Annotated in this window: 105 protein-coding genes, 1 tRNA gene and 2 pseudogenes (1 of these 108 running past the window's edge); 13 read left to right on the plus strand and 95 right to left on the minus strand. The window is 58.9% G+C overall.

Annotation, left to right across the window (positions count from 1 at the left end; all coding sequences use genetic code 11):
* Positions 1-139: 139 nt before the first annotated feature.
* Positions 140-796 (minus strand): glutathione binding-like protein, encoded by a 657-nt coding sequence (locus AC6I8V_RS12415; RefSeq protein ID WP_497842553.1) that lies wholly within the window; start codon positions 794-796, stop codon positions 140-142.
* Between the two features lie 328 nt (positions 797-1,124).
* Here AC6I8V_RS12415 and AC6I8V_RS12420 point away from each other — a divergent pair, with 328 nt between their 5' ends.
* Complete coding sequence (locus tag AC6I8V_RS12420; protein ID WP_497842554.1) at positions 1,125-2,030, plus strand: sugar phosphate isomerase/epimerase family protein; 906 nt, start codon at positions 1,125-1,127, stop codon at positions 2,028-2,030.
* 37 nt (positions 2,031-2,067) lie between these two features.
* Here the strand turns inward: AC6I8V_RS12420 and AC6I8V_RS12425 are convergent, their stop codons facing one another.
* The 4 genes from AC6I8V_RS12425 to AC6I8V_RS12440 all read right to left on the minus strand — a co-directional run bounded on the left by AC6I8V_RS12425 (position 2,068) and on the right by AC6I8V_RS12440 (position 5,899).
* Positions 2,068-3,003: a 2-hydroxyacid dehydrogenase gene (locus AC6I8V_RS12425; protein WP_497842555.1), complete on the minus strand. Its 936-nt coding sequence runs from the start codon at positions 3,001-3,003 to the stop codon at positions 2,068-2,070.
* Positions 3,004-3,064: 61 nt separating this feature from the next.
* The gene (locus AC6I8V_RS12430; RefSeq protein WP_497842556.1) at positions 3,065-4,387 is read right to left on the minus strand and encodes an MFS transporter; all 1,323 of its coding nucleotides are present in this window, start codon (positions 4,385-4,387) and stop codon (positions 3,065-3,067) included.
* A gap of 175 nt (positions 4,388-4,562) precedes the next feature.
* Positions 4,563-5,417, minus strand: a complete 855-nt coding sequence (locus tag AC6I8V_RS12435; RefSeq protein WP_497842557.1) for a sugar phosphate isomerase/epimerase family protein — start codon at positions 5,415-5,417, stop codon at positions 4,563-4,565.
* The gene (locus AC6I8V_RS12440; RefSeq protein ID WP_497842558.1) at positions 5,414-5,899 is read right to left on the minus strand and encodes an RpiB/LacA/LacB family sugar-phosphate isomerase; all 486 of its coding nucleotides are present in this window, start codon (positions 5,897-5,899) and stop codon (positions 5,414-5,416) included. Before AC6I8V_RS12440 ends, AC6I8V_RS12435 begins: the two co-directional genes overlap by 4 nt.
* Before the next feature lie 330 nt (positions 5,900-6,229).
* Between AC6I8V_RS12440 and AC6I8V_RS12445 the strand changes: the two genes are divergently transcribed.
* The 3 genes from AC6I8V_RS12445 (at position 6,230) to AC6I8V_RS12455 (ending at position 9,862) form a co-directional block, all read left to right on the plus strand.
* Positions 6,230-7,990, plus strand: a complete 1,761-nt coding sequence (locus tag AC6I8V_RS12445; RefSeq protein ID WP_497842559.1) for a dihydroxyacetone kinase family protein — start codon at positions 6,230-6,232, stop codon at positions 7,988-7,990.
* Positions 7,981-8,760 carry a triose-phosphate isomerase family protein gene (locus AC6I8V_RS12450; protein ID WP_497842560.1) on the plus strand — a complete coding sequence of 260 codons (780 nt, stop codon included), beginning with the start codon at positions 7,981-7,983 and terminating at the stop codon, positions 8,758-8,760. Before AC6I8V_RS12445 ends, AC6I8V_RS12450 begins: the two co-directional genes overlap by 10 nt.
* 139 nt (positions 8,761-8,899) lie before the next feature.
* Complete coding sequence (locus AC6I8V_RS12455) at positions 8,900-9,862, plus strand: sugar-binding transcriptional regulator (protein WP_497842561.1); 963 nt, start codon at positions 8,900-8,902, stop codon at positions 9,860-9,862.
* A gap of 93 nt (positions 9,863-9,955) precedes the next feature.
* Here AC6I8V_RS12455 and AC6I8V_RS12460 read toward each other — a convergent pair whose 3' ends face one another.
* The 13 genes from AC6I8V_RS12460 to AC6I8V_RS12520 all read right to left on the minus strand — a co-directional run bounded on the left by AC6I8V_RS12460 (position 9,956) and on the right by AC6I8V_RS12520 (position 24,325).
* Positions 9,956-10,123 (minus strand): hypothetical protein, encoded by a 168-nt coding sequence (locus AC6I8V_RS12460; protein WP_497842562.1) that lies wholly within the window; start codon positions 10,121-10,123, stop codon positions 9,956-9,958.
* A 102-nt stretch (positions 10,124-10,225) separates the two neighbouring features.
* Positions 10,226-11,110 carry an ABC transporter permease gene (locus AC6I8V_RS12465; RefSeq protein WP_497842563.1) on the minus strand — a complete coding sequence of 295 codons (885 nt, stop codon included), beginning with the start codon at positions 11,108-11,110 and terminating at the stop codon, positions 10,226-10,228.
* Between the two features lie 9 nt (positions 11,111-11,119).
* Positions 11,120-12,070, minus strand: coding sequence for an ABC transporter permease (locus AC6I8V_RS12470; RefSeq protein WP_497842564.1), 951 nt, complete (start codon positions 12,068-12,070; stop codon positions 11,120-11,122).
* 39 nt (positions 12,071-12,109) lie between these two features.
* Positions 12,110-13,792 (minus strand): peptide ABC transporter substrate-binding protein, encoded by a 1,683-nt coding sequence (locus AC6I8V_RS12475; RefSeq protein ID WP_497842565.1) that lies wholly within the window; start codon positions 13,790-13,792, stop codon positions 12,110-12,112.
* 51 nt (positions 13,793-13,843) lie between these two features.
* Positions 13,844-15,175, minus strand: coding sequence for an NAD(P)/FAD-dependent oxidoreductase (locus tag AC6I8V_RS12480; protein ID WP_497842566.1), 1,332 nt, complete (start codon positions 15,173-15,175; stop codon positions 13,844-13,846).
* 132 nt (positions 15,176-15,307) lie between these two features.
* Positions 15,308-15,781, minus strand: a complete 474-nt coding sequence (locus AC6I8V_RS12485; RefSeq protein WP_497842567.1) for a MarR family winged helix-turn-helix transcriptional regulator — start codon at positions 15,779-15,781, stop codon at positions 15,308-15,310.
* 129 nt (positions 15,782-15,910) lie between these two features.
* A complete protein-coding gene (locus tag AC6I8V_RS12490) occupies positions 15,911-17,542 on the minus strand; it encodes an ABC transporter ATP-binding protein (protein ID WP_497842568.1) in 1,632 nt (543 codons plus the stop codon).
* Positions 17,543-17,774: 232 nt separating this feature from the next.
* On the minus strand, positions 17,775-19,187 hold the full coding sequence (locus tag AC6I8V_RS12495; RefSeq protein ID WP_497842569.1) for an EmmdR/YeeO family multidrug/toxin efflux MATE transporter: 1,413 nt from the start codon (positions 19,185-19,187) through the stop codon (positions 17,775-17,777).
* 121 nt (positions 19,188-19,308) lie between these two features.
* Positions 19,309-20,058: an ABC transporter ATP-binding protein gene (locus AC6I8V_RS12500; RefSeq protein ID WP_497842570.1), complete on the minus strand. Its 750-nt coding sequence runs from the start codon at positions 20,056-20,058 to the stop codon at positions 19,309-19,311.
* Entirely contained in the window at positions 20,051-20,926 is an 876-nt protein-coding gene (locus AC6I8V_RS12505; protein ID WP_497842571.1) for an ABC transporter ATP-binding protein, read from the minus strand. Before AC6I8V_RS12505 ends, AC6I8V_RS12500 begins: the two co-directional genes overlap by 8 nt.
* Positions 20,919-22,202 carry a high-affinity branched-chain amino acid ABC transporter permease LivM gene (gene livM / locus AC6I8V_RS12510; protein ID WP_497842572.1) on the minus strand — a complete coding sequence of 428 codons (1,284 nt, stop codon included), beginning with the start codon at positions 22,200-22,202 and terminating at the stop codon, positions 20,919-20,921. Before livM ends, AC6I8V_RS12505 begins: the two co-directional genes overlap by 8 nt.
* Before the next feature lie 10 nt (positions 22,203-22,212).
* Positions 22,213-23,127 carry an ABC transporter permease subunit gene (locus tag AC6I8V_RS12515; protein ID WP_497842573.1) on the minus strand — a complete coding sequence of 305 codons (915 nt, stop codon included), beginning with the start codon at positions 23,125-23,127 and terminating at the stop codon, positions 22,213-22,215.
* An 82-nt stretch (positions 23,128-23,209) separates the two neighbouring features.
* Positions 23,210-24,325 (minus strand): branched-chain amino acid ABC transporter substrate-binding protein, encoded by a 1,116-nt coding sequence (locus AC6I8V_RS12520; RefSeq protein ID WP_497842574.1) that lies wholly within the window; start codon positions 24,323-24,325, stop codon positions 23,210-23,212.
* Between the two features lie 334 nt (positions 24,326-24,659).
* Between AC6I8V_RS12520 and AC6I8V_RS12525 the strand changes: the two genes are divergently transcribed.
* Positions 24,660-26,114 (plus strand): AMP nucleosidase, encoded by a 1,455-nt coding sequence (locus tag AC6I8V_RS12525; protein WP_497842575.1) that lies wholly within the window; start codon positions 24,660-24,662, stop codon positions 26,112-26,114.
* A gap of 382 nt (positions 26,115-26,496) precedes the next feature.
* On the opposite strand, the gene AC6I8V_RS12530 is transcribed toward AC6I8V_RS12525, so the two are convergent.
* A complete protein-coding gene (locus tag AC6I8V_RS12530) occupies positions 26,497-27,795 on the minus strand; it encodes an NCS2 family permease (RefSeq protein WP_497845830.1) in 1,299 nt (432 codons plus the stop codon).
* A 437-nt stretch (positions 27,796-28,232) separates the two neighbouring features.
* On the opposite strand from AC6I8V_RS12530, the gene AC6I8V_RS12535 reads away from it, so the two are divergent.
* On the plus strand, positions 28,233-28,979 hold the full coding sequence (locus AC6I8V_RS12535; protein WP_497842576.1) for a response regulator: 747 nt from the start codon (positions 28,233-28,235) through the stop codon (positions 28,977-28,979).
* On the opposite strand, the gene AC6I8V_RS12540 is transcribed toward AC6I8V_RS12535, so the two are convergent.
* From AC6I8V_RS12540 to AC6I8V_RS12570, 7 genes are all read right to left on the minus strand, one after another.
* Complete coding sequence (locus AC6I8V_RS12540; protein WP_497842577.1) at positions 28,916-29,968, minus strand: carbohydrate kinase family protein; 1,053 nt, start codon at positions 29,966-29,968, stop codon at positions 28,916-28,918. The two genes, AC6I8V_RS12535 and AC6I8V_RS12540, sit on opposite strands and share 64 nt — an antisense overlap.
* Before the next feature lies 1 nt (position 29,969).
* Entirely contained in the window at positions 29,970-30,830 is an 861-nt protein-coding gene (locus AC6I8V_RS12545; protein WP_497842578.1) for a ketose 1,6-bisphosphate aldolase, read from the minus strand.
* Between the two features lie 11 nt (positions 30,831-30,841).
* Positions 30,842-31,525 carry a D-lyxose/D-mannose isomerase gene (locus AC6I8V_RS12550; RefSeq protein WP_497845831.1) on the minus strand — a complete coding sequence of 228 codons (684 nt, stop codon included), beginning with the start codon at positions 31,523-31,525 and terminating at the stop codon, positions 30,842-30,844.
* A 58-nt stretch (positions 31,526-31,583) separates the two neighbouring features.
* Positions 31,584-32,522, minus strand: coding sequence for an ABC transporter substrate-binding protein (locus tag AC6I8V_RS12555; RefSeq protein WP_497842579.1), 939 nt, complete (start codon positions 32,520-32,522; stop codon positions 31,584-31,586).
* 69 nt (positions 32,523-32,591) lie between these two features.
* Complete coding sequence (locus AC6I8V_RS12560; RefSeq protein WP_497842580.1) at positions 32,592-33,575, minus strand: ABC transporter permease subunit; 984 nt, start codon at positions 33,573-33,575, stop codon at positions 32,592-32,594.
* Positions 33,576-33,585: 10 nt separating this feature from the next.
* Entirely contained in the window at positions 33,586-35,091 is a 1,506-nt protein-coding gene (locus tag AC6I8V_RS12565; protein ID WP_497842581.1) for a sugar ABC transporter ATP-binding protein, read from the minus strand.
* Positions 35,060-35,236: a hypothetical protein gene (locus tag AC6I8V_RS12570; protein WP_497842582.1), complete on the minus strand. Its 177-nt coding sequence runs from the start codon at positions 35,234-35,236 to the stop codon at positions 35,060-35,062. The genes AC6I8V_RS12565 and AC6I8V_RS12570 overlap by 32 nt, the downstream gene beginning before the upstream one ends.
* On the opposite strand from AC6I8V_RS12570, the gene AC6I8V_RS12575 reads away from it, so the two are divergent.
* On the plus strand, positions 35,235-37,817 hold the full coding sequence (locus tag AC6I8V_RS12575; protein ID WP_497842583.1) for an ATP-binding protein: 2,583 nt from the start codon (positions 35,235-35,237) through the stop codon (positions 37,815-37,817). The genes AC6I8V_RS12570 and AC6I8V_RS12575 overlap by 2 nt on opposite strands.
* Here the strand turns inward: AC6I8V_RS12575 and phnE (AC6I8V_RS12580) are convergent.
* From phnE (AC6I8V_RS12580) to phnF, 14 genes are all read right to left on the minus strand, one after another.
* A complete protein-coding gene (gene phnE / locus AC6I8V_RS12580) occupies positions 37,771-38,655 on the minus strand; it encodes a phosphonate ABC transporter, permease protein PhnE (protein WP_497842584.1) in 885 nt (294 codons plus the stop codon). The two genes, AC6I8V_RS12575 and phnE (AC6I8V_RS12580), sit on opposite strands and share 47 nt — an antisense overlap.
* A complete protein-coding gene (gene phnE, locus AC6I8V_RS12585) occupies positions 38,652-39,515 on the minus strand; it encodes a phosphonate ABC transporter, permease protein PhnE (protein WP_497842585.1) in 864 nt (287 codons plus the stop codon). Before phnE (AC6I8V_RS12585) ends, phnE (AC6I8V_RS12580) begins: the two co-directional genes overlap by 4 nt.
* A 107-nt stretch (positions 39,516-39,622) precedes the next feature.
* Positions 39,623-40,552, minus strand: coding sequence for a phosphonate ABC transporter substrate-binding protein (gene phnD, locus AC6I8V_RS12590; protein ID WP_497842586.1), 930 nt, complete (start codon positions 40,550-40,552; stop codon positions 39,623-39,625).
* Positions 40,553-40,577: 25 nt separating this feature from the next.
* Entirely contained in the window at positions 40,578-41,402 is an 825-nt protein-coding gene (gene phnC / locus AC6I8V_RS12595; protein ID WP_497842587.1) for a phosphonate ABC transporter ATP-binding protein, read from the minus strand.
* An 81-nt stretch (positions 41,403-41,483) separates the two neighbouring features.
* Complete coding sequence (gene phnP / locus AC6I8V_RS12600; protein WP_497842588.1) at positions 41,484-42,254, minus strand: phosphonate metabolism protein PhnP; 771 nt, start codon at positions 42,252-42,254, stop codon at positions 41,484-41,486.
* The gene (gene phnN, locus AC6I8V_RS12605) at positions 42,251-42,787 is read right to left on the minus strand and encodes a ribose 1,5-bisphosphokinase (protein ID WP_497842589.1); all 537 of its coding nucleotides are present in this window, start codon (positions 42,785-42,787) and stop codon (positions 42,251-42,253) included. The genes phnP and phnN overlap by 4 nt, the downstream gene beginning before the upstream one ends.
* Positions 42,787-43,923, minus strand: coding sequence for an alpha-D-ribose 1-methylphosphonate 5-triphosphate diphosphatase (phnM, locus tag AC6I8V_RS12610; protein WP_497842590.1), 1,137 nt, complete (start codon positions 43,921-43,923; stop codon positions 42,787-42,789). Before phnM ends, phnN begins: the two co-directional genes overlap by 1 nt.
* Complete coding sequence (gene phnL / locus AC6I8V_RS12615) at positions 43,920-44,624, minus strand: phosphonate C-P lyase system protein PhnL (protein ID WP_497842591.1); 705 nt, start codon at positions 44,622-44,624, stop codon at positions 43,920-43,922. The genes phnM and phnL overlap by 4 nt, the downstream gene beginning before the upstream one ends.
* A 104-nt stretch (positions 44,625-44,728) precedes the next feature.
* Positions 44,729-45,490, minus strand: coding sequence for a phosphonate C-P lyase system protein PhnK (phnK, locus tag AC6I8V_RS12620; RefSeq protein ID WP_497842592.1), 762 nt, complete (start codon positions 45,488-45,490; stop codon positions 44,729-44,731).
* Positions 45,480-46,328 (minus strand): alpha-D-ribose 1-methylphosphonate 5-phosphate C-P-lyase PhnJ, encoded by an 849-nt coding sequence (locus tag AC6I8V_RS12625; RefSeq protein ID WP_497845832.1) that lies wholly within the window; start codon positions 46,326-46,328, stop codon positions 45,480-45,482. The genes phnK and AC6I8V_RS12625 overlap by 11 nt, the downstream gene beginning before the upstream one ends.
* Positions 46,321-47,397: a carbon-phosphorus lyase complex subunit gene (locus AC6I8V_RS12630; protein ID WP_497842593.1), complete on the minus strand. Its 1,077-nt coding sequence runs from the start codon at positions 47,395-47,397 to the stop codon at positions 46,321-46,323. The genes AC6I8V_RS12625 and AC6I8V_RS12630 overlap by 8 nt, the downstream gene beginning before the upstream one ends.
* The gene (phnH, locus tag AC6I8V_RS12635; protein ID WP_497842594.1) at positions 47,397-47,972 is read right to left on the minus strand and encodes a phosphonate C-P lyase system protein PhnH; all 576 of its coding nucleotides are present in this window, start codon (positions 47,970-47,972) and stop codon (positions 47,397-47,399) included. The genes AC6I8V_RS12630 and phnH overlap by 1 nt, the downstream gene beginning before the upstream one ends.
* On the minus strand, positions 47,972-48,418 hold the full coding sequence (gene phnG / locus AC6I8V_RS12640; protein ID WP_497842595.1) for a phosphonate C-P lyase system protein PhnG: 447 nt from the start codon (positions 48,416-48,418) through the stop codon (positions 47,972-47,974). The genes phnH and phnG overlap by 1 nt, the downstream gene beginning before the upstream one ends.
* Complete coding sequence (phnF, locus tag AC6I8V_RS12645) at positions 48,415-49,131, minus strand: phosphonate metabolism transcriptional regulator PhnF (protein ID WP_497842596.1); 717 nt, start codon at positions 49,129-49,131, stop codon at positions 48,415-48,417. The genes phnG and phnF overlap by 4 nt, the downstream gene beginning before the upstream one ends.
* A gap of 312 nt (positions 49,132-49,443) precedes the next feature.
* Here phnF and AC6I8V_RS12650 point away from each other — a divergent pair, with 312 nt between their 5' ends.
* Positions 49,444-51,612, plus strand: a complete 2,169-nt coding sequence (locus AC6I8V_RS12650) for a putative bifunctional diguanylate cyclase/phosphodiesterase (protein ID WP_497842597.1) — start codon at positions 49,444-49,446, stop codon at positions 51,610-51,612.
* 942 nt (positions 51,613-52,554) lie between these two features.
* Entirely contained in the window at positions 52,555-53,019 is a 465-nt protein-coding gene (locus tag AC6I8V_RS12655) for a transposase (protein ID WP_497842598.1), read from the plus strand.
* Between the two features lie 21 nt (positions 53,020-53,040).
* Here AC6I8V_RS12655 and AC6I8V_RS12660 read toward each other — a convergent pair whose 3' ends face one another.
* The 25 genes from AC6I8V_RS12660 to AC6I8V_RS12780 all read right to left on the minus strand — a co-directional run bounded on the left by AC6I8V_RS12660 (position 53,041) and on the right by AC6I8V_RS12780 (position 83,889).
* Entirely contained in the window at positions 53,041-53,883 is an 843-nt protein-coding gene (locus AC6I8V_RS12660; RefSeq protein WP_497842599.1) for an oxidoreductase, read from the minus strand.
* A 111-nt stretch (positions 53,884-53,994) separates the two neighbouring features.
* Positions 53,995-55,968 (minus strand): hydantoinase B/oxoprolinase family protein, encoded by a 1,974-nt coding sequence (locus AC6I8V_RS12665; RefSeq protein ID WP_497842600.1) that lies wholly within the window; start codon positions 55,966-55,968, stop codon positions 53,995-53,997.
* A gap of 1 nt (position 55,969) precedes the next feature.
* Positions 55,970-58,018 carry a hydantoinase/oxoprolinase family protein gene (locus AC6I8V_RS12670; protein WP_497842601.1) on the minus strand — a complete coding sequence of 683 codons (2,049 nt, stop codon included), beginning with the start codon at positions 58,016-58,018 and terminating at the stop codon, positions 55,970-55,972.
* Between the two features lie 15 nt (positions 58,019-58,033).
* The gene (locus AC6I8V_RS12675; protein ID WP_497842602.1) at positions 58,034-58,480 is read right to left on the minus strand and encodes a GNAT family N-acetyltransferase; all 447 of its coding nucleotides are present in this window, start codon (positions 58,478-58,480) and stop codon (positions 58,034-58,036) included.
* Between the two features lie 884 nt (positions 58,481-59,364).
* On the minus strand, positions 59,365-59,532 hold the full coding sequence (locus AC6I8V_RS12680) for a hypothetical protein (RefSeq protein WP_497842603.1): 168 nt from the start codon (positions 59,530-59,532) through the stop codon (positions 59,365-59,367).
* 39 nt (positions 59,533-59,571) lie between these two features.
* Positions 59,572-60,084 carry an Lrp/AsnC family transcriptional regulator gene (locus AC6I8V_RS12685; RefSeq protein ID WP_497842604.1) on the minus strand — a complete coding sequence of 171 codons (513 nt, stop codon included), beginning with the start codon at positions 60,082-60,084 and terminating at the stop codon, positions 59,572-59,574.
* A gap of 141 nt (positions 60,085-60,225) precedes the next feature.
* Positions 60,226-61,542 (minus strand): 4-aminobutyrate--2-oxoglutarate transaminase, encoded by a 1,317-nt coding sequence (gabT, locus tag AC6I8V_RS12690; RefSeq protein WP_497842605.1) that lies wholly within the window; start codon positions 61,540-61,542, stop codon positions 60,226-60,228.
* A 113-nt stretch (positions 61,543-61,655) separates the two neighbouring features.
* Complete coding sequence (locus AC6I8V_RS12695) at positions 61,656-62,789, minus strand: M20 aminoacylase family protein (RefSeq protein ID WP_497845833.1); 1,134 nt, start codon at positions 62,787-62,789, stop codon at positions 61,656-61,658.
* Between the two features lie 7 nt (positions 62,790-62,796).
* Positions 62,797-63,723: a 2-hydroxyacid dehydrogenase gene (locus AC6I8V_RS12700; RefSeq protein WP_497842606.1), complete on the minus strand. Its 927-nt coding sequence runs from the start codon at positions 63,721-63,723 to the stop codon at positions 62,797-62,799.
* A complete protein-coding gene (locus AC6I8V_RS12705) occupies positions 63,723-64,571 on the minus strand; it encodes a GNAT family N-acetyltransferase (RefSeq protein WP_497842607.1) in 849 nt (282 codons plus the stop codon). The genes AC6I8V_RS12700 and AC6I8V_RS12705 overlap by 1 nt, the downstream gene beginning before the upstream one ends.
* Positions 64,572-64,581: 10 nt before the next feature.
* Complete coding sequence (locus AC6I8V_RS12710) at positions 64,582-65,913, minus strand: NAD(P)/FAD-dependent oxidoreductase (RefSeq protein ID WP_497842608.1); 1,332 nt, start codon at positions 65,911-65,913, stop codon at positions 64,582-64,584.
* A 48-nt stretch (positions 65,914-65,961) separates the two neighbouring features.
* Positions 65,962-67,626, minus strand: a complete 1,665-nt coding sequence (locus AC6I8V_RS12715; protein ID WP_497842609.1) for an ABC transporter ATP-binding protein — start codon at positions 67,624-67,626, stop codon at positions 65,962-65,964.
* A complete protein-coding gene (locus AC6I8V_RS12720; RefSeq protein WP_497842610.1) occupies positions 67,623-68,474 on the minus strand; it encodes an ABC transporter permease in 852 nt (283 codons plus the stop codon). Before AC6I8V_RS12720 ends, AC6I8V_RS12715 begins: the two co-directional genes overlap by 4 nt.
* Positions 68,474-69,427 carry an ABC transporter permease gene (locus AC6I8V_RS12725; RefSeq protein ID WP_497842611.1) on the minus strand — a complete coding sequence of 318 codons (954 nt, stop codon included), beginning with the start codon at positions 69,425-69,427 and terminating at the stop codon, positions 68,474-68,476. Before AC6I8V_RS12725 ends, AC6I8V_RS12720 begins: the two co-directional genes overlap by 1 nt.
* 27 nt (positions 69,428-69,454) lie before the next feature.
* A complete protein-coding gene (locus tag AC6I8V_RS12730; protein WP_497842612.1) occupies positions 69,455-71,059 on the minus strand; it encodes an ABC transporter substrate-binding protein in 1,605 nt (534 codons plus the stop codon).
* Positions 71,060-71,204: 145 nt separating this feature from the next.
* Positions 71,205-72,482, minus strand: a complete 1,278-nt coding sequence (locus tag AC6I8V_RS12735) for an NAD(P)/FAD-dependent oxidoreductase (RefSeq protein WP_497842613.1) — start codon at positions 72,480-72,482, stop codon at positions 71,205-71,207.
* Between the two features lie 17 nt (positions 72,483-72,499).
* Entirely contained in the window at positions 72,500-73,168 is a 669-nt protein-coding gene (locus AC6I8V_RS12740; RefSeq protein WP_497842614.1) for a haloacid dehalogenase type II, read from the minus strand.
* Positions 73,169-73,199: 31 nt separating this feature from the next.
* The gene (locus AC6I8V_RS12745; protein WP_497842615.1) at positions 73,200-74,669 is read right to left on the minus strand and encodes an aldehyde dehydrogenase family protein; all 1,470 of its coding nucleotides are present in this window, start codon (positions 74,667-74,669) and stop codon (positions 73,200-73,202) included.
* Between the two features lie 357 nt (positions 74,670-75,026).
* The gene (locus AC6I8V_RS12750; RefSeq protein WP_497842616.1) at positions 75,027-76,484 is read right to left on the minus strand and encodes an NAD-dependent succinate-semialdehyde dehydrogenase; all 1,458 of its coding nucleotides are present in this window, start codon (positions 76,482-76,484) and stop codon (positions 75,027-75,029) included.
* Positions 76,485-76,633: 149 nt separating this feature from the next.
* Positions 76,634-77,593: an HTH-type transcriptional regulator Cbl gene (cbl, locus tag AC6I8V_RS12755; RefSeq protein WP_497842617.1), complete on the minus strand. Its 960-nt coding sequence runs from the start codon at positions 77,591-77,593 to the stop codon at positions 76,634-76,636.
* Positions 77,594-78,626: 1,033 nt separating this feature from the next.
* The gene (locus tag AC6I8V_RS12760) at positions 78,627-78,839 is read right to left on the minus strand and encodes a hypothetical protein (protein ID WP_497842618.1); all 213 of its coding nucleotides are present in this window, start codon (positions 78,837-78,839) and stop codon (positions 78,627-78,629) included.
* A gap of 149 nt (positions 78,840-78,988) precedes the next feature.
* A complete protein-coding gene (gene nac / locus AC6I8V_RS12765; protein ID WP_497842619.1) occupies positions 78,989-79,906 on the minus strand; it encodes a nitrogen assimilation transcriptional regulator NAC in 918 nt (305 codons plus the stop codon).
* Positions 79,907-80,401: 495 nt separating this feature from the next.
* Positions 80,402-81,424: an ABC transporter permease gene (locus tag AC6I8V_RS12770; RefSeq protein ID WP_497845834.1), complete on the minus strand. Its 1,023-nt coding sequence runs from the start codon at positions 81,422-81,424 to the stop codon at positions 80,402-80,404.
* Between the two features lie 23 nt (positions 81,425-81,447).
* A complete protein-coding gene (locus AC6I8V_RS12775) occupies positions 81,448-82,932 on the minus strand; it encodes a sugar ABC transporter ATP-binding protein (protein WP_497842620.1) in 1,485 nt (494 codons plus the stop codon).
* 33 nt (positions 82,933-82,965) lie between these two features.
* The gene (locus AC6I8V_RS12780) at positions 82,966-83,889 is read right to left on the minus strand and encodes a sugar ABC transporter substrate-binding protein (RefSeq protein ID WP_497842621.1); all 924 of its coding nucleotides are present in this window, start codon (positions 83,887-83,889) and stop codon (positions 82,966-82,968) included.
* Positions 83,890-84,396: 507 nt separating this feature from the next.
* Between AC6I8V_RS12780 and AC6I8V_RS12785 the strand changes: the two genes are divergently transcribed.
* Both AC6I8V_RS12785 and AC6I8V_RS12790 read left to right on the plus strand, forming a co-directional pair.
* Positions 84,397-84,472 (plus strand) — tRNA-Asn (locus AC6I8V_RS12785).
* Positions 84,473-84,677: 205 nt separating this feature from the next.
* On the plus strand, positions 84,678-85,967 hold the full coding sequence (locus AC6I8V_RS12790) for a carbohydrate porin (RefSeq protein ID WP_497842622.1): 1,290 nt from the start codon (positions 84,678-84,680) through the stop codon (positions 85,965-85,967).
* A 318-nt stretch (positions 85,968-86,285) separates the two neighbouring features.
* Here AC6I8V_RS12790 and AC6I8V_RS12795 read toward each other — a convergent pair whose 3' ends face one another.
* The 5 genes and pseudogenes from AC6I8V_RS12795 to AC6I8V_RS12815 all read right to left on the minus strand — a co-directional run.
* Entirely contained in the window at positions 86,286-86,432 is a 147-nt protein-coding gene (locus AC6I8V_RS12795; RefSeq protein WP_497842623.1) for a hypothetical protein, read from the minus strand.
* A gap of 174 nt (positions 86,433-86,606) precedes the next feature.
* Positions 86,607-86,744 (minus strand): hypothetical protein, encoded by a 138-nt coding sequence (locus AC6I8V_RS12800; protein WP_497842624.1) that lies wholly within the window; start codon positions 86,742-86,744, stop codon positions 86,607-86,609.
* A gap of 426 nt (positions 86,745-87,170) precedes the next feature.
* Positions 87,171-87,554: a hypothetical protein gene (locus AC6I8V_RS12805; protein ID WP_497842625.1), complete on the minus strand. Its 384-nt coding sequence runs from the start codon at positions 87,552-87,554 to the stop codon at positions 87,171-87,173.
* A gap of 11 nt (positions 87,555-87,565) precedes the next feature.
* The gene (locus AC6I8V_RS12810) at positions 87,566-87,925 is read right to left on the minus strand and encodes a hypothetical protein (protein WP_497842626.1); all 360 of its coding nucleotides are present in this window, start codon (positions 87,923-87,925) and stop codon (positions 87,566-87,568) included.
* Positions 87,920-88,319 (minus strand): annotated as a pseudogene (locus AC6I8V_RS12815) (RHS repeat-associated core domain-containing protein); the annotation flags it as partial. The pseudogene AC6I8V_RS12815 and the gene AC6I8V_RS12810, both read right to left, overlap by 6 nt.
* Positions 88,320-88,337: 18 nt before the next feature.
* On the opposite strand from AC6I8V_RS12815, the gene AC6I8V_RS12820 reads away from it, so the two are divergent.
* Positions 88,338-88,421, plus strand: a complete 84-nt coding sequence (locus tag AC6I8V_RS12820; RefSeq protein WP_497845836.1) for a SymE family type I addiction module toxin — start codon at positions 88,338-88,340, stop codon at positions 88,419-88,421.
* 44 nt (positions 88,422-88,465) lie between these two features.
* Here the strand turns inward: AC6I8V_RS12820 and AC6I8V_RS12825 are convergent, their stop codons facing one another.
* The 3 genes and pseudogenes from AC6I8V_RS12825 to AC6I8V_RS12835 form a co-directional block, all read right to left on the minus strand.
* Positions 88,466-88,852: a hypothetical protein gene (locus tag AC6I8V_RS12825; RefSeq protein ID WP_497842627.1), complete on the minus strand. Its 387-nt coding sequence runs from the start codon at positions 88,850-88,852 to the stop codon at positions 88,466-88,468.
* Entirely contained in the window at positions 88,849-89,238 is a 390-nt protein-coding gene (locus tag AC6I8V_RS12830; protein ID WP_497842628.1) for a hypothetical protein, read from the minus strand. The genes AC6I8V_RS12825 and AC6I8V_RS12830 overlap by 4 nt, the downstream gene beginning before the upstream one ends.
* A pseudogene (locus AC6I8V_RS12835) lies at positions 89,226-89,315 on the minus strand (RHS repeat-associated core domain-containing protein); the annotation flags it as partial. The pseudogene AC6I8V_RS12835 and the gene AC6I8V_RS12830, both read right to left, overlap by 13 nt.
* Positions 89,316-89,570: 255 nt before the next feature.
* On the opposite strand from AC6I8V_RS12835, the gene AC6I8V_RS12840 reads away from it, so the two are divergent.
* Positions 89,571-89,777 carry a SymE family type I addiction module toxin gene (locus AC6I8V_RS12840; RefSeq protein ID WP_497842629.1) on the plus strand — a complete coding sequence of 69 codons (207 nt, stop codon included), beginning with the start codon at positions 89,571-89,573 and terminating at the stop codon, positions 89,775-89,777.
* Positions 89,778-89,821: 44 nt separating this feature from the next.
* On the opposite strand, the gene AC6I8V_RS12845 is transcribed toward AC6I8V_RS12840, so the two are convergent.
* The 22 genes from AC6I8V_RS12845 to tssM form a co-directional block, all read right to left on the minus strand.
* Entirely contained in the window at positions 89,822-90,253 is a 432-nt protein-coding gene (locus tag AC6I8V_RS12845) for an SMI1/KNR4 family protein (protein WP_497842630.1), read from the minus strand.
* The gene (locus tag AC6I8V_RS12850; protein ID WP_497842631.1) at positions 90,250-94,755 is read right to left on the minus strand and encodes an RHS repeat-associated core domain-containing protein; all 4,506 of its coding nucleotides are present in this window, start codon (positions 94,753-94,755) and stop codon (positions 90,250-90,252) included. The genes AC6I8V_RS12845 and AC6I8V_RS12850 overlap by 4 nt, the downstream gene beginning before the upstream one ends.
* 2 nt (positions 94,756-94,757) lie before the next feature.
* Positions 94,758-95,177: a DcrB-related protein gene (locus AC6I8V_RS12855; RefSeq protein ID WP_497842632.1), complete on the minus strand. Its 420-nt coding sequence runs from the start codon at positions 95,175-95,177 to the stop codon at positions 94,758-94,760.
* Positions 95,174-97,096, minus strand: coding sequence for a type VI secretion system Vgr family protein (locus AC6I8V_RS12860; RefSeq protein WP_497842633.1), 1,923 nt, complete (start codon positions 97,094-97,096; stop codon positions 95,174-95,176). Before AC6I8V_RS12860 ends, AC6I8V_RS12855 begins: the two co-directional genes overlap by 4 nt.
* A gap of 19 nt (positions 97,097-97,115) precedes the next feature.
* Positions 97,116-98,540: a serine/threonine protein kinase gene (locus AC6I8V_RS12865; RefSeq protein ID WP_497842634.1), complete on the minus strand. Its 1,425-nt coding sequence runs from the start codon at positions 98,538-98,540 to the stop codon at positions 97,116-97,118.
* Positions 98,541-98,569: 29 nt separating this feature from the next.
* Complete coding sequence (gene tssH, locus AC6I8V_RS12870) at positions 98,570-101,176, minus strand: type VI secretion system ATPase TssH (protein WP_497842635.1); 2,607 nt, start codon at positions 101,174-101,176, stop codon at positions 98,570-98,572.
* Between the two features lie 52 nt (positions 101,177-101,228).
* Positions 101,229-102,278, minus strand: coding sequence for a type VI secretion system baseplate subunit TssG (gene tssG, locus AC6I8V_RS12875; RefSeq protein WP_497842636.1), 1,050 nt, complete (start codon positions 102,276-102,278; stop codon positions 101,229-101,231).
* On the minus strand, positions 102,275-104,149 hold the full coding sequence (gene tssF / locus AC6I8V_RS12880) for a type VI secretion system baseplate subunit TssF (RefSeq protein ID WP_497842637.1): 1,875 nt from the start codon (positions 104,147-104,149) through the stop codon (positions 102,275-102,277). The genes tssG and tssF overlap by 4 nt, the downstream gene beginning before the upstream one ends.
* A 2-nt stretch (positions 104,150-104,151) precedes the next feature.
* Positions 104,152-104,727, minus strand: coding sequence for a type VI secretion system baseplate subunit TssE (tssE, locus tag AC6I8V_RS12885; protein WP_497842638.1), 576 nt, complete (start codon positions 104,725-104,727; stop codon positions 104,152-104,154).
* Positions 104,717-105,544, minus strand: a complete 828-nt coding sequence (locus AC6I8V_RS12890; RefSeq protein WP_497842639.1) for a type VI secretion system accessory protein TagJ — start codon at positions 105,542-105,544, stop codon at positions 104,717-104,719. The genes tssE and AC6I8V_RS12890 overlap by 11 nt, the downstream gene beginning before the upstream one ends.
* A 16-nt stretch (positions 105,545-105,560) precedes the next feature.
* Positions 105,561-106,529, minus strand: coding sequence for a hypothetical protein (locus tag AC6I8V_RS12895; RefSeq protein ID WP_497842640.1), 969 nt, complete (start codon positions 106,527-106,529; stop codon positions 105,561-105,563).
* A 10-nt stretch (positions 106,530-106,539) separates the two neighbouring features.
* Complete coding sequence (locus tag AC6I8V_RS12900) at positions 106,540-107,331, minus strand: PP2C family protein-serine/threonine phosphatase (RefSeq protein ID WP_497842641.1); 792 nt, start codon at positions 107,329-107,331, stop codon at positions 106,540-106,542.
* The gene (gene tagH / locus AC6I8V_RS12905; protein ID WP_497842642.1) at positions 107,328-109,163 is read right to left on the minus strand and encodes a type VI secretion system-associated FHA domain protein TagH; all 1,836 of its coding nucleotides are present in this window, start codon (positions 109,161-109,163) and stop codon (positions 107,328-107,330) included. Before tagH ends, AC6I8V_RS12900 begins: the two co-directional genes overlap by 4 nt.
* Before the next feature lie 262 nt (positions 109,164-109,425).
* Positions 109,426-109,821: a lysozyme inhibitor LprI family protein gene (locus AC6I8V_RS12910; protein WP_497842643.1), complete on the minus strand. Its 396-nt coding sequence runs from the start codon at positions 109,819-109,821 to the stop codon at positions 109,426-109,428.
* Between the two features lie 276 nt (positions 109,822-110,097).
* Complete coding sequence (locus tag AC6I8V_RS12915) at positions 110,098-110,340, minus strand: pesticin C-terminus-like muramidase (protein WP_497842644.1); 243 nt, start codon at positions 110,338-110,340, stop codon at positions 110,098-110,100.
* A 135-nt stretch (positions 110,341-110,475) separates the two neighbouring features.
* On the minus strand, positions 110,476-110,715 hold the full coding sequence (locus tag AC6I8V_RS12920; protein WP_497842645.1) for a peptidoglycan-binding domain-containing protein: 240 nt from the start codon (positions 110,713-110,715) through the stop codon (positions 110,476-110,478).
* A 63-nt stretch (positions 110,716-110,778) separates the two neighbouring features.
* Positions 110,779-111,261 (minus strand): Hcp family type VI secretion system effector, encoded by a 483-nt coding sequence (locus tag AC6I8V_RS12925; RefSeq protein ID WP_497842646.1) that lies wholly within the window; start codon positions 111,259-111,261, stop codon positions 110,779-110,781.
* Positions 111,262-111,447: 186 nt separating this feature from the next.
* Positions 111,448-112,947, minus strand: a complete 1,500-nt coding sequence (gene tssC / locus AC6I8V_RS12930; protein ID WP_497842647.1) for a type VI secretion system contractile sheath large subunit — start codon at positions 112,945-112,947, stop codon at positions 111,448-111,450.
* On the minus strand, positions 112,944-113,477 hold the full coding sequence (gene tssB, locus AC6I8V_RS12935) for a type VI secretion system contractile sheath small subunit (RefSeq protein WP_497842648.1): 534 nt from the start codon (positions 113,475-113,477) through the stop codon (positions 112,944-112,946). Before tssB ends, tssC begins: the two co-directional genes overlap by 4 nt.
* A gap of 72 nt (positions 113,478-113,549) precedes the next feature.
* The gene (gene tssA / locus AC6I8V_RS12940; RefSeq protein WP_497842649.1) at positions 113,550-114,563 is read right to left on the minus strand and encodes a type VI secretion system protein TssA; all 1,014 of its coding nucleotides are present in this window, start codon (positions 114,561-114,563) and stop codon (positions 113,550-113,552) included.
* 12 nt (positions 114,564-114,575) lie between these two features.
* The gene (gene tagF, locus AC6I8V_RS12945) at positions 114,576-115,289 is read right to left on the minus strand and encodes a type VI secretion system-associated protein TagF (protein WP_497842650.1); all 714 of its coding nucleotides are present in this window, start codon (positions 115,287-115,289) and stop codon (positions 114,576-114,578) included.
* A 14-nt stretch (positions 115,290-115,303) separates the two neighbouring features.
* Positions 115,304-115,343 carry the final stretch of a type VI secretion system membrane subunit TssM gene (gene tssM, locus AC6I8V_RS12950; protein ID WP_497842651.1) on the minus strand. It continues 3,587 nt past the right edge of the window, so the window shows 40 of its 3,627 coding nt (coding positions 3,588-3,627); its start codon lies off the right edge, out of view; it ends in the stop codon at positions 115,304-115,306.

Genomic DNA, 115,343 nt, shown 5'->3' on the forward strand with positions numbered 1-115,343 from the left:
ACAGAAAACGTAACGCTGATGTCATTACGATTTATCGGCGATGTCAGGAATCAGACCGAACGTTTGCAGGCTTTAGTCTCCGGATTAGTCCATCAGCAAAAATACCATCAACCCGTCACTCCTTACATCCTGACTGCCATCAGCCACCGTTCTGTTCAAGCAGTGCATGAGGAGCACCTTCCACCTGCAACGTCTCCTTTACGGAGGGGCGTTCGCCCACGCGCTCAAAGAAATCCTGCAGCGCGGGCAATTGAGCTAAATCTATCTCCAACCGTCGCGCCCTGTTCAGCATTGTATAAAGGTAGGCATCTGGTGCGCTGAAGTGCGCGCCGAGCAGATAACTCGATTTAGTCAGCCAGCGATGGACATAGTCCAGTCGGGGCAATACGTGGAGACGAGTCAGGGCCTGCCCCTGCGGCGTTTTCGATAGAAAGTTTGCCGCAACACCGCCATGCCTCTCTGGGGTGATGAAACTCTTATGTATTTCGGTCGCAATGAAGTTGAGCCATTCCAACGCATGATAGCGCTCACGTGTATCTGTCGGTGGTAATAGCCGACTCGGGGGCACCTGATCGACTATGAACTGCAAGATTACTGCGCATTCTGTCAGCACATTTCCATCGTCCAGCTTCAGGGCCGGCACATAAGCCCTCGGATTAACGGTTCGATAGTCCCCACCAGACCAGAAATGTGTAGCCAGATCAACCTTCTCCAGCGTGAAGTTCAGCCCGGCCTCTCTGAGCAGGATATGTGGTGCCTGTGAACTGGCACCGGCCGCATAGTAAAGTATCATCATTTAGAAAACCTCGCTTCGGCGGGGTTTTTGCTTTTTTACGCCCGCCCTGCCGCCACCATAAACATTTGAACACTCTCCTTACTCTTGCTCCCTGCCCTGTTTCTGATGCCATCCGCCGATAAACGCCCTTTTCACCGCCATTAAAGCGAAAAACCGGCCAAAAAGTCGCGGCGATAAACTGTGATCAACCTCCGGGTTACGGCCAATCCCCCACCCTTTCTGTGTTCATATGTTCAATAATGATTAAAATGTTCACGGCAGCGGATCATCTTCTGTTCCATCGCATCCCGCCAGACAGGCTTTTCCCCTTTAAGGAGGCAGTGAGAGTATGACGACGACCACGTTGTATCCTTCCGCGCATATTGCAGAGTTGTTTTTTCCCCTCGCCAATGATGAAACGGCGGTTTTACACGTCATTCGCGAAATCGCCGGGATCGGTTATTACCGCGGATTTGAAACCGGGGTGATCCATCAGCCTGAGATCGCCAGACATATCCGCGCGCTGGCTGAACAGCACGACTTAAAGGTTACGCAGTGGCTGACCTTCGAATTGCTGAAAGACAATCTCAACCTCAGCAGCCTGGACAGTGAACTGCGGGAAAAGTCTATCCGTCGCGCCTGTGAGCTGGTGCACCTCGCCGCGGCCTGTGGCACCAGCAAGCTGTCGTTAGTCAGCGGTGCCGATCCGGGTGATGCGCGCCGTGAAGAAGCGAAGAAGGGATTTGGTGAAGCGCTGGTACGCATAGGCGAAGTGGTTGCACAGTATGATTCTATGCTGTTGCAGGTGGAGCCTCTCGACCGTTTCGCCCACAAATGTCAGCTTATTGGCCCAACCGACGAGACGGTGGCGTGGATGATGGCGCTGCGGCCGGATTGCCCGAAACTCTATCTCGCCTGGGACAGCGCACACGTCGCATTAAACCAGGAAGATCTCACCGCCTCCCTGACGCTGGCCGCACCGCTTATTTCACAGCTGCATCTTGCTAACGCCATCCTTGACCCGCAGGCATCCGGCTATGGCGATTATCATATGAAGTTTGGCGAACCGGGTTTTCTCACTCCCTCCGTTGCCGCCCGGATCATCCGCACCGCCATTAACCTCCCGCTGCCACAGGAATGCGGCCCGATATCCCTCGCGGTTGAAATGCGGACCACCGCGCAGGATGACCTGTGGGATAACGAACGTCAGTGTCGTGAGTTTTTACAGACGGCGTGGCAGCAAGCTCTGCTGTAACGCATCAGGGGCCTTCAAGGCCCCTGCATAGTGACTATCACCTTGATGATATCGGTGTCAGCAACGCCTTGCCGCCATAAAATGCGGCGATATTGTCCATCACCAGATTCGCCATCGCGGCGCGGGTGGCACGGGTGGCACTGCCGATATGCGGCGTCACCACCACATCATCGCGATGCAGCAGCGCCGGTGGAATCTGCGGTTCGTTGGCGAACACATCCAGTCCCGCGCCACCAATCATGCCCAGATTGATCGCTTCAACCAACGCATCCTCATCCACCACGCTGCCGCGGGCGATATTGATTAAGATGCCATTCGGTCCCAGCGCCGCCAGCACCTCACGGTTAATAAGGTGGTGGCTCTCCCGGTCGGCACTCGCACACACCATCAGCACATCACTGTTGGCTGCCAGCGCAATCAGGTCGGGATACCAGGTCGCCTCGTGGCTTTCCACGGGGGATTTATTAAAACAGGCGATCTGCATATCAAAGCCTTTCGCCCTTTTGGCCACCGCCCGACCAATGCGCCCAAAGCCCACGATCCCCAACCGCCCGCCCGTCACTTTAGTGGCCTGCGGATAAGTCCCACTGCCCCAGCCACCCCGCTCAATAAACTTATGGGCGCCGTTAATGCGCCTCGCGACGTTAAGCATCAGGGCGATACCCAAATCCGCCACGTCATCGGTTAAAATCTCCGGCGTGTTAGTAACCTGAACCTGACGTTCCGCGGCGGCGTGAATATCCACGCCGTCGTAACCGACCCCAAATACGGCGATCAATTTTAATTGCGGCAACTGGTTAATTAACTCAGCGCTGACTTTCGACTCGCCGCTGGCTAATATCACCTGAACTTCCCCGGCAATGGCGCAAAATTCGGTTTCTGATAATTTATCGTATTCACATATCAGGTAGCTTTTCGCCAGCTCGTCTGCTAACACCTGTGGCACTTTATCCACGCGTAATATTACTGACATACCACGACCCTGCATTTATTCAAGATGTGTCCGAACCAGAAAACGGATGTTTTCTGAGGCCTTATTTCTGGAACGATAATTCCGCTGGCTTCACGGGCGTCTTATTAAAGTTAATGCACAGTGTCCCGAGGGTATAGCATCCGGCACAGACGGCGAAATAGACCAGCACGCTTTCATAGCTGCCCGTCACCTGCAAAATAACCCCCACCAGGATGGGTACCAGAATCCCGGCGCAGCTATTCGCCATATTCATTAATCCTCCCACCATGCCGACCCGATCTTTAGGCGCAAGAATCGCCGGGAAGCTCCAGTACAGGCTGCCGAACATCATAAAGAAAGCGGCAATCGCCAGCAGCGTAATCGCCAGTTCGGGATTAGTGACGGTTGATAACGCATACAGCACGCCCAGGCCCACGATGCCGGAGACGGAAAGCATACTTTTCAGCGCCACGTTATGCGTGACACCGCGTTTTACCAGGTAATCGACAAAGAAGCCGCTAAACAGGCACCCCAGAGTCCCCATGATAAAAATCAGGAACGTGGAGTTACCGATAGCCGCCAGTTTTAAGCCCTGCGCCTGCGCCAGATAGCTCGGTCCCCAGGTCAGCAATCCCCAGTACACCATGCCCCAGGAGGCACGGCCAATCATGATCGCCGCCATGGTAAACCAGCTCAGTCCCAGGCCTTTGGTTGGCGTATCATCAACCTTGCCGGTGACGCTATTGACGTTACCTGCGGTGATATAGGCCACCTCGCTGGCCTCCACGCGTGGATGGTCGGACGGGCGATCGCGCAGAATGCGCCAGGCCATAAAACCCAGCAACATGGTAAACAGACCCACGACGATAAAGGTGATGCGCCAGGAATCAAACATCACAATCAGATGCGCCACAATGATGCCGCCAATCGCGACCCCAAGCGGGCTACCTGAGTCCATCACCACCGCGCCGCGCCCTCTTTCTGACTGCGTCAGCCAGGTTGAGCTGAGTTTGGCGCCGCTGGGGGAAACCGGCGCTTCCATCGCGCCTAAGCCGATACGCGTCAGTATCATGCTGATACCGCCGCCCGCCAGACCGCACAGGGCCTGGAAGAAGCCCCAGCCGACCAGCGCGCCGGTGATAACCCTGCGCGGACCATAGCGATCCAGTAACCAGCCGCCTGGCACCTGCAACAGCGCATACGACCAAAAGAAACTGCTGAGAATCAGACCCTGAGTGGTTGGCGAAAGATTAAACTCCTCTTTTATAGACGGCATCCCGATCGATAATGCAATACGATCCATCAGGTTGACGGCTAATAAAAAGAACATGGTGGCAAAAATAACCCAGCGATAATGACCAGGTTTTTTATCTGGTGTTGAGGGAGTGAGGGTAGAGTCAGACATAATTAACCTTCAGTTTAATAATCGTTAGAAAAATAAAAGGCAATCGGTTAATGAATCGTTAGAACTCGTTGAACATCGGCAACAGGAATATATTTATCAGCAACACAAAAGCGTTTAATTATCCTGCCGGAGAGAATAAACGGCGCCCAGGCTGAATGGCCGCAGGCGCGTGATCTCATGATGCAGGCAAAGCGTAACCCAGCCACTTCTCCAGCATCTGGCGTGACTGAATCAACACCTCCAGACTGCGCAGCGGATCGACGGGCGCGTCGCCGCGTAGCGGATAACTGTCACGCTGACGGTGCATACGCAACGGAATCTCGAGGCTACAGGGAATGGCACGCGCCTCCAGCTGTTTTAGCATTGGCACATAATCCAGCTGCCCATGGCCGAATGGCGCAAAGTGAACTTCGCCATCACGCACCACCAGATCTTTCAGATGGCAATGCTGCGCACCCGGCAACATGCCTATCGCCTGCGCAATCGGGTCGACATCGGGGCACAGCGAAACGATATTCCCCGCATCCACATTAAACGCCACCGCCGGGCTGGCGATCGCCTCCAGCAAGGCAAAGCCATCGTCCGCCAGGCGAAATACGTCATAGTTGGGATCTCCGCCGTTCTCCAGGCAGATTACACAGCCATTCTCCTGCGCCAGCGGGGCGAGTTCGCGCAGATTCGCGATGATTTTGGCGCGATCGGCACTTCTGCCGACACAAATGTTGATCCACTTAGCGCCGATCATCCTGGCGAAACGGATACGGCGGCTGAATTGCACCACGGCATCGTCCGCTCCCATATTCATGGTCGCGCCCAGCGAGTGGGTGCGTAGCTGATGCTTTTCCAGCAAGTCGCAGATCTGCTGCGCATTCTCTTCCGCAAACAGCGCCGGAGGCATATCACCGACGTAGCCCTGGTTGTAAGCCAGTTCGACATAGCTAAAACCCGCTTTCTTTATGGTACTGAACGCGACATCCGTCTCCAGACCATCGAACATCGCGGTATTCACGCCAACCAGCAGCTTGTTCATACGGATTCCTTCCTGACATGGGAGCCAGCCGGGTGCAGCAGCGTGTCGTAATAATCGATACGCTCCACCTTCGGCCCGGAGCGCCCTGCTTCAAATTCGGCAGCAAGCCAGGTATCCACCAGCATCAACGCCAGCTCACTTCCCACCACGCGCGCGCCCAGCGTCATGATTTGCGCGTTATTACTTTTACGGGCGCGCTCCGCCGAGTAAGCATCATGGCATTGCGCGGCACGGACACCGGGAACCTTATTCGCCACAATCGCCATCCCAATGCCGGTCCCACAAAACAGCAACCCGCGTTCAAAGGTTCCCTCACTGATGGCCGAGGCCAGGTTAAAGGCGATGTCCGGATAGATCTGATCATTTCCGGCGACATCGTGGCTAAAGTCGACCACCTCAATATCTCGTTTCAGCAAATGCTCTTTCACCAGGTTTTTAAGTCCGGTCGCGGCATCATCCGCACCGATTGCGACTTTAAGCATATTTTTCACCTCATGGATGGCGGTAACAGATTGAACTGATGCTCAGTGATTGTTCATGTGATTGGCCAAGACTGGGATTCCGGGTGACTTCACTGAACAAAAGCTCAACCAATGTTCGTATGTAATAATGTTTAGCAAGAAATCACCCCCTTAAAAAGCGGATATTGTGCGAAAAGCGCCTTAATTCACCAAACCACGAGGACGATCACAAATCCACCGGGTGAACATTTGATTTGTTCAATTGATCTCATAAAGTTCATTTGTGATGGCTGTTGAGCGCCAGAAGATGGCGGCTGGGGTAATCAATGCAAATTATCTGGAGAACACCAAATGACCTGGATTTTTAACCGACCCTCAGACTTCGCGAAAGAGATGGTGGCAGGCTTTGTCAGCGCCAATGCCGCGCTGGTACGGCAGGTGCCGGGTGGCGTGGTACGCAACACGCAGAGTAAACCGGGCAGCGTGGCGATTGTCGTTGGCGGCGGGTCTGGACATTATCCGGCCTTCGCCGGTCTGGTCGGCCAGGGGCTGGCGCACGGCGCAGCCATGGGTAATCTTTTCGCCTCCCCCTCCGCTCAGCAAATCTGCTCCGTGGCGCGCGCCGCCAATAACGGGGGCGGCGTGCTGTTAATGTTCGGCAACTATGCCGGTGATGTGCTGCATTTCGGCCTGGCCTGCGAGCGCTTACGTGCCGAAGGCATCCCCTGCGAAACCTTTGCCATCACCGATGATATCTCCAGCGCGCCGTTGGCGGAAAAAGAGAAACGCCGCGGCGTCGCCGGGGATCTGGTGGTCTTTAAAGCCGCCGCCGCTGCTGCTGAACGCGGTGATTCGCTCGACGAGGTGCTGGCGATTTCCCGTCGCGCCAATGAACAAACCCGCTCGCTGGGACTGGCGTTTGGCGGCTGCACGTTTCCTGGCGCCGAGCACCCGTTATTCACCGTGCCGGAAGGCAAAATGGGCTTCGGCATGGGGATCCACGGCGAACCGGGTATCAGCGAGCTGAATATTGTCCCCTCGCACGAGCTGGCGGAAATGCTGACCCATACCCTGCTTGAGGAGCGGCCGCAGGCGATCCCCGCCACTCGCGGGGCGCGGCTGGGCGTGATTATAAACGGTCTCGGCTCGGTGAAATATGAAGAACTGTTCGTGTTCTGGCATGACGTGCAGCAACGGTTGCTGGAAGCCGAAGTGGTGATTGCGGATGTCCAGGTGGGCGAGTTTGTCACCAGCTTCAATATGGCCGGGATCTCGATGACCTTCGTCTGGTTTGATGAGGAACTGGAGGCGTTGTGGCTGGCTCCGGCCACCACCCCGGCCTTTAGCCGCGGTTCGGTTCTGCCGCACCTGCCACTCGATCCGTTGCAGCGCGAACAAAGTGGCGCGGTGCACATTCCGCAGGGCAGCCCGGCATCGCGCGACGTGGCGGTGAAGGTGATGGACATGATCATATCCGTGGCGGACACCGTTATTACTCATGCCGAAGAATTTGGTCGTATTGATGCCGTAGCCGGTGATGGCGACCACGGTATCGGCATGGAGCGCGGGGTGATCGCCGCACGCAGCGCGGCGCAGCACGCGCTGGACCAGGGCGCCGGCGCGGGAACCCTGTTGCAGCTGGCCGCAGATGCCTGGGCGGATGAAGCAGGCGGCACCTCCGGCGCCATCTGGGGGGTGATCCTGAATACGCTCGGTATCACCATCGGCAACCAGAACAAACCGGATGCCGTGCAGGTTGCGCAGGCGGTTGCCCAGGCTAACGCCGGGGTGATGCATTTTGGCAAAGCAAAGCCGGGCGATAAAACCCTGGTGGATGTGCTGCTGCCGTTCAGCCAGGCGCTCAGCGCCGCTGCGGATGAAGGGCTGTCTCTCGCCGAGGCGTGGCGTCGGGCGGAACCGGTGGCCCAGCGCAGTGCGCAGGAAACCGCGCAGCTGCTGCCGAAAATTGGCCGGGCACGCCCGCTGGCCGAACGCAGTCTCGGCACCCCCGATGCGGGCGCGGTATCGCTGGCGATGATTATCACCGCCGTCGGCAGCTGCATGACGTCGTCACCGGTCGCCGAACCGAGCCGGGAGCATATATGCCCGTGAAGATGATTATTGGCACCAGCCATAAAACCTATTTCGGCTACCAGCAAACCCAGCAGTGGTGCCAGCAGGTCGCGGATCTGTTGCGGCGGCAGCCGGAAACGCTGAGCGCGCAGTTGCAGCTGTTCACCTTTCCCGCCATGCCTGCGGTGTCAGCGGCGCTGCACCACTTCAACGGCACGGTGATGGCGACGGGGGCGCAGAATGTCTGTGCCGCCCCACCCGGCGCCTGGACCGGTGAGAGCAGCGCGGCGATGCTGGCCGAGATGGGTTGCCGTTACGTTGAACTCGGCCATGCCGAACGTCGCCGTCACTTTGGTGAAACCACCGCCATCATTAATCAGAAGATCGATATGGCGTTTGCGCATCACCTCACCCCGGTCATTTGTATTGGTGAGGAACAAAAGATGAGCGCCGAAGCGGCGGCGCAGGTTGCCATTGAGCAGGCAGAGGCGCTGCTGGCGCACCGTAAAGAGCAGCCGTTACCCGCTACGATCTTCGCCTGGGAACCGCAATGGGCCATCGGCGCGCCGCAACCCGCCAGTGATGATTACATCCGCGTGGTGTGCACGGCGTTGCGCCAGCATTTGCAGCAACATTATGGGACGCAATGCCAGGTGATCTACGGCGGAAGCGCTGGCCCCGGCCTGCTGAGCCGGTTGTGGCCCGACGTGGATGGCATTTTCCTCGGCCGTTTTGCCCACCAGCCGCAGGCGTTTGCCGCCATTCTGGAGGAAGCACAGAATCTGATCGGCGATAACGCCGCCCGTTAGTTGGGCAGTCCAACCGCCACGACGGGGCAGCCTCTCTGCCCCGCCGCGCCCGCTGCATTTGATGCCAAAATATTTCTGATATACTTCAGCAAATGTTCACCCCCTAAACATTGTTCTACTGCGTGGAGAAAGCAGCCGGATGGATAAATCGAACGCGTCCCAGGAATATGAGTTACTCACGGAGATTGCTGTTGCGTATTACTGTGATGAGGTGACGCAGGAGGAGATTGCCAACAAATTTGGTTTTTCCCGCATCAAAGTCGGCCGTCTGTTAAAACGCGCCAAAGAAGAAGGGATCGTTGAGATTAACGTGCGTTACCACCCGGTTTTCAGCACGCAGCTGGAAAAGCAGTTAATCGAGCGCTTTCCCATCAGCCGCGCGCTTATCGCGCTGGATCACAACGACGAAGAAGAGCAGCGTCGCCAGGTCGCCAATCTTGTCACCGGTCATCTCAATAATATGTTGAAAGACAACGTGGTGGTGGCAGTCGGACAGGGCCGCAATGTGGCCGCGCTGGCGGAGTTCTCGGGCACCATCCAGCCGCGCGATTGCCGCTTTATCTGTGGTATCGGCGGCACCCATCGTCCTGGCGACATCATCAACGCCGACCATATCAGCCGTCTGCTGGCGAAAAAGTTTGGCGGCAGCAGCGAATCGCTGTATGCCCCCGCCTATGTCGAAAATATGCAGCTAAAGGCGCTGTTGCAGCAAAACGGCACCATTAAGGAGACGCTCGACCGCGCGCGTAAGGCCGATGTGGCGCTGGTGGGCATTGGCGATATGAACGAAGAGAGCTATATGGTGAAGCTGGGCTGGTTTACGCCACAGGAGATCAACGATGCCAGTCTCAATCAGGGCGTGATTGGCGATATTGCCGGTTACGACTTTTTCAATTCGCGCGGCGAGCACGTCAACACCGTGATGGATAACCGCGTGATCGGCCTGAGCGTGGAAGAACTGCGCCAGATCCCCTGCGTGATTGCGATTGCGTCCGAAAATACCAAAGCGATGGCGATTATGGGGGCGTTGCGCACCGGTGCGATCGATATTATCGCCACCAGCGCCCGCAACATTCGTACCATCTTAAGCATGAGTCAGTAAGCACATAAAAAAACCCGCCGGGAAGCTAGCGGGTTTTGTCACAACGCGCACAGCTCATTCCAGTAGCTGTAACGCATCACCAGATGGAAGCGTTCATCTTTCATAGTAGCGATATACCGACGGGTGGAACTCAAGACCGTACAGCTGGCCGATCGGGATCAACAGCTCGAGATGGCGGGCAAAATCCACATCACTCTCCGGCTGCGTAGCCGACTGTGGCTGCACCAGGCCATTGAACCACTGCTGCAATAATTTTTTCATCGTCTGCTCTCAGGAAATGATTGACGCTGTCAGTAGAGCGCAAAGCGCGCCGTTACCAAAACAAGAAGTTCTGCACTCCATTGCCGGGATTTGCATATCACCTCACTCTTTCTCGCTGCGCGCATCAAGCGCATCACGTATGCCATCGCCGATAAAGTTAAAGCAGGTCACCGCCAGAGTGATGGCGATCCCCGGCACCAGCGCCAGCCAGGGGGCACGCATCAGATACTGCTGCGCGCCGTTCAGCATATTGCCCCAGCTGGGCAGCGGCGGCTGGATGCCATAGCCGAGGAAGCTGATATAGGCTTCCAGCAGAATGGCGCGCGCCACCGTCAGGGTCGCGGCGACGATAATCGGCCCGACCACATTCGGCAGCAGTTCGCGAAACATAATCCAGCGCCCGGACAGGCCCAGCATCCGTGCCGCCAGAATGTATTCGCGCTCGCGCAATGAACGCACCTCGGCCTCGACAATGCGCGCCACCTCCATCCAGCTGGTCACGGCGATAATCACGGTGATCATCGCGGGACTCGGCTTGATAAATGCCGCCAGCGCCAGCAGCAGAAACACGCTGGGAAAGGCGAGAAACGCATCCACGATCCGCATCAGCAGCGCACCGATGCGCCCACCGTAGTAACCGGCAACAATACCCACCAGCGTGCCGAGCATGATGCTGAGCAGCATGGCGAAGAAACCCACCAGCAGCGAAATACGTCCGGCCATCAGCAACCGCGCCAGCAGGTCGCGCCCCAGCGGATCGGTACCGAGCCAGTGCCAGCCGGTGAGCGGTGGCGCAAAGCGCGCACGCAGATCGATATGCAGGTCGTCAAACGGCAGCAGCGATGGCCCGAAGGCGCAGGCCAGCGCCATCAGGATAATCAGCAACAGGCTGGCGCAGGCCAGTTTATGCCGCAGAAAACGTTGCAGGGTGCGGTTGCGTACCCGCCGCACCGGAAGCGGCGGGGGCGTAATCACAGAAGATGCCATCTTGCCTCCTTAAGCGGGACGAATGCGCGGATCGACCAGCGCGGTGATCACATCCGCCAGCAGGTTGCCAATCAGCACCAGTATCGCTGAACACATCAGCAACCCCATAACCACCGGATAATCGCTGTAACCGAGGCTGTCGAGAAACAGACGCCCCATACCCGGCCAGGTAAAGACGGTTTCCGCCACCAGCGCCCCGCCGAGAATGGTCGGCAGCTGCATACCGGCGAGGGTAATCATCGGCAGCAGCGCATTACCCACCACATGCTTCAGCAGCACACGCCGTGGCGGCACGCCTTTGGCGCGGGCGGTTTTGACGAAGTCCTGATTGATCACCTCCAGCGTGGCGGTGCGCATATAACGGCTCCAGATCGCCACATCGACAAAGGTCAGCACCAGCACCGGCAGCACCAGATGGCGCAGCACATCCACCAGCGACCCATCGCCGACGGTGTACATATTGCCGGCCGGCAGCCATTGCAGCTTCAGGGCAAAGAAGTAAATCGCCACCAGCCCGAACCAGAAGGTGGGGATCGACAGCGCCACCATCGCACCGAGGGTCGCCATGCGATCAAACAGGCTGTCGCGTTTGATGGCGCTCTGGATGCCGATCCACACGCCGATGGCGATGGAGAACACCATCGAGGTGCACATCAGCAGCAGCGTGGCGGGCAGATGGGAAAAGATAATGCTGAGCACCGGCTGACCGTCACGATAGGAACGGCCCCAGTCGCCGCGCAGCAGGTGGCTGAGCCAGTCGAGATACTGCACCGGCAATGGCCGGTTCAGTCCCATCTGCGCCGCAATGCGCTGCATCGCTTCCTGGGTCATCCCCGGCGTTAAGGCGTATTGCGACAGCGGCCCGCCGGGCGCCAGATTCAGCGCGGCAAAACCGATGATCGACACCATGAAAAGTAAGATGATGCTTTGACCGCAACGCCGAAGCAGAAATGCGCCCATGGCTCTCCTCCCGCTCTGTGAATGGCTCGCTTATGCGACTCAGGCTTTCTTGTCCCAGTACCAGGTGTTGACGTTCCAGCTGTCGATACGCACGTTGATGTTGGGGGTGATATTTTCCGCCCCCTGTTTGTGGCCGCGCACGTTGGCGAAGCTGAACAGCGTCAGGAACGGCAAATCATTGCGCACCAGTTCCTGAATTTGCAGATAGGCCGCTTTGCGTTTTTCCGGCGCGAACTCAGCGCTGCCCTGCGCCAGCAGCTTATCCACCTCAGGATTTTTGTACTGGAACACGTTCTGCCCGGCCCCGCCCTGTGCCGGAATGGCGTCGGACCGCATATAGGTGGCGGTATCGGGATCGGAGCCGGTAAGGTAATTAAGGCCGACAATCGCGCTGTCGAATTTCGACAACATCCAGTAGTCCCCCCACATCACCGCAGGCGGCAGGTTGGCGATCTTCATTTCGACGCCAATCTCCTGGAAGCTCTGCTGCATAAACTGCTGCATCTGTTCACGCAGGTGGTTGCCTGCGGTGGTCGAATTGGTGAACGACAGCTGCACGCCATTCTTCTCACGAATCCCGCCCGCGCCCGGTTTCCAGCCCGCCTTATCCAGCAGCGCTTTGGCCTTGTCGAGGCTGAAGGCGTGTGCCGGTAAATCGGCGTTGAAAAAGGCTGACTGGCGCGGCATATAGGTTTCCGTCGGCTTTGGCAGGCCGTAGTACAACGCATCGATAATGGTTTGTTTATCAATTGCGTAGTACAACGCCTCCCGCACCGCCGCATCCTGAAACTGTGGCCGGGCCAGGTTAAAGGCGAAGTTCTCGATGGTAGCGCTCTGGAACACATCCACCACTTTGCCCGGCAGCTTTTTCGCCTCGTCGTAGTGATCGGCCGAAATCCATTGCAGCCCGGCGATGTCGATATCGCCTGAGACAAACTGGGTGTACATCACGTTGAGATCCGGGATGTATTTATAAATCAGCCGCTCCAGCTGCGGCCCGTTGCCGTAGTACGCCTTATTGGCGACCAGCTCGATATGATCGCCCGGCACGCGCTGCTGCCATTTGAACGGCCCGGTGCCCACCGGCGCGCTGTTAAAGGGCGCGGTGTTTTTATCCGTGACGTTTGCCAGCAGGTGCTTTGGCACAATAAAGGTGGCGGCGAGAATCGAGGTATAAGGCGAATAGGGTTTCTCCATCCGCCATGTGATTTCAGTGGGGGAGACGACGGTAATATCGCGTACCAGCTCATGGCCGGAGCGGCTCCAGCTGCGGAAATTGGGATCGACCAGCAGCTCAAGGGTGAATTTCACGTCTTCGGCGGTGAACGGCTGGCCATCATGCCACTTTACCCCGTCGCGCAGTTTGAGGTGAAAATGGAGGCCATCCGCTGAGATACCGCCGTTGCTCTGGGTCGGCACTTCAGTCGCCAGCGCCGGGGTAAAGTGGCCTTTATCATCAATGGCAAATAACGGATCGAACAGGCTGAAATGCAGGCCGTCATCCACCTCAATATGCGGCATCAACGGGTTAAACACCGTCGGTTCCTGCGAGAAGCCCACCACCATCTGTCCACCCTGACCGGCAGCCCCGCTCATCGCCGCGCGCGCCACTCCGCTGCCAAACAGTCCCGGCAGCGCCAGCGCTGCGGTGCCGGATGCCAGATAAACCAGTGCCTGCCGACGGGAAATTTTTGGCAGGGAATCTGCAAACTTATCGCTCATCGTTTTTCCTCAGGTGAACAGAAACACAACGCCGCACGGCGGCGACAACAGTCAGTAACCGGTCATGATTGCTATCTTCGAACCATCGCTGAAACGTGAAAAACGGAAGGCTTTCGGGTCCACCACCGGGGTGCGATTCAGCACCAGATCGGCGGTGAGACGCCCGGCAGCAGGGCCGATACCGAACCCGTGGCCGGAAAATCCGGTCGCCATCACCAGGCCGGGATAGCGCTCGATATGGGAGATCACCGGAATGGCGTCGGGCAGCACATCAATGCAGCCTGCCCAGCGCTGCGCCACCTGCAACCCGGCCAGCGCAGGCAGCTGCTGTTTCAGCTGCTCCAGCACCTTGTTGGTCAGCTTTTTCGACGGGGGCAGATCGAGCACGCGGCAGTATTCAAATGGGCTGGGTTCGTCGAGATGCCAGTGGCGTGGCATCCGCCACTCATCAAAGAAACGACCGGTCAGACGCAGACGCAGCGAACCCCATTCATGCCGCAGCGCAGGCAGGAAGCTGCGCGCATAGCGGAAGGTATCGGGCACGAAATCCACTTCGCTTTCATGACCGGAGGCGATGGTGTAGCCGCCATCCTGGCGTTTGCGGATAGCGAAATCGCGCGTCCAGAAAGCGGCTGCCGGCCCGCCCGCCAGCGGCTGGGTTCGTACCACGCTGTTCAGCACTTTCAGCTGCGGCAGATGCAGGCTAAACCGCTGCGCCAGCAGACCGGACCAGGCCCCGCCGGCCAGCACCACCGTTTGACAGGCGATCGCCCCGCGTTCCGTCACCACACCGGAAATACGCCCGCCGCTGGTTTCAATGCCGCGTACCGCGCATTCGGTGAGGATATGTGCGCCATGACGACGCGCGGCTTCAGCGATAGCCGGGGCGGCTTTTTGCGGCTCGGCGCGGCCATCATCCGGCGTATGCAGCGCGCCGACACCCTGCACTTTGTGGCCGGGAAACAGCCGTTCCACACCGGCGCGATCCAGCATCTCCGCGCGAAAGCCGGTCCCTTCCATGTGGCGTGACCAGCTTTGCAGCTCGCTGAATTCCCGCTCGGTCGCGCAGTTGAAGGTGATGCCCGCGCGCTGATAACCGATATCCGCCTGCACCCGCTGATCCAGCGTTTGCCAGATACGCAGCGCTTCGGCCATTAGCGGCACTTCGCGCGGATCGCGGCGCGCCAGACGCACCCAGCCCCAGTTGCGGCTCGACTGCTCATGCCCGATGCCGCCTTTTTCGCACAGCGCGACACTGACGCCCTGCTCGGCAATTTCCAGCGCGGTGGCGCAGCCAATAATGCCGCCGCCAATCACCACCACATCGACTTTTTCCGGTAATGTCACATCGCCATGCACGGGCACTACAAACGGACCTGGCATAATTATTCCCGCAGTTTGTTCACTGATATTTGCGCCTGATCTGAGGCGTCCCCTGAAATATCGCGACAACAGTTCACCGTGCGGGTGAAATTAATTTCTCACCCACGGTCATTTTCAGATTTTATTGATGCGTTACGGCGGTAAGACTTTTTTTAATAAACGAATGACGGTCTGTTTTTCTCGCGCCGTCAGCCGCTGAAAAAAACGATCTTCCTGCTGCTGGGTCAGCTCACGGACGCGCTGCGCCAGCGCCTGACCATGCGCGGTAAGAAACAGCGCCTGCGAGCGGTTGTCGCTGCGATCGGCTTCGCGCGTCAGCAGCTGTTGCTGCTCCATCTGGTCAAGCAGGCGCGCCATGGCGGAACGGTCGCGCTGGATCACATCGGCAATCACCGAAGGCCGAATGCCGGGGTGGCGATCCACCACCAGCAGCGTGCTGATTTTGCCGGTACCGCGCGCCACTTCGAGGCCAGCCAGCTGCTGGTCCAGGTCACGCGAGACGGCGATATTGATGCTGCGAATGTAAAAACTCAGCATGGTGCCGAGCGGTCCCAAATCCACGTCGGTGGCCTGTTGCGGAACGGCAGGTATCGCTGGCTTTGTCATTCTGCGCTCCACAAAACTGAAAAAAAGTCTTCTCAGAAGAAGGGATTAGGGCAGGTCAAACTTTAATCCAGTATTGGCGAGATAGTGGACAATGACAACGACTTTTGTCATAGCTTTTTCCAATTTCACTTAAGGTGTCACGCCCGCTTCCGCGTGTCCCGGAATGGCGCTCACCAGCTGCCGGGTATAGCGATGCTGCGGCGCGCGAAACACCACCTGCGGCGTGCCCTGCTCGACAATTTCGCCTTTAAACAGCACCGCAATACGGTCGCAAATCTGGCTGGCGACGCGCAGATCGTGGGTAATAAAAATCATCGCCACCTGCGTTTGCTGCTGAATGCTGCGCAGCAGTTCCAGCACCTGCGCCTGAATCGATACATCCAGCGCCGACACCGATTCATCCGCCACCAGCAGCACCGGATCGAACATCAGCGCCCGCGCAATGCCGATGCGCTGCCGCTGGCCGCCGGAGAACTCATGCGGGAAGCGCTGCCAGGCGCTGGCGTCCAGTCCCACCCGTTGCAGCAGCTGTTTAGCCTTGCTCTCGACCTCGCGCGGCGTCATACCGCCCAGCGCCAGCGGCCCGGCAGACAGGATGGTGCCGATGGTGTGGCGTGGATTGAGCGAGGCGAACGGGTCCTGAAAAATCATCTGGATATAGCGGCGCAGCGGGCGAAAATCGTTCTCTTTCATCGGCTGGATATCACGCCCGTCAAACAGGATTTCGCCGCTATCGGCCGCCAGCAGCTTGAGCAGCACCCGGCCGAGGGACGATTTACCGGAGCCGGATTCACCGACAATGCCCAACGTTTCACCTTTGCTCAGGCTGAAACTGACGTTGTTCAGCGCCTTCACCTCGCGACCGCGACTCAGCCAGCCGCCGTCGCTGCGGTAGGTTTTCACCAGATTCTTTACCTGCAACACCGTGGGCGTATCGCGCACCGCTTTCTCCCCGGCGTGCATACGTGGCACCGCGGCGATCAGTTTCTGTGAGTAGGGATGCTGCGGCGCGTTAAGCACCTGCCAGGCCGGGCCGGCCTCCACCATATTGCCCTTCTCCATCACGATTACCCGGTCGGCAATCTCTTCCACCACGCCAAAATCGTGGGTGATAAACATCACGCTCATCGCCTTACGCTGTTGCAGGCCGCGGATTAGGCGCAGGATTTGCGCCTGGGTGGTGACGTCGAGGGCGGTGGTGGGTTCATCGGCAATCAGGATATCGGGGTCGAGCGCCAGCGCCATAGCGATCATCACGCGCTGTCGCTGTCCCCCGGAGAGACGAAACGGATGCTGGTGCTGGATTTTTTCCGGCTCCGGCAGCCCGACCTCTTCCAGCAGCGCCAGCACCTTCTGCTGACGCGAGGCCGTGGTGCCGACGTTATGCGCCAGCATCACCTCGGCAATTTGTTCGCCAATGGTCATCAGCGGATTGAGCGCAGAGAGCGGGTCCTGAAAAATGATAGCGAGGGTTTTGCCCTGCAACTGACGCAGCTGCTCCGCGCTTTGCTGCAACAGGTTGCTGCCGCGCAGCAGGATCTCCCCGCCCTGCACGCGCAGCGCTTTCGGCAGCAGGCCCATGGCGGCATGGGCGGTGACGGATTTCCCCGAGCCGGATTCACCAATGATGCAGAGAATTTCGCCGGGCCAGAGATCAAAGCTGAGGTTTTCCACCGCATAGCGGCGGTCCATACCTGGCGGCAGCGCCACACAAAGCTGGCGCACGGAAAATAATGGGGCGATGGTGTCAGGCTTTTCCATATTGACGCTCCTGGTTGCACGGAAAAATAACTTTTTCAGTATCGAAGCCAGCGGTTAAATAACGGAATTGACCAGCAGGATGAATTTTATTTTTTACAATAAGAAGGGAAAATGGCACAGAACAGCGGCGGGGAAATAATAGGTTTTACTTATTAATCACATCTCCGTAACGGCGCGATTTATCGCACCGCTACGGTTCGGACTGACTTAGGGTGCTAAGTCAAAACGGGGATTACCCCCCGCTTTTCGCCACCATACGGCGGTAATTATTCAGCCATTTGCCGCTGGTGAGTCGCAGCCAGAAGCAGATGCCGCGCACCGTCCAGTCAAGGAACATCCCCAGCCACACGCCAATCACCCCCATGCCGAGCACAATACCCAGCAGATAACCGGCCACCACACGAGCGCCCCACATGCTGAACATTGAGACATACATGGTGTAACGCGCATCGCGTGCGCCTTTCAGCCCGGCGGGCAGCACCCAGGAGGCGGTCCAGATCGGCATAAAGGCGGCGTTCAGCCAGATAAGATGTTTGGTAACCGAGATCACCTCCGGATCGCGGGTGTAGAACTTCGCCAGCAACCCGGCCAGCGGCACGGTAATCGCCGCCAGGGTACAGAGGCCAATCATCGCCAGCCAGAACACATGCTTAATCTGCCGCTCCGCCTGCATCACCTGATTACGCCCGAGGCGCTTGCCGGTAATGATGGTGGATGCCGATCCCAGCGCGTTGCCGGGCAGGTTAATCAGCGTGGCAATCGAGAACGCGATAAAGTTACCGGCGATTTCGTTGGTGCCCATTCCGGCGACAAAAATCTGCGTCAGCAGCTTGCCGCCGTTAAATAACACCGATTCGATACTGGCAGGCACCCCGATGCTGAGCACCTCCATCAGGATGCCGTAGTTCCAGCGACGGAAGTAGCTCTGAATGGAGATCTTCAGCGCCGGGTTGATGCCGAGATAAAGCACGTAAATGGCCGCAATCGCGCCGATATAACGTGAGATAGTCAGTCCCAGCCCGGCACCGATAAAGCCCAGACCATGCCAGCCAAAACAGCCGTAAATCAGCACGGTACTGATCACGATATTGAGGATGTTCATCCCGCCGTTGATCAGCATCGGGATTTTGGTATTACCCGCCCCGCGTAGCGCGCCGCTGCCAATCAACGCAATCGCCGCCGCCGGATAGCTCCACGCCGAGGTTTGCAGGTAGCTGAGCGCCAGCTGTTTCACCTGCGGCTCGGCGCTGCCGGCAATCACATCGATAATCAGGTGGCCCCAGAACTCGATGGCGATCACCAGCACAAACGCCAGCACCGTCATCAAACCCAGCGACTGCCGCGTCGCAGCGCGCGCCCGCTTGCCGTTGCGTTTGGCAAGACTGAACGCCACCACCACCGTGGTGCCGAGATCGATAGCGGCAAAGAATGAGATGATCACCATGTTGAAGCTGTCAGCCAGGCCAACGCCCGCCATCGCTTCTTTCCCCAGCCAGCTCACGAGGAAGGTACTGAGGACGCCCATCAGCATCACACACAGGTTTTCGATAAAGATGGGCACGGCGAGGGGTGTAATTTCACGCCACAACAGCGTGCGATAAGAACGGCGCTTCGGATACCACGCCGTTTTTCTGATCGCCCGCATCACTGCTAAGCCAGGATTTTGCAAGGGAGTACCAAATCACTTTGGACAAAGAAGAAGAGTAATAATGATGATAGGCCACTAACAATTATGCAAAGTGTTTCCCGTCACCATTTAATCATTATTACAAACTTTTTGTCGTCAGCGCCGCAGCATCGACCGCCCCACCGAGATAAGCGCTGCGAACCTCGTCGTTATGCAGCAGCGCCTCGCCGCTGCCGCTCAGGCGGATTTCACCGTTGACCATCACATAACCGCGGTCTGCCAGTTGCAGCGCGTGGCGCGCATTCTGCTCCACCAGGAACAGCGTCATGCCCTGCTGCGTCAGCTCGCGCAGGATGGTGAAAATCTGCTTCACCACCAGCGGCGCAAGGCCGAGACTCGGTTCATCCAGCAGCAACAACGTTGGACGGCTCATCAGCGCGCGCGCAATCGCCAGCATCTGTTGTTCCCCGCCGGAAAGCGTCATCGCCCGCTGCTTACGCCGCTCCAGCAGCCGCGGGAACAGCTGATACATGCGATCTTTATCCTCACGCACAAAGCGTTCGCCAATGGCGATGGTGCCCATCAGCAGATTCTCTTCCACCGTCATATCCGGGAAAATGCGCCGCCCTTCCGGCGCCTGTGCGATGCCGCTGGCGGCGATAGCATGGGTTGACTGGCGGCTGATGGCCTTGCCGCGAAAGCGAATCTCCCCGGCGGCGATGCGCGGCTGGCTGAAAATCGACATCAGCAGCGTCGATTTCCCCGCGCCGTTGGCGCCAATCAGCGCCACGGTTTCCCCCTCATTCACCGCAAGCGAGACCTGCTTCAGCGCCTGCACCGGACCATAAAACACATCCACCTGTTCAAAGCTCAGCATCGGTTCAGCCATGGTCGTCCTCCTCTTCCGCGCCGAGATAGGCGGCAATCACCTTCGGGTCATGGCGAATCTGCTGTGGCGTACCCTGCGCAATCACATCGCCGTGATCGAGCACCACGATGTGGTCGGAGATACGCATCACCATCGGCATATCATGTTCGATTAACAGCACGCTGATGCGATGGTCGGCGCGCAGCCGGTGCAGGATCTGGCTCAGCGCTTCGGTCTCCACCGGATTAAGCCCGGCCGCCGGTTCATCGAGGCAGATCAGCTCCGGGCGGGTGCACATGGCGCGCGCAATCTCCAGCCGCCGCTGCTGACCGTAAGATAAGGTGCCCGCCAGCCGGTTGGCGCTGCTCACCAGATCGACGTTTTCCAGCCAGTAAAACGCCCGATCCAGCGCCCGGTTCTCCGCCTCGCGATAGCCCCGCGTATTCAGAATGCCCGCCAGCAACTGACGATTGACCTGCATATGCTGCGCCACCAGCAGGTTCTCAACCACCGACATCTCACGAAACAGGCGGATATTCTGGAAGGTGCGCGCCAGCCCGGCGCGGTTCACCAGATGCGCGCCGCCAAACATTTTGTACCAGACGCGCGAGCCAAGCCGCGCCGGGTGCAGCCAGTCCGTAGCGTGGATTTTCTGCCCCAGCACCTGAATCACGTCGGTGGATCGCTGATGGGCATTCAGGGTGATGCGTCCCCCCGTCGCGCGATAGAAGCCGGTTAAGCAGTTAAACACCGTGGTTTTGCCGGCGCCGTTGGGACCAATCAGCGAGGTGACTGAGCCGCGTTCCACCGCAAGGCTGACATCATTCAGCGCTTTGATGCCGCCAAAACGCATCATCAGGTTGTCCACCTGTAAAATCGCGTCACTCATGGCGCTCTCCTTTGCGTAACGGCACGCCGACACGCGCGGTGCGGACCAGGCCACGCGGTCGCCAGATCATCATCAGCACCATCAGCATCCCGAACAGCAGCACGCGGTATTCGGCGAAGCTGCGCAGCAGTTCCGGGGCGACGGTTAGCACAAAGGCCGCCAGCACCACCCCGAGGGTCGATCCCATGCCGCCAAGCACCACAATGGCGAGGATCAGCGCCGACTCAAAGAAGGTAAACGAGGTGGGATTGACGAAGCCCTGATAACTGGCGAAGAACACCCCGGCGATCCCGGCGGTAGAAGCGCCGAGCATAAACGCCGACAGCTTCACCAGTACGTGATTCAGCCCCATGGCGCGGCAGGCGATCTCATCTTCGCGCAGGGCTTCCCACGCACGGCCAATCGGCATACGCGTCAGGCGATGTTTGATAAACAACACCAGCAGCACTACCAGCACCAGCACCACGTAGATAAAGATGAACTTCATATTCGGGTTGTAATCGAGGTGGAAAAATTCGTTATAGGGGACCCCGCCCTCCTTCGCCCGGCGGCCAAACTCCAGCCCGAGAAAGGTGGGTGACGGCACCGACACCCCGTTTGGCCCGCCGGTAAACGCCAGCCAGTTATTCAGCACCAGGCGGATGATTTCGCCAAAGCCGAGGGTGACAATTGCCAGGTAGTCGCCGTGCATCCGCAGCACCGGAAAACCCAGCAGCGCCCCGGCAAAGGCCGCCATCAGCGCCGCCAGCGGCAACATGCTCCAGAACCCCAGGCCGAGATATTCATAACCGAGCGCCAGCCCGTAGGCGCCGATGGCGTAAAACGCCACATAACCGAGATCCAGCAATCCGGCGAGGCCCACCACGATGTTCAGCCCAAGGCCGAGCAGCACATAAATCAGCCCGAGTATCGCCACCGTCAGCAGGTATTTGCTGGTGAGAAACGGAAAGGCCAGCGCCACCACCAGCAACAGCGGCAGCACCCAGCGCATACGCGAACGGTAACCCGGCTCGCGCACGTAGACGCCATCATCCGCGCCCTCAAACTTACGTGCGAAACGCTGTCCGGCGGCGGATTGCAGAAACAGGCTGAGCAGCAGACGCCCGGCCATCACCACCCCGACCAGCAGCGCCACGCGCAGCGGCGACAGATGGAAACTGTAGCCATCCAGCACTACGCCGACGATAGGACCAAATACCACCAACGCCACCAGCCCGGCCATCACACAATCCAGCAGCGACTGGCGCACATCGATGCTTTGCGTCATTGCATTCATTTTGGCGTCCTCACACTTTGGCAACCAGCGGTCGTCCCAGCAGCCCCTGGGGTCGGAAGATCAAAATCACCACCAGCAGAGCAAAAGAGAACACGTCTTTGTAGTCGGAGTTCACCAGACCGGCGAACTGGGCTTCGGCAACCCCCAGCAGCAGGCCGCCGAGCATCGCCCCCGGCAGCGAACCGATGCCGCCCAGCACCGCGGCGGTAAAGGCTTTAATGCCGATAATAAAGCCGATGTAGAAATCAAAGGTGCCGTAGTTCATGGTCACCAGCACCCCGGCCAGCCCGGCCATCGCCGCGCCCATCATAAACACCAGCGAAATCACCCTATCGGTGTTAATACCGAGAATCGCCGCCATGCGCCGGTCCTGCTGCACCGCACGGCAAATGCGTCCAAGCCGGGTGTATTGAATGATCCAGGTGAGCAGCGCCATGCCACAGAAGGCGGCGATCAGGATAAACACCTTGGTCCAGGTGATTTGCACCACGCCGCCGTCAATCTCCATGCGCAGCACGCCGCTCATCAGTGTCGGGATGCCCTGTTGATTCGGTCCCTGGCTGATCTGAACGTAGTTCTGCAAAATCAGCGACATGCCAATCGCCGAAATCAGCGGGGCCAGTCGCGTGGAGTTGCGTAGCGGGCGATAGGCGATGCGTTCAATGGTCCAGCCGTAGATCGCCGTCACCACCACGGTAAACAGCAGGGTGCCGAAAATCAGCAGGGGAAAGGAGTGAATGCCGAAGAAGCTCAGCAGCGCCAGGGCGATGGCGCACAGATAGGCTGAGATCATATAGACCTCGCCGTGGGCGAAGTTGATCATACCGATAATGCCGTAAACCATGGTGTAGCCGATGGCAATCAGTCCGTAAACCGCGCCCAGCGTCAGGCCGTTCACCATCTGCTGGAGAAAGAAGGCGTCCATATGCAAGTCCCGTGCTTAAAGGGAGCGCAAACCTCGCGCCCAATCGCGAATGGCCCCGCGCGCGGCGGGGCCGCGTGTCAGCTTACAGCTGGTGGTATTTGCCTTTGTCGTCCCACTGATAGACGACGTAATCCGAGACTTTCAGATCGCCTTTCTGATCCCAGGCTTTTTTACCCATCACGGTATCGACGCTGTTGGCCTTCAGCCAGGCGCTGGCTTTGGCATTGTCTTTACCTGCGGCTTTGTAGGCAGCGGCCAGCGCCTGAATCGAGGCGTAGGCATACAGGGTGTAGCCTTCCGGCTCAAAACCACCGGCGCGGAATTTGGCGATCACCGCTTTGCCATCCGGGATCTGACGCGGGTCATTGCCGAAGGTCATGTAGACGCCTTTGGTGTACTGCGGGCCACCGGCCGCAGTCACCATATCTTCGGTGACGATACAGTCGCCGGAGAAGAAGGCGGCGTTCACGCCCTGTTCACGCATCTGACGCACCAGCGGACCCGCTTCCGGGTGGCAGCCGCCGAAGTAGACCACGTCCGGTTTGACCGATGCGATTTTGGTGACCAGCGCGTTGAAATCTTTCTCACCGCGCGACAGGCCCTCATACATCACCTCGTTGACGCCGCGTTTTTCCAGCGCCGCTTTGGTGGCATCCGCCAGCCCCTGGCCGTAGGTGTCTTTATCGTGGATCACCGCCACCCGTTTCGCCTTCAGTTTGTCGATGATGTAGTCGGCGGCAATCACCCCTTGCTGGTCATCCCGGCCGCACATGCGGAACAGGGTTTTCATGCCGCGCTCGGTGATTTGCGGGTTGGTGGAACCGGGGGTGATCGCCAGTACCCCGGCATCGTCATACACTTCGGATGCGGGCATGGTGGAGGAGGAGCAGAAGTGGCCGACCACCGCCATCACTTTGTCCTGGTCCACCAGACGGTTGGCGACCGCGACCGCCTGCTTGGGTTCACAGGCGTCATCCCCCTGCACCAGGATAATTTTCTCGCCATTTATGCCACCGGCCGCGTTGATATCATCCGCGGCCTGGCTCGCACCTTTCCAGTACTGTGCGCCATAAGTGGCGTTGGGGCCGGAGAACGGACCGGCGACGCCAATTTTAATGTCTGCCTGCGCATAAAATGCCGCACTCAGGCAACCTGCAATCACGACCTTTAATGGTAATTGTATGAATTTCAAAGACATGCTTTCAATCCTCAACGGGTCAGGAACGGAGCCATACCACGGCCTGGGAGAAATCAATTTCTGAAACTTAACGGAGTGCAGTGCGTGACCAGCAGGGCCACGGTTAACGATTAAGCAAAAACCTCGCCAAAGGTAAGCATTAGTGACAGGTTTTTGCGCGGGCATCGCGTAATGCGGAGTAACGCGGCTGCTGATCTTTAACCATAGCCAGCGTTTTGCGACGCACCAGCACCCTGATGGTGCAGAATGCGGTCGATCACAGATTCTTCATGGTGCTGAGGGGTTTAACCGCTATGCTATAGCCAAATCGGCCCATTTTCCTGAGGGAGCATGTATGAATACACAACGGAAAGGCATTAGCAGCCAGCAGGCGCTGGATGAACTGGAGCGTCTGTACGACAACGCGGTCGAAGCGTTGCGCACCGCGATTCGTGAGTTTACCGAACAGGGGCATCTGCCGGATGACGCGGCACGTAAGCAGGGCTTATTTGTTTACCCGGAACTGCGGCTGACCTGGGCCGGAGAAGGCCCACAGCAGAACCGCACTCGCGCCTGGGGCCGCTTTACCCATACCGGCAGCTACAGCACCACCATTACCCGTCCGGCACTGCTGCGCCACTATCTCAGCGAGCAGCTACAGATGATTGAGAAAGAGTACGAGGTGGTGATTGAGGTGGGCCCGTCCCAGCAGGAGATCCCCTATCCTTACGTGATTGATGGCTCCGATCTGTCGCTCGATCGTTCCATGAGCGCCAGCATTGCGCGCCACTTCCCGACGACCGAGCTGTCGCAGATCGGTGATGAAACCGCCGATGGCCTGTTCAACGCCGACGCGCTGTTTCCGCTGTCGCACTTCGACGCGCTGCGCACGGACTTCTCGCTGGCACGTCTGCGCCACTACACCGGCACCGCCGTCGAGCATTTCCAGCCGTTTGTGTTGTTTACCAACTACACCCGCTATGTGGATGAGTTTGTGCGCTGGGCAATTGAGCAGGTGCAGGACCCGAACACGCCGTACGACAGCCTCGCCTGCGCCGGTGACGTGGTAATCACTAAAGATACGCAGGACCCGACCGCAATGATGTCGGATCTGGCGTGGAAGAAGCACCAGATGCCCGCCTGGCATCTGACCTCACCGAATCGCCGGGGCATTACGCTGGTGAATATTGGTGTGGGTCCCTCCAACGCCAAAACCATCTGCGACCATCTGGCGGTGGTGCGCCCGCACGCCTGGCTGATGATTGGTCACTGCGGCGGCCTACGCGAAAGCCAGACCATTGGCGATTACGTGCTGGCCCATGCGTATCTGCGTGACGACCATGTACTGGACAGCGTACTGCCGCCGGATATCCCGATCCCCAGCATCGCCGAGGTGCAGCGCGCGCTGTACGACGCCACCAAAGCGGTAAGCGGTATGCCGGGCGAAGAAGTGAAGCAGCGTCTGCGCACCGGCACCGTAGTCACGACCGATGACCGCAACTGGGAGCTGCGTTACTCCGCCTCGGCGTTGCGCTTCAACCTAAGCCGCGCGGTAGCGGTGGATATGGAAAGCGCCACCATCGCGGCGCAGGGCTACCGTTTCCGCGTGCCGTACGGCACCCTGCTATGCGTGTCGGATAAGCCGTTGCACGGCGAGATTAAGCTGCCAGGACAGGCGAATCGCTTCTATGAAGGGGCGATATCGGAGCATTTACAGATTGGGATTTGTGCGGTGGAGTTGCTGCGGGCCGAGGGTGATAAGCTGCATTCCCGCAAGCTGCGTACCTTTAACGAACCGCCGTTCAGGTAAGGTTCGGTGCAGGTCGGCGTCTATGCCGACCTGGCTTCCCGGTGCGCATTAATGCGCACCCTACAACCTATCCCGAATATCAATGGCAACCACCGTAGGGTCGGCATTTATGCCGACCTGGCTTGCCGGTGCGCATCAATGCGCACCCTGCAACCTATCCCGGATATCAATGGCAACCACCGTAGGGTCGGCATTTATGCCGACCTGGCTTGCCGGTGCGCATCAATGCGCACCCTGCAACCTATCCCGAATATCAATGGCAACCGCCGTAGGGTCGGCATTTATGCCGACCTGGCTTGCCGGTGCGCATTAATGCGCACCCTGCAACCTATCCCGAATATCAATGGCAACCGCCGTAGGGTCGGCATTTATGCCGACCTGTTTACGCGCTCAACCAGCCCAGCTTAATCACAAACAGAATCGACATAATAATCAGCGCCGCATTCACCTCTTTGGTACGACCGCTCAGCAACTTCACCACCGTCCAGGTAATAAACCCAAACGCGATACCGTTAGCAATTGAGTAAGTCAGCGGCATGGTCAGCGCGGTCACGGTAACCGGCGCAGCGGTGGTGATATCTTTCCAGTCAATCTCCGCCAGGCCAGATGCCATCAGTACCGCCACAAACAGCAGCGCAGGCGCGGTGGCATAAACCGGTACGCTGCCCGCCAGCGGCGAGAAGAACAGGCTCAGCAGGAACAGAATCGCCACCACAATCGCGGTCAGACCGGTACGGCCACCGGCGCTGACGCCTGCCGCCGATTCCACGTAGCTGGTGGTGGTTGAGGTACCCAGCAGCGAACCAAACAGCGCAGCCGCACTGTCGGCGATCAGCGCACGGCCCATCTTCGGCACGTTGCCAAACTCGTCCGCCAGGCCCGCACGCTTGGTCACGCCCAGCAGGGTACCGGTGTTGTCGAACACGTCAACAAACAGGAAGGCGAAGATCACGCTCACCAGACCCACGTTAAAGGCACCGGCGATATCCAGATGCATAAAGGTCGGCGCGATAGACGGCGGTGCAGAGAACACGCCACCAAATGGCGTCAGGCCAATACCCATTGAAATAAAGGTCACGATCAGAATGCCGATCAGCACCGCACCGGTCACGCGACGCGCTTCCAGTACCACGATGATGACAAAGCCGAGCAGCGCCAGCAGCGGACCCGGTTTGGTCAGATCACCCAATCCCACCAGCGTCGCCGGGTTATCCACCACGATACCCGCGCCTTCCAGCGCGATCAGCGCAAGGAACAGGCCGATACCCGCGGCAATCCCGGCGCGCAGCGGCAACGGAATGCTGGCGATAATCCACTCACGGATTTTGAACACCGACAGCGCAAAGAAGATACAGGCCGACAGGAACACCGCGCCCAGCGCGATTTGCCAGGTGTAACCCATATGCAGCACGACGGTATAAGTAAAGAAGGCGTTGAGACCCATACCCGGTGCCAGCGCAATCGGGTAGTTGGCGATCAGGCCCATCAGCACGCAGCCAATCGCCGCCGCCAGACAGGTGGCAACGAAAACCGCGCCTTTATCCATGCCGGTCGCACCGAGGATGCTCGGGTTAACAAACAGAATGTATGCCATTGCCAGGAAGGTGGTAATGCCCGCGATAACTTCGGTGCGGACCGTTGTGTTGTGCGCTTTTAGCTTGAATAGTTTTTCTAACATCATCATCTCTCGTGATGGGGAGACGTCACTGACGTGCGTTCTCTTGCCAATGGGGTTTGCATGCGCGTTATTGTTGCGGGAAAAGGGCTGACGGCTGCATGCTCTGCCATCAATCCGGTGCTCTGGTTGGTATACAGACTCCCTTCCCCCCTGTCCTCATAGCAATTGCTATGCCATTACGCTACGCAATCGATTACGTTCTCAATCGCGCCGTAACCAGGAATATTCTGAACCAGAACGAGGCGCGATTATGGTGCATTGCACCGGGAGTGCGCAATCGTTTTCCCATTGGTCAGCTGCGCTGCAAAAAAAGATTGCGGTAACGCACGCTTTCACATTCTGCCTGGCGATGCTGCTCACGTTTCTGCTGCCTGATGTAGCAGGTAAAAACCGTCGGTATACACTCTCGTTTAACCCTTTCGTAACAAAAGAGGCAGCGAATGAAGCCCGCGATTCTGGTGGTGGATGACGATCGTGCCGTATGCGAACTACTGCACGATGTGTTGAGTGAACATGTGTTTACCGTATTCAGCTGCCATCAGGGCAAAGAGGCGCTGGCGCTGCTGGCGGCGCACCCGGAAATCTCGCTGGTGATGCTGGATATGATGCTACCCGACACCAACGGCCTGCTGGTGCTGCAACAGATGCAACGACAGCGTCCCGAGCTGCTGGTAATTATGCTCACCGGTATGGGATCGGAAGCGGATATGGTGGTCGGGCTGGAGATGGGGGCGGATGATTATATCGCCAAACCCTTTAATCCCCGCGTGGTGGTGGCCAGGGCGCGCGCGGCCCTGCGCCGTTGCGGACGGCTGGCACAACCGGAAAGCGCGCAGGATGATGGCTGGCAGTTTAACGGCTGGCGGCTGGATGAAGCGCGCTGCCAGCTGTTTAATCCGCAGCGCGAAAGCGTCCCCTTAACCCAGGGGGAATATGCCTTGCTGCGGGCGCTGGTGGGCCATGCGCGCAAAGTGCTGACGCGCGACCAGCTGCTGGAGCTGACCCACAGTGAAACCCTCGATGTCTTTGATCGCACCATTGATGTGCTGATCATGCGACTACGACGCAAAATAGAGATGAACCCGCACCAGCCGAGCCTGATCCGCACCATCCGCGGCCTCGGTTATGTCTTCTCCGCCGATGTGATGCGCCCGGCTTCAGCGGCGCACGTCACGCAAATCGCCTGATCCATCCAGCGCTGCATCTCGGTCAGTGGCCGGGTGCCGTCCAGCGCGTTAGCCGCATGAAGATTAAAACAGGCGCAGGTATGCGCCAGCTTTAGCGTCTCGCTCATGCTCCAGCCCTGATGGCTGGCATACAGCACCCCGGCACAGAAAGCATCGCCTGCACCAACGCTGCCAACAATCTCCTCCGCCGTCAGCTGCCATGCCGGTTGCCAGCCCCCCTCGCCGTTCACCTCCTGCCCCCACGCCCCCTCAGGCGCATGGATCACCACGCGCCGACGCACCCCCTGCTGCCCCAGCCAGGCGGCGGCCTGGGCAAAGGCAGCGGGCGCGGCGATGCCCTGCGCGGTGCGCAGACTGACGCCGGTCAGCGATTGCGCTTCCAGCTCGTTAATCACCAGATAGTCGAGCCAGCGCAGCGACGGCACCACCAGCGATCGGTACTCCCCGGCGCGCGACACCAGATCGAGCGAGGTCAGATAACCCCGCTGCTGCATCTGCGCCAGCAGCCGGGCGCCACGCGTGCCCCAGGTATCATCCGGCGCATCAAGGCAATCCAGCAGTAGCAAATACCCGAGATGAAAGATGCGATGCGAGGTGTTGATGGCGGCGAAATGCGGCAGGTCGAGCTGAGCATTGGCTCCGCGCGCATGAAAGAAGGTGCGCTGACCATCCGGGGTGGTCATCACCTGGGTCATGGCGGTATTGACGCTGCGGGTGCGCTGCACAAAGCGGCGGTCAATCTGATGCGCGTCCAGCAGCTGGACGATATAGTCGCCGTCGCTGTCTTCGCCGATCATCCCGGCGCCGGCCAGCGGCAGGTTAAGCTGCATCCGCGCGAGGGTGAACAACACGTTCAGCGCCGCGCCGCCGCTGCATTTTTCGCTGTGATGGATCTCCGCCAGCCAGCCCTGCTCCGGCCAGTGGCTGATGCGCTGCACATGATCCACCAGCATACTGCCTGCGGCCAGAATGCCGCTGCGGTCTGCCATCTCAGGCTCTCCCGGCGCTGCCGAACACCCGCATCTGCTGCGCGACCACATTGCTGATATCACGCTCCACCGCCATCAGCAGCTCGGCAAAGGCATCGTAACGCGCCTCACGCTGGGCGATCTGGCTCTCAATCGCGCCGAGCGCCGCCTGTGACATCCCGGTATAGAAATTGATTTTGTGGATACCGAGGCTGATGGCATGACGGAAATCCGCATCGCTGATGCCAGACCCGCCGTGCAGCACCAGTGGCACTTTGGCCGCATCGCGGATCGCCGCCAGCCGATCGAAATCGAGCTTCGGCTCGCCTTTGTATTTGCCGTGAGCGTTACCAATCGCCACCGCCAGACAATCAATGCCGGTGCTGCGTACAAAGTCCGCCGCCAGCTGCGGATCGGTGAATTTGTCGCTGTCGGCTTCGCCGAACAGCGCGCCGCCTTCATCGCCGCCCACCGCCCCCAGTTCGGCCTCCACCGAGACGCCCAGCGCGTGGCAAATTTTCACCACTTCCTGTGTCTGGCGGACGTTTTCGTCATAGCTGAGGGTCGAGCCATCGAACATCACCGAGGTAAAGCCAAGACGGATCGCCTGCATCACCGCCGCGAAATGCAGCCCGTGATCGAGGTTGAGCACCACCGGAATGTCGTGCAGCGCCGCTTCGGTGCGGATCGCCGCGATCAGATGATCGAGGCTGACATACTTAAAATGCACTTCAGCGATATTGATGATAAACGGCGATCGCTGCTGCTGCGCCGCATGAAACAGCGCGCGCAAAAAGTGGGTGTCGAGCACATTAAACGCGCCCAGCGCGTAACCGTTTTGTTGCGCATGGGTGAGGCCCTGCGCCAGTGAGATCAGTGCCATACAGGACTCCTTCAGGCCAGCCAGCGGGCGTATTCGTTACACAGCAGCCAGCGCGGATCTTCATCCTCATCAATTGGGTTGAAACGCGCCAGCGGGGTGAGAAACACGTTGTCATGTTCATCGTCGTTGGGCATGGAGACTTCACCCACCAGCACGTCGCCGTAGCCCTCTTCGCCCCAGAAGCTGTGCCAGATGCCCGGCATCAGGGTGACGCTTTCGCCCGGCGACAGCCGCAGCTGCGAACCGGCGGCGTGGGTCTGGCGGATGCCGTCGAGGGTGACCACCACCTCCGACTGCGCCAGCCGCTGCCCGTCGCGGTTATGCAGCGTGACGATCAGGTTGCCGCCGCCGCGATTGATGATGTCTTCCATCTTTTGCGGATGGTAATGCATCGGCGTCACCTGTCCGGCGCGCACATGCATGATCTTCTCCGCATAGGGTTTGCCCCATGGCTTGCCGCCGCGCGAACCGTTGCGCAGGGTAAACAGGGTTAAGCCGGTTTGCGCGAAATCTTCTGCGCCGAAGCTGGTGACATCCCAGCCGAGGCGCAGCGCCAGCAGCTCATCGGCGGCGGATTTATCCAGCGCGCGCCACTGGCTGAGGCCGTAGTCGGCCCAGGGCGGCAGGTGCACGTCCTGACGCATAAAGAATTCGCGGGTCAGTTGTAAAATGCTATTCACTTCCGAACGTTGCATCACTGCGTCTCCGGTCAGTGGAAAGTTGGGGCGGCCACTGCGGTGCCGCCCGCACGCGTTATTTCACCGTCCAGCCTTTGTAGCTGCCGACGTTGTTGCGATCGATCATCGTCACCGGGATCAACACCGGTTTATCCGGCGCGGGTTTGCCTTGCAGGATGTCATAACCAATCTCCACCGCTTTTGCCGCCATTACCTGCGGGTCCTGCGCCGGGGTGGCGACAAACAGCGAGCCTTTGCGCTTCAGCGCCTCTTCCCCGTCGGGGCTGCCATCGACGCCGACAATAAAGAATTCGCTGCGCTGCGCCTGTTTGGCGGCTAAGTCGGCACCGATAGCGGTGGGATCGTTAATCGCGAACACCGCATCGATTTTCGGATGCGCCGACAGCAGGCCCGTCATCACCTCCAGCCCGCCATCACGGCTGCCTTTGGCATTCTGGTTGTATGACAGCAGCTTGATATCCGGGTGAGTTTTCAGCTCGGTCATGCAGCCTTCCACGCGGTTCTGCACGGCGGAAACCGGCGGTCCGTTGATGATCACCACGTTGCCTTTGTCTTTCAGGCGGTCGGAGATGTATTTACAGGCCATCGCCCCGGCCTGGGTGTTATCGGAGGTGATAGTCGCGTTGGCACCTTCCGCCGCCACGTCCACCGCCACCACCACGATCCCGGCATCACGCGCGCGTTTAACGGCGGGCGCGATGCCTTTGGAGTCGGCGGCGTTAAGGATGATCATGTCGACTTTGGCGGCGATAAAGTTATCGATCTGCGCCACCTGCTGGCCGAGATCGTAACCGCTGGAGACCAGCGTTACCTTCACGTCATCGCCCGCCAGCTGGCGCGCTTTCAGCGCCGCACCTTTGGTGATCTGCACGAAGAACGGGTTGGCGAGATCGCCGACGGTGACACCAATGGATTTCAACTCTTTGGCCTGGACCAGCGGGGCACTCAGCAGCGTGGCCGCCAGCAGTCCGGTAATAATCGGATTAAAACGCATAGTCGATGTTCTCCTGCTTTTTATGTTGGTATTGCTTTGCGCGATAAATCGCGCGTTTTTTTGTTGTTCTCACCCCACGTGATGCCGGGTCCGATACTTATCGATCAACACCGCGATAATGATCACCCCGCCTTTGATCACCAGTTGCCAGAAGTACGACACCCCCATCAGCGTCATACCGTTGTTCAGCGTGGCGATAATCAGCGCACCGATCAGCGTGCCGGTAATGGTGCCGATGCCGCCGACAAAGCTGGTGCCGCCGAGGATCACCGCAGCAATCGCATCCAGCTCATAGCCCACGCCGAGGTTGCCGTTGGCGCTGTAGAGCCGTGAAGCCATCATCAGCCCGCCCAGCCCGGAGAGCAGCCCGCTCACCGCGTAGACAAACACCAGCACCGCGCCAACTTTGATGCCAGTCAGGCGGGCTGCCTGCACATTGCCGCCCACCGCGTAGATATGCACCCCGAGGGTGGTGCGGCGCAGAATGAACCAGCACAGCGCAATCACCGCAAAGGCAATCACAATCAGCCACGGCAGCGGGCCGAGATAGCCGTTGCCTATCCACTCAAAATTGATGTCGGAATTGATCACCGTGGTGCCGTCGGCCAGCAGATATGCCGCTCCGCGCAGCGCAGTGTAGGTGCCGAGGGTGACAATAAACGGCGGCAGTCCGGCCCAGGCTACAAGGATGCCGTTGAACAGCCCCATCAGCAGCCCGGCGCCGAGCGCCGCCGGAATAGTCAGGCTGGCGAAAGCCGGATCGAGCGACACCACCAGCGCCACCACGGCGGTGGTACCGAGCATCGAACCGACCGATAAATCAATGCCGCCGGTCAGAATGACAAAGGTCATCCCCGCCGCCAGCACGATGTTGATCGACGCCTGGCGGGTGATATTCAGCAAATTGGCTTCGGTAAAGAAATTGGGGGCGACAAAACCAAACACCGCGACGATCAGGATCAAAATCGGCAGGATGCCGACGGTTTGCAGCAGGTCGCTCATCAGCGCGCGTTTCAGCGTCGGGTTTTTGATACGGGTCGTTTCACTGGTCATCCGCGTCTCCTTAAGGCTGGACCGGCTGTGCACCGGTGGCCAGCGTCATAATGTTTTCCTGGCTGATATCGGCGCCGCTCAGCTCACCGGCGATGGTGCCTTCACGCATCACGTACACCCGATCGCTCATCCCCACCACCTCCGGCAGCTCGCTGGAGATCATCAGAATCGCCACCCCCTGCTGCGCCAGCTGGCTCATCATGCGGTAGATCTCGCTTTTGGCCCCGACATCAACGCCGCGCGTCGGTTCATCGAGGATCAGAATGCGCGGCGCAATCGCCACCCAGCGCGACACCAGCAACTTCTGCTGGTTACCGCCGGACAGGCCACCGGCACGCACCTGGGCGTGAGGCACACGAATGTTGAGGTTCTCAATCGCCTCGCTGGCAATTTTCTGGCCCTTGCGGCGATTGAGCAGGCCATAACTGGCATCCCGTTCCAGCGTCGCCATCACGATGTTTTCCTGCGCCGCCAGCTCAAGGAACAATCCCTGCTCTTTGCGGTTCTCGGTGAGAAAGCCAATGCCGTGGGCGATGGCTTCCCGTGGTGAGTGGATCTTCACCTCTTCACCATCAATCCAGATCTCCCCGCCATTCGGCGTATGCACGCCAAAAATCAGCTGCGCCAGTTCGCTGCGCCCGGCCCCGACCAGCCCCGCCAGCCCGACAATCTCCCCGGCGCGTACCGCGAGGCTGCTGGGATGCACTTTTTTGCCATCGGTGAGGTGATTGACGGCGAGGCGGATCGCGCCGAAGGTGATGCTGCGATCTTTGTTGAACAGGTCGCTGAGCGGTCGCCCGACCATCATGCGCACCAGTTCGCTGGCGTTAAGCTGATCGCGCGTCAGGCTGCCGACGTACTGCCCATCGCGCAGCACGCTGACGCGGTCGGACAGCTCATACACCTCCGCCATGCGGTGGCTGATATAGATGATCGCCATGCCTTCGCTGCGCAGGCGTTTGATCAGGGCAAACAGCTGTTCGGTTTCACGATTGGAGAGCGCGGCGGTGGGTTCATCCATCACCAGAATGCGGCTTTTGCGATGCAGCGCGCGGGCGATCTCCACCTGCTGCTGCTCGGCAATGCTGAGACGGCTGACCAGATCGGTGGCGCTGAACTGCGCGCCAAGGCGATTAATCACCTGCTGCGCCTCGTCCGCCATCTGACGACGCCTGACCAGCCCGCCACGGGTGATCTCGCTGCCGAGAAAGATGTTCTCCGCCACCGTCAGGTTGGGAGCCAGATTGATTTCCTGATAAATCAGGGTGATGCCCGCCGCCAGCGCCTCTTTCGGGCCTTTGATGGCGTAGGGTTTTCCGTCAATAAGAATCTCCCCGCTGCTGGCGGTGTACGCACCGGCCAGAATCTTCATCAGGGTGCTTTTTCCCGCGCCGTTCTCACCCATCAGCGCGTGCACTTCGCCAGGCCAGACCGTCAGATCGACCCCTTTCAGCGCATAGAAACTGCCAAAGCGCCGGGTGATTTCACGCATTTCCAGTATCGGTGTGGCGGCCATCGGTTCGCTCCTGCTGCAAATCCTGGAGCGAGTTAAGCAACGGCAGATAAATGGAAAATGTCAGCGGCCATTCATATTTGTCATAAAACGCCGCCGGGCCACTTTTATACTCGCGCTGAGTAAGGCCGGATGGAGGACGCAGCATGAGTCGGAGTCTGCACTGGCAGGTGGGCGCGCGCGGTCGCCTGCTGCTGTTTAATCTGCTGGTGGTGTGCGTCACCCTGGCGGTGGGTCTGGTGGCGATTAGCGGATTTCGCCACGCCGGTCACATTCAGGAGCAGGCGCAGGCGCAGACCCTGGCGGATATGAGCGGCAGCCTGGCGCTGGCGCGCGATACCGCCAACGTGGCAACCGCTGCGGTACGGCTGGCGCAGGTGGTGGGGGCGCTGGAGTATCAAAGCGAATCGGCGCGCCTGCAACAAACCCAGCAGGCGCTGCAACGCTCCCTCAATCAGCTGGCCCGCGCCCCGCTGGCGGCGCAACAGCCGGTGCTGTTGCAGCGTATCCGCGAGCGCAGCCAGATGCTGGAGCAGAGCATCAATCAGCTGCTGTTAAAAGGCCATGAACGTCATTTGCAACGTAACCTGATGCTGAGCGGCCTGTGGCAATCGCAGCTGCTGCTTAACCATATCGATAGTCTCGCGCTTCAGGCGCGCAACGCCCCTTCCCTTGCCCTGCGCCAGCAAACCGCGCGCCTGCTGACGGTGGCGATCCAGTCATCCACGCCGCAGGCGGCGGTGCAGCAGCTCAACACGCTGACCGGGCCGTGGTCCGCCGTGCCGCTGGCCGGGATACTGGGTGAGAAAGTGCAGCAGCTGCTGGCGACCGAACAGACGCTGCTGCCGGTGGCCGCACAGCTGGAGCAGAGCGACATCGCCATCGCCTACGCCACCTACCGCATCAAAGCGCTGGTGGCGATGCTGAATGGTGATATCACGCGCTATGTGCAGCTGGTGGCGCAGCAAAGCGACACCCGCAGCCAGGCCACCCATCAGGAGCTGGACTCCATCATCGGCTTTATTGGCCTGTTTATGCTGCTGGCGCTGCTGATCACCGGCTATGCCGGCTACTACATTTACCGCAACCTCGGCTCCAGCCTGACCGCCATCGCCCATGCCATGACGCAGCTGGCGCAGGGGGAAAAGAGCGTCAACGTGCCGGGGCTGGCGCGGCGCGATGAGCTGGGCGATCTGGCGCGCGCCTTTAACGTGTTTGCCCGTAATACCGCTTCGCTGGCGCACACCTCGCGGCTGCTGAAGGAGAAAAGTAATCAGCTGGAATCCACCTTCCTGGCAATGCGCGACGGCTTTGCCCTGTTCGACAACAGCGGCGAGCTGGTGGTGTGGAATGCGCAATATGCTGAGCTGCTCGGCATTGCGCCGCGCGAGCTGCATCGCGGCCTGCATTATCAGCAGCTGCTGCGACGGCATGGCATCGAGTTAAACGGGCTGGCTGAGGCGCAGGAAGTCCGGCTGGCGGATGGCCGCACGCTGGAGCTGCGTTTCAGCCCGGTGCCCCGCCGCGGCATGGTGAATACCGTGCTGGAACGCACCACGCGCAAAGCGCTGGAAGAAGCGCTGCTGCACAGCCAGAAGATGAAGGCGGTCGGACAGCTGACCGGCGGGCTGGCGCATGACTTCAATAATTTGCTGGCGGTGATTATCGGCAGCCTGGCGTTGACCGTCGATCAGCTGCCGCCCGGCACCCTCGCCAGCCGGATCGAGCGCGCACGCCAGGCCGCCGACCGTGCCGCCCAGCTGACCCAGCGGCTGCTGGCGTTCTCGCGTAAACAGGCACTCTACCCGCGCGCGGTGTCCGTGGTGGATCTGGTGGATAATTTGCAGGGATTGTTGCAGCACTCGCTGCTGCCGGGCCAGCAGCTGGTGGTGGATGCGCCGCGTCCCGGCTGGCCCGCGTGGATCGATGCCGGACAGCTGGAGAATGCGCTGCTGAATCTGGTGGTGAATGCGCGCGATGCCCTGGCGCAACAGAGCGGCGAAATCCGCCTGCGCATCTGGCACCAGCAGCGGGAGGACGGCGATCGCGTCGTCATTGAGGTGATTGACCACGGCTGTGGCATGTCCGCCGAGGTGCGGGATCAGGTGTTTGAACCCTTCTTCACCACCAAAGCGATCGGCAGCGGCAGCGGGCTGGGCCTGTCGATGGTTTACGGTTTTGTGCGGCAGTCCGGCGGGCAGATCGAACTCGATACGGCTCCCGGTCGGGGCACCACGGTGCGCCTGCTGCTGCCGCGCGCGCCGGAGGTGGCGCCAGCCGTCGCCATGCCGCTGCCGCCGGTGCTGAGCGACAGCGCGGATCGGCTGGTGCTGGTCCTCGACGACGAACCGGCGGTACGCCAGACGCTGTGCGAACATCTGCATCAGCTGGGTTATCTGACGCTGGAGTGCGGCGATGGCGAAAGCGCGCTGGCGCTGTTGCAGCAGACGCCGGATATCGAGCTATTAATCTGTGATTTGATGTTGCCAGGCAGCCTGAACGGCGCGGATGTGATCCGCCAGGCGCAGCAGCAGTGGCCGCAACTGGCCACGCTGTTGATCAGCGGACAGGATCTGCGCCAGACGCCGGTGATGCTGCCGCTGTGTGAGCGGCTGGCAAAACCCTGGCATCAGGCGCAGCTGGTGCAGGCGCTGGAGCGCGCCTGGCAGCGCAGTGAACGGCTTAGTCGCGCGCGGCAGGCTGCCACAGCGGCACCGCTTTCCCGGTGATATAGCGTTTACGCAGGCGGCTGGAGATCACATCCATCACCATCACCACCGCCGCGAGGATCACGGTAATGAACATCACCACATCCCAGTTCCACAGGCGCATGTTTTCGGCATACACCAGACCGACACCGCCTGCGCCGACAAAGCCCAGCACCGCCGCCGAACGGGTGTTGGATTCAATCTGATACAGGCTGAGGGCGAGGAACGTCGGGAACGATTGGGTGAAGATACCGAAGCGGTGCTTCTGCAAACTGTTGGCACCGACCGCCCCCAGACCGCGACTCGGCGAGCGTTCCACCGCTTCATGGCCTTCGGCATAGAGTTTGCCGAGCAGGCCGACATCCTGCATCACAATCGCCAGCACCCCGGCCAGTGGCCCCATCCCGACGGCACGCACAAAGATCAGACCCCAAATCGCCATATCGATTCCGCGCAGGATATCGAGCAGACGACGTATCAGCAGCGAAATCGGGCGCGTCAGCGGATCGTGCATCACGTTACGGGCGGCGAGGAAGGAGATCGGCAGCGCCAGCACGGTGGCGGTGAGCGTACCGACGAACACAATCGCCAGCGTGATGCCAATCTGCGACAGGTAGTAACCAAACGGCCAGTTGACGAAGTCCTGCCAGAAAAACATCCGTATAAAATAGCGTCCCAGCTGCTGGCAGCCGACCAGAAAGCGGCTCCATTCAATGCCGAAGAATTCGAAGAAAAACAGGTAATACAGCAGCACGGCCAGCGCCACCAGCGCGATACGGCGCAGATAGCGTTTTTGCGAGGCGAACAGCGCCGGGTGCTCCTGCTTCAGCCTGCTGACGTCCGGGGCTAAGGCGATCATGCGCGTTCTCCTTCCACTACGCGACGGCGCAGCCAGCCGGACAGCGTATCCAGCAGCGACACCACCACGATAATCAGCAACAGCGTGATGCTGACCTGATCGTAACGGTCCAGTTTAATGTTGGTCATCAGTTCCTGACCGATGCCGCCCGCGCCCACCAGCCCGAGAATGGTAGAGGAGCGGAAGTTGATCTCCAGACGCATAAAGCTGTAGGAGAGGAACGTCGGCTTCACCTGGGGCCAGAAGGCAAAACGCATACGCTGCAATTTGCTGGCGCCGCAGGCGGCAAGGCCGCGCACCGGTTTGTCCGAGGCGCTTTCAATCGCTTCGTAGAACAGCTTGGTCAGGCAGCCCACGGTGTGCAGCGCCAGCGCGAGAAAGCCGGGGATTGCCCCGATGCCGAACGCCATAACAAACATCACCGCCCATGCCAGTTCGGGCATGGTGCGCAGGAAGGCGACGCAGGCGCGGATAGCCATTCGCAGTCCGGTCGGCGTCTGGGTGTTGTCGGCGGCAAAAAACGCCAGCACCGCAGCGATACACACGCCAATCAGCGTCGAGGAAACGGCCAGTTGCAGGGTTTCCCAGATCAGCGGCAGCTGAATGTTGAGGCGATAGCCCCAGTACGCCAGCGAGCCTTCAGTTTTTACATCGGCAAACAGCACCGGCAGATGCAGCACCGGCATGGTTTCGCCAATGTAGTCAAAAAAGTGTGGCAGCGACTGCCAGACCGTGACCAGATTGAATTCCGCGACATTGCCTGCGGCGAGGTACAGCGCCACCAGCAGCAGCGACCACAGCAGCGTGTCGCGCTTTTGCTGACGGCGGATACGTTGGTAGTAGTGTTCGAAGTCGGTCAATGGGGGAGTCCTGTGGTTGGGGGAAGATGCGGATTTCGACAGGGGCGGCATAAATGCCGACCCCAGGCCGTAGGGTGCGCAGTTATGCGCACCGTTTCGATGTCAAACTAGCCGCGGCTGCCCTTCATCAGGTCGCGCTTCATATCAATAATGTTCTGATAATCCGCCACGGTCGCCGGGCCGATATGCTGCTCACCGCCCACGGCCTTCACAAAGCAACTGTGATCTTCTTTATCCAGTTTCTTAATGGTCGCCACCACTTTCTCTTTAAAGTCAGCAGGCAGGTTGTTGCTCACCAGGATTGGGCCGTTCGGGATCAGCGGCGATTTCCAGATGATGCGGATCTGTTTCATCAGGTCCGGGTGGTCCATACGGATCAGACGACCAAAGGCGCCTGAGGTGTAACCGGTGTTGTAATCACCCACCAGCGACGTCCAGGTGACGGCACCATCAAACTGACCATTCAGCACGCCGAGGATGTCCTGCTCGTGGCCGCCAGAGAAGGTAACGTTGGTGAAGAAACCTTTGTATTTGTCATCCACCGTACCGCCAAACTCTTTCTTGAAGGCCTGGTTCGGCATCAGGAAGCCAGAGGTGGAGTCCGGGTCAGCCATACCGAAAGATTTGCCTTTCAGATCGGTCAGCTTTTTGTACGGGCTGTCTGCCTTGACGATCACCACCGAGTGGTAACCTTTAGAACCGTCTTTGTCGTCAACCACGATGCCGACGATATCCACCGCTTTCGGGTTTTGCAGGTAGACCGACGCATAAGAGGCCGGAGACATGCTCAGCACCAGGTCAATCTTGTTACCCAGCAGACCCTGAATCACGCCAGAGTAGTCTGACGAGTTACGCAGCTGCGTATCCACGTTCAGCTCTTTGTCGAAGAAGGTTTTCACACACTGGTTGTCGCCAATCTGCTGGGTGGCGTTCTGACCGCCCAGAATCCCGAGGTTAAGCTGCTTTGGCGCATCCGCTGCGTTAACGCCAAAAGCCATCAGAGCGCCAGTCAGTAAAGCTAAAGAGGTCAGTTTCATTCGTGGTTATTCTCTTGCCGTGGAGTTAGTGGAGCTGGTTAATTTCGTCGCCGTACAGCTCGTGCAGCAGGCCGTCGGTCAACTGAGAAGGATGTCCGTCAAACAACACCTTGCCGCGCTGAATGCCAATCACGCGGGTACAGTAGGTTTTCACCAGTTCAATCGAGTGCAGGTTCACCATCACGCTGATGCCCTGCTCGCTGACCTGGCGCAGTACGTCCATGATGCGTTTGGTGTTTTTCGGATCGAGCGATGCAACCGGCTCATCGGCCAGCAGGATCTTCGGGTTCTGCATCAGCGCACGGCAAATCGCCACACGCTGCATCTGTCCACCGGAGAGGTTCTCGGCGCGTTGCAGCGCCTGCGGCAGCATGTTCATCCACTGCAACAGTTCGATGGCCTGCGCGCGGTCGCTTTCGGAAAACACTTTAAAAAACGATTTCAGCGTTGAGGTCTGGCTCAGACGGCCCAGCAGCACGTTGGTCAGCACATCAAGGCGCGGTACCAGGCAGAAATCCTGGAAGATCATGCCGCATTCGCTGCGCCACTCGCGCATCTGGCGGCTGTTAAGCGTCACCACATTGCGCTGTTCGGCGCCGAGGCTCAGGATCGCCCCTTCTGACGCACTGATGGTGCCGTTGAGCATATGTAACAATGTCGATTTGCCTGCGCCAGAGCGGCCAATCACCGCCACCAGTTCTCCCGCATGCAGATCGAAACTGACATCATCCAGCACCCGGTTTGCGCCGTATGCTTTACACAGTCCCTGCACCGATAGCACCTTGTTGCCCTGCTGGGTGTGCGGAACATAAGGATTGTCGACGACGGTCTTGAGTAATGCCTGTGCCATATTCCGCTCCGATTCATCTGAGGTGTTAATTGCCCGCTTATTACGGCCAAATGCGATGAACGTCTGATGACAGCCAAATGATCAAACAGTGACAGCGTGCGCTAAGCCAAACGTCAGCTGCTGACCGTCGTGCGGCACCTGAATATTTTCCGCTAACCGATTGTTGAGCAGCCAGTTATCCATCTCGTGGCTCAGGTGCACCAGCCACGTCTGACGCGGGGCCAGCTGGTCAATAATCTGCAACGCGCGCGTTACATCGTTGTGATTACGCACGCTGGCGCGCGGGGGATCGTTACAGTCGATAATCAGCTGATCGAGAGGCTGCCCGTGCAGATATTCCGCCGTCTCCGGCGGTAATCCGCAGGTGTCGCATAGCCAGGCGAAACGGGTTCCCTGCCAGTCGAACAGATAACCGTGCGTCAGTCGGGAATGCTGCAACGGCAGCGGAGTGACCTGCAACGCGCCAAAGCGGTGCGGCACAAAGGGCGTGAGCGGCGGGCGGAAATCGAGCAGACCGGGATGTTTAAACAGGTCATCGCAGCCCTTCTCATCCGGCGGCGCCCAGACCGGAATCGGCTCCCCTTTGCCCCAACGCAGGTTAAACAGGCCTGCGACATGATCCATATGGAAGTGGGTCAGCAGAATGCGGCTCAGTTCGCCAGGCTGAAAGCGCTGCGGCAGATCGTGCCAGCCCGCATCGAGCAGGATGCGCTCGCGGCCGGTGTCGAGCAACGCGCTGGTCGGGCCGCGCGCGCGACGGGGTTCCGCCCTGGCGCGTTGACAGGCCAGGCAGTCGCAGCCAAACAGCGGCGCAGCCTGCACGCCGCCGGTGCCGAGAAAAGTCAGTTTCATGGGGGATGCTCCAGTAGCTGGCGCAGCTGCCGCAACGTATCCGCCAGCGCACCGTCGTTGTTGAGCGGAAAACTGTGCGCGGGCAGCGGTTCTGCGGCGCGCGCCAGCCGTCGGGCGATCTCGCTTTCGCTTTCACGTCCACGCTGGCGCAGACGCGCAGCCAGCACCTCAGGCGACACCTGCAACACCAGCGGCAGCAGCTGGCTGCCGTAGCGCTGCTGCGCCACTGGCAGATGCAGCCGCGATCCGTTGACCAGCACGTTCAGGCCGCGCGCCAGCCAGTGGTCAATCTCTTCGCCCAGCCCGTAACAGAGGCCATGCGCCTGCCAGCTCAGGGCGAATAACCCGAGCGCCTCGCGTCGCCGGAATTCGGCCTCGCTCAGCGCCACATGGTTCTCGCCCCCGGCATCGGCCGGGCGCGTGATATAGCGATGGGCGATCACCAGTTGTGTCGGCGGCGCTTCGCGCAGCGCGTTGAGCAGGCTGTCTTTCCCCGAGCCGGAAGCCCCGGTCAGCCAGATCAGGCGCGCCATCAGAACACCAGCCTGCCCTGCGACCAGACATGACGAATATGCGGATGGCCGTGGTCGGTATGCGCCAGCACCAGGTCGGCACGCAACCCTTCGGCGATGGTGCCGCGATCCTGCAAGCCGATGGCGCGCGCCGGGTTGCGCGTCACCAGCGCCATTGCCTGCGGCAGATCCAGCGTGTTGCGCTCATCCGCCACTAAACGGAACACCGCATCAAGCAGGCTGGCCGGGTAGTAATCGGAGGAGAGGATATCCAGCAGTCCGGCGCTGGCCAGCTCCCAGGCTGCCACGTTGCCGGAGTGCGATCCGCCGCGCACGATATTGGGCGCGCCCATCAGCACCTGCATCCCACAGGCACGCGAGGCCGCCGCCGCGTCCACCGTCGTCGGGAACTCGGCGATGGCGCTGCCGACGTCATGGGACTCGGCCACATGCGCCGCGGTGGCGTCATCATGGCTGGCAATCGGAATGCCGCGCGAACGACAGAGCGCGGCGATGGCGTTGCGGTTCGGCTGCGACCACTCGGCCGCCAGCGCCAGCTGTTCGCGCTCGAACTCATCCATCTGCTCATCGTTGAGCTGATATTTGCCCTGATAATAATCGCGGTACTTCTCCAGCGAGGCATACTGGCGCTGGCCCGGCGAATGGTCCATCAGCGAGACCAGCGACAACTCCGGCGTGCTGACCAGCGCCTCAAACAGCGGCAGCGTGGTGTAATGCGGCAGCTCGCAACGCAGATGAAGCTGGTGATCAACGCGGTTCACGCCCTTGCGGTTGCTGTCGCGAATGGCATCGATCATCTTGTTGAGGTTATCCAGACGGTGTCCGCCGTCGCGCACGTCGCCCACGCCAATCGCATCCAGCACCGTGGTGATGCCGCTGGCAACCATCAGTGCGTCGTGGCTGCTCATCGCCGAATGGGCAGGCCAGTCCACTTTCGGACGCGGGGTAAAGAATTTATCGAGGTTGTCGGTGTGCAGCTCCACCAGTCCCGGCAGCAGAAACGCGCCTTCGCCATCCAGCGCACCCGGCTGCTGGCTGCGGCTGTCGCTAAAGCTGGCGATACGGCCATCGCGAATTTCCAGCGATCCGGCCACCACTTCCTGTTCCAGCACCAGACGGACGTTATTGACGATCATGCTTCTGCTCCTGTGGTTACCGGCTGCATGACGTGCAGGCGATCGGCCACACGGGCGCGCACCGCTTCGTCATGAAAAATGCCAACGATGGCGGCGCCACGGGCGCGCGCCTGCTCAATCAGTTCCACCACCGCTGCGCTGTTGGCGCTATCGAGAGAGGCGGTGGGTTCATCCAGCAGCAGCACCGGATAGTCGGCGATAAAGCCGCGCGCGATATTGACGCGCTGCTGCTCCCCGCCGGAGAAGGTGGAAGGCGCCAGCGACCACAGCCGCTGCGGCACGTTGAGACGCGTCAGCAGCTCTTTGGCGCGCTTTTCGCAGAAGGCGCGTTCCACGCCGCGTTCCAGCAGCGGTTGCATCACGATTTCCAGCGTCGGCACGCGCGGGATCACGCGCAAAAACTGGCTGACCCAGCCGACGGTATCGCGACGAATGGCGAGGATCTGGCGCGCCGGGGCCTGCGCCATATCGATCCATTCGCCCGCATGTTGCAGCCAGATATGGCCGCTGTTGGCCTGATAGTTGCCGTACAGGGCGCGCAGCAGCGTCGATTTGCCGCTGCCGGAGCGACCGTGCAGCACCACGCATTCCCCGGCGTTGACCTCCAGGCTGGCGTCCTGCAATACCGGCAGCGCCACGCCGCTCTGGTTGTGCAGCACGAAGGTTTTGCACAGATTCTCTACGCGCAATAAAGGTTGCATGTTGATGTCCTGATGTTTTTGGCGGTCGCGATAAATGGCGACCCTACAAGGAACCCAAATGTCGGGTGCGCATTGCTGCGCACCGTATAAATGGACGCACCGGGTTAGCTCAGCACCGATGAAACCAGCAGCTGGGTATAGGGATGATGCGGATCGTCCAGCACCCGATCGGTGAGGCCGCTTTCCACTACCCTGCCCTGTTTCATCACCAGCAGGCGATGCGCCAGCAGACGCGCCACGCCGAGGTCGTGGGTGACGATCACCACCGCCAGATTGAGTTCGCGCACCAGCGTGCGCAGCAGGTCGAGCAGGCGCGCCTGCACCGACACATCCAGCCCGCCCGTCGGCTCATCCATAAACACCAGCGTCGGCTGCGTAACCAGGTTGCGGGCAATCTGCAAACGCTGCTGCATCCCACCGGAGAAGGTGGTGGGCAGATCGTCAATGCGTCCGGCCGGGATCTCCACGTCCTGCAACCAGCGCATCGCCTCGCTGCGGATGTCGCCGTAGTGGCGCTGCCCCACCGCCATCAGGCGTTCACCGATATTGCCGCCCGCCGTCACCTGCGGACGCAGGCCGTCAAGCGGATGCTGATGCACCACGCCCCACTCGGTACGCAGCAGGCGACGCCGATCGCTTTCGCTCAGCTGATAAAGATCCTGATTACGATAAAGAATGTTGCCCTGCTGCGGCGTTAAACGTGCCGAGAGGCTGCGCAGCAGCGTGGTTTTGCCGGAACCGGATTCGCCGACAATCCCCAGCACTTCGCCGGGATAAAGTTCAAAACTCACCTCTTCGAAGCCTTTGCCGGGTGCATAGAGGTGGGTGAGGTTATTGACCGCAAGCAGCGGTTGTTCACTGTGCATGCTGTTGTTCCTGCTGCTGGTGGCAAAAATCGGTATCGGAGCAGACAAACATGCGCGTACCGGCGTCATCCATCACCACTTCGTCGAGATAGCTGTGGCGCGAGCCGCACAGCGCACAGGGTTCATCCCATTGCTGCACGGTAAACGGGTGATCGTCGAAGTCGAGGCTTTCCACTTTGGTGTACGGCGGCAGCGCATAGATGCGTTTCTCACGCCCGGCGCCAAACAGTTGCAGCGCGGGCATCATATGCATCTTCGGGTTGTCGAATTTGGGGATCGGCGACGGGTCCATCACGTAGCGATCGTTGACCTTCACCGGATAGGCGTAGGTGGTGGCGATATGGCCGTAGCGGGCGATATCTTCATACAGCTTGACCTGCATGATGCCGTACTCTTCCAGCGCGTGCATGGTGCGGGTTTCGGTTTCACGCGGTTCGATAAAGCGCAGCGGTTCCGGGATCGGCACCTGGAAAATCAGGATCTGATCTTCCTCCAGCGGCGTTTCCGGGATGCGGTGACGCGTCTGGATCAGCGTGGCATCAAGGGTGCGTTCGGTGGTGGCCGCGCCGCTGACGCGCTGGAAGAAACGCCGAATCGAGACCGCGTTGGTGGTATCGTCCGCGCCCTGATCAATCACCTTCAGCACATCCTGATCGCCGATAATGCTGGCGGTGATCTGAATACCGCCGGTGCCCCAGCCGTAGGGCATCGGCATTTCGCGTCCGGCAAACGGCACCTGATAACCAGGGATCGCCACCGCTTTCAGGATGGCGCGGCGGATGGTGCGTTTGGTTTGCTCATCCAGATAACCGCTGTTATAGCCGCTCAGTTCACTCATCATTCTGCTCCTGATGCTGTTGGCGCAGCCGCTTGAGCAGCTCCAGCTCCGCCTGGAAATCGACGTAGTGTGGCAACTTCAGGTGCGAGACAAAGCCCGCCGCTTCGACGTTGTCGGCGTGCGCCAGCACAAACTCCTCGTCCTGCGCCGGGCTGGTGATACGTTCCTGGTATTCGCGGGTCTGCAACGCGCGATCCACCAGCGCCATCGCCATCGCCTTACGCTCGGCACGACCAAACACCAGGCCATAGCCACGGGTGAAGTGCGGCGCGCTGTCGCCCTGGGTGGTGAAGCCGTTCACCATTTCGCATTCGGTCAGCAGGATTTCGCCAATCTCAATCTCGAAACCCAGTTCTTCCGGGCAGATGGAGACGCTGAGATAGCCGGTACGGATTTCACCGGCGAATGGATGGTTGCGACCATAGCCGCGCTGGGTTGAGTAGCCGAGCGCCAGCAGAAAGCCTTCGTCGCCGCGCACCAGCTGTTGCAGGCGCGCCGCACGGGAGGCCGGAAAGGCTGGCGGTTCGCGGGTGATATCGCATGGCTCGCTGCCGTCGTCCTCTTCACGCGCCGCCAGCCCTTCTGCGGTCATCATGCTGAACATATGCGGACAATGCTGCGCCAGCGCCTGATCGTCACGCGGCGCCGTTGGGGTTTCGCCGTTCGCCAGCAGGGTAAAATCCAGCAGGCGGTGGCTGTAGTCATAAGTCGGGCCAAGCACCTGGCCGCCGGGCAGATCTTTATACACCGCCGAGATACGACGCTCGATGCGCATCGCGTCGGTGTCTAACGCCAGGCTGTCAGCGAGGCGCGGCAGCGTGGTGCGATAGGCGCGCAGCAGGAAAATGGCTTCCACCAGATCGCCGCTCGCCTGCTTAATCGCCAGCGCCGCCAGCTGGGGATCATAGATACCGCCTTCGGTCATCACGCGATCGACCGCCAGGCCCAGCTGTTGCGCCAGCTGGTCGCACGCAACTTCCGCCAGGGCGCGATCGCCGCGGCGCAGATCGGCCTGTAATTGATGGGCGCTGGCTATCGCCTTTTCGCCCCCTTTCACCGCCACGTACATCAGCACACCTCCACGTCAGTGGTCCGCGGCAGCGCCATCATCGCTTCACCGCAGGTAAAGATGAGATCGACGCCCTGCGGGAACGGATGCGGGCGTTCACGCAGATAATGCAGAATCGCTTCCGGCAGCTGCGGCGCAATGGCGCGCGTTTCACGCAGGCCAGGCCCCGACAAACGCAGCGTCAGGCCGCCGTTCAGGGACGGAACTTCCACAATCAGCGTGGTGCTTTTTTCCGGCGACAGGTTGTCACCGGCGGCAAACTGCGAGGGGTCCGGGTTGGCGCTGGCATGAGACAGGGCGAAGGGCGCATCGCGCTCGCTGACAATCGGCACGCCGGTATGGAAACGCAGGTTGCTGCGCAGGATTTCGTTATCCACTTTGCCATCCAGCCACAACGCGCTCTCCTGATCGACCAGCGTCAGCAACACCGCCGTAGCCGCCGGTGACAGATCGCCCCAGCCCTGGGCCAGCGGCAATGCCACCATCACACCCGGCTCGCTCATCGCTTTCAGAATGCGGCGGAAAGCGCGCTGCGCGTCGGCCACCGGATGGTTAAAACTTGCCAGTAATGTCATCAGTTATCTCCGCGAACCAGCGTAAAGAAATCCACTTTGGAGCTGGCGATTTCGCGCGCGCGCAGCTGACGCTGCTCTTCACGCAGGGCCGCCAGCGGGGCAATCACTTTTTCTTCAATCAGCGCCTGTGTTTCCGGCTGCTGTAGCAGGGCATCAATCAGCGCACAACGTTCGGCATGGGCTTTGTCGCGTCCCAGCACGTAGCTGAAGCCGAGCGTGCCGTCATGCAGCTTCACCACCGCACGCGTCACCGTGGCATCGCCCATTACAAAACGGTTGCCGCTGCCACCCATACGCGCCTGCAAACGGGTCAAACCCGTTTCGGCCGGACGTACGCGTTCAAAGCTCGGGTCAAGACGCAGCGGCTGCCAGTGGGCGGCCAGCACGCTGGCGTCGCTGTGGGCCAGCACCGAGAGCCAGTTCTGGCGGGCTGTTGGTTGTTTCATTGGTGCTCCAGGGTCAGTTCAATCATGTCGCCACGCGTCAGGCTGACGGAGTATTCCGCCACCTTACCGTCGCTGTTTTTATTCAGGGTGCGCACGCACAGCAGCGGCGATTGCAGGGCAATTTCCAGCTGCTTGCACTCTTTGGCCTGTGCGCGGCGGGTGCTGATACGGGTCTGAGCGCGGGTCAGTTGCAGCCCGATATGTTGTTGCAGATGATCATGCAGCGATCCGCTGTGGAACTGTTGCAGCGCGGGCCACCAGCTCAGGTCGGATAAATAGTGGTTAATCACGCATACCGGCACGCCGTTGACGCGGCGCAGGGTGCGCAGGTGGATGACGTTGTCGCCTTCGTGGATGCCCAGCGCACTGGCGACATCGCTGCTGGCCGGACGCAGCACCGCCAGCAGACGTTCGCTGGTGGGATGGCTGCCCTGCTCCAGCAGGTTCTGGCTGAAGCGCGCCTGGGCGTGCAGCGGATAATCGTAGGGGCGCATCAGCACCAGGATGCCGACGCCGTGGCGGCGTTGCAGCAGGCCCTTGTTGACCAGCTCGTCTACCGCGCGGCGCAGCGTATGTCGGTTGACTTCATAGTGCGCAGCCAGCTGTTGCTCGGAAGGCAGATAGTCACCGCAGCGATAACGCTCCTGCAATGCCTGCTCCAGCTGCGCGGCGACCGCCTGATAAACAGTGGTCGGATGTCTGGATATCTCCATCACGATCAATACCTCACTCGCTTAAGGTTGAGGAAACGCAGCAAGAGGCGCTGCGGGATGGCGACTACCTTGACGCAGGCAAATGACAAATCCGTGACGGCTCAGTGACGTGGCGATGAATTTGTTTTAAGGCGGACAATTGAGCGCAAAACGGCAGGTCATTTAATAAAAAATTTTTAACTGTCACTGTTGTGACGGTGTTCAAAAAAATACCGCTAATTTTCACAACATTAATACACCCCTTACGCCATGCAGCTTTCCTGACTTCTGCTAAGTTAAAACATGACCCTTCCCTGTTACGCGACCTTTATAATGATTAATGCAATCAAACTGTCCGACGGTTTTCGGCGCAATTTTGTGCGTGAAGTAATTTTGCCGTTAGTGGCGATTCTGGTACTGACCTTTGCTGGCGCGGGCGCGGGCCTGTTCTGGGGCACCCGGCTGACCAATAACGAAGCGCAGGATCAGCAGCAACGCATGATTCAGGCTTCTTTCGCTCAAAGCCTGACGGAGCATTTACGCCAGCTGCGCAGCCTGACCCGCTGGGCGCCGCTGGCCGAACAACTGGCCTTATCGCAACCCAATCAACACTGGCTGGATGAGAACGTCGGCAACTGGCTGTATGAAATGTTCGACCATGAACTGGTGCTGCTGCTGGATCGCAATAATCAGCTGGTGGAGGTGTGGCGTAACGGGCAACAGGTGGCGGATCGCCAGGTGGGACCGCATGTGCAGGCGATGCTGCATAGCACGCTGGTGCGGGCCAGCGATAATGTCAGCGCCCCGCTGGATCGTGCCGACTTTGTGCGCATTGGCGATCGCGCCGCCTCACTGGCGGTGGGCGATATCAGCGCGGATGCGAGTCAGACCGGGCGCTATCGCCTGGTGAGCGTGAAATTCCTTGATGATGGCTACCTGCACGGCCTGGCGAATCGCAGCCAGCTGCGCGAGCTGCATTTTTCCAGCGATTCACCGCAGTCCGGTCCCAATGCGCACTATCTGCTGAATACGGCCCAGGGAGACCCGGTGGGGTATATCAGCTGGCAGCCGGACCGTCCTGGGGCGCAGATGCTGCGCACCATCGGCCCCTCTACCCTGCTTTCGGTGATGATGATTACCCTGGTGTGTCTGTTTATGGTTCGGCGCATCTGGACCTCGTCGCTGAACCTGTCGCAGTTGCTGCTCCGGCTGGGGGCCAGCGAAGCCCAGGCGCAGCATCTGGCATTCCATGATGTGCTGACCGGTTTACCCAATCGCTCGCTGGTGGAAGATCGTCTCAACCAGGCGCTGGCGATGGCGGCGCGTTATGACCATCGCGTCGCGCTGCTGTTAATCGATCTCGATCGCTTTAAAAATATCAACGACACCTACGGCCATCACGCGGGCGATGATTTGATTATCGAGGTGGCGCACCGCCTGAACAGTCTGGTGCGCGCCAGCGATTCAGTGGGCCGCATTGGCGGCGACGAATTTATTATCGTGATGCCGGATGTGGAGAATATTGGTCAGGTGCAGGCGCTGGCGAAGCGCATCATCAGCAGCCTGAGCGAGCCTTATCTGTTGTTTGGCAGCGAAGTCTGGATCGGCACCAGCATCGGCCTGGCGCTGGCGCCGAAAGACGGGCTGGATCGTCAGGAGCTGATGCGCAAAGCGGATATCGCGCTGTATGAGGCCAAAAATGGCGGGCGCGGCCAGTATCGCCAGTTTGAACGGGCGATGGATGAGTCACTGCGCACCCGGCAGCAGATTGCGGCCGATCTGCGTCAGGCGCTGCTGCATTTTGATGGGCTGGCGGTGTGGTATCAGCCGCTGATGGAGATCAGCGGCCAGCGTGTGGTCGGACTTGAAGCGCTGCTGCGCTGGCACCACCCGACGCGCGGCGAAGTGTCGCCGGGCGAGTTTATCGCCATCGCCGAAGAGACCGGGTTGATTATCCCGCTTGGCGAATGGGTGTTGCGCGAAGCCTGTAAAACGTCGCTGCGGATGCCGCAGCTGATTGTTGCGGTCAACGTCTCGCCGGTGCAGTTCCGCGCCAGCGGCTTTGTCGATCGCATTATCGAGATCGTGCAATCAGAAGGTGCAGATCCACAACGCATGGAGCTGGAGATCACCGAAGGGGTGCTGATTGAGGACGAACACGAGGCGCGTAACAATATCATCGCGCTGCGCCACGCCGGTTTCCGCATCGCACTGGATGACTTCGGCACCGGCTATTCCAGCCTGAATTACCTCAGTTCCTTCCCGGTGGACAAGATCAAGATTGATCGCTCCTTTACTCAGTCGCTGGGTGTAGCGCAAAACTCCGCCGCGATTGTCGAATCGGTGGTGCGGCTGGGCCATGCCATGGGCCTGACCGTCACCGCCGAAGGGGTCGAAACCGAAGGCCAGATGAGCGCTCTGGCCGATGCGGGCTGCAATCAGTTGCAGGGATATCTGTTTAGCCAGGCAGTGCCGATCGAGGAGATTGAGCGAATGGTGTGAGGTCAGGTGCGCATCAATCCGTCTTCCCTATCGTGCGGTCATTAACACGGTGCGCATTAATGCGCACCCTACGGGGTGTAGGGTCGGCATTTATGCCGACCGTATAGAAAACCGCACGTAATATGGCGTGCATCAATGCGTCTTCCCTATCGTGCGGTCATTAACCCGGTGCGCATCAATGCGCACCCTACGGGATGTAGGGTCGGCATTTATGCCGACCATATAGAAAACCGCACGTAATATGGCGTGCATCAATGCGTCATCCCTATCGTGCGTTCATTAACCCGGTGCGCATTAATGCGCACCCTACGGGATGTAGGGTCGGCATTTATGCCGACCATATAGAAAACCGCACGTAATATGGCGTGCATCAATGCGTCTTCCCTATCGTGCGGTCATTAACACGGTGCGCATTAATGCGCACCCTACGGGGTGTAGGGTCGGCATTTATGCCGACCATATAGAAAACCGCACGTAATATGGCGTGCATCAATGCGTCTTCCCTATCGTGCGGTCATTAACACGGTGCGCATAAATGCGCACCCTACGGGGTGTAGGGTCGGCATTTATGCCGACCGTATAGAAAACCGCACGTAATATGGCGTGCATCAATGCGTCTTCCCTATCGTGCGGTCATTAACACGGCGCGCATTAATGCGCACCCTACGGGATGTAGGGTCGGCATTTATGCCGACCGTATAGAAAACCGCACGTAATATGGCGTGCATCAATGCGTCATCCCTATCGTGCGTTCATTAACCCGGTGCGCATTAATGCGCACCCTACGGGATGTAGGGTCGGCATTTATGCCGACCGGGTCAAAATCCACATGCAATATCCCGCAAAATTAAATATTTAACGGAATCTCTGTTCCGATAACCCCTTCCCACGCTCGACCTGCTGAAAACGCGCTATCACACTCGTGTGGGCAGGGAGGCACTGATGAAAAACCGCAAATATCCACGTCTGAAATATTATGACTACCGCAGGGCGGGCGCTTATTTTGTTACCCTCGTCTGCCATCAGCGCGCGCCGTTGTTTGGGCACATTGATTCAGGCCAGATGCTGCCAACGGCATTAGGTGAACTCGTCGGCCGTGAATGGCAGGAACTTCCCCGCAGGCACGCATCTCGGCTAAAGATTGATGCTTACATTCTGATGCCGAACCATCTGCATGGCATTCTCTGGCTGGAGGAGGCGGGTGCGCGTTCGCTCTGCGACATCATTAGCCTGTTCAAAGCGGGTGTGACGCGGCAGGCGCAGATAAAAATCTGGCAGCGCAGTTTTTATGATCGCGTGGTGCGCAATGAGCAGGACCTATTACAATTCCGCCAATATATTCAGCAGAATCCACTGCGCTGGGAGCTGGATAGGTTTCATATCTGCCAGGATTATCGGTGCGCATAAATGCGCACCGTGCATGGGCGGTTACGCAGGAAAATCCGTATCAATCGACGTCTGTTTCCACGCCTCGATTTGGGCCAGACGCTCCTTCAGTTTATTGGTCACGGCATCGTAGCCCCAGGCGCCCATAACCAGATGGCGCGGTGGGTTGGCGTGTTCGGTGATGGCGATCATCGCGGACGCCGCGCGTGCCGGATCGCCAGCCTGAGTACCGCTGTATTCCGAGGTGGCTTTCATCCGTGCGGCTGCGGTGTCGGCATATTCCGGCAGTTTGCTCGGCGTCTGGTGTAGCGAACGTCCGGCCCAGTCGGTGCGGAAGGGGCCAGGTTCGACGCAGGTCACACGAATACCCAGCGGTGCCGTTTCCAGCGCCAGCGAATCAGACCAGCCCTCCACCGCGTGTTTGCTGGCGGAGTAATAACCGGAGCTGGGGAAGCCAATAAAACCGGCCACCGAGGTGATGTTGATGACATGACCACGGCGCGCTTTGCGCATGGCTGGCAGGATGGCGCGCGTCAGGGCGAACAGACCAAAGACGTTGGCATCAAATTGCGCGCGGATCTCCTGCTCATCGCCCTCTTCGACCGAACTTTGATAGCCGTAACCGGCGTTATTCACCAGCACATCAACGCTGCCGAATTTCGCCAGCGCCTGTTGCACCGCCTGATCAATACTCGCCTGCTGCGTCACATCGAGCGCCACCGCCAGCGCGTTGCTGTGGCCTTCCACCAGATCCTGCACTTTCGCCGGGTCACGGGCGGTCACCACGGTATTGAAACCGCGCGCAATCGCCTGCTGCGCCAGTTCACGACCAAAGCCGGTTGAACAGCCGGAAATAAACCATACCGGATTTTTATCGGTTGCCATGCTGAGACTCTCCTGTAATCACAGACGCCCGCTGATGCTGCCATCGGGCAAAGAGTCTAAGCCTGGCAGGTGACGCGACCGGCGATTAGCGCTGCGTGCGCCACCGGTTTGTCACGCCGTCATTGCCGGATACCGTTGACGTAACTCACTGAATATCTGGCGCATCTGCGCATCCAGCCCCTGCTCTGCCGCCGTACCGGCCGCCACCGCGCTGAACACCTGCTGCTTAAGGAAATGACGCCAGCCCACCGGGGCGGCCGCCAGAAAGGCCGTCAGCAACTGGTAGCGTGCCGGGGTCCAGACAGCTTCAAACGCGTTACGCGCCGCGCCGTGGTCAAAATGCGCCGTCGCCTGCTGGCGCAGCTCACGGCGTAAATCCGCGGTGGCGACCTCATCAATCTCGCCATCGACAATAGCCACGCCATACTGGCTGCGCGCCGCCGCCGCGCTGACAAAACCGCAGCGCACATCCTGAAGTACCGCCTGCGCATCACGCTGCATCGGCAGACCGTAGCCCCCCGCCCCTGGCCCGCGAACCTCAACGATATCCCCCGGCTGACACCGGATCACATCGGTGTTGCCATGTTCGATCACCGTATCGCCGCGCCGGGTGCGGAAGTGCGACAGCCCCCCGGCTACGCCGCCCAAAACCCCGGCCGAGGCGAATACCGAGCGGTTGCGATTCCGCGCGGTGACCAGCGTATCCGGAGCGAAGATCTCAAAGGTCATCTCGGTGGCTAAGCCGCCGCGATAACGCCCGGCACCGGCGCTGTCTGCCGCCAGACCGTAACGATGGAAGTGGATCGGCACCTCGGCTTCGTTGATCTCTATGGGGGTGTTTTTCAGGAAGGCCGACAGGCCGCCGGAACCATCTGGCCCGTCGTGGCGCGGCGTGCCCCCGGCTCCGCCGCCCACCGGACCGAGCGACGCCACCACGCTGCGATTGGCGGCATCGCTGGTACGAATATTCATGATCGAGTTACCGCCCGGCGAGTTAGCCGGCAGTCGATCCGGCATCGCCAGCGAGAACACGCCAACGGTAGCGATCTGCGATAACGCACAGGTCAGCGAACGCATCCCCACCGCCGCCGGTGCTTCACAGTTCATCACCGTGCCCGGCGGCAGAATGGCGCGCGTAGGTCGCAGCGTTCCGGCGTTCAGCAGCAGATGACGATCCAGCGTCGCCAGCACATAGGTCACGCCCACCAGCGCCAGCGGATGACGTTCGCGCCCGCCGGTCGGCATATTCAGCGACGACGCCAGCTGCGGATCGCTGCCGGTGTAATCCAGCTCCAGCGTCTCGCCCTGCACGCGCAGGGTGATCGCCACCCGACACGGGAAACCGCCTTCGCCATCTTCATCGGCAAAGTCGGCATAGAAATATTCGCCATCGGGGATGGTGGCGATAATGCTGCGCGCCTGGCGCTCGGCGTAATCCAGTATCCCTTCAATGCCCTGCACAAAATCATCCACGCCAAAGCGGGCGATGATGTCGTGGATCTTGCGCTCGCCGATGTTGACCGAGGCGAGCTGCGCTTTGAAGTCTCCCCAGTTCTGATCCGGCACGCGCACGTTGAGGCGCATAATCCGCGCCACCTCTTCATTCAATTCACCGTTGCGCACGATTTTTAACGGCGGGATGCGGATACCTTCCTGCACGATATCGGTAAGGGAACGCGACAGCGAGGCGGGCACAGCGCCGCCGACGTCGGTGTTATGGATATGGCCGACGACAAAACAGACGATAGCGCCCTGATGGAACACCGGTTTCCAGATATGGATATCCGGCGAGTGCGTCGCCACGTTTCCGGCATAGGCGTCGTTGGTAATGCAGATGTCGCCTTCATCGTAGTGGTCGATCAACGCCAGCACCGGGCCGTAATCAATGCCGCTGTACCAGGGCGCGCCGAAACTGCGCGGCGACGCAAACGCCAGCCCATCCCGGCTGACGATCTGGCAGGAGAAATCTTCCGTCTCTTTGACAAAGGTGGAGTGCGCAGTGCGCATCAGGGTAAACGCCATCGCATCGGCGGCCGCCGCGCAGTAGTTGGCGAGAATTTGCAGGTTACGTCCGTCAATCGCCATCTCAGTGCGCCTCCACGGGGGTAATCAGTAAGTTGCCAAAGGTATCGACCCGCACCTGCATCTGTGGCGGCACGCAGGTGGTGCAGTCGTCCTGCGCGATGATCACCGGCCCGGCCAGCTGATGTCCGGCACCCAGGCTGGCACGCAGCACCACGTCCACCTGATGTTGCGCGCCGTCGATCCAGGCGCTGACCTGCTTCGCCACTACGACCGGCCCGCTGGAGGCAGCCAGACGATTCAGCGTCGGTTTCGGCGTGGGCGAGGCAATCACCAGCCGCAGGTTGATAATCTGCACCGGCGCGCTGGCATCGTAATGACCAAACAGCTGCTGATGCTGGCGGTCAAAGGCGTCATGCAGCGCCGTGACATTGGCCTGCGCCAGCCAGGCTTCATCCAGCGCCACTTCAATTTCAAACGACTGGCCGCGATAACGCATATCGGCGCTGTAGCTCAGGGTGAACGGCATATCGGCACCGTGCTGTTCACTCAGCCAGCCGCGCGCCCGCTGGCTCAGCGTCTGCGCTTCCGTCGCCAGCTTATCGGCTAACACGCTATCGAGATCGCTGTACAGGGTGCGGATAAAGTCGTTGCGGATATCGGCCACCAGCCCGCCCAGCGCCGAGAGTACGCCCGGCGTCGGGGGCACAATCACGCCGCGCATATTCAGCTCGCGCGCGAGGAAGCAGCCCATCATCGGACCGGCCCCGCCAAAGGCGAGGAACCAGAATTCACGCGGGTCGAGGCCAAAGCGCGACAGCAACCCGCTGGTATCGCTGTACATGCTGGAGATCGCCAGCTCAATGGCTGTTTCGGCCGTCTGTTCCACCGAAATATTGAGCGCATCAGCCAGCGGCTGCCAGGCGGCACGCGCGGCGGCGACATCCACCTGCACCGCGTTGTAGCCGAGATCGCCGTGACCGATCATGCCGCAGGCGGCAAAGGCATCGGTGGCGGTAGGCTGGGTGCCGCCACGCTGGAAGCACACCGGCCCCGGCAGCGAACCGGCGCTGTCTGGCCCCATATGCAGCACACCCTGATTATCGATCCATGCCAGCGAACCGCCGCCCTGCCCGACGGAGGTCACCGCCACCGACGGAATATAGATCGGGAAATCCCCGATGATCTCGCCGTTGCCCTGCGCCACCTGACCATCAATGATCACCGCCACATCGGCGCTGGTGCCGCCAATATCGAGGCTGAGGATTTTGTCAAAACCGCAGGCGCTGGCGAGGAAGCTGGCCCCGATAACGCCGGATGCGGTGCCCGACAGCACCATCTGCACGCATTCGCTTTTCGCCTGCTCCACCCCCATCACGCCGCCGTTGGATTTGGTGATACGTGGCGGCACCGTCACCCCCATGGTTTTCAGCGCGCGCTCAAAGGAGGAGAGATAATTGATTACCATCGGCTGCACATAGGCGTTGATGGTAGCGGTGATGGTGCGTTCGTATTCGCGGATGATGGGCCAGATATCGGCTGAACAGGAGGCCAGCAGCTCCGGCGCCTGTTCATTGATGATGGCTTTCACCGTCGCTTCATTGTGGCGATTGCGGTAGCTGTGCAGCAGCGCCACCACGATGCCCTGGCAACCGGCCGCACGGGCGGCGGCGATGGCGTCGAGCACGCTTTGCCGATCCACCTCATGCAGCACCGTGCCGTGACGGTCGGTACGCTCTTTGATGGCAAACACCCGGTCGCGGGAAATTAGCGGCGCTGGCCGGCGTGAGAACAGATCGTGAATATGCGGGATTTTCAGCCGCGCCAGCTCCAGCACATCGCAGAAACCGTCGGTGGCAAACAGCGCCAGCCTGACGCCGCGTCGCTGGATCACCGCGTTGATGCCCACCGTGGTGCCGTGGGTGAAGTAATCAATTTGCTGCGGCGCGATGCCATCGCGCTGCGCCAGCTGGGTCAGCCCGGTGAGAATTTCACTGCCGGGCTGATCCGGCCGCGACAACACTTTTAAGGTGTGGATCTGATTAGTCTGCTCATTCAGCACGGCGAAATCGGTAAAGGATCCGCCAATATCTACGCCAACGCGGTAACCCATGGTGTGTATCCGTTATCAGGCAGGAGGAAATTCCATCAGCTTGTGCGGGTCCTGCACCACGCGCCAGCCGAGGCGCTGGTACAGCTGATGGGCATCATTGGTAGAAAGCATCCAGCGGTGCACCGTTTGTAACTCCGGGTGCGCCCGCACGCAGGTCGCCAGCCAGCTGCCCAGCCCGTGCCCACGCCAGTTTTCGTCGATTATCACGTCACACAGCCAGCCAAAACGGGTGTAGTCCGTCACCAGCCGGGCGAAGCCAATTTGCTGCTGCTGATGATAGAGACCAAACGGCAGCGACCCGGCAATGGCGCGTTCCGTTTTGGCGCGCGGCTGACCTTTGGCCCAGTACGAACGTTCCGCCAGCTGGAAATGAATCCAGTCGAGATCGAGGCGCTGACGTTCGGTGGAGAGGGTGAACTCATCGCGCTGCCACTGCTGGTCAGGAATGGTTAAGGCAATCATGGCAACTCCTTGTAACGTGTTGAATTGAGTCTATAGGCGAGTGGTCAGACGGCGTGGCTGAAGCCACGGCCTGAACAGACAGGATAAAGGGAATTTTGCGCGGTGAAGAAATTTTATGCTGTGCTCGGCCAGGAGCGCATTAATGCGCTCCCTGCGTGTAGGGTCGGCATTGATGCCGACCGGGATTGGATGCCACATCGACAAGGAGCGCATTAATGCGCTCCCTGCGTGTAGGGTCGGCATTCATGCCAACCGGGGTTGAATGCCACATCGACAAGGAGCGCATTAATGCGCTCCCTACGCGTAGGGTCGGCATTGATGCCGACCGGGGTTGAATGCCACATCGACAAGGAGCGCATCAATGCGCTCCCTGCGTGTAGGGTCGGCATTGATGCCGACCGGGGTTGAATGCCACATCGACAAGGAGCGCATTAATGCGCTCCCTACGCGTAGGGTCGGCATTGATGCCGACCGGGGTTGAATGCCACATCGGCCAGGAGCGCATCAATGCGCTCCCTACACGTAGGGTCGGCATTGATGCCGACCGGGGTTGAATGCCACATCGACAAGGAGCGCATTAATGCGCTCCCTACGGCGTAGGGTCGGCATTAATGCCGACCGGGGTTGAATGCCACATCGGCCAGGAGCGCATAAATGCGCTCCCTACACGTAGGGTCGGCATTGATGCCGACCGGGATTGGATGCCACATCGACAAGGAGCGCATAAATGCGCTCCCTACAGCGTAGGGTCGGCATTGATGGTGACCGGGAGTGGATGCCGCATCGGCAAGGAGCGCATAAATGCGCTCCCTACGGCGTAGGGTCGGCATTGATGGTGACCGGGAGTGGATGCCGCATCGGCAAGGAGCGCATAAATGCGCTCCCTACAGCGTAGGGTCGGCATTGATGCCGACCGGGGTTGGATGCCACATCGGCCAGGAGCGCATCAATGCGCTCCCTGCGGCGTAGGGTCGGCATTGATGCCGACCGGGGTTGGATGCCACATCGGCCAGGAGCGCATCAATGCGCTCCCTGCGGCGTAGGGTCGGCATTGATGCCGACCGGGATTTCAGCTGCGCGTCAACCCAGAGCTACACCCCAAATTCTACCGAGTTCTGCTTCGCGATCAGCGACCTCAGCGGCACGCTGCTTTTCATAATCGGCGATTTAATCACGATATAACTGAAATATTTATCAATGCCGATTTGCGCATCGAGCATCTTCTCGATCACTTCCTGATAATGCTCAATGCTGCGGGTAATAAAGCGCAGCAGATAGTCATAACCGCCAGTGATCAGATGACACTCCATCAGCTCATCCACATCGCGCACCGCGTTTTCGAATTTAATAAAATCTTCGCGGCGATGGCCGGAGAGGGTGACTTCGGTAAATACCGTCACCGAGTCGGTAATTTTGGTGAGATTAATATGTGCTTCATAACCGGTGATAAAACCGGCCTGTTCCAGTCGTTTCACCCGTTGCAGGCAGGGGCTGGGTGAAAGACCTACGGCGTCGGCCAGATTGACGTTGCTGATACGGCCATCTTTTTGTAGTTGCACCAGGATGTTGATGTCGATGCGGTCGAGTTTCATTAAGCCGTTCATAGCACCCCTCATTGTTGACCAACCGTGCAGGTTATCCCGATGGTATATCACGCTTTAACGTGGCTGCGCCAGCACTGACGCACGCCACGATTTTCGGGAAGCCTGAGAATAATTCCAGCAATATCAATGAGGAAGCCGGATTTATCCGAGTCGGCCACTGGCTCGTGCCAGCGCGATATCAAAGATATGCAGCGCTTCTTCCAGTTGCGAATCAGTGGTGACCAGCGGGGCCAGGAAACGGATGGTGTTGCGGTGGATACCACATTTAATCAGCAGCAGGCCCTCCTGACAGGCGCAGTCGAGGATTTTCTGCGTCATCGCCGCATCAGGACGCTGGGTTTCGAAATCGATAATCTCGACCGCCTGCATAAAGCCCACGCCACGCACATCGCCGATGCAGGCATATTTTTCCGCCAGCTGTTGCAGATGCGCATTCAGCTTGTCACCCAGCTGATTACTGCGCGCCAGCAGGTTGTCATTTTCCAGCAGATCCAGCACCGCCAGCGCCGCCGCACAGCCCAGCGCGTTGCCGCCATAAGTGCCGCCGAGACCGCCCGGCAGCGGCGCATCCATAATCGCGGCTTTGCCCACGACGCCGGAGATCGGCAGGCCGCCACCCAGACTTTTCGCCACGGTGATCAGATCCGGCGTGATAGCCAGATGCTGGAAGGCAAACATCTTGCCGGTGCGACCAAAACCGGTCTGCACTTCATCACAAATCAACAGGATGCCGTGTTTCTCGGTGATGCGACGCAGCGCCTGCATAAAGCTGGCGCCCGCTGGCAGGAACCCGCCATCGCCCTGTACCGGCTCGATAATGATCGCCGCCACGCGCTCCGGCGCAATCTGCACCGCGAACAGCTGGTCGAGGGCTTTCAGACAATCCTCGTCGCTGACGCCGTGAAACGCATTCGGGAACGGCAGTCGGTACACCTCACCGGGGAACGGACCGAAATTCTGTTTGTAAGGCTGACTCATGCCGGTCAGCGTGCAGCCGAGCAGCGTACGGCCATGAAAGGCACCGTCGAAGGCGATAATGCCGGAACGCTGAGTATGGGCGCGGGCAATTTTCACCGCATTTTCTACCGCTTCCGCGCCGCTGGTGAAGAACACGCTTTTAAAGGGTTCACCCTCACCCACCAGTTGATTCAGCCGCTGCGCCAGTTCGATATAGCCCGGATAGGCCACCACCTGGAAACAGGCGTGCGATACCAGGCCCAGCTGTTTCGTCACCGCATTGACCACCGCCGGGTGGTTATGGCCGACGTTGAGCACGCCGATACCGCCGACGAAATCGAGGTAACGATTGCCCTCCACGTCCCACACTTCGCTGCCCTTAGCCCGCTCGATCACCAGCGGATGTGCGGTGACCACGCCACGCGGCACATGCTGCTCACGCGCGTCCAGTAACAGGCTGTTATCGGAATATGTTTGCTGTTCCGCCATGACATTCTGCATTTTTAACCCTCATCCACGTAACGTTCGGTTGGCTCAAGTATCGCAACCCGTTGGTTTCTCACGCTGCCGTAATTGCCGGGGCAGCGGCATTTCCTGTTAAAATCGCCTGGCTTTCAGCAGGGAAATTCTGCACGCAGCGCATGGCGGGCAATGGCCGTCAGCGCTTCAATGCCGTGCGGGATCAGTGCGTCGTTGAAATCAAAGGCGGAGTGATGCAGTGGCTGGCTCGGCGCGGAACCAATCCACAGGTAGGCTCCCCGGCAGGCCTGCAACATAAAGGCAAAATCTTCCGAGGTCAGCGCCGGTTGTCTGGCGAGCTGTGCCGTCATGCCCGCCTGCTGCACCGCCTCCAGCGCCAGCTGCGCTTCGGCTGCGCTGTTGAGGGTGGCCGGGTAGTAGCGCAGATAGCTGACGTCAGCGCTCAGGCCGTGGGCGGCGGTGACGTGCCGGGCCATCTCACGCAGACGGCTTTCGATGATGTCCTGCGCTGCCGGACTAAAGGTGCGCACCGTGCCGGTGATGCTGGCTTCCGCCGGGATCATATTGTGTGAGAAACCGCCCTGCATCCGCGTCACGCTCAGCAGCGCCGGTTCGCACGGGTCGAGCGCGCGCGCCACCAGGGTGTTAAGTGCCACCACCAGTTCGCTGGTCGCCAGCAGCGTATCGCGTGTCAGATGCGGCTGCGCCGCATGGCCGCCGCCGCCTTTAACGGTGATATCAAAACGATCCGCCGCCGCCATAATCGGTCCCGGACGGGTTTGCACCTCTCCCAGCGGCAGTTCCGGCCAGTTGTGCAGCGCGTAGACCGCATCGCACGGGAAACGGCTAAACAGGCCAGCGTCGATCATCGCTTTGGCACCCGCCAGCCCCTCTTCCGCAGGCTGGAAGATAAACACCAGCGTGCCGTCGAAATCCCCCTGCTGCGCCAGCACGGCGGCGGCACCCAGCAGCATCACCGTGTGTCCATCGTGGCCGCAGGCATGGCAGATGCCCTCGTGGGTACTTTTCCACGGCTGGCTGCCGTTATCCTGCATCGGCAACGCATCCATATCAGCGCGCAGGCCAATCACCCGCCTACCCGTGCCGCGCTTCAGCACCCCCACCACGCCGGTTTCTCCGATGCCGTGATGCACCTCAATCCCCAGCTCGGTCAGCCGCTGTGCCACGATAGCGCTGGTACGTTTTTCCTGATAACCCAGCTCGGGATGGGCGTGCAGATCCCGTCGCAGAGCGACTAATTGTTCCAGTTGCATCTCAGTATCCCCGGTTGCGATCGATAATGCCGACCATCGGTTCACCGCGCTGATAGCGGCGCAGGTTGTCGAGCAGCGCCGCCACGGCGCTGTCAGTTTGCGTCTGGCTGGCGATATGCGGCGTCAGCCAGATAGCCGGATGGTGCCAGAACGGGTGCCCGGCAGGCAGCGGTTCGGGATCGGTCACGTCGATCACCGCCGCGCTCAGCTGACCACTCGCCAGCGCCGCCAGCAGATGATCGTCGTTGAGTTGCGGCCCGCGCCCGGCCTGTACCAGCGCGGCACCGGCAGGCAGCCGGGCGAACAGATCGGCATTGAGCAGCCCGCGCGTGCTGTCAGTAAGCGGCAGCAGGCAGACCAGGATGTCGCTGTGCGCCAGAAAATCCGTCAGCTGATCGCTGCCATGCCAGCAGCGGACGCCTTCGATGTCACGCGGCGTGCGGCTCCAGCCCGCGCAGTCAAAACCGAGCGACGCCAGCTGCTTAAGCGCGGCCTGGCCGAGTTCGCCGAGGCCCATCACGCCAACGCGACGCTGGCTGGCGGTGTGAATTTTATGGGTTTGCCACTGCTGCGCGCGCTGCTGTTGCAGGTAGCGCGGCATATCGCGATGCAGCCCCAGCACCGCAAAAGTGACGTACTCCACCATGCCCTGCGTCAGGCCCGGTTCGATCATGCGCACCACCGGCAAATCCGGCGGCAGCGTGCTGAGATCGAACTGATCGGCTCCGGCACCCACCGACAGCAGCGCTTTCAGGTTAGGAAAGAGTGTGAGCAGATCGTCCGGCGGCTGCCAGGCAATCAGCAGCTCCACCTGCTGCGCATCGCCGATGTCCGGCCAGATATGCAGCTGAATATCCGGCGCATGTTGCGCCAGCCACTGCTGCCACTGCATCCCGCGTGCGGGTTCAGATTTATAGACGATATGCATCAGGCCATCGCCTGGGTCATCAGCCCGAACGCCTGCATGTCACCGGCCTGCGGTGACCACGGCGTTCCCCGCACCATGGTGGTGGGTGCATCAACCTGCGTCAGTCCCAGCGTTTCCAGCCACGCGGCCAGCGGCTGAGCGCCATCGGTGTCGATACGGACAAACTCGCCGCCCAGTCCCTGCATCAGGGCCGCGACCAGGGTTTGCGCCACTGGCAGGGTCTGCGCAATCACCGGACCAATCGACCAGCCGTGACCAAAACGGCGCAGGCTGGCAAAGCCGTGGACGCGCTGCTGTGCGTCCTGTAACACCACCATCTGGCTGTCAGCGATCAGGGTGCTGATCAAACGTGGACGCCACATGCCGTGCGCCTGATGATCCAGTTCGGTCAGCAGGTCGGCATCCGCTGGCGTCGCGTTGCGCAGCGTCATACCGGCAGGCAGGCTCACCGGCGGCACCGCCGCCAGCGAGCGCGTCTGATGCTGTTGAATATGGCCGGTGACGCTGAAGCCCAGTTTCATGTACAAGCCTTTGCCCATCTCAGTAGCATGGAGGCGCACGTTGTAATCCGGGAATTTTTCCAGCATCGCCAGCATCAGCTGCTTTCCAATGCCGCGTCCCTGAAACTGGTCGTTGACGATCACCAGCCCAATGGTGGCGGCCTGCTCACCCCAGCGCCAGCCGATGGCGCTGCCGAGGTATGCGCCGTGCTCTTCGGCCACCACCCCCTCGCCCAGTTTGATCGCCTGCGCCCAGTCTTCACGACGGTGCGGCCACTTCAGCTGCTGCGTCATGGCAAAGCCCTGTTCGATGTCGTCCGCCGTCATCGCGCGTAATGTGATACTCATGGTGCTCTCCTTACATCATGCCTGGCGCGTCAAGGCCGCTGCCATCAATTAAACGTGAATAACGATAGGGGGTGGGATCCACCACCGGCGTGCTGTCGGTGGCGAGATCGGCCGCCAGCCGCCCTGCACCCGGCCCAATACCGAAGCCGTGGGCGCTATAACCCGCCGACAGCACCAGGCCGGGCAGTTTTGCCACCGTCGAGATGACCGGGATCGCGTCCGGCGTGCTGTCGATCATGCCGCCCCAGGATTGCGCCAGCCGGATATTCGCCAGCGCCGGGTACTCTTTGCGCATTGCGGCCAGTCCGGCCTGCACCAGGCTGGCATCGGCCGCCGGGTCGAGAATGCGTATACGTTCGAACGGCGATGGGCGATCAAACGCCCAGCTGCCCAGCGCTTCCGGGCCGCTAAAGAACGGTTTCAGGCCGAGATTGAATGTCAGGTTTTTGCGGCGGCTTTTAAAGGTCGGGTAGAACTGGCGCGCGTAGCGGATACCCTGTGCGCCGGGTTCCAGGCGACCGCGGCCCGATACCGCAACGGTGTAGCTGCCATCCAGCTGCGGGCGACAGGCAAAGCCCGGCGTGTAAAGCGGCATGGAAATCGCCTGGGCAATCGGCTGGGTACGGAAGGCGGTGCCAATCACGTTGCCGAGCGGCAGGTCGATACCGTGGCGACGACAGAACATGGAGGTCCAGGCACCGGCGGCGCAGATCACACGGCTGGTTTTGATCAGACCGCGCTCGGTCCAAACGCCGCTCACCACCCCGGCGGCGATATCAAGACCGCGTACCGCGCACTGCTGAAACACCTGCGCACCGAGGCGCTGGGCGCCGATCACCAGCCCGGCCGAGGCCAGGCGCGGCTCCGCATGGCCATCGCTGGGTGACGACACGCCGCCCAGCCAGTCGGTGCTGCTGCCTGGGGTCATGGCTTTGGCCTGATCGGCGCTGAGCATATCGCTGCGTACGCCGTAGTGTTTTGCCATCCGCCCCCACTTCTCCCAGGCGGCAATGTCGGTTTCGTTGCGCGTGGCGTAGACCAGCCCGCTGCGGCGAAAACCGAGTTCTTCACCGGTTTCGGCGTTGAGTTCGCCCCAGCGCTGGAGGGCATAGATGATCAGCGGCAGTTCGCGTTCGTCACGATTCTGCTGACGGCACCAGCCCCAGTTACGGCTGGACTGCTCGGCACCGACCAGCCCTTTTTCCACCAGCACCACCTTCAAACCCTGTTTTGCCAGCTCCCAGGTGGCGGCAGAACCGGCGATACCAGCACCGATCACCACCACATCAGCGGCGTCGGGGAAATTGGCACTGTCCTGAACATAACGAATCGGCGCAGGCATAGCGTGACGACCTCATTTTAGTTGGGTTGGTAAGGGATACAGCGAGCATTATTCTGCCTTAAGCACTTCTTCGTGCTCATCCAGCCAGCCCTGACGCAATTCTGGCACTGCGCGTTTCAGGCGCTCGAAATACAATTCGCTGGTCGGCTTGTCGTAATCGGCGCGGGCAATCTGAGTCACGATCCGGCCACTTTTCATCACCACGATATCGTCGCAGACCGCGCGTACCGCGTGCATGTCATGGCTGATAAACAGCACCGATAACCCCAGCTCGCGCCGCAGTTCGCTGATCAAATCCAGCACCGCGGCGGCCACCACGGTATCCAGCGCCGAGGTCACTTCATCGCACAGAATCAGATCCGGCTCCGCCGCCAGCGCACGCGCCAGGTTAACGCGCTGCTTCTGCCCGCCGGAGAGCGCCCAGGGTCGCCGCCACAGCACGCTGCGCGGCAGTTTGACCAGGTCGAGCAGCTGATGCAGCCGCTGCTCGCGCGCCGCGCCGCTCAGGCCGTGGAACAACGCCAGCGGCCGCGACAAAATACGTTCAACGCTGTGCGCCGGGTTGAGCGCGGTGTCCGCCATCTGGAACACGTACTGGATACGGCGCAACTCGTTATCCGGGCGCTTATGCATATCGCCGTTGATGTAGTGACCGTTGAACAGCAGATGCCCCTGGCTCGGCGCATTCAGCCCGGCAATGGCGTGTGCCAGCGTGGTTTTACCGGAGCCGGATTCGCCGATGATGCCAATCGCCTGCCCCTTCCACAGCTTAAGGTTGATCTCTTCCAGGATGCGGATCTTCGGCTGGCCGTCGCTGCCGCGTGGACCATAACCGGCGCTGAGATCGCGCACCTCCAGCAGCGGCTGCATCTCCGCCGTGGCGCAGCTCCAGCTGCTCGGACGTTCATTCTGGCGCGCTGCGTCCATCAGCAGCTGGGTGTATTCCGCCTGCGGTGCGCCAATTAATCGTTCGGTGGTGCCGTATTCGGCCATTTTGCCCTGCAACAGCACCAGAATGCGGTCGGCCATTTGCGCCACCACCGCCAGATCGTGGCTGACGTAGACCGCCGTCACGCCACGCTGCGCCACCACGCGACGGAACGCCTTCAGCACCTCGACCTGGGTCGTGACATCCAGCGCAGTGGTCGGCTCATCGAGGATCACCACGTCCGGGTCGCCAATCAGCGCCATCGCCGTCATCAGGCGTTGCAGCTGGCCGCCAGAGACCTGATGCGGAAAACGGTCGCCGATGGTTTCCGGATTGGGCAGCGCCAGCTCGCGAAACAGCGCAATCGCCTTGGCTTTCGCCGCTTTGCGTTTCATGGTGCCGTGGATCACTACCGGCTCAATCACCTGATCGAGAATGCGCATCCCAGGGTTAAACGACGCCGCAGCGCTTTGCGCAATATAGGCCACTTTGTTGCCGCGAAATTCGCGCAGCTGAACCGGAGACAGGCTACGGACATCGGTGCCCGCCAGATGGATAATGCCATCCGCAATGCGGCAACCGGGACGCGCATACCCCATCAGCGCCATGGCGATGGTGGTTTTGCCGGAGCCGGATTCACCAATCAGCGCCAGCACTTCTCCCTTCTGCACGGTAAAGCGAATGTCGGAAACCAGATCGATCTCTTCACCTTTGTCGGTCTGCGCGGTGACGCGCAGGTTCTCGACGGTGATCACCGGCATCGCGGTGTGAGGTGTCACGTTCATGCTCCCTCCTTCGCCAGGGTTAGCGGACGCATCGCCTGGAGGCTGTCGATAAACAGGTTGGCGCCGATGGTCAGGCTGGCGATGGCGACCGCAGGCATCAGCACCGCAGGCGAGCCATCAAACAGCCCCTGGATGTTTTCGCGCACCAGCGTGCCCCAGTCGGCATACGGCGGTTGCACGCCCAGTCCGAGGAAACTCAGGCCGCTCAGCAGCAGCACAATGTAGACAAAGCGCAGGCCAAAGTCGGTGAGCATCGGGTGCACCATATTCGGCAGAATGTCGTGGATCGCCACATACCAGCGGCTTTCACCGCGCAAGCGCGAGGCACGCACGTAATCCATGCTGCGCAGGCTGCTCGCCATGGCGAAGGCGATACGAAACGCCCCCGGCCAGTAGGTAAATATCGCCGTCAGGATCAGCATCGGCAGCGAGGAACCGAATACCGCCACAATCATCAGCGACATCACCTTGCCCGGCAGCACCAGCAGCGCATCGTTGACGCGCCCCAGCAGCTCCTCCAGCCAGCGGCCGGTGACCGCAGCCAGCAGCGCCAGCAGGGTGCCGATCAGGCTGGCGCCGAGCGCCGCACCGAGCGCCAGGCCGATGGAGAACTTCGCGCCGTAGAGAATACGGCTGAGGATGTCGCGCCCGAGATAATCGGTGCCGAGCAGGTTGTCTGCGGTAAAGCCGCCCAGCAGCGGGCCGCCGCCGATATCTTCAACGTTGTGCGGTGCCAGTTGCGTACCAAACAACGCCATCAACACCCAGAAAAGCGAGATCAGCAGGCCGAAGCGGCCAGAGATCGATAGCGACTGAAAAAAACGCCAGGGAAGTAGCAAGCTATTCATCAGCTCCTCCATTTCGGGTTAAAGGCGATGGTCAGGATATCGGCCGCCAGCAGCAGTACCAGGTAGCTGGCGGCAAACAACATCACGCAGAATTGCACCACCGGCAGGTCGCGGTTGCTCACCGCATCCACCAGCGCGCTGGCAAGGCCGGGATAGCTGAAGATGGTTTCAATGATGATCACGCCGCCAAACAGGTACGACAGGCTGAGCGAGATGGAGTTGGCGATCGGTCCGACGGCATTGGGGAGCGCATGGCGCAGCACCGCGCGCAGCGGCGAGACCCCTTTCAGTCGCGCCATCTCCAGATAGGGGCTGTCGAGCTGGTTGATGATGGCGGCACGGGTCATGCGCGCCATCTGCGCCACCAGCACGCAGCACAGCGTCAGCACCGGCAGCGCGTAGGCTTTCAGGTAGCTGACCAGATCCATATTCGGGCTGCCGAACGACATCGCCGACACCCAGTGCAGCTTGACGGCAAAAATCAGCACCGCCACGGTCGCGACGAGAAATTCCGGCACCGCCACCGTCGCCATGGTGCTGACCACCAGAAAACGATCGAGCAGCGAACCCCGGTTCATCGCCGCCGTGATGCCAATCACCAGCGCCAGCGGCACGCAGATCAGCGTGGTGATCGCCGCCAGTTCGAAGGTGGCGGGAATGCGTTGCGCCACCAGCTGCGACACCGGCAGATGGCTGGCGAACGACATACCGAAATCACCGTGCAGCATCCCGCCCAGCCAGCTGAAATAGCGCGCCAGCAGCGGCTGATCCAGCCCCAGCTGCTGGCGTAACGCCGCCACCGTTTCCGGTGTGGCGTTTTGCCCCAGGATCATCTGCGCCGCATCACCGGGCAGCAGGCTGGTGATAAAGAACACCACCGCCGAGACGATAAGCAAAGTCAGGATGCCCGCGCCTGTGCGGCGGGCAATCAGGAACATCATGTATCGGTTCATCGGCGTACTCCTCTTGCGGTTAACGAATCAGGCAGACAGCCAGGCGAACTCGTGGAAGCGATAGCCCATCATCATGCCCGACGGCCACGGCTCCACCCCTTTCACCTTCTTGCTGTAACCGTCGGTGGAGCTGATAAAGGTGGGGATAATGGTGCCGCAGTGGTCGTAAATCAGGGTCTGCATATCGCCATACATCTGTTTGCGTTTCGCCTGATCGCGCTCGCCACGGGCCGCCACCACCAGTTGATCAAACTGATCGTTCTTCCAGCCAGATTCGTTATTGGCGGCGCTGGAGAGATAGAACTGTGAGAACAGCATATCCAGCGTCGGACGCGGGTTGATCGAGCCGTAGCCGACCGGGTCTTTGGTCCAGTGGGTTGACCAGTAGCCGTCGTAAGGAACGCGGCGCACCTTGAAGTTCACGCCACTATTCCGCGCCACCTGCTGAATCAGCTGGCCCCCTTCCACGGCGCCTTCGATGTTCGGCGTGGTGATGATCTCCACGTTAGCCCCGGCCATACCGGCTTTTTTGAAGTGGAATTTGGCTTTTTCCACATCCAGCGGACGCGGTTTGAGATCGGCGTTGTACAGCGGATGCCACGGCGGGACTGGCGTGTCGTTCGCCACGTCTCCATAGCCCTGCAACACGGTTTTCACCACCATTTCACGCGGTTGCAGGTACTTCATGCCCAGCACAAAGTCTTCGCTGCTGCCTGGCTTCACGTCGGTGCGCACAATCAGGTTGGTGTACATGCCGGATTTACTCTCCAGCACGCCGAAATCACTGGTGGCTTTGATACGTTTGCAATCTGCCGCGCTCAGGGTGGAGATGATGTGCAGATCGCCAGACATCAGGGCGTTGACGCGCGCCGCCTGGTCAGTCACGCCGAGCAGTTCCACTTCATCGAGATGCGGCAGGCCCGCTTTGAAATAGTTGGGGTTTTTGACGCCCACCGAACGTACGCCGGGGGTGAATTCTTTCAGTTTGAACGGTCCGGTGCCGATGCCTTTGCTGAAATCTTTGGTGCCGTCCTGCACGATCAGGAATGGCGCCGCCGCCAGCATAAAGGGAACGTCGAAATTGGGCTGGCTCAGCACCAGCTGCACTTCGTTATCATTGACGGCGGTGAAGGTAGAAAATTGATCCGCCAGTTTGATGGCGTTAGATGCCACAGCAGGATCTTTGTGGCGGCTGAGGGAGTAGATCACGTCTTTCGCCGTCAGCGGTTTGCCATCGTGAAAAGTGACGCCTTTACGCAGTTTGATCTGCCAGGTGACGCCATCGCTGGAGGTGACCGACTCCGCCAGCGCCGGTTGCACCGCGAGGTTTTTGTCCAGCTCGGTCAGACCGCTGTAGACCATAAACTGACGGGTGTAGTCGCCGCTGTTGTTACCTTTGGCGGGATCGAGGGTATCGGTGGCCGAGGCGTTCGCCATTGCCGCACGCAGTTTACCGCCTTTGACCGGCGTTTCCGCCGCAAAACCCATTTCCGGAAAACCGATCAGACCGGTGCTCATCACTGCACCGGCGGACAACAACTTCATCAGGCTACGGCGCGACAGCGACCCTTCGGTCAGCGCGCGCGTCAGGGCCGGATTTACAGCGTCAGATTCTTTCTTGAATTTACTCATCTGCACACCCTCAATATGAAATGTTGTTTGTTTCGATAATCGTTGTTAACACCCTGCCCCTTCCGGCGGTGCGGATAAATCCGCACCCTGCGTCTTTTCGCAGGGTCGGCATTTACGCCGCCCGGAAGACGCACAGGTTTTACGATCAGGAGAGCCGGTCCTTAGCTTTGTAATACAAGCCCGCGAGGGGCAAAAACCACGGTTTCCCGTGGTAACCGGGCAACGCAGGCCATGACTCGCGCTGCCAGGGATTTTCATTGCGTTTTTCTGCCAGCACATCGGCCATCACTCGCCCCATCCAGGTTGACATCTGCGTGCCATGCCCGCTGTAGCCGAGGGAATAGAACACGCCGTCGTGCTCGCCAGCGTGGGGCAGCCGGTCGGCGGTCATATCGACCATGCCGCCCCAGCAGTAATCAATGCGCGCTTTGCCCAGCGGCGGGAACAGCGCGGTCATCGCCGCCCGTAATACCTCCCCGCTGCGGGTGTCTGAGGTTGGGTTGCTGACGGCAAAGCGGGCGCGACCACCAAACACCAGACGGCGGTCAGCGGTGGTACGGAAGTAGTTGCCGATATTCAGCGAGGTCACGTAGGTGCGATCGTTGGGCAGCACCTGACTTAACAGTTCATCGCCCAGCGGTTCGGTCACCACGATAAAGCTCCCCACCGGCACGATACGGCGCTGGAACCACGGGAAGGGTCCGGCGTTGGACACCCCGGTGGCCATCAGCACTTTGTCAGCCACAATCTCGCCTTTGGCGGTGGTGATGCGATGGCGATAGCCGTCGAGACGGGTTAAGCCGGTAACCGCGTGGTGCGGGAAAATCTTCGCTCCGCTGCGGGCGGCCGCTTCCGCGAGACCGACGCCGAATTTGCCCATATGCATCTGGCCGCCGCGTTTCTGCAACAGGCCGCCGTGGAAAGCATCACTACCCACTTCGCGACGGATCTCATCTTTGCTGAGCAGTTCAATGTCCGGGTCCACGGTGTCACGCATCAGTTGCCAGGCACTGCGCAGGCCAGGGAAGTGCGTCGCTTTGCTGGCAAGCTTCAGCTTGCCGCACAGACGGAAGTCGCAATCGATCTGTTCCTCACGCACCAGCTGCTCGACATAGCTCACCGCACTGTCGAACGCATGATAGAAGCGGCTGGCCTGCTCAAGCCCCTGGCTGGCAACCAGCGAGGCGAAGTTTTGCGACACCCCGGTGTTACAGTGGCCGCCATTACGCGCCGAGGCCTGGCTCATGATGTCGCCGCTTTCCAGCAGCACCACATCGATGCCGCTGCGCGCCAGGTTAAGGGCGGCCGAGACACCGGTAAAGCCACCGCCAATCACCACCACGCTGGCGGTAGCGGGCAGCGCACCCGTTGCTGCGCCACGAAATTGCGGTGCGGTGGCCTGCCAGAAAGATTCGAGTTTCATTGCGCTGCCCTCCGGGCTTAGAGTCCAACCACGGCGGGCAGACCGCCGATATCGTTAATCTCGGTGTAACCGTAAGCCGGGTTGCCGTGGTCATGGCCGCGATTCACCCACACTTTATGGCTGATCCCCATGTCGTGGCAGGTCATCAGGTCGTAGCGCAGGCTGGAGGAGACGTGCAGGATCTCGTCCGGGCGGCAGTCGAGTTTTTCCAGCATGTATTCAAAACCTTTCATCTGCGGTTTATAGGCGCCCACTTCTTCGGCGGTGATCGCCATATGGATCGGCGCACCGAGACGCGGAATATGGTGCGGCAGCAGGTTTTTCATCGAGTTGGAGAGCAGCACCAGCGGAAATTCCTGCGCCACTTTTGCCAGCCCGGCAGGCACATCGGGGTGCGGTCCCCAGGTGGCGCAGTCGGTGTAGATAAAATCACTGTCGGCTTTGTCCCACTGCACGCCCCATTTTTTGCAGGTGCGTTGCAGGGCGTGACTCACCACGTCGTAGTAGGGTTTCCACGCGCCCAGCACTTCGTCCATACGGTAACGGGCGAAATCGGTGGTGAACGCCAGCATCGCTTCCGGGGCGACGCGATCGTTGAAGCAGCGCTCTGCGGCACCGGCCATATCGAAGTTGATCAGGGTGCCGTAGCAATCAAAAGTGATGTATTTCGGTTTAAACAGAGCCATGACGTGACCTCGTGGTTATCTGATGCAGAAATTAAAAATCGATTAATACGCTTTTCTGGCGCTGACAGGCCTGAAACGCCTGACGGCCCAGATCCTTACCAATACCGGACCCCAGGAAACCGCCGGTGGGGATAATAAAATCGCCGGAGCGGCCGTAGCGGTTGATCCACACGGTGCCGGATTCAATCGCCCGCATCGCCCGCATGGCGCGCGGCAGGCTCAGGGTGTGCACCCCGGCGCACAAGCCATAGGTTTCATGGGCGGCCAGCTGAAGCCCTTCCTCTTCATCATCAAACTCCTGCACGGTGAGCACCGGACCGAAAATTTCCTGCTGCACGGCCGGGTTGTTCGGGGCGACGCCGCACAGCAGGGTTGGCTGCCAGAACCAGCCGGCGTCGGTATCCGCAAAACGTTCACCGCCCACCAGCACTTCAGCGCCTTCGGCTTTCGCTGCGGCGATCACCGCAGCCACTTTGTTGCCCTGGCGCTCGTCGATCAGCGGCGCATACCGGCTGTCATCCTGCCAGGTCACGCCCGGACGCGGCTGCTGGCACAGCGCCACCAGGCGATCCAGCAGCGGCTGCGCAATGCCGCGCTGCACAATCAGACGTGTTCCGGCCACGCAGGCCTGGCCGCCGTTGGCGGTGAAGCCGCGCAGAATACGCTGCGCCAGTACCTCGATATCACCCGCATCGTCGAACACCAGCTGCGGACTTTTGCCGCCCAGTTCGAGGGTGACCGGTTTCATCCCGTGCTGCGCCGCATCGCTCATGATGCGTGCGCCAGTGACGGTGGAACCGGTAAAGGAGACTTTGCGCACCAGCGGATGAGTAACCAGCGCACTGCCGGTCACCGCCCCGCTGCCCTGCACAATATTCAGAATGCCTGCCGGGAGTCCGGCCTGCACGGCCAGCTCGGCCATGCGCACGGTGGAGAACGGCGTCAGCTCGGATGGCTTCAGTACCACCGCGTTGCCTGCCGCCAGCGCCGGGCCGCATTTCCACGACGCCATCGACAGCGGAAAATTCCACGGCGTGATGGCGCCGATTACGCCGTAAGGTTCTGCGATCAGCATTCCGAGGCTGCTTTCGCGGGTGGGGAACAGATCGCCGCTGTATTTGTCGGCGCACTCGGCGTAGAAACGGATGGCTTCGGCGGTGAACGGAATTTCGTGCTGCACCACGTCGCTGATCGGACGGGTGGAGCCGAGGGCCTCCAGCTGCGCCAGCAGCAGGTCGCCTTCAATCAGGTCAGCCCAGCGGCGCAGCACTCTGCCACGCTCGCGCGGCGGGCAGCTGCGCCAGCCGCTGGTGGTGAGTGCCTGATGGGCGATGCTGACGGCACGATCGACATCCGCCGCAGTGGCTTCGCTCAGGCTGGCGTAGACTTTGCCATCAGACGGGCGCTTAACGTCAAAGTACGCGCCCTGCGTATGCTGGTGCTGACCATCAATATAATGTCCAGCCGGTAAGGAAACTTTTTCAGGGTCGAAACTTAACATGGAAAAATCCTTATTTGTTACACCCATCATTAGCGTGCTAATTAACATTTCACGCCACACTTATGTGTGCTGTTAATAAGCTAATGCAGAAAGTATGCCAGCCCGACAAAAAATAAAAATGCGTAAAAAACAGCGTTGAGAAATTTTCTGCCGTATTGGCGGGCGAAATTTTGCGGAATTGCCGAAGAAATAAACAGATGATTTACTTCACAAATTATGTGCATTCCTTTGGTGCACCTCGCATGAAACTTGCACTAAAACGGCGAATGTCGGGAAAAACATGATATGACGCACAAAATAAAAAACGCCCATTCCCGGAGGGAACAGGCGTTACGCTGGCTGAATGTTAATTTTTAATCAGAGGCTACCAATATGAAAAGTTTTCTGCTCCAGATACTCTTCAATTCCGTAACGTGATCCTTCACGGCCTAATCCGGATAATTTAATTCCGCCGAAAGGGGCAGCATCTAAAGAAATGGCACCGGTATTAAATCCGACCATGCCGAATTCCAGTGCTTCCGCTACCCGCCATGCGCGGCGAATATTTTCGCTGAAGAAATAAGCGCCCAGGCCATAAGGCGTATCATTGGCCATGGCAATCGCTTCGTCTTCGTCATCAAAAATAAACAGCGGCGCCACCGGTCCGAAGGTCTCTTCATGAGCAATGCGCATTTTGCTGGTGACATTGCCGAGCACCGTCGGTTGCACAAAGGTGCCGTTCGGCTGGCTGATGCCGCCTGTTAACAGGGTGGCCCCCTGAGTTAACGCATCATCAATATGGCTGTTGACCTTCTCCACCGCGCGGTCGTTGATCAGCGGGCCGATGGTGCTTTGCGCATCAAAACCATCGCCCACTTTCAGACCCGCAACCGCTTCCAGCAAGCGGGCGCTGAAGCGTGGATAGATGCCGCGCTGCACCAGGATACGGTTGGCGCAGACGCAGGTTTGTCCGGCGTTGCGGAATTTGCTCGCCATCACGCCAGCAATCGCAATCTCTAAATCGGCATCGTCAAACACGATGAGCGGCGCGTTACCGCCGAGTTCCAGGCTCAGACGTTTTATGCTGTCGGCACTCTGCTGCATCAGTAGCTGACCGACGCGCGTCGAACCGGTAAAGGAGATTTTGCGCACCGTACGGCTGGCGGTGAGCGTATTGCCGATGTCGGCAGGCAGGCCGGTCAGTACCTGGAGCACACCTCTGGGGAAACCCGCGCGTTCAGCCAGCACCGCCAGCGCCAGCGCCGACAACGGCGTCAGTTCGGAGGGTTTGACGATAATCGGGCATCCCGCGGCCAGCGCCGGAGCCACTTTACGGGTGATCATCGCAATCGGGAAGTTCCACGGGGTGATAGCCGCCGCGACGCCTACCGGCTGCTTCAGCACCAGAATGCGGCGGTCTTCGCTCGGGGCCGGAATGGTATCACCGTAAATACGACGCGCTTCTTCGGCGAACCACTTCACAAAGCTGGCGCCATACAGCACCTCGCCTTTGGCTTCCGCCAGCGGCTTGCCCTGCTCTGCGGTCATGATGATCGCCAGATCATCGGCGTTCTCAATGATCAGCTGATGCCACTTCTCCAGCAGCGCGGCACGGGTGGCGTTGGGGGTTTTGCCCCAGCTGGCGCGTACCGACTCGGCATAATCTATCGCCTGTTCGGTTTCGGCCGCACCCAATGCCGGAATGGTTGCCAGCACTTCGCGGGTGGACGGGTCGATGACCGGCAGCGTTTCGCCCGCCAGCGCATCCTGCCAGCGCCCGCCAAACAGCGCCTGCTGGCGCAGTAATTCCGCATCTTTCAATTGAATTCGCGACATGCTTTTCCCCTGTGTCTTGGTCATTTCACTGTAACGCGGCGGCACAGCGCAGGATGTTTTTCTGCGGCGGCGAAGTGACACAGGTACGCGTTTTGCGACGGGAAAAGAAATTTTATGCTGTGCGGCCCGGACGGGCCGCATACGGGAGATTAGATCTGGAAATCGATCGCCGGTTCGTCGCCGGTTTCGTAGGAGAGCGCCTGGCGTTTGATCTCTTCCAGCGACAGATTGGCGTTACAGAGTTCAAGGAACTGCCAGACATAGTTGCGTTGCAACTGGCCGCGCTTCAGCCCGAGCCACACGGTGTTGGCATCGAACAGATGGTGCGCATCGATTTTTACCAGGTCTTCACCGTCATAGATATCACAGGCCTGGTCCGCGAGAATGCCCACGCCGAGACCCAGTTCGACGTAGGTTTTCACCACATCGGAATCCTGCGCGCTGAGGACAATATCCGGCTTCAGCCCGGCCGCCTGGAAGGCACGATCGACGCGTGAACGTCCGGTGATGCCCTGACGATAGGTGATCAGCGGATAGCGGCTAAGCTGGCCGAGCGATACCGGTTCCGTCTGCAACAGTTCGTGATCGTGCGGCACCAGCAGCGAGTGGTGCCAGCTGAACCACGGGAAAGCGGCCAGGCTGCTGTTATTGACCAGCTGCTCACTGGCGATGCCGATATCGGCCTCGCCCGCCAGCAACATCGCCACAATCTCCTGCGGCGATCCCTGATTCAGTTCCAGTCGCACATTCGGATAGAGCTGACGAAACGCTTTAATCACTCGCGGCAGGCTGTAGCGCGCCTGGGTGTGGGTGGTGGCGATGGTCAGCACCCCGCTGGTTTCATTGGTAAACACATCCGCGAGGCGACGCACTTTACCCGCCTCATCGAGGATGCGTTCAGCAATTGTCAGCAGCGCTTTACCCGGTTCGGTCATGCCCAGCAGGCGTTTGCCACGGCGGATAAAGATTTCGACGCCCAGTTCATCTTCCAGATCGCGAATATGGCGACTGACCCCGGATTGCGAGGTAAAAAGCGTGTTGGCGACTTCTGTCAGGTTGAACTCGCAACGGGCTGCTTCACGTATAATTTTAAGTTGCTGGAAATTCACACCCTTTTCTCCTGGTTCCTGCCCCTGTTTCGTCCATGTTATGAAGTTGCTGTCAGTGCAACAAATAATAAAAAACGGTGTGTTATGCGTAATAGTAATAAGGGGATGATGGCGATGACGCGCGCAGGAGGATTGTTTTGGCAGCGATTTGCCGCTGTGGGGGCGGCGTTGATGCCGAGCAGCGTTGGATGCCGCATCGACAAGGAGCGCATTAATGCGCTCCCTACATGTAGGGTCGGCATTGATGCCGAGCGGGGTTGGATGCCGCATCGGCCTGGAGCGCATCAATGCGCTCCCTACGGCGTAGGGGCGGCATTGATGCCGACCGGGGTTGAATGCCGCATCGGCCAGGAGCGCATTAATGCGCTCCCTGCGTGTAGGGTCGGCATTGATGCCGACCGGGGTTGGATGCCGCATCGGCCAGGAGCGCATCAATGCGCTCCCTACGGCGTCGGGGCGGCATTGATGCCGACCGGGGTTGGATGCCGCATCGGCCAGGAGCGCATCAATGCGCTCCCTACGGCGTAGGGTCGGCATTGATGCCGAGCGGGGTTGGACGCCACATCGGCAAGGAGCGCATTGATGCGCTCCCTACGGCGTAGGGTCGGCATTGATGCCGAGCGGGGTTGGACGCCGCATCGGCAAGGAGCGCATTGATGCGCTCCCTACGGCGTAGGGTCGGCATTGATGCCGACCGGGGTTGGACGCCACATCGGCAAGGAGCGCATTGATGCGCTCCCTACGGCGTAGGGTCGGCATTGATGCCGAGCGGGGTTGGACGCCGCATCGGCAAGGAGCGCATTGATGCGCTCCCTACGGCGTAGGGTCGGCATTGATGCCGACCGGGGTTGAATGCCACATCGGCCAGGAGCGCATTAATGCGCTCCCTGCATGTAGGGGCGGCATTGATGCCGACCGGGGTTGGATGCCGCATCGGCCAGGAGCGCATTAATGCGCTCCCTACGTGTAGGGGCGTCGTTGATGCCGAGCGGGGTTGGATGCCGCATCGGCCAGGGGCGCATCAATGCGCTCCCTACGGCGTAGGGTCGGCATTGATGCCGAGCGGGGTTGAATGCCACATCGGCCAGGAGCGCATTAATGCGCTCCCTACGGCGTAGGGTCGGCATTGATGCCGACCGGGGTTGGATGCCGCATCGGCCTGGAGCGCATTAATGCGCTCCCTGCGTGTAGGGTCGGCATTGATGCCGACCGGGGTTGGATGCCGCATCGGCCAGGAGCGCATCAATGCGCTCCCTACGGCGTCGGGGCGGCATTAATGCCGACCGGAAGTAGCGGCGCGATTTATCGCGCAAAAAAGAGGGATGCGGCAAGGAAGGCTGGCGCTGAGGCGGGAAATGCAGAGGGCGCGGCCTGATCAGCCGCCCCCGGCCGCAATCAGCTCACCAGCATTAATTCGCGATCTTCCACCAGCGGCTTATTCAGCAGCGACAGCAGAATATTTTTCACCGCCTGCGCCGATGGCGACAGTGGCAGACGTGCGGAGACATTCAGCGACAGCGGCAGATTCAGCGAAGGGCTGTTAATGCGCGCCATCCAGGCATGGGTGGAACTGACCAGCGCACGCGCGGCAGATTCCGGCAACACCGTGACGCCCATACCGCTCGATACGGCCGCGGTCAGCGTGGAAATCGATTCAATCTCGCCGATAATGCGTGCGCTCAGGCGGCGCAGTGAGAAGGCTTCATCGACACGTTTGCGCACGGCGCTGTAGTCACGCGGCAGGAACAGGTTCATCTGCGCAACATCAGCCAAATCAACCGTCGCGCCCGGACAATCCGTAGCACCCACCAGATAGAGTTCTTCCTTCATCAGCGGGATGCTGTTGATACCGGCTGTTGGCGCACGGTCATACAGCACCGCCATATCCAGCTGGCCGTTCATCACTTTCTCGTTCAGTGAGGAGCCGCTGTTTTCATGCAGATACACCAGCACATCCGGATACTGCTCGCGCACGGTTTGCAGCAACGGCATGGTCAGCGACGAGGCCGCTGTACCCGGTGCCAGGCCAATCGATACCTGACCATTCAGCGCCTGTCCGGCGTTGATGACTGCCGTCTGCGCCTGCTCGCACTGACGCAGTATGGTGCGGGCATGGGCATAAAGAATCTTACCAGCCTCCGTCGGCGTTACGCCGCGCTTGGTGCGGATCAGCAACTGCTGATCGAGTTCATTTTCCAGCGTCGCCACCTGCTGGCTAAGCGCGGGCTGCGCAATATGCAACACTTCTGCTGCCTGGGTCAGGCTGCCGATATCGACGATTTTTACAAAGTACTTCAGTCGTCTTAAGTTCATTTTGCCTCCGTCACGGATCCCCGAATGCCAAAGATAATGGGTGGTCTTAGCCTGCTGGCTGGTGGGAATACTGGTTGCAATATGCAGGCCAGGTTTAGTCAGAGCGTGAAAAAGCTTTACCAGATTTTTCCTAACGACGCGGAAAATAAGCGTTTCTGATTACTCAGACAGAGTTAATAAGCGCAGGGCATGGCACAGATTGTTGAAAGATTGCGCGGAATGCACCGATATGGTGCAGAAAATGCGAGGCAGGTGTGCAAAAAAGTGATGACCCGAAGAGTCATTTTAGTGCAGTGAAAGGTGTCAGCGTGCGCAAAGGTGGGAAGAATCAGGAAGTTAAATGAAGGATATATGACAAAACCAATAGTAAAACTTATCTCACGTCCCAGTCAGGGGGGTGTAGCCAGGCGGTAAGTCCGCTCATCCCCGGCAGCATAGATCACTAGGTGGCCGGAGTGAGCGGGCTCAGCGCTGGAACACGATGGAGGACGCGTATCAGCGTTTTTTGCGGTTGCGATGCATATCGATGGATACCGCGGCCACAATGATGATGCCTTTGATAATGTCCTGCACGTAAGCGTCCACACCCACGAAGGTGAAGCCACTCTTAATCAGACCGAGGATCACCGCACCGATTAAGGTGCCGGTAATACGCCCCACACCACCCATCAGGCTGCTGCCACCGATAACCGCTGCGGCGATAGCATCGAGTTCATAGGCAAGGCCCATACTTGACTGGCCGCTGCTGACGCGGGCCGCCAGCACCACACCGGCAAGGCCAGAAAGCGCACCGGCGATGGTATAGACAATGATCAGGTATTTATTGACGTTGATGCCGGACACTTTGGCGGAGGTCATGTTGCCGCCAATCGCGTAGACATATTTGCCGTAGCGGGTGTGTTTCAGCGCAATGTGGAACAGGAAGGCCACCACCAGGAAGATAATCACCGGCATAGCGCCCTGGCCGATGGAGGTGAAGCCATCTGACAGGAAGCTGATCGGGTTACCCTGGGTGTAGTACTGCGCCAGACCGCGTGCCGACACCATCATACCGAGGGTGGCGATAAACGGTGGGATACCGGTTTTGGTGATCAACACGCCGTTGACCAGACCACACACCAGCCCTACCCCTACCCCGGCGACAATCGGCACCGCGGCAGGCAGGTTAACCAGCGACGGATACATCGGCGTCAGGCTGTCGGAGGTTTGCGCCAGACTGGCCGCGACCACCGCCGTCAGGGCGATGACAGAACCCGAGGAGAGGTCGATACCGGTGGTGATAATGACCTGAGTCACGCCCACCGCGATGATGCCGATAATCGCCACCTGCAACACAATCAGCACCAGGCGGTTGGTGTTCATCAGGAAGGATTGGTCACGCACATACCAACCCGCAATTTCAAAGATCAGGGCGATGCCCAACATCACCACGAAAATGCCGGTATCTTTCGGCATTTTATGGCGAAGATTGCTAAAGAATGACGTCTGTTCAGTTGCCTGGGGGGCCGTTACTTTAATGTTGCTCATAGGTGCCTCGCGCCTCACTCGGATGCCAACGACAAAATGGTTTCCTGGTCGGCTTCTTCTTTATTGAGGATGCCGGTTATACGTCCTGCGTGCATCACCATCACGCGGTCACTCATGCCGAGAATTTCCGGCAGTTCCGACGACACCATGATGATGGCGACGCCGCGGTTTGCCAGTTCGCTGATCAGACGATAGATTTCGGCTTTCGCACCCACGTCAATACCGCGCGTCGGTTCGTCAAGAATCAAAATCTTCGGCTGGGCCAGCAGCCAGCGGGCAATCAACACCTTCTGCTGGTTACCCCCGCTGAGGTTGTTGATGATTTGGTCCATGGTCGGGGTTTTGATGTTCAGCTTGCGGATCTGCTCCATGCAGTCCTGCGCCATTTTGATATGGCTGACAAAGCCGCTTTTGCCGATGTAATCCGGCATGTTGACGATGCTCATGTTCTCCAGCACCGACAGCACCAAAAACAGACCCGACTTTTTACGGTCTTCGGTCAGGAACGCCATGCCCTTCTCAATCGCCGTGGAGGGCGAATCGATTTTCACCGGCACGCCGTCGATCAGCACTTCACCGCTGTCGAAACTCTCCATCCCGAACAGGGTTTCCATCACTTCACTGCGCCCGGCACCGACCAGCCCGGCAACGCCTAGGATTTCGCCTTTGCGCAGCGTGAAGCTGATATCCTGGAAGCGGTCTTTGCAGGTCAGATTGCGGACCGTCAACACCTCGTCGCCAATGGCGTTGTTGAATTTCGGGAACAGCTGGGTCAGCTCACGTCCCACCATCTGGGTAATCAGCGACTGGCGGGTAAACTCGGTGGTGCTGTTGCTGCCCACCCAGGTGCCATCGCGGAAGATGCTGATTTCATCGGTAATCGAGAAAATCTCATCCATTTTGTGGCTGATATAGATGATGGCTTTGCCCTGCTCACGCAGATCACGAATGATGGTGAACAGGTGCGAAACTTCCGTCTCCGTCAGCGCGGAGGTCGGTTCGTCCATAATCACGATGTCTGAGTTCCACGACACCGCTTTGGCGATTTCCACCATCTGCTGGGCGGCGATGCTCAGCTCGCCCACCATACGATCCGCTTTCAGACGGATATTCAGTTTGTTCAGCAGTTGTTGCGTCTGCTGGTTAAGCTTGCCGTGATCGACAAAGCCGTATTTCATCGGTTCGCGACCGAGCCAGATGTTCTCGGCGACGGTCATGTAAGGCACCAGATTCAGTTCCTGGTGAATCATGGAAATCCCGGAACGCAGGGCGTCCATGGTGTCCTGAAACTGCACTGGCTCCCCTTTAATGCGAATGGTGCCCTTATCGGGACGATACATCCCGATAAGGCATTTCATTAAAGTGGATTTGCCTGCGCCATTTTCACCCATCAGGGCATGTACCGACCCCGGTTTTACTCGCAGTGAGACATTATCGAGTGCCTTCACTCCAGGGAAGAACTTGCTGATGCCTTCGGCTTCAAGCGCAAAAGCGTTCATACATCACCTCCGTACGGCTTTGTCGGGATCGGATTATTTTTGGTTCATACTGGTGAATTTGGTGTAGTTGTCTTTAGTAATCAGCTGGAACGGGATATCAACGATCTTCTGCACCTTCTCGCCGTTCACCAGTTTGATTGCTGTCTGTACCGCACCTTCACCCTGTCCTTTTGCGTCCTGGAACACGCTGGCAACCATTTTGCCGTTCTTAATCATCTGTAACGCGTCTGGCGTCCCATCCACCCCGGCGACCAGTACGTGGTTCGGGTTTTTGCCCAGTGCCTGCAAGGCACCGATAGCCATTTCGTCGTTGTTGGAGGCGATAGCCTGGATATCATCGCCAGCTGTCAGCCAGTTGCTAACCACATCCACCGCATCGTTACGGGTGAATTTCGCGGTTTGCTTCTGCACAACTTTAATGTTCGGGTATTTGGCGACCACAGCTTCAACGCCTTTGGTGCGCTCACGGGTGGATTCGTTTGCCAGGTCACCCAGCAGAATCGCGACGTTGCCTTTTTCACCCATGGCTTTCGCCAGCGCTTCCATTTGCAGACGGCCTGCCAGTTCTGAATCGGAGCCGACGAACGCCATTTTGTCGGTCAGCTCGCCGGAAGGTTTGCGGTTAACGAAGATCAGCGGGATGCCCGCTTTGGTGGCGGCGTCAATGACCGGTTTCACCGCATTGGTGTCCACCGGGTTGACGATGATGGCGTCAACGCCCTGGCCGATAAAGTTCTGTACCTGTTGCAGCTGCTGTGCAACGTCGCCTTTCGCGTCTTCGACCTGGCCTTTGATGTTGTCTTTCTGCATCTCTTTCTGCATTGAGGTACGCAGAATGGTCAGGAAGTTATCATCGAACAGCGCCATCGAGACACCAACCTGAAGATCTTTTGCCATAACAGCGGCAGGTAACATGCAGGCTAACAGGGAAGTCACTAACGCTTTTTTAATGTTCATAGGTAACCCTTTTTTATCGTTAACATGCGCAGATTTGCTGATACCACGAATGAAAAAATTCTTTTACATTCACTCAACGTCGCTGGCGTTTTTTATCTGGTTGTAGAGGTAAGGCTTCTGGTTTAACGTTATCGGCTAACAAAGACTCCTTTGTGCAACTTGTTACTTATCAACGATTTATTTTCAAAATGACGTTTCGGGTTTCAAAACTTATTTCGCCCGTGATGATAAGCAGTTCATTTATTTCATCTGTACGTCTTTTGAAATTTTCATCATAAAAGCACTGAAACGCTTGTTTTAAAATCGGCAAATAACAAAACTTTGACACGCCTCTAACATCTGCAGAGAATTGCGTTTAAAGTGAGATCTTGTTGGCAGTTTGAAATCTGATCATTCAAGGCAGAAAACCAGCAATCCGCTGCTTTTCCGCGCACTTAAACCAGAAGTGTGCAGGAGGGCTTTGACAACGGGGATCGGCATCGCTAATATGCGCCTCGTTCCAACGATTCCTCTGTAGTTCAGTCGGTAGAACGGCGGACTGTTAATCCGTATGTCACTGGTTCGAGTCCAGTCAGAGGAGCCAGATTTAGAGAAAGCAGATGTCTTCGGGCATCTGCTTTTTTGCTTTTACAAGCCTCTCATTCCCTTCTACATCCCTGATAAACATAAAGTTACAGTCCGAAAAACCTCGCAACCCAATGTTTGTAATGAAACGTCAAATTCCGGACGCTTTGCCACGAACCAAACGGTACAATAAGCGGGCATATTAACTTTTCCTATTGTACATAATGAACACAATCAGCTTTAAAATCAGTACGTTGTCCGCAGCTCTGCTGTGTGCACTGGTGATGCCTGCCGCACAGGCAACAGATTTCTTCCATCAGGATACAATGACCGGCGACTGGGACGGCGCGCGTAGCGAACTGGTGCAGCATGGCGTCAACTTAACGGGCGACTACGTTTCTGAAACAGCCGGTGTCCTGAACGGTGGTCAGTCTTATGGCACGCGTTATGCGCAGCAAATCCGTCTGGGTGCGACCTTTGATTTGAATCGACTGTTCGACGCGGAACATGCCGGTACCGTCCAACTCCTGATTAACGACCGTCGTGGACGCAGCACCTCTGCCGATCTGGTCGGCAACCGCTTGCCGATCCAGGAAGTGTATGGCGGCGAATATACCCGTCTGAGCGAATTCAGCTACGCCAATACCCTCTTCACCCCGCAGTTGCAGTACAAACTTGGCCTGATGGCGATGGGCAATGATTTTGGCGGCATGTCGATTCTGGGCAACTTTATGAACGCCGGATTCTGCGCGCACCCGTTGTCTTTGTCAGGTGGTAGCGGCTGGGGTAACTACCCGACGGCACACCTGGGCGGTGAGTTGAAATACAACTTCAATGACAGCTGGGCGCTGCAAACGGCGGTGTTTAATGTTAACCCGGAGCAAAACAGCGAATCGTCGCGCGCGTTCAAACCTTTCGCGCCTGGCACCACCGGTTATATCGTGCCGGTTGAGCTGATCTACAACTTCCACAGCGCGCTGCCGGGACAGTACAAGCTGGGTTACTACTACGACAGCTCCAACGTCGCGCGGATTGATCTGCCCGATCAGCGCGCTGATAAGCGCTGGGGCGCTTACCTATTGGCCGATCAGACCGTATGGCAATCCGCGACGCTGCGCAGCCAGAACCTGCACCTGTTTGGTCAGGCGACCACCACCGACGAAGCAACTTCCCCGTTCCGTCACTGGTATTCTGCTGGCCTGGTGCTGAATGGACCGTTCGAAGCACGTCCGAATGATGCCATCGCCATTGGCTATGGCCGTGCGGTGTACAATCAGCACAGCCGTGATAACGCGGTTAACAGCCTGCAAGCGAAAGGTGAGCTGGCGGAAGCCGAAATGGTAAACAGCCTGGATATTGGCGAGCAGCTGGTTGAAATGACTTATACCCTGCAAGCCACGCCGTGGCTTTCGGTGCGTCCAAGCGTGCAGTACATCAAAGAACCAGGGGCATTCTCTAATAAAGATATTAAAGATGCCTGGGTTGCTGGTGTGCAGGTAAAAGTGAAGTTTTGATAAACAACGCTCTCCACGCCAGACGTGGGGGGCGTATTCCTGGTCACAACATCCATTCGTAATAATCGGGACGCGTTTCAGCGTTGAGAGTTGATAGCACGCATCAGCTTTTCCGTCTCCGTGAAGACGGTTGTTTTTTCGGGATTGTAAGCGGAAGAAGAATGGATACAGGGGGAGAGATGGCGGTGCGCTGGTTATTGGGCGGTCAGAGTTGAGGGGAATAAGTATCGGGTTAAGCTCGTTGCTGGCTTTATTTTTTAAAGCTGGATAGGTTTGTAGTCGATGATGAAGGACATAAGATTTATTGTTTCAGAAACATTATCGGATTTCATGCTGGTAATATTTCCCATTTTCTATATCATTTCTTGATTCCAAATCAAAAGATTCTTCAACATATAGCCAACCAGCATCAGGTAATTCATTGCGCTTTTCCAGTAATGCATCAAAACCAGAAATAACAATCATTTAACACCTCATTTTCGGCATTTAGTTCCGCTACCCCATTTATTACACCCACCAGTACCATCAGGATGATAAATTTTATGGTAGCTTTTATGGTCATTGAAGTCGGCCAGTTGTAAGGAACCTGGGACATCACCGTGATGTCAGGTCATATCTTTAGGCGATGAACCTCTAAAGTTACCATTTCTTCATGGGCTGAACATGTTCAACCACACCAGGAAGTTTTGTTTGTAACTCACGCTTAAATTCAGGATTAGTGTGAAGTCGGTTATAAGCGGACTCGTTTTCACGGCTAAAATTCTCTTCATCCGTCATCGTATATTCACCAGATTCTAATGTATTCTCATGAAATATGATTATATTCCCCTAACCCACTCTGACCTTCACATTTATATAATCCAAGTGGATCTATCCCCTCCAGCGCATTCGGCGCCTATGTCTCACAAGCATCTTTGAAAAGAATAGTTGGTTCCTGAAACTTTTCACTTAGTGACAACACTGGTTTTTCAAGAGTAATTATGACGCCCCTTACCCAGTTATTTTTCCTGAAGGATATTTTTTATCCTTATGAATTCACATTACAACTTTTTTGCCGTTTTTTCATTAAACACATTATAACCCCAATGGCCATCTATCCAAAACTTTTACGCCACCTAACCGCCATGGGTGTTCAAAAAATTGACTTTCTGTTAAATGCTCACGCGCAAGGTTAGAGTACTATTACGTGACATGTTATATCCGTTACTCTATTTTATTCCCATCGACCCATAAGCCTTCTTTAGAAGAAGAACGCCCTCGCCTGATAAATGCACAACCAATAATTTTACTATTGTAGATAATGCAATCACCAGAAAATGAATCATTTTTCAAAGGAAATACTTTGACCATTTCATCCTCAGAATAGAGTGACAATCTTTTTATTAACTCACTTAACCCAAAAACATCACTTCCTGAACTAGAGTAATTTACTCTTCTTTTTTTAAACTTAATCAATAGTAACTTTACTCTTTCATCGTAAGGAGTACCGATTTGCAAACTATTAGACTTAATGATTTCATTTAATTTTATCGTCCACTCTCCATTGCCCTCAGTAATAATAGATCTCAGGTATTTTATATATTCCATGACTTCATACCTCATAAGCCATTAACAGTAGCACCTGTGCGCGTGCCTAATTGCAACATTTCGACTTCTCCCCAGTCATTAACATGCGTCCATCCCCATGACCACGATGCTCCCTGAGGAAGAGCGCCAACAGGAACGCTTAATCGTACTCCCCCTGGTCCATCTTTATTAGCATGACCCAGGGCCATTTCTTTATCTGCAGTCCACGATACAAATTGACTTTCTCCTGTTAATCCACCTTCCACATGCTGCTCAAGAGTCAAATCAGCGTGTGGATTTGCTGGTTTCACAATACATTTTCTGGCATTTTCTATTTCGGGATGTTTAGCGCTGACACCTCTATATAACTTTTTAGTTTCAGTACAGCTCAACCCCAGCGGATCTATCCACGTTAACGCATTCGGCGCATAAGAGTAAGGATTCAGCGCCCCGCCAGCCCTATCGGGTCCAGCTGCGTATACCGCCCGCTGCACGGGTCATAGTACCGAAAAGTGTATAGTGCAGACCGGTTTCACGGTCAAGGTACTGCCCCTGGAATCTCAGGTTCTGCGGCACATCCCAGTCTGCCGCCGCGTGCTCCCTTCGGCTCTCACCCCAGGCTTTGAACGCGTCCTGCCAGGCTGTGTCACCCCGGCTGTCCGTCACCCGATCCGGCAGCCCGTTGATCTCCGTATGATACCAGTACACCTCCGCGTGCTGCTGATGGCTGTCAATGCGTGCCAGCGGCGCTTAATTGTTTTTCGCGTAGACGTACTGTGCCGCCGCGAGAACCGCGGGAAGTGGCTGCGCGAGGTGGGATTTGAGACTGGCCAGCCGGTCACCGTCCGGGTGAAGGCAGGTTGTCTGATCCTGACGGCTGACTGCTAAAATAAAAAGCCGGAAAGATCATTAAGATCGGTTCCGGCTTAACATCAGGGATGTTTAATACCTAATTTTTCCTTTTCCCATTTTAATTCATCTTCACTTTTTATTCTAAGCTTTACTATTGAAACACCTAAAACCTTAGATTTTGATTCATCAAGATATAAATCGAACCCATACTTACTATCGGAACCACTTAAAATATAGATGTCCTTATCCATACTTTTATTAAGACTTTTTTTAAGCGACGAAAAGCCTATAATATCGCTTCCATTCTTTCTGACATTTTCGATGTGAATATCTATTTCCTCAATCGATCTATTTCTATCTTTTTTTGTTAAAAGTAAATTACCGACACCTTTAAAATCAATGTATTGTCGCAAAACCTTTGGTGCTAAAGAATCTAAAATTAATTGTTCACGGCTATGCTCTATCATGGCAAAAATACCTCTATATCTCCGCTTCGAGGCCCTCTAAGCAGGACTTCTTGCTCGTAGTATTTATCTGGTGACCATGCCCATGACCAACCAGCACCTTCTGGAGGAGCACCTGTCTTAACTCTCAAGATTACACCATCTTCCTTAGCAAATTTCCTGGCAATATCAGGATCTCTAGTCCATGACGTAAATGGGCTGTTCGCAGATAATTCACCCAAATTGTGCTCATCTTCAGAAATATTTGATTTGATATTACCGGGAGATACACGGCCTTTAAGAGCATTAACTTCATCTGGATGTCCGCGATGTATTCCACGATATAAATATTCACCTTCAACATGAGGTGGCAAGCGTTTAGTTGGTCTGGTGGCATTACAATTACTCAACCCCAGCGGATCTATCCACGTTAACGCATTCGGCGCATAAGCGTAAAGATTCAGCCCCCCGCCAGCCCTATCGGGTCATAGGGACGATTCCGGTGCCATCATACTTTTTAGCTGGGTTAACCTGCTGATGTCATTGCTTTTTCACGGACAGCTTTTCCCGTTTTCAGCAGGCTGTTAACACGCAGACCCCCGACGCGCACTTTGGCCCCGCGCACGCTACCGCCACGCCGTGACCTTCCCTGTCTGCACCCCCTCATACTACCAGCCAGGCTCAGTCCGGCAACCCGTGCACGGCGTGCAGCTTGCCACAACAACTAAGCGAGGTAGTTATCATGGCTGGACACGATGGTAAGCCAGAAGGGAAGATTTCCAAAACGGAACGGCGCTGCATTGTGGGCTACCGCCCAAACGGCGGTGACCGCAGCACCCCGCAGGTGAGCATCGCGGGCAAGTGGCTGCGGGAGGTCGGGTTTGAGACCGGCCAGCCGGTTACCGTCAGGATTGAGGCGGGTTGTCTGATCCTGACGGCAGGCAGCTAAAATAAAAAGCCGGAAGGATCGTTAAGATCGCTTCCGGCTTTTCATCAAAGGTAAGCTTTTATTCTTTTCTCTATATATTCAATAAAATTTTGTGCATACAGTTCATTTTTATTACCCAACTCAAGGTAGACTTGATTACCACCATCTGTTTTAAAAAAAAACTCCTCACCAAAATCTGTATTAGATAAAACGACCTTCCCTAATGACACATTATTTGAGGAGATAACATTTTGATAGGTGATATCGCCACCAACGGCCTCATCAAAAGGCACGCAATAAATACTATAGATCTCTTCACCACTAATTTCACCACCGCCATAGATATTTAAAAACCACTTATAATCATCTGGCAACTGAACACCTAAAGCTTTCTCGGTTTTCTGGATCCACTCCGCGGAAGGAGCATCTTCTGATGTTCCGAAGTTACAAACATCCTCATGATCATCAATCAATTTAATGAGTTCATTCCTGTTCATTGATATTCGCTCGCTCTGAAAGCCCAGTAATCTTCACGCCAGGCATTAAATACGGTTCTATTTATTCCTGAAGGAATCGTATTTGGATTAATATGAATAATTCCATGATTAACTTTATGGAATGTCTGACTCATTTCTGCAATTGGCCCATCCTGAGACTGAAGCATATGATGCAAGTTCACTGCTTTACCATCATATCCAACAGGAGCACGACCAGTTGCCATCCTTTCAATATTTGTCCCTTTGAATACTTTTCCTTTGTCACGCCAAGTTGTCATGAGATTTGGATCAAACAAGTCATCGCGTTGATAAACCTTATTACCTTTAAAATCAATAGGATTATCTTTCCAGAATTCTCTATCTGTTGAGCACTTGCTCAAACCCAGTGGGTCTATCCACATCAGTGGATTCGGCGCATACGCATACAGGTTAATCCCCCCCGCCAGCCCTATCGGGTCCAGCTGCGTATAACGCCCGCTGCACGGGTCATAGTACCGAAAAGTGTTATAGTGCAGACCGGTTTCACGGTCAAGGTACTGCCCCTGGAATCTCAGGTTCTGCGGCACATCCCAGTCTGCCGCCGCGTGCTCCCTTCGGCTCTCACCCCAGGCTTTGAACGCGCCCTGCCAGGCTGTGTCACCCCGGCTGTCCGTCACCCGATCCGGCAGCCCGTTGATCTCCGTATGATACCAGTACACCTCCGCGTGCTGCTGATGGCTGTCAATGCGTGCCAGCGGCGCATAACTGTTTTCCGCATAGACATACTGCACCGCCGCATCCGGTCTGCTGTCGCTGCGCTCACCTACCATCTGCATACCCGACCACGCGTACTGCGTCCGTTCGGGATGAAGGCGGTGACGCCGCCAGAGCCACTTTTCCGTGCGGCGGCCCAGCGCGTCGTAGCGGTATTCCGCTTTGGTGAACTCCGGGTCGCCCTCCATCAGCACCTGGCTGATGCGGTGTTCATCATCGTAACTGAAACGCTGGACGATGCCGCGATGGCTGTCGTGCCGTTCAGTCATACGGCCAAAGCCATCATATTCCCAGCGCACGCCATTCAGGCGCTTCAGCAGATTGTCCCACACCGGATGCAAATCCTCCGTGGTGCGGTTATCCGCCGCGTCATACCAGAAACGTTCTTCGCCGCCCGGTTCAATGCTGCGCGTCATTCTGCCCGCCGCATCGTAGCCCCATAGCGACTGACGATACTTCTCCGCCGGGCCGGACGGTGCGCCATCGGTGATCATCTGCCGGATGATCTGGTCGGCACGATCCCACTGGTAGCGGCGCTCCGACACCAGCCGCTGACGCAGATTATCCGTGCAGCGACGCTGCGTGATGCGACCGGCCATATCGTACTGCGTCGCCAGCGTCAGCTCCCCCAGGGTGCGCTGGGTTTCGCGGTGCAGCTTATCGCGCTCATAGCCCGCCAGCGGCAGCGTTTTTCCGCCAAGGGAGAGCTGCATCTCCAGCAGGTGTCCGGTGCCGTAGCGCAGGTACTGAACCTCGCGCCCGTCCGGGTAAGTAGTGGCGCTCAGGTTGCTGAGCGCGTCGTACTGATGACGATATTCCCCGGCGTGGTTCTCTTCGCTAACCAGCATCCCCAGCTGATTGCGCCGGAACACCACCACCTCCGCTGGCTCCGGCTCGCGCATGTCGATCATCGCCTGCCGCCATTGGTCGTAAGGATAACGATGGATCGCCGTGCTCAGCGCGTCGTAGCGATACTCGGTGCGGTGCCGGTCCGATTCCCGCGCCACCATCCGGCCAATGGCATCGTATTCATAATGCATCACCTGTGGTGCCAGCCTGCTGTCGCTGTCCGGGTGACGGACCAGCGTCGCCACCTGCTGCGCGGCGTTGTAGTGATATTCCGTGCTGCGCCCGGCGTAATCCTGCTGCTGCGTCAGCAGCCCGGCCGGGCTGTAGTCAAAACGCCACTGCTGGCCGTTGCCGTTGGTCAGCGTCACCAGCCGCCCGGCGCGGTTAAAGCCAAAACGCGTCACCTGCCCGGCCGGATCGATGACCTCAGTGACCTGACCACGCGCGTTGAGCGTGACCTTCTGCTCCAGCATCCCGTCGACGTTATGGCCACACAGCAGCCCGGCGTGGTTATAGTTGAACAGGGTTTCGCGCCCGTCGGCGCGCACGTAGGTTTTCAGGCGTCCCGCCGCACTCCAGACGTAGCCATCGGTGTTGCCCAGCGCATCGGTGGTGTGGGTAAGCCTGCCGCCTGCGTCATACTGGCGGCGCGACGGATAGCCCGAGCAATCCTCTTCACGGATAAGCTGCCCGCGCTCGTCCCACCAGAAGCGGTGGGTGTTGTCCAGCGCGTCGGTGCGGCAGATCAGGTCGCCCTGCCCGTTCCATGCAAAACGGGTGACGCCGCCCTGCGGATCGGTCAGCGCCACCACATCGCCTGCCAGGTTGTATTCGTACTGCCAGAGCGCGCCGTCCGGCAGCACCTCCTTCAGCGGCAGGGCATACAGCGGATGCCAGGTCGTCAGCGTGGTTCTGCCCAGCGGGTCACGCGCCATCGTCAGATTGCCGCGCGCATCCCATGCGTATTCATGCCGCGCGCCGTCCGGCTGCACCAGCGCCAGCAGCTGTTCGCTATCCCCCACCCAGCTGAACTGCCAGTCGCCGCCGTGCACGTCGGTGTACGCCGTGATGCGCGACATCGCGTCCCAGTGGTGTTCGCTGGCTACGCCCTCGTCGCTGCTGACGCTGGCGCAACGTTGTTGTTCATCGGCATCAATGCGCCAGCTTTCCAGCAGCGCGTCCTGCCCGTCATGCACCTGGTAAGCCGTAACGCGCCAGTGACGCGGGTTCGCCGCCGGTCGCCACTGATAGTGCACCGTCAGCCCGGTGGCAAAGCCGTGCCACGCCAGCATGTCGCTCGCCCGGTCCCAGCCGTAGCGACGCGTGACGATGCCGTCTGCATCCGTCACCGCCGTCAGCTGACCGTGCTCATTAAAGGCATAGGAGACCAGCAGATGCCGCGCTCCGGCGTACACCTGGTACACCGCGCTCAGCCGCCCCGCCTGATACGTCAGCTCCACATCCAGCGCATCGTTATCGCCGGAGATGCGCACCAGCTGCCCCTGCGCGTTCCAGCTGAAATGCCGGACATTTTCATGGCGGTCATACATCCGGTGCATACGCCACTCACCCGGCCGGGTTGGGTCCGGCTCATACAGCTGGTGCTCCCCTTCGCCGGTGCGGATTACCATCGCCCCGTTCGGGCTGGAGAACAGCGTCATGCCATCCTCCTGAAAGTCGATCACATCCCCGGCGCTCACTTCCCCCATGCCCAGCTCGCGGCCGGTCATATCGCGGAACATCAGCTGATTACCCGCCAGACGATACAGCCGCGTTTCGAACGGCAGCATCCAGCCGGTTCCCAGCATCCCGGTCGCCAGATTGCGGCTATGGTAGATGCGCTGCCAGTGGAGCGGCATTCTGTCCGGCAGCACAAAATCGAGGTCCTCTTCCTGTGCGAGGATTTTCGCTCCGGTGGCGATATTCACCGGGAAAGCAGTCTGGCTGCTTTTGATTAATGCCTGCGCGGCGGCATCGGTGACGATGGTGCCGCCAATCGGGCAGACGATGTCTTTAGCCAGCTGGCGCAGCAGCAGGCGGCTGTAACCGAAGCGCCACAGCTGCGGCAAAATCCCCACCAGCGCGCCGCCAATCAGGTTGCCCGCCATATATGCCAGCATGTTTTTGCCGCTGTGAATGTCACGCACGGTGATCGTATCGCCGCCGATGCGCACTCGCGGGTTCTCGCTAAGTTTGATTTCCGCTTCGCAGGTGCTTTTGTCGCCGTTACGCGCGGCAGGCTGGTTATTGATCAGGACCTTTTTCGACCCCTGCGCAATAAAGTTGCTGCTGGTGACCATATGGCCTTTGGTGCAGGCCACGGTGTCCTGCGGCAGCGGCGAGGCATACGGACTGGCGCTGGCCACCACCGGCTGCGTCAGGCTGGTCCAGACGCTTTTGCCCCAGTCTTTGACGTCGTCCGTGGTGAGATGGCTGGCGTGCTCCGCCACCGCCGCCAGCGCGGCGCCGGGGTTCAGCGCCGTGCGCATCGCGGCCGCCACGCCGGTCAGCGCCAGCATTCCAACGGCCGCCCAGTCGATACCGGCATCTGCCGCAACCGGGGTGTTGAGATAGTCGCGATCGACACTCCCGGCTGCACGCGCCGCGTTTTTGCCCATGATATGGACGTTAGCGGAGCCGGTGAGAATAAGGGCATCGGGCGGTCCGGGGTCGATCAGGCTGTCGACAAATTTCGCCGCCGTATCGCCGGTTTCTTCCAGTTTGCCGCTGAAAATCAGCCCGGCAATCACCGCGCCGCCGATCAGCGCCCCAACGCCGGTACCCGCGGCGATCATCACGCCGGCGACAATCGCCCCTTCCACCAGCCCGCCGACAAAATCCGCCAGCGCCGAGCTGTGAACCAGCGGATCGGTAATCCGTGCTGCAAGATAGTCCGTCATCCTCAGGCCTCCGGTTGCAGACCTGCTTTCACTGATGTCCAGAATGCCTCGGCATCAGCGTCAAAGGGTGCCAGGCGGCTGAGGGTAAACGCCAGCAGATGATCGTCCATCCGGGTGACAGCGAGTTTTTCATGTACCAGCACATGCTGATTTTCGAAGCGCAGCGCCACTTCACGCCCGGGCGAACCGGCAATGTGGCTCTCCTCCACATCGCCTATCACCACCTTTTTCATGCTGCGTTTGATTTTCGCCAGTTGCTGGTTGAGGTAGTTTTCCTCTTCGCCGGGCTTGATGTCCCATGCGCGGGTAATGACCAGCGTCGCGCCTGTTTCCGGGAATTTTAAGACGTTAATGCTGTGGTCCTGATACGCGGCGGGCAGGTGGAGCACGCCTTCAGAAAGGGTAAAAGGTACGGTTTTCATGATTTATCATTCCCTTGATTGAAGGCTTTTTTTACCGCCGCCTGAATTTGCGCCGGGGTTGGCTCCACCGGTTGCGACGCGCCGGGCTGTTTGAGATTGAGATCCAGCGTGCCGCCGGTGTTGATTTCTCCGGCACCGGACGCCTCAATATTAAAATTCACGCACTGCAACGTGACCTGGCCGTTAGCACCCAGCTCCAGCACCGATTTACCCGCCACCAGCAGAATGCCGCTATCCGACGCCTGTACGATCGCCCCCTGCACCTGCTGGACAAATCCCCCGCCAATCACCTCAGAGTGCGACAGCTGGGTCGCCTGGGCGTGTGCCCCCGCGACGGAACCGGTGTAATCCTGGGTTACGCTCACGGTGCGGGAACCGCCGACGCTGTGGGTTTCGTCATTTTTGACGTTGGTATCCATATTCTTCTGCGCCTGGATCCACAGCTGCTCCTCACCGGCCTTATCCTCGAAGCGCAGCGCGTTGGCGGTATCGGTGGTGCCATCTTTGGTACGGCTGAGAAACCCCATCTGGGTCGCGGCGGCGGGCAGCGCCCACGGCGGCATACTCGCCTCGTTATAAACACGGCCAATAATCAGCGGGCGATCCGGGTCGCCGTTGATAAAGTCCACCACCACTTCGTCACCGACGCGCGGGATCTGCACGCCGCCAAATCCCTGACCGGCCCAGGCGCTGGAGACGCGTACCCAGCACGAGCTGGTGTCGTCGCCTTTTGCCAGCCGATCCCAGTGGAACTTCACCTTCACCCGGCCATAGCGATCGGTCCAGATCGACTCTCCCTGCGGCCCCACCACCTTCGCCGTTTGCGGGCCATGCGTCTTCGGCCAGGGGGTGACGGGCGGCGCGCGGAAAGTGATGGTTGCTGGCAACACGCTAAAGGTGATGTTGTGGGTGGTGGTGATATCGCCGCTGGCGTAGCTGTTCTCTTCGAAATCGTATTGCGCGCTGGTGGTCAGATATTTGCCGTTGTCGCTGAAGTGCGGCGCATTGAGCAGCGTAAACGTGTAGCCCGGCGCGATCCCGGTCGCCGTGCCGCTGCCGCTCACGCTGTGGTGCTCCACCTCCCACTCCTCCTGGCGGATGCGGGTATAAAACTCGCCGTGGCTGTGGTCCACAAAATGCCCCGGCCAGTCGTAGACGTCCACCGTGCCGGGAGTTGGTGCCACCGGGTTCTGCCGCGCCTGCAACATCCAGGCATTCGGCTTGCGGAAATCGTAGTCGTCGGTGCTGTACATCCCCGGCGTCACGCTCTCCGCCAGCGACCACTGGCTGATGCCCTCCTCCGTCACGCTGCCACCTGCCGGGGCAACGTGGTACGGAATGGTTTCGTAGCCGCTGAACGGCTGGTGCTGGTCCGCCGCGTCGCACAGCACCAGGGTGTGCCGGTCTGCTTCGTGGCGGAACCAGTAGTAAATCCCCTCCAGCTCCATCAGGCGGCTGATAAAGTCATAGCTGCTTTCCTGATACTGCACGCAGTAATCCCACACCCGGTAGCTGCTGCTGAGCCGCGTTTCCACGTTGACGTTGTACTCCTTCAGCAGCGTCTGCACGATTTGCGGAACCGTCTGGCTCTGGAAGATGCGCAGGTTGCGGTCGCGCTTCATCGGCCACAGATCGGGTTCGACCCGCAGGGCGTACACCGCGTAGCGCGTACCGTTCAGCTCCTCGCTGCGCACTGCCACACGGGTGATTTTACCGTTGATATAGCGCGGGCTGGTCAGGCTCTCGGTCGGCAGCGTAAAGGTGATCGCTTTGCCCAGCAGCGCATGGCGATCGATACGCGCGTCGGTGGAGAGCAGATCGGCCTCCAGCGTAAATGACTCCGAGAGGGCTTCACGTCCGTTGAGTTTCCAGAACAGCAGGCCCGCCATGGGGAGCTGGACGGTGATGCGTGAGAACATAAGGAAATCCCTGAATAAATTAACTGTGTGGGTCAAGCAGCCAGACACCTTCTGCGCCGATGGTCAGCGTTTGCTGGCGTGCGCCGTTCTGACCCCGGATGGAGAAGGTGTAGTTGCCGGGTGCCAGTTGCAGGGCGGCAAAACCGTTAGCCGCCGGGACCAGCGCCTGCTGTTTGCCATTGACCTGCACCTGCTCACCCGGTTGCAGCCGGATATACACCTGCGCGACCGGCGCGGGCGGCGGAGCCGGTTCCGCTGGCGCTGACGTTTGCGGTTGCTGCGCAGCCAGCGGTTTTTCTGCCGCTGCCGGAGCCGTCGTGTCAGCGGCCAGCGGCAGCGATTCAGGTGGCGGATTGGCATCCTGATCGCCACCGGCCACCAGCAGGCCAACGCACAGCCCCAGCAGCACGCCCGCCGCCACCAGTCCCGGCAGCGCGAAACGGTGACGCAGCAACGCTTTCACCGGCGATGGCGGCGCATCCTCCGCCACCTCTTCAACCGGCACCAGCATGGTGCCCGGACCGGCGATCGGCGGTTCCGCAGTCTGTTCCGGCAGCGCCATCAGTTCAGCGAAGGCATCGATGCTTTGCGGGCGATCTTCCGGCTTCAGCGCCAGCGCCCGATCCACCGCGCTCAGCAGTGCGACGGAGTAACCCGCCGGGCGGCGCTGCGTCAGCGGCAGGTAGTTATCTTCGATACTCCGCACCACGCTAACCGGCGGTGGCGCACCGGCGATCAGCGTATGCAGCACCGCGCCCAGTGCGTAGATATCCGTCCAGGCACCCTGCTCGCTTTCATCGTTGTCGCTGTATTGCTCAATCGGCGCGTAGCCCGGACGCAGCATGGTTTCGCTTTCGTCAGACAGGTTGCCGATGGTCATGCGTGCGGAACCGAAATCCAGCAGCACCGGCTCGCCACTGCTCTGGATCTGGATGTTATCCAGCGAGATATCCCGGTGCAGATAACCGGCGTCGTGAATGGTTTTAATCGCCCCGAACAGCGGCGGCAGCAGGCGGCGAATCCAGGCTTCATCGATCTGCTGCGGATGACGCTGGCGCAGGCTGGAAAGCGTGGTGCCGCTGTAGAACACCGTGCCCATATAGGCGGTGTCGTTTTGTACCCAGAAGCGCAGTACGTGCAGCAGGTTGGGATGGTTGAAGCGCGCCAGCAACCGCGCCTCCTGAATAAAGCTGTTCAGTCCGGCATGGAAGGTTTTGCTGAAGCGTTCGCTGCGCAGCACCAGATTCAACGCTTCGCTGCGCACCGCCAGTGAGGCAGGCATAAACTCTTTAATGGCGATGTCGCGTTCCAGCTGATGATCCCAGGCGCGATAAACAATGCCAAAGCCGCCGCCGCCGATGACTTCCTTAATTTCAAACTCATTGAAGCGGTAACCCAGCGGCAAGGCATTTGGGACATTGAGGTGATTATCGTGTTCCGACATAGACGAAAACTCTCTGATAACGAACGGCTTTAAACAGCAAACTGGCAGACAAACTCACCCTGCTCACAGCGCACCTGCACCCGGCGATAGCGTTCATCGCGGGCATGGGCGCTGAGCAGCATCTGGCTCATTTGCGGCAACAGGGTATTGGTGAGAATGGCATCGACCATCCGGCCACCGGATTCGACTTCGGTGCAGCGCTGCACGATCTGGCTGATGACCGAGGCATCTATCTCCGCCTCGATAGCGTGATTCTCCGCCAGACGACGGACGATGCGCGCCAGCTGCAAACGGACGATCTCCGCCAGCATCGCATCGCTCAGCGGGTAGTAAGGCACCACCAGCAGACGGCCGAGCAGCGCCGGGGGGAACACCTCCAGCAGCGGTTGGCGCAGCGCCGTGCTGAGGGTCTCCGGCTCAGGCATCAGCTCGGGATCGGCGCACAGCGCGCCGATCAGCTCAGTACCGACATTTGACGTCAGGATGATGAGGGTATTGCGGAAGTCGATATGGCGCCCTTCGCCATCCTCCATCCAGCCTTTATCAAACACCTGGAAGAACAACTCATGGACGTCCGGGTGCGCTTTTTCGATTTCATCCAGCAACACCACGCTGTAGGGACGGCGACGCACCGCTTCGGTCAGCACCCCGCCTTCACCGTAACCGACGTAGCCCGGCGGCGCGCCTTTCAGGGTGGAGACGGTGTGCGCTTCCTGGAATTCGCTCATATTGATGGTGATGATGTTCTGCTCGCCGCCGTAGAGCGACTCCGCCAGCGCCAGCGCGGTTTCGGTTTTCCCGACGCCAGACGGACCGCACAGCATAAATACGCCAACCGGTTTGTCCGGGTTATCCAGACGCGCGCGTGAGGTCTGCACGCGTCTGGCAATCAGATCCAGCCCATGACGCTGACCAATCACCCGCTGGTTGAGGGTATCGGCGAGGTTCAGCACCGCATCGATCTCATTTTTCACCATGCGGCCCAGCGGAATGCCGGTCCAGTCAGCCACCACCGCCGCCACCACGCTGGCATCCACGGCGGCGAACAGCAAAGGTTGCTCACCCTGTAAGGCGCGCAGCTGCTGTTGGATGGCATCCAGTTCGCTGCGCAACGCGCTCTCCCCTTCGCTGAGGCAACGCGCACGCAGGGCGATCAGCTGATCAACCAGCTGCCGCTCCTGCTGCCAGCGTGCGGAGAGCGCATCCCGGCGGCTGACCAGCTCAGCGCGCAGTGTCTCAATGTCCTGCTGGCGCTGTGTCGTATCCAGCCCGACGCTGGCCTCGCGTTGCGCGATCGCCGCTTCAATCTCCAGCGCGGCCAGCCGGTGCAGACAATCTTCCAGTGCCGCCGGTTGCGCGCCCTGACTGACTGCCACCCTGGCACAGGCGGTATCGAGCAGCGCCACCGCCTTGTCCGGCAGCTGGCGTGCCGGGATATAACGGTGCGACAGCTTCACCGCAGCGCTCACCGCTTCATCCAGCAGCAGCACCTGATGATGTTTTTCCAGCGCGCTGACGGTGCTGCGCAGCATCAGGATCGCTTTGGCTTCATCCGGCTCCTGCACCTGCACCGTCTGGAAACGACGCGTCAGCGCCGGATCTTTCTCGATATATTTTTTGTATTCCGCCCAGGTGGTGGCCCCGATGGTGCGCAGCTGGCCACGCGCCAGCGCCGGTTTCAGCAGGTTGGCGGCATCACCGGTTCCCTGCTGGCCGCCCGCGCCCACCAGCGTGTGGATCTCATCAATAAACAGCACCATCGGCGTCGGGCTGGCCTGGACTTCATTGATCAACGCCTGTAAACGCGCCTCAAATTCGCCCTTCATACCAGCACCGGCTTGCAGGATGCCGATATCCAGCAGCCACAGCTGCACATCGCGCAGTGGCGCAGGCACCTCTCCCGCGGCAATACGCAACGCCAGCCCTTCCACCACCGCCGTTTTGCCTACGCCCGCTTCACCGGTCAGCAGCGGGTTGTTCTGGCGGCGGCGCATCAGGATATCCACCATCTGGCGGATCTCGTCGTCGCGACCGGTGACGGGATCGATGCGTCCTGCACGCGCCCGCGCCGTCAGATCCTGCGCGTACTGCGCCAGCGCGCTGCTGCCCGCCGCCGCCGGAACGGCCTGCGCGCCGGGTTGCACCACCGCCTGCTGCGCTTCTTTGCTGTTGGCGAGAAGCGTGTCGAACTGCTCCAGCAGCACGTCAGCATTGATGCGCGCCAGCTGCGGCGAAATGCCTTTCAGCACGCTGGCGAGATTGAAGGTTTTCAGTATGCCGATCAGCAGATGGCCGCCGCGGATGCGGCTGGCGCCATACTTTAGCGAGGCGTAAACCCAGGCGCGTTCCACTGCGCTATCGATGTGTTCGGCGAGATCGGAAACCGCACTTGCGCCGCGTGGCAGACGGTCAAGCGCCGCGACGATATCCCGCGTCAGCGCGTTTTCATCCAGTGAAAAATGACTGATGACCTGCTGAAGATCACCATCCTGCTGCTGCATCAGCTGGTGCAGCCAGTGCACCAGCTCGACATAGGGATTGCCGCGCAGTTTGCAAAAGGCGGTGGCGCTTTCCAGCGAGGAAAATAACAGCGTGTCCAGTTTACCGAATAACACGGCTCGGCTGATTTCTGACATATCGGGTCTCTGTAATAGAAGAAGCAGCTATGGGACGGGAAAAGCGATTGGGCTACAGCGGAGCGGCCTCAACCTCATAGACAAAATCTTCGCGATCGATCGGCTGCGCGGGCTGCCCCAGCCAGCTGGTGTAGCCCAGACGGGCGCTGCCGCCTAAGGTCACGCCCTGCACCGCGCTGGCGGCGAGGATCAGGCTGAGTTCCCACGCCATTTCAATCCCAAGGTAGTGACGCACCCAGTCGCGCACTTCGCGCGCGCCCTGGCCGTCCGGCAGGAAATGCGCGTATTGTTCAGCGCTCAGCGGCCCAAAACGCAGGCGGAAGCGGTGCTGGACATCACGCACCACCACCCCAAGAAAGGCGGACTCTCCAAGGCGCGGCATACGTCGTCCGGCGCCGAGACGCGCCTGATCGCGGCTATCCAGCGTCAGCCACTGCGGCACGTTCTGTTCCAGCGCCACCGGCACGCCAAAGTAGTGGCGCAGAATACGCACCAGACCCTGCGCATCGTGTCCATGACGGCTGAGATGGCCCACCAGCATCAGTCGGGCGTGCAGGCTGAGCGAGCTGGCCTGCTGCTGAGCGGGCAGACCGATCCCGGCCAGACAGGCCAGATAGTCCTGAAAACGCCGGTCATCATGGCGATCCAGCGACGCGGTAGGCTGCGCATCTGCCCAGGCGCGATAGAACAACAGCGTGGCGCGATGGTGAAACAGGTCGGTAAAGGCCGAGAGGCTGTGGTCCTGATGATGGTCGATGCGATCACGCACATACTCGGTGAGGTGGATCGGCAGCGCGCCGTTGGGGCCAAACAGGCCAAAACTGTAGATGGCGATCTCATGGCGGTCGTCCTGCTCGCGCGTATTCACCTTTGCCACCGTGGCCGGGGCAAAGGCTAACGATGGCGTCTGGCCGATACGCACCGTTTCAAACTTCGGCAGAGGCGCACGGCCCAGCGCATAACGCTGGCCGCTTTGCGCATTGAGCCGACGCAGCAGCTGAAACAGATCGTACCGCCAGGGCGCGGCCATCACCCGCTGCCAGAAATCGTCCGGCAACCGGCTGGCGCGCGGCAGAGAAATGATCCGGGCGACGTCACTCATAGCAGCGCCTTTTTGCCCATGCGCGGCGGCCAGTAGCCGATTTCGCCGCGCTGCTGGCTGCTCAGGGTGAATTCGGTGAAGCTGTTCAGCGCCACCAGCCGCGAGAAGACGCGTTCCAGCACGCTGCCAAACAGCCACGGGCTGGCACCTGAGAACACCTGCTCATCCACCTCCAGCGCGATGCTCACGCCGCGCCCGAACACCACCGGCCCTGGCTCAGGCACGCGACGATGTACCGCTGTCAGCTGGCAGTGGCGGATACCTTCGATCTGCCGCGCGACCGGCGCTTCCGCCAGATTGGCGTACAGGCTCAGCAACTGGCGCAGCGCCTCCGCGCCCTCCCCGTCAGCGCTATCCATCAGGCTGAGATAGTTCATTTGCAGATGGCTAATCAGTCGCCATGACGCCAGCCCTTCGGCCAGCGCCGGACGCGGCGGCGTCGGCCCTTTGCACAGCGTCAGCTGGCTGACGGGAATCGAATCCGGCATCACGAAATTGCCCTGATCCTGTTGCAGCAGCATCAGCGGCAGATCGCGGCTGGTGCACATCACCTCCGCCGACAGGTAGCGCATCTCTTCGTGCCATGGCGTGTGGTGTTCATCCACCAGCGAGAGGAACACTTCGGAGCCGATATAACCGGTACGGGTGCCATAGCGCTGGGCATGTTCCGACAGGGTGCGCTGCTCGCGGCGCAGCGAGAAATAGGCACCGTAATCGCCATTGTCCGGGCTGAAGGTGCTCCAGAACGGACGGAAGACCTGCTCCTCACGGCGGCCCTCCACCGTGGCGAACAGCCGCTGCACCGAATGCACTTCGTAGTCCAGCGGACGGATGTTATCGACCACCAGATGATATTCGTGCTGGCTGTCGCTGACCTTCAGCCGTTCGGCGGTTTTCGGGAACAGATTAATCACCGGCGTACAGTGCAGCGCCAGATGGCTGCGATCGACCACGCTTTCCAGCCCGGCGTCGGCTTTATCCAGCAGGATGATGATGTCAAAGGCCTGCGCTGTGTCACAACGGCGCAGGAAGGCGGCCAGCTGGTGCAGACTGATAAACTGAAAACGCGCCGGGAAGGCAAAATATTCCTGCAACAGCCGATAACCATCGAAGTTGCGCAGATCGTCCGACAATAACGCCTGCTCAGGCGCAAAGCCTTCCTGTTGCAGGGCGTCATCGCTCAGAACCTGGCGCAGCGGCTGCGGCTCCACCGATTGCAGCAGCAGGCCCACGCGGTGCTCCATCAGCAGCTCCAGCAACCGGAGTGCCTCGATATCCGGCCCGCTGAGGTAGAGCAGCAGATCGTCCAGATTCAGCTGGCTGAGGGAGGTCAGCCCCTCGCACTCAATGCGCACCCGCAGCGCGCTGGTGGCACCGGGGCCACTTAGCTTCAGCTCGCCCAGCGGGATGTCCCCCGGTACGCCGCCAAGCTGCACGTCGCTGATGCGCAGTGGTTGCAGCATCACGTCATGCGCGGTGCTGTAGCTACAGGTGACGCCGGTTTTTTTCAGGCTCTGGCTCTCCATCATGGTGCCGCGCGGCACCAGAAAGCCGTTGCTGATATCCCCTTTGCGGCTGTCCGGCGTCAGCTGGGCGATCGCCATCGACGGCGTCGGCGCCAGATACCCCGGCGCAATCATCTCCAGCAGCCGCTGGGAAAAGCGCGGGAATTCGGCATCCATTTTCAGCTGCACGCGCGATGTGAGAAACGCGAAGCCTTCCATCAGCCGTTCAACGTAGGGATCGGCGATATCCATGCCGCGCATCCCCAGCCGCCCGGCCACCTTGGGGTAGCGTTCAGCAAATTCCGCGCCCATCTCGCGCAGGTAGGCGAGTTCGCGGTTGTAGTAGTCGAGCAGTTTACTGTCCATGCTTACCCCGCATCCTGTAGTTCGAAATGACCGCTCTCCAGATCGATCTGAGTGCGGAACAGAAACTCCAGCGGATATGGCACGCACCACAGGCGGCCTTTGATCTCAATTGACAGCACGTTGTGCAGGTCGAGCGCGGTCAGGTCGCTGACGCAGCGCACCTGCAACCCCTGCGGCAGGATGCGCGGTTCGAAGTGCAGAATGGCGTCGGTCATTTTGCGCTGGATATCCTGCCATTCGATATCGGACATATTCTGCCCGGCCAGCGGAGCGACGCCGAAATTCCACACCGAACGCTGCACCTCGCTAAACACGCTGAGATCCTGCTGGGCTTCGTTGTTGATGGTGTTAAACAGCCACTGCAAATCGCGCAGCACATGGCGACGCAGCGTACTTTGCGTCGCCAGCATACTGTTGGCTGGCTCGCTGCGTTTGTCCGGGGCGTTGTCGGTCAGACGATCCAGCAGCGATAACTGCATCCTGTCGCGGGCGGTCAGCGTGTCGCGGTTTTTACGCGCACGATAGCCGCCATGCAGCTGGGTATAGCCGTCAGGCTGCGCGCGGGGATCACGACTCATAAGACGGCCCGCTGTCGCTGAACGTCAGGCATTGCAGCGCCAGCAACGGATAGTCGGCGCTGTCGCTCAACCAGACTTTCTGGCCGTGGCCGATAAACTGGCTGTCAGCGCTGCCCAGCGGCTGCCATTCGGTAACGCTGGCGCGCAGCAGCGGTTCACTGGCGGTTGCCGTCAGGGGATAGCGCGCCGGGATCTGGCACACCTGCTCGCTGCCATCCACCAGCGCGACCCGCGTATGGCGCCAGACCAGGTCGGTGACGCTGGCCGGTGGCTGAAACTGCATCTCACGGATGGCGGCAAACGGCACCCAGTAATAGTGACCGTTAACGATGACTTCACACACCGGGCCAAAGCGGCTGTCGCCATCCATCAGCCAGGCAAAGTCCGCCTGCTGCGCCTGCTGTTCCAGCGTGCCGGGATTGGCCGCGGCCTGTTCCAGCGCCTGCTGACGCAGCGCTTCGCCGCGTGCTTCATCGCCCGCCACCTCGGCCTGCAACGCCGCCAGCAGCGTTTCGCACCACATCCAGGCGCTGCCCGGCAGCTGCGGCTGCGCCTCGCCACGCAGCATGGCGTCACGCTGTTGCTCACCGGCAATCGCCTGTTGCAGCAGCGTGACGGTCGGCTGTGCCTGCGGGGCTAACGCCAGCCAGGATTGCAGCTGGGTTTGCGCCCGGCTCCAGTTACCGGCCAGACACAGCAGCTGGACAAAGGCGGCACGTAAATCGGCATTGGTCGGACTGGCCTTGATCTGTGCGGTGATGCGGGTGAGATTGTCGGCCAGTGACGCGGAAGCCAGGCGTTGTTGTAACGAGTCCATGCAGGCTCCTGTTGCGTTAGTTAAGGGTGCGGTAAACGGCGGCGGCGGGATCTTTCAGTTCGGGATGCAGTTGATCAACCAGCTGCACTTTCAGCGGCGAGGCGCTGTTCAGCCACGGCGACCAGACCTTGCGCACCTCCTGCAAGCGGGCACGCAGCGCGCTTTCATCGCCCGCAGCGCTGGCGGCCATTTTTACCACCACCTGATCCGCTGCCTGCCAGCCGTTGAACTGCGGGCTGAACGGCAGCACCAGCCAGCTATCTGGCGATTTCTCATCGCTCAGCACCATGCGTTCACGGTTGACCGTGACAATGTTCAGCTCGCTGCTCGGCAGGCTGTGGTTCAGCCCGGCAACCGGGAAGCCTTGCAGGAAGGTGACAGCGACGGAGGTTGCCGCGCCGGAACCCATTTGCGTCAGGGTACTGCTGCCACTCAGCCAGCCATCCTGAGCGCAGCGTAAACCCTGTTTCGCCGGGACGAAGATGGCGCTGGACTGCGCCGGTTGCTGCCACCAGGTACGGAAGCGGCAACCCTCCAGCAGGCTGAACTGCTGCCACGGCGTGGTATCGGCGGGCGGCGAATTTAATTGCGGCGCGGCGGGTGCGGCGGCGGGTGCGACCGCAGGCGCGGGCGGCTGATCGATGACCGGCTTCCACGCCTCTGTCCGTGCGGCGATCCCCTGCGCCAGCCGGTTGCCCTGATCATCGTTCAGCTGCCAGTGCAGCTGCTGCAACGGCTTACACTGCGAGGCCATCAGCCCGGCCACGCGTGGCAGAAACCCCGCCAGCACCGCAGCATCTTTTTCACCTTTGGTAACAATGCGCAGATCCACACTCTTCTTACACCAGCTCGCCAGCTGATTATCTTTTACGTCATCAATCCAGATATCCAGTTTCTGTGCCGGGGACTGAACAATGCGGTAGTTCTCTGCAAAGGCGTGTGTACTCAGCAGCAGCGCAGCCAGACCCAGTAATCCATATTTCATGTTGGCGTTCTCAATCGCGAAGAGGGAAAAACTGCGCCGCGTCGGACAGCGAGTGCAGTAAGGTGGTGTCTTGTGGTGAACCAACCCACACGGCCAGCGCACTGAAGTTGTCCTGCTGACCGCTTTCCGGCTGGTCGTTTTTAATGATTTGCTGCATCAGCGTCAGCCACTCTTCCGGCGTGTTCACCATGTGCAGGGATTGCTGCATCTGTTCCAGCGTGACGCCATGCCAGAAACCATCGGTGCACAGCAGAAAGGCGTCACCGTCTTCCATCTCCACCACGTCGCTGTAGCTGGCATCGCGCTGCTCATCCCCCATGCCGAGGGCAAAATAGAGCAGATTGGTGTTGATGCCCTCGGTCTGGTGCCCGGCATCTTTCATCTGCTGCACCAGGCTGTGATCGGTGGTGACGTGGTAGAGATAACCACGGCGAAATAAGTAGAGGCGGCTGTCACCGGCGTGCGCCCAGTAGGCTAGCTTGTAATCACGGTCGATAAACAGGCTGACCAGCGTGGTGCCCATACGGCTGTGCTCGCTGCGGGTTTTCTGCTGCTGACGAATGGCGTAATTGGCGTGGTTGACGTAGTCACGGATCGCCTGCGCATTAAGATGCGCATCACCGTTAAAGGCACCCATCAGGCTGTTGCGGGCGATGTCGGCCGCCACATCGCCGCCGGGGAAACCCGCGACGCCGTCACACACCACAAAGCAGGCGGAACGCTGGCCGATGATCTCACCGGTTTGATCCTGATTGCTGGCGCGATCGCCCTGATTAGACGTGGAAGCAATAGTGATATTCATGTCTCATCCGTGTGGGTTTGTGAGTCTTTGTACTGATTAACTTCCATGTCGTAGGCGTGCAGAAAGGCTTCACCAAACAGGGTATGAAAGTCGTCTTCAATCTCTCCGGCGGTTTCGCCGTAGCGCTCAACAAAGTGTTCCCACAACGCCGCTTTACGGCTGCCTGGCAGGCCAAGACGCGAGACCGATCCCGCCTGACGGGCTTCCTCCTCCAGTTGATCCGGGTTAAAGGATTGCAGCATCGAGGCGATGATGGCGCGGATACCGGCAATCATCCCCAGCTGATGCGCCTGCAAATCGATTAACGCATCGCGCACCGCCTGACGGGGCGGCATAAAGCCGGGCATCCGGCTGCCGAACATCTGCATCAGCACGGTTTTGCCCGATGGCAACAGTTTGAAGGGGTTGTTGGCATCGTCGAGGATCACCGTCATATCCGCTTTCACCCCACGCTTCAGAATCGAACGCGACGAAAGCAGCGCCACCGTGCCCTGCGAGAACATACTGAGCATCTGGCCGAACTGACGCATCTGATCGCGATCGAACTGCGGTGTCGGCTGGAGATCCTGTAAACCCATGCCTTCCAGCAGCGCATCAAGCAATTCGCCTTTTAACGCGTCGCCACTGCTTTGCGCCGCGCCACCGCTTTGGCTGCTGGAAGCGACCGGATCAATGCGCAGCCGTCCTTTGGGGGTCGGTGACGGCGTGCGCTGCACGGCCTGCGGCGTCGGCAGCGTAATGCCGCCATACTCCAGCGGAGGCTGGCTGGTGGCTGGCTGGTCTGGCTCGTCTTCCTCGGGAAGCGCTGGCCCGGCAGTCGCTGCGGTTGCGGTCTCGTCAAATAACGGTGAGCGGCTCAGATCGGCCAGATCGACCTCAGGCGTCTGTGCGCCGGGTTTCGGTTCGGCTGGCGTCTCCGACGGCGGCGGTTCGCGCGGCGGGATCTCCGGCTGTGCCAGCGGGATGGCGCCCCCCATCATCAGACCGAGTGGATCGTCATGATGACGTGGGTCCGGTGTGTTCTGGCTGCCAAACAGGCTGAGCGGGTCCAGCTCCGGCGGTGTGGTTTCGCTATGCGGCGGCACGGGCGCGCCGTTCTGTCCTGGCAGCGTGCTCGGCGTCCGGTCGTCAAAGATGCTTTCCTGGGCGAACAGCGCGTCGTCATGATCAAACAGGCTGGTATTTTTCGGCTGCTGGCCGATATCCAGCGGCGCACTGCTCATCAGCTGCGCCAGCGGATCTTCCGGGTTGCGATCCACCGCCGCCGGTGCGGTTAACGGATGTGCTTCCGGCAGTTCGGGTGCAGGTTTGTTGCGCTTTGAAAGGTCGTCGGAGATGGAGAACTCTTTCGCCAGACTGTCCCAGATTTCACTCGGGATCGCCGCCGTGCTGCTGGCCGCAGCAACCGGCGCTTCAGCAACGATCGTGGTGGGTTTGGCCGTCAGCAGCGTCGGCTGCGTCGGCTGCGTCGGCTGCGTCGGCTGCGTCGGCTGCGTCGGCTGCGCGGCATGAGTCGCATGGATATCGTTAACCAGCAGCTGATAGTCATCAATACCAAGAATATCGCCATCCTGTAATTCCACCTGCCGTCCACGTTCCAGCGGAATATCGTTCAGCAGCACGCGCGTCACATTGCCGCGATTGGTCAGGCGGCATTCGCCATCCGCGGTAATATGCACAATCGCCTGCAAACGGGAAATGGTGCGATCATCATCGGGCAGCACCAGATTATTATCGACACCGCGACCAATGGTGCCGCCGGGGGGAAGGAAATCAAATAAGGTATGGGGCGGCTGGTGGCCGGGTTTAGTCGTTATTATCGTAAAGCGCATAACGGGTTCCTGCGGTTAGCGGTTCGTATTAGAGGAAGCGTTTTTATGACTGGTAGCGACGCGATTTATCGCGCTCTTTTCGGAGGATTGATTCGCTGTTTAAAGCCGCGCAATAAATCGCGCCGCTACGGAATGCGTGCATTTACAAGGTAAACAGCAATGAGATAGTCACAAGAAAAAAGAAAGTGGCCAGAAGAGATTTATTTACGCAAACGATGGCCCCAAATAAAAGGGCCAGTAACAAGAAACAACTTAGAAATGATTATTCATAAGGAATAGTTTTCAGCTGTTCCACACGTTCCAAATCGATTCTGGCGACACATTTATCTGTAAGCGTATCGTGAGTAATGGTTCCTTTCTCAGCCATAAAAGACTCAAGATTACATTGACCATCACGATACTTCAGCCAACCACGCTGAGAGTCTGTTAACATTGACGTGTAGCTTTGCAAATCTGCTGGTGAGGCGGAATACTCAGCATCGATTCTTTTCTTTGCATTTCCATATTCCTGATTCAATTGTTTCTCAGCGTCAGCTTTAGAGGATTTATAACAGGCATTGATTTCTGCGTCGCTGGTTGCGTTATTACAGTCATCTTTAGCGAATGCTGAAACCTGATACAAAGATGCGACCATCGCCAGGAGTACAATCTTTTTCATTTAGCTTATCCTTTTTGCTTGAGGTACTGAACGCGCTGGCGTCCTTTCTCATAAGATTGCATAACCGAACTTTTTGTATATAGGTGATCAGCTCGTTCACGTCATTGTGCATACCTGCTTTCATCGGGCTGGCTCCCTTCGTAAAGCCCTGATACACAAAATCGACCAACACATCTCTGATCGCCGGTTTAAGCTGATTCCATTCAACCGCATCATTAAAGGAGGATGTCCAGTTACGGTAATTATTCGCTGCACGCTGTATATAACCGGGATAGATCAACTCAAACAGATTTTTTGCATGGCATGACTGATTTCACCAATGGCATTTCTATTTTTATCGACAAATATCTTTGCCTGACCCCCTTTTAAACCGGATCCGGAGGCAATCATTCTTGCCTGGCTGTCAGGCACACCTACACTGGTAAGATCCTTATAGCTATCTGCTTCTTTCCTGCTGCCAATATCATATCCCTGACCGATAGTAACACCAGATAATGCAGTCGGTGGCCAGTGGATCATGCGGCTAAAAAATGCGCTGCCTTTAATATCGTTACCTTCCGCATCAAAAGTTACCTGGCCAAATTTAACTTTTAATACACCAGCGACATTTTCATATTTTTGCGGCTCAACGGGAACAACGGCCGGTGCCGGGGTTCAATTTCGTGAATCTTCAGCCGCTAAGGTGCGGAAAGTTTTACCGTTAACATCCACAACCCCATCGGGTTTTGCCATAAATTGCTTTTGCAGATGAAGGATATAATGGATTGTTTTCGGCCCACAAACCCCATTTTCACTCAATTTGGCTGAAAACTTCTTATTCAGCAGATTTTGAAAAATCTTAACATCCTGAGAATTATTAACACCCTGAATATCTACTGAATGATAAATTTTCATGAGCACATCCTTATCCTGATAAAAATTAAACCGGGAGACGCAAGGTGTCTCCCGGAGAGCTAATTAAGCCTCTTTATTTTCTTTAATATTCCATCCGGCACTGCTTTCTGCGCCTTTACCACCAGAAGAACTTTGCTCCCAGTATTGCTGTTTCACCTGCGCTGCCTGGAAGGAGTAAGTCACCCCCACGGTATCACCGTTATCAGAACCGGTGTACTGCACTGAAGTCACCAGTACATCTTCCAGGGTGATACGGGTGTATTCCACCTGCTGGCCGCCTGCCTTACACACGGATACTTCAACTTTCGTCAGATGTTTGCCGCTGGCACAGGCTTTTAAAATAGCCGTAGTGGATTTATCAATTAACGCATTAATTTGCAGATCGTTGAAATTCACTTTACCTGCACCGCCGCCACCACCCACAGCCATATTACCTGGCTGGGTTGCGCCCCAGGTAAAAGAGGTAATATCCGTCCAACCGGTGTGGTTTGAATCCTTGGACTCACCCGTCACACCATCAGCTTTTAAAAACATATCAATAGCCATAATTATCTTCTCTTGCTTGATTTACGTTCTGCTCTGATAAGCATCGTTATGGCAAACAGGAAAGCATGGGGCTGAATAAAACAGTCCATATTTTACCTCTGCCTCGGTTTCTGAATAGTTGCTACATGGTTATTCAGAGGGGTGCACGCCCTGACAGGCGTGCGTTATTCAGGAAGATTTCAACCATCAATTATCTTTCGACTTCAGTGACGGCAGTTTCGAGACCAGACGCAGTGAAACAGTCAGGCCTTCCAGCTGGTAGTGCGGACGCAGGAAGAATTTTGCCGCGTAGTAGCCCGGATTATCCTCCTGCTCCTCCACGTTCACTTCTGCCGCTGCCAGCGGTTTGCGTGATTTGGTTTCCTGTGACGAGTTGGCCGGGTCGCCGTCTACGTAGTTCATCACCCAATCATTCAGCCAGCGTTCCATCTCATCGCGCTCGCGGAAGGAACCGATTTTGTCGCGCACAATGCACTTCAGATAATGGGCAAAACGGCAGCAGGCAAACAGATACGGCAGGCGGGCCGCCAGACGCGCGTTGGCGGTGGCATCGGCGTCGTGGTATTCCGCCGGTTTCTGCAACGACTGCGCGCCAATAAAGGCGGCGAAGTCGGAGTTTTTACGGTGCACCAGCGGCATAAATCCGTTTTTCGCCAGTTCCGCTTCTCGACGATCGCTGATGGCAATCTCGGTCGGACATTTCATATCCACGCCGCCGTCATCGCTCGGGAAGGTATGGCATGGCAGATTTTCTACCGCCCCGCCCGATTCCACGCCCCGGATGGACGTACACCAGCCGTACTCTTTGAACGAACGGTTGATATTGGCCGCCATCGCATACGCGGCATTGCTCCAGGCGTAGTTGTTATGATCGGAACCGTCGGTCTGTTCTTCAAAATCATAACTGTCCACCGGATTGGTGCGGATACCGTAGGGCAGACGCGACAGGAAACGTGGCATCACCAGGCCGAGGTAACGCGCATCTTCCGATTCACGCAGGCTGCGCCAGGCGGCATATTCGGTGTTCTGGAAGATTTTGGTCAGATCGCGCGGATTCGCCAGTTCCTGCCAGGATTCCATCTGCATCACGCCCGGCGCGGCACCGGTGATAAACGGACAGTGCGCCGCCGCGCCGATGCGCGCCATTTCACCCAGCAGCTCCACATCCTGCGGACCGTGATCGAAGTAGTAATCCCCCACCAGGCAGCCAAACGGCTCGCCACCGAACTGGCCATATTCCTGCTCGTAAATCTTCTTAAACAGCGGGCTGCGATCCCAGCCAACCCCTTTGTAGCGCTTCAGGGTGCGGCCAAGTTCCTGTTTGGAGATGCTCATAAAACGGATTTTCAGCATCTCATCGGTTTCAGAGTTGTTCACCAGATAACTCAGGCCACGCCATGCGCTTTCCAGTTTCTGGAAGTCATCGTGATGAATAATCTGATTAACCTGCTGGGATAATTTCTCGTCAATTTCCGCAATCAGCGCCTGAATGGTGCGGTAGGAATCGTTGGAGACGGTCACGCTGTTTTCCAGCGCCTGTTGCGCCAGAGTTTTCACCGCGTTTTCCACCGCTGCGCGCGCCTGATCGTTCTTGGGACGAAACTCTTTGCTCAGCAGCGCGCTGAACTCATCCTGGCTAAAGCTGGCGCCGCCCGCCAGCTGTTGCTGTTCTGAACTCTGGCTCATTCCTGTTCCTCCTGGCCTTCGGTCGCGTCGGCCTGCTTCGGCAGATGGGTTAACGCCTGCAACAGCGTCGGATCATGCAGAATTTTGCCGATCAGTTCTTCCGCACCATTTTTGCCATCCATATAGGTCAGCAGATTGGCGAGCTGGATGCGCGCTTCCAGCAGTGTGTTCAGCGGCTCGACGTTGCGGGCAATCGCATCCGGCGAAAAGTCCTCCATGCTTTCAAACGTCAGATCGATATTGAGTTTGCCCTCGCCGCTCAGGGTGTTTTCCACCTGGAACGCCGCGCGCGGCTTCAGCGCCTTCATGCGCTCGTCGAAGTTATCAATATCGATCTCAAGAAATTTACGATCATCCACGGCAGCCTGCGGCTCCAGTGGCTTACCGGCAAGATCCGCCAGGACGCCCATCACAAACGGCAACTGAATTTTGCGTTCCGCGCCGTAGATCTCCACGTCATATTCGATCTGAACGCGGGGCGCGCGATTGCGGGCAATAAATTTCTGCCCACTGGATTTCATTGTGGCCATGGTTTTCTCCATAAATGATGCGCGGATAGAGGCGCGCAGGTCTCACTGCGTGATGATGAGGTGAACGCGGCGCTAGTCACGGCGTCCGAAGATGTTTTCCAGCTGATGTACGCCATCCGGCGCCAGGTCACGGATGATGTCCATAAAGTCGAGTTCGATCAGTCGCTGAACGCGGCCAATCAGTAACGGCGCCGGATGGCTGGGTTCATGCTGTGCGAAGTACTGCTTGACCTTTTCCAGCATCAGTTGCGCATCGGCGCGTGTGCCGAGCTGCGCACTGCGCCAGTCGGGGGCGCTGCGCACCGCTGCGGCAGGGGCGGCGTCATCACCCGACGCAGCGCTGTCGATGTCCGGTTGCAACGTACTCGTCTCGGCAGGCTGACTATGGCTGACCAGCAGCGCGACGCTTTTTTGTAATTGCGCCATATCGGGCACGGCGCTCTCACCCAGCCGTTCGGCCAGAATTTCCCGAATGGTTTGCAATCGTTGATGAATCTGCAACACCGCTTCGGCGGCGGGTTGTCCCTCCTGCGCCAGTTCATCCGTCAGACGCGTCAGGCCGCCGGGATAGTCAGCCACTTCAGTTTTGCTGCCGTCGCACAGCGCCGCCGCATCGCGCAGGGTGATGCCATCAGAGGCGTAGCGCAGCAGCCACGCCTGTCGTACCGCCGCCGTCAGCGACGAGTGATCGCTCAGCAGCGCCAGCGCATTGATGCGATAAAACGGATCTGATTCGCCCTGCTCCTCGAGACGCGGCCACAGCGGTTCCCAGTACAACAGCAGCGCCTGTTCAATCAGCTTTAGCCCCTCGGCATAGCCCGGCAGGCCGCCGAGATTGGCCCAGGCGTGGGTCAGCGCCAGCATCACGCGCAGATCCTTGCTGCGACCCAGCAGCTCGGTAGCCAGCTTTTCTACCTTGTTCCAGTCAGCCGGTTCCGCCGGGATGATGGTGTCGCCAAACTGCTGCTCGGCTTTACCGGCACAGGCCTGCTCCATCGCCTGGAAATCAGCGTGGTATTCCAGGTTATCGCCGCAGGGATCGTCATTACTGACTGGCGCCAGTAGCGCCTCAAGATTGATAGTCATGCGGTTTACGCCTCAGGATTCAAACATGGGGGGATAAAGTCCGTTTCGTCCGGGTTTTGCACCACCGGCGGGATCAAACAGCAGCGAAAACAGCTGGGCGGTAAAGTTGCCGCTATGCACATGGGTGTACAGCGGGAAACCGTCGCTCTGATTGGTCCACCAGAAACTGGTGTAAAACTGAGGATCGAAGCTGTCGGCAGGCAGCTGCCAGCTGAGGGTCGACACGCTGCCGCCGTCGCCGAGAATATCGAGAATGTCCGATGGCTCGCGCTCCTCCTGCTGCTGGGGCTGCGGAATGCTGAGCAGCGCCTGATCCAGCTGATCCGGCGTGCTGCCCCCCTGCACCACCCGCAGCAGGGTATTGCCCACCTGCTGATACCAGTCGCCGGAACGCGCCAGCAACGAAGGCGACCACTCCGCCGGGGTGAAGTGGCGTAGCGCGCACAGCGGATAGTGGCGTCCGACGCTGTCGCGCGAGGCGGTCAGGCTGCCCATCTGGATCAGCTGGCTGCCGAGCATCGGCGGCACGACAAAATTCCATACCGGTGCGCTGAGAAAGGTGCGCGACGGCGCCTTGTCCCCGTCTGCGCTGGTTTGCCAGTGGTGTAAACCCACCTGAAACCAGTTTGACCATTGCCGTAGCAGGGTGTCGGGAAAGCGTCGCTTAACAAAATCACCCGAATTAGGCAGTTTGCCGTACCAGCCGGGTGCTGCGTAATGCGTCATCGTAAGGCTCCGATTCAGGGGCAGCTAAAGCCGGGAAGCTGGAACGGATTGCGA

It is taken from the genome of Pantoea sp. X-Soil-TKNS-1207 (assembly GCF_059730485.1).

Coding starts and splice junctions, on each gene's coding strand:
- AC6I8V_RS12415 (WP_497842553.1), bottom strand. CDS start 796: ATGATGATACTTTACTATGCGGCCGGTGCCAGTTCACAGGCACCACAT.
- AC6I8V_RS12420 (WP_497842554.1), top strand. CDS start 1,125: ATGACGACGACCACGTTGTATCCTTCCGCGCATATTGCAGAGTTGTTT.
- AC6I8V_RS12425 (WP_497842555.1), bottom strand. CDS start 3,003: ATGTCAGTAATATTACGCGTGGATAAAGTGCCACAGGTGTTAGCAGAC.
- AC6I8V_RS12430 (WP_497842556.1), bottom strand. CDS start 4,387: ATGTCTGACTCTACCCTCACTCCCTCAACACCAGATAAAAAACCTGGT.
- AC6I8V_RS12435 (WP_497842557.1), bottom strand. CDS start 5,417: ATGAACAAGCTGCTGGTTGGCGTGAATACCGCGATGTTCGATGGTCTG.
- AC6I8V_RS12440 (WP_497842558.1), bottom strand. CDS start 5,899: ATGCTTAAAGTCGCAATCGGTGCGGATGATGCCGCGACCGGACTTAAA.
- AC6I8V_RS12445 (WP_497842559.1), top strand. CDS start 6,230: ATGACCTGGATTTTTAACCGACCCTCAGACTTCGCGAAAGAGATGGTG.
- AC6I8V_RS12450 (WP_497842560.1), top strand. CDS start 7,981: ATGCCCGTGAAGATGATTATTGGCACCAGCCATAAAACCTATTTCGGC.
- AC6I8V_RS12455 (WP_497842561.1), top strand. CDS start 8,900: ATGGATAAATCGAACGCGTCCCAGGAATATGAGTTACTCACGGAGATT.
- AC6I8V_RS12460 (WP_497842562.1), bottom strand. CDS start 10,123: ATGAAAAAATTATTGCAGCAGTGGTTCAATGGCCTGGTGCAGCCACAG.
- AC6I8V_RS12465 (WP_497842563.1), bottom strand. CDS start 11,110: ATGGCATCTTCTGTGATTACGCCCCCGCCGCTTCCGGTGCGGCGGGTA.
- AC6I8V_RS12470 (WP_497842564.1), bottom strand. CDS start 12,070: ATGGGCGCATTTCTGCTTCGGCGTTGCGGTCAAAGCATCATCTTACTT.
- AC6I8V_RS12475 (WP_497842565.1), bottom strand. CDS start 13,792: ATGAGCGATAAGTTTGCAGATTCCCTGCCAAAAATTTCCCGTCGGCAG.
- AC6I8V_RS12480 (WP_497842566.1), bottom strand. CDS start 15,175: ATGCCAGGTCCGTTTGTAGTGCCCGTGCATGGCGATGTGACATTACCG.
- AC6I8V_RS12485 (WP_497842567.1), bottom strand. CDS start 15,781: ATGACAAAGCCAGCGATACCTGCCGTTCCGCAACAGGCCACCGACGTG.
- AC6I8V_RS12490 (WP_497842568.1), bottom strand. CDS start 17,542: ATGGAAAAGCCTGACACCATCGCCCCATTATTTTCCGTGCGCCAGCTT.
- AC6I8V_RS12495 (WP_497842569.1), bottom strand. CDS start 19,187: ATGCGGGCGATCAGAAAAACGGCGTGGTATCCGAAGCGCCGTTCTTAT.
- AC6I8V_RS12500 (WP_497842570.1), bottom strand. CDS start 20,058: ATGGCTGAACCGATGCTGAGCTTTGAACAGGTGGATGTGTTTTATGGT.
- AC6I8V_RS12505 (WP_497842571.1), bottom strand. CDS start 20,926: ATGAGTGACGCGATTTTACAGGTGGACAACCTGATGATGCGTTTTGGC.
- livM (WP_497842572.1), bottom strand. CDS start 22,202: ATGAATGCAATGACGCAAAGCATCGATGTGCGCCAGTCGCTGCTGGAT.
- AC6I8V_RS12515 (WP_497842573.1), bottom strand. CDS start 23,127: ATGGACGCCTTCTTTCTCCAGCAGATGGTGAACGGCCTGACGCTGGGC.
- AC6I8V_RS12520 (WP_497842574.1), bottom strand. CDS start 24,325: ATGTCTTTGAAATTCATACAATTACCATTAAAGGTCGTGATTGCAGGT.
- AC6I8V_RS12525 (WP_497842575.1), top strand. CDS start 24,660: ATGAATACACAACGGAAAGGCATTAGCAGCCAGCAGGCGCTGGATGAA.
- AC6I8V_RS12530 (WP_497845830.1), bottom strand. CDS start 27,795: ATGATGTTAGAAAAACTATTCAAGCTAAAAGCGCACAACACAACGGTC.
- AC6I8V_RS12535 (WP_497842576.1), top strand. CDS start 28,233: ATGAAGCCCGCGATTCTGGTGGTGGATGACGATCGTGCCGTATGCGAA.
- AC6I8V_RS12540 (WP_497842577.1), bottom strand. CDS start 29,968: ATGGCAGACCGCAGCGGCATTCTGGCCGCAGGCAGTATGCTGGTGGAT.
- AC6I8V_RS12545 (WP_497842578.1), bottom strand. CDS start 30,830: ATGGCACTGATCTCACTGGCGCAGGGCCTCACCCATGCGCAACAAAAC.
- AC6I8V_RS12550 (WP_497845831.1), bottom strand. CDS start 31,525: ATGCAACGTTCGGAAGTGAATAGCATTTTACAACTGACCCGCGAATTC.
- AC6I8V_RS12555 (WP_497842579.1), bottom strand. CDS start 32,522: ATGCGTTTTAATCCGATTATTACCGGACTGCTGGCGGCCACGCTGCTG.
- AC6I8V_RS12560 (WP_497842580.1), bottom strand. CDS start 33,575: ATGACCAGTGAAACGACCCGTATCAAAAACCCGACGCTGAAACGCGCG.
- AC6I8V_RS12565 (WP_497842581.1), bottom strand. CDS start 35,091: ATGGCCGCCACACCGATACTGGAAATGCGTGAAATCACCCGGCGCTTT.
- AC6I8V_RS12575 (WP_497842583.1), top strand. CDS start 35,235: ATGAGTCGGAGTCTGCACTGGCAGGTGGGCGCGCGCGGTCGCCTGCTG.
- AC6I8V_RS12570 (WP_497842582.1), bottom strand. CDS start 35,236: ATGCTGCGTCCTCCATCCGGCCTTACTCAGCGCGAGTATAAAAGTGGC.
- phnE (WP_497842584.1), bottom strand. CDS start 38,655: ATGATCGCCTTAGCCCCGGACGTCAGCAGGCTGAAGCAGGAGCACCCG.
- phnD (WP_497842586.1), bottom strand. CDS start 40,552: ATGAAACTGACCTCTTTAGCTTTACTGACTGGCGCTCTGATGGCTTTT.
- phnC (WP_497842587.1), bottom strand. CDS start 41,402: ATGGCACAGGCATTACTCAAGACCGTCGTCGACAATCCTTATGTTCCG.
- phnP (WP_497842588.1), bottom strand. CDS start 42,254: ATGAAACTGACTTTTCTCGGCACCGGCGGCGTGCAGGCTGCGCCGCTG.
- phnN (WP_497842589.1), bottom strand. CDS start 42,787: ATGGCGCGCCTGATCTGGCTGACCGGGGCTTCCGGCTCGGGGAAAGAC.
- phnM (WP_497842590.1), bottom strand. CDS start 43,923: ATGATCGTCAATAACGTCCGTCTGGTGCTGGAACAGGAAGTGGTGGCC.
- phnL (WP_497842591.1), bottom strand. CDS start 44,624: ATGCAACCTTTATTGCGCGTAGAGAATCTGTGCAAAACCTTCGTGCTG.
- phnK (WP_497842592.1), bottom strand. CDS start 45,490: ATGCACAGTGAACAACCGCTGCTTGCGGTCAATAACCTCACCCACCTC.
- AC6I8V_RS12625 (WP_497845832.1), bottom strand. CDS start 46,328: ATGAGTGAACTGAGCGGCTATAACAGCGGTTATCTGGATGAGCAAACC.
- AC6I8V_RS12630 (WP_497842593.1), bottom strand. CDS start 47,397: ATGTACGTGGCGGTGAAAGGGGGCGAAAAGGCGATAGCCAGCGCCCAT.
- phnH (WP_497842594.1), bottom strand. CDS start 47,972: ATGACATTACTGGCAAGTTTTAACCATCCGGTGGCCGACGCGCAGCGC.
- phnG (WP_497842595.1), bottom strand. CDS start 48,418: ATGAAACAACCAACAGCCCGCCAGAACTGGCTCTCGGTGCTGGCCCAC.
- phnF (WP_497842596.1), bottom strand. CDS start 49,131: ATGGAGATATCCAGACATCCGACCACTGTTTATCAGGCGGTCGCCGCG.
- AC6I8V_RS12650 (WP_497842597.1), top strand. CDS start 49,444: ATGATTAATGCAATCAAACTGTCCGACGGTTTTCGGCGCAATTTTGTG.
- AC6I8V_RS12655 (WP_497842598.1), top strand. CDS start 52,555: ATGAAAAACCGCAAATATCCACGTCTGAAATATTATGACTACCGCAGG.
- AC6I8V_RS12660 (WP_497842599.1), bottom strand. CDS start 53,883: ATGGCAACCGATAAAAATCCGGTATGGTTTATTTCCGGCTGTTCAACC.
- AC6I8V_RS12665 (WP_497842600.1), bottom strand. CDS start 55,968: ATGGCGATTGACGGACGTAACCTGCAAATTCTCGCCAACTACTGCGCG.
- AC6I8V_RS12670 (WP_497842601.1), bottom strand. CDS start 58,018: ATGGGTTACCGCGTTGGCGTAGATATTGGCGGATCCTTTACCGATTTC.
- AC6I8V_RS12675 (WP_497842602.1), bottom strand. CDS start 58,480: ATGATTGCCTTAACCATTCCTGACCAGCAGTGGCAGCGCGATGAGTTC.
- AC6I8V_RS12680 (WP_497842603.1), bottom strand. CDS start 59,532: ATGCCGACCCTACGCCGCAGGGAGCGCATTGATGCGCTCCTGGCCGAT.
- AC6I8V_RS12685 (WP_497842604.1), bottom strand. CDS start 60,084: ATGAACGGCTTAATGAAACTCGACCGCATCGACATCAACATCCTGGTG.
- gabT (WP_497842605.1), bottom strand. CDS start 61,542: ATGCAGAATGTCATGGCGGAACAGCAAACATATTCCGATAACAGCCTG.
- AC6I8V_RS12700 (WP_497842606.1), bottom strand. CDS start 63,723: ATGCATATCGTCTATAAATCTGAACCCGCACGCGGGATGCAGTGGCAG.
- AC6I8V_RS12705 (WP_497842607.1), bottom strand. CDS start 64,571: ATGAGTATCACATTACGCGCGATGACGGCGGACGACATCGAACAGGGC.
- AC6I8V_RS12710 (WP_497842608.1), bottom strand. CDS start 65,913: ATGCCTGCGCCGATTCGTTATGTTCAGGACAGTGCCAATTTCCCCGAC.
- AC6I8V_RS12715 (WP_497842609.1), bottom strand. CDS start 67,626: ATGAACGTGACACCTCACACCGCGATGCCGGTGATCACCGTCGAGAAC.
- AC6I8V_RS12720 (WP_497842610.1), bottom strand. CDS start 68,474: ATGAATAGCTTGCTACTTCCCTGGCGTTTTTTTCAGTCGCTATCGATC.
- AC6I8V_RS12725 (WP_497842611.1), bottom strand. CDS start 69,427: ATGAACCGATACATGATGTTCCTGATTGCCCGCCGCACAGGCGCGGGC.
- AC6I8V_RS12730 (WP_497842612.1), bottom strand. CDS start 71,059: ATGAGTAAATTCAAGAAAGAATCTGACGCTGTAAATCCGGCCCTGACG.
- AC6I8V_RS12735 (WP_497842613.1), bottom strand. CDS start 72,482: ATGAAACTCGAATCTTTCTGGCAGGCCACCGCACCGCAATTTCGTGGC.
- AC6I8V_RS12740 (WP_497842614.1), bottom strand. CDS start 73,168: ATGGCTCTGTTTAAACCGAAATACATCACTTTTGATTGCTACGGCACC.
- AC6I8V_RS12745 (WP_497842615.1), bottom strand. CDS start 74,669: ATGTTAAGTTTCGACCCTGAAAAAGTTTCCTTACCGGCTGGACATTAT.
- AC6I8V_RS12750 (WP_497842616.1), bottom strand. CDS start 76,484: ATGTCGCGAATTCAATTGAAAGATGCGGAATTACTGCGCCAGCAGGCG.
- nac (WP_497842619.1), bottom strand. CDS start 79,906: ATGAACTTAAGACGACTGAAGTACTTTGTAAAAATCGTCGATATCGGC.
- AC6I8V_RS12775 (WP_497842620.1), bottom strand. CDS start 82,932: ATGAACGCTTTTGCGCTTGAAGCCGAAGGCATCAGCAAGTTCTTCCCT.
- AC6I8V_RS12780 (WP_497842621.1), bottom strand. CDS start 83,889: ATGAACATTAAAAAAGCGTTAGTGACTTCCCTGTTAGCCTGCATGTTA.
- AC6I8V_RS12790 (WP_497842622.1), top strand. CDS start 84,678: ATGAACACAATCAGCTTTAAAATCAGTACGTTGTCCGCAGCTCTGCTG.
- AC6I8V_RS12795 (WP_497842623.1), bottom strand. CDS start 86,432: ATGATTGTTATTTCTGGTTTTGATGCATTACTGGAAAAGCGCAATGAA.
- AC6I8V_RS12800 (WP_497842624.1), bottom strand. CDS start 86,744: ATGACGGATGAAGAGAATTTTAGCCGTGAAAACGAGTCCGCTTATAAC.
- AC6I8V_RS12805 (WP_497842625.1), bottom strand. CDS start 87,554: ATGGAATATATAAAATACCTGAGATCTATTATTACTGAGGGCAATGGA.
- AC6I8V_RS12825 (WP_497842627.1), bottom strand. CDS start 88,852: ATGATAGAGCATAGCCGTGAACAATTAATTTTAGATTCTTTAGCACCA.
- AC6I8V_RS12840 (WP_497842629.1), top strand. CDS start 89,571: ATGGCTGGACACGATGGTAAGCCAGAAGGGAAGATTTCCAAAACGGAA.
- AC6I8V_RS12845 (WP_497842630.1), bottom strand. CDS start 90,253: ATGAACAGGAATGAACTCATTAAATTGATTGATGATCATGAGGATGTT.
- AC6I8V_RS12850 (WP_497842631.1), bottom strand. CDS start 94,755: ATGACGGACTATCTTGCAGCACGGATTACCGATCCGCTGGTTCACAGC.
- AC6I8V_RS12855 (WP_497842632.1), bottom strand. CDS start 95,177: ATGAAAACCGTACCTTTTACCCTTTCTGAAGGCGTGCTCCACCTGCCC.
- AC6I8V_RS12860 (WP_497842633.1), bottom strand. CDS start 97,096: ATGTTCTCACGCATCACCGTCCAGCTCCCCATGGCGGGCCTGCTGTTC.
- AC6I8V_RS12865 (WP_497842634.1), bottom strand. CDS start 98,540: ATGTCGGAACACGATAATCACCTCAATGTCCCAAATGCCTTGCCGCTG.
- tssH (WP_497842635.1), bottom strand. CDS start 101,176: ATGTCAGAAATCAGCCGAGCCGTGTTATTCGGTAAACTGGACACGCTG.
- tssG (WP_497842636.1), bottom strand. CDS start 102,278: ATGAGTGACGTCGCCCGGATCATTTCTCTGCCGCGCGCCAGCCGGTTG.
- tssF (WP_497842637.1), bottom strand. CDS start 104,149: ATGGACAGTAAACTGCTCGACTACTACAACCGCGAACTCGCCTACCTG.
- tssE (WP_497842638.1), bottom strand. CDS start 104,727: ATGAGTCGTGATCCCCGCGCGCAGCCTGACGGCTATACCCAGCTGCAT.
- AC6I8V_RS12890 (WP_497842639.1), bottom strand. CDS start 105,544: ATGGACTCGTTACAACAACGCCTGGCTTCCGCGTCACTGGCCGACAAT.
- AC6I8V_RS12895 (WP_497842640.1), bottom strand. CDS start 106,529: ATGAAATATGGATTACTGGGTCTGGCTGCGCTGCTGCTGAGTACACAC.
- AC6I8V_RS12900 (WP_497842641.1), bottom strand. CDS start 107,331: ATGAATATCACTATTGCTTCCACGTCTAATCAGGGCGATCGCGCCAGC.
- tagH (WP_497842642.1), bottom strand. CDS start 109,163: ATGCGCTTTACGATAATAACGACTAAACCCGGCCACCAGCCGCCCCAT.
- AC6I8V_RS12910 (WP_497842643.1), bottom strand. CDS start 109,821: ATGAAAAAGATTGTACTCCTGGCGATGGTCGCATCTTTGTATCAGGTT.
- AC6I8V_RS12915 (WP_497842644.1), bottom strand. CDS start 110,340: ATGATCCACTGGCCACCGACTGCATTATCTGGTGTTACTATCGGTCAG.
- AC6I8V_RS12920 (WP_497842645.1), bottom strand. CDS start 110,715: ATGAAAATTTATCATTCAGTAGATATTCAGGGTGTTAATAATTCTCAG.
- AC6I8V_RS12925 (WP_497842646.1), bottom strand. CDS start 111,261: ATGGCTATTGATATGTTTTTAAAAGCTGATGGTGTGACGGGTGAGTCC.
- tssC (WP_497842647.1), bottom strand. CDS start 112,947: ATGAGCCAGAGTTCAGAACAGCAACAGCTGGCGGGCGGCGCCAGCTTT.
- tssB (WP_497842648.1), bottom strand. CDS start 113,477: ATGGCCACAATGAAATCCAGTGGGCAGAAATTTATTGCCCGCAATCGC.
- tssA (WP_497842649.1), bottom strand. CDS start 114,563: ATGACTATCAATCTTGAGGCGCTACTGGCGCCAGTCAGTAATGACGAT.
- tagF (WP_497842650.1), bottom strand. CDS start 115,289: ATGACGCATTACGCAGCACCCGGCTGGTACGGCAAACTGCCTAATTCG.